Source organism: Scandinavium lactucae (assembly GCF_033843265.1).
Classification (GTDB): Bacteria; Pseudomonadota; Gammaproteobacteria; order Enterobacterales; family Enterobacteriaceae; genus Scandinavium; species Scandinavium lactucae.
This window is the reverse complement of sequence record NZ_JAWXRD010000029.1, coordinates 1-112,461: the sequence shown is the minus strand read 5'-3', so window position 1 is coordinate 112,461 and position 112,461 is coordinate 1. Positions and strand designations below refer to the sequence as shown.

The following is a 112,461-nucleotide window of genomic DNA, read 5'->3' as shown; positions in this document are numbered from 1 at the left end:
CAGCTTATTTCAAAATGGTGCGGAATTTTACTGCAACTACCGCTGCTTTGTAAAGCACCAATGCCGTTTTTGAACGGGACTTTTGTAAGGGGGGTGAGTATACACGAACTCACCCCTCAGGGTATACATCGACCCGCATTCGCCCTACACTGCGCGGTATTGAAATGAGGTAAAACCAACCATGCGTGTACTGGGAATCGAAACATCCTGCGATGAAACCGGCATCGCCATTTATGACGATGTGCAAGGGCTGTTAGCCAACCAATTGTATAGTCAGGTGAAACTGCATGCCGACTACGGCGGCGTGGTGCCGGAGCTGGCCTCCCGCGATCACGTGCGTAAAACGGTGCCGCTGATTCAGGCGGCATTAAAAGAAGCCAATCTGACGGCAAAAGATATTGATGCAGTGGCCTACACCGCAGGTCCTGGTCTGGTGGGGGCGCTGTTAGTTGGCGCTACCGTGGGGCGGGCGTTGGCGTTTGCGTGGAACGTGCCGGCGATTCCGGTTCACCATATGGAAGGCCATCTGCTGGCACCGATGCTGGAAGATAATCCGCCGGCGTATCCGTTCGTGGCGCTGCTGGTGTCCGGCGGGCACACGCAGCTGATCAGCGTTACCGGTATTGGTGAGTATGAACTGCTCGGTGAATCGATTGACGATGCCGCCGGTGAAGCGTTCGACAAAACCGCCAAGCTGCTGGGGCTCGATTATCCCGGCGGGCCGATGCTGTCGAAAATGGCGGCGCAGGGCAGCGAAGGGCGCTTTGTGTTCCCGCGTCCGATGACCGACCGTCCGGGGCTGGATTTCAGCTTCTCTGGCCTGAAAACCTTCGCGGCCAACACCATCCGTTCTAACGGGGATGACGACCAGACTCGCGCCGATATCGCCCGCGCGTTTGAAGACGCGGTGGTGGATACGTTGATGATCAAATGCCGCCGGGCGCTGGATCAAACCGGTTTTAAGCGTCTGGTGATGGCAGGTGGCGTGAGCGCTAACCGCACACTGCGCGCAAAACTCGCCGAGATGATGCACAAGCGTAAAGGCGAAGTGTTTTACGCCCGTCCAGAGTTTTGTACCGATAACGGCGCGATGATTGCCTACGCTGGCATGGTGCGTCTGAAAACCGGTGAAAATGCAGGCCTCGGCGTGACTGTCCGTCCTCGCTGGCCGCTGGCTGAGCTGCCTGCCGCGTAATCGTAATGCCCGGTGTCGGCGACGCCTTACCGGGCAACATTAAACTATTACGCCTTCAACATTCCTTTATCTTCCAAAAACGCAATAATCGTTGCCAGACCGTCGCCCGCTTTCAGGTTGGTGAAGGTCCACGGACGTTCGCCGCGCATCCGGTTGGTGTCGCGTTCCATCACTTCAAGCGACGCACCGACGTACGGGGCGAGATCGATTTTGTTGATCACCAGGAAATCGGATTTAGTGATCCCCGGCCCGCCTTTGCGGGGGATCTTTTCCCCTTCGGCCACGTCGATCACGTAAATCGTCAGATCGGCCAGCTCCGGGCTGAAGGTAGCACTCAGGTTATCCCCGCCGCTTTCGACGAAGATCACCTCCAGATTGCCGAATTTCTCGCTTAACGCTTCCACCGCAGCAAGGTTCATCGACGCGTCTTCGCGAATGGCGGTATGCGGACAGCCACCGGTTTCGACTCCGACGATGCGATCTGGCTCCAGCGCCCCCGCTTCGGTCAAAATACGCTGATCTTCTTTGGTGTAGATATCATTGGTGACGACCGCCAGATGATAAGTGTCGCGCATTGCCTTACACAGCGCTTCCAGCAGGGCGGTTTTGCCAGACCCGACCGGGCCGCCGACACCCACGCGCAACGGATGTTTATAACTTGCCATACCTTCTCCTCAGGAACGGAATAACCGGGAATATTGCGTTTCATGCCGCGCCGAGGCGATTGCCGCCAGCGGCGTCGCGGAACCGATACTTTCATCGGGGCAGTTCAGCCCCCGTTCTACGCCTGCGGCGTATTGCTCGCACAGCGTCATAATTAGCTTCTGCGCCGCCTGTTGGCCAAACGGCACCAGCTTCACGCCAGCCATCACCGCACTTTCAATCCAGCTGTAGCCGAGCGTCAGTGCCAGTTCGTGCAGATCGATCTGCCAGCGCACTCCGAGCCATGCCATGCCGCAGAGCTGGCTCTGGCTAAACAGCGATCGCCATTCGCCCGGGCAGTCCGGCTGCCAGTCATACAGCAGGCGGGTAAACGCCAGGCCGCGGTTGCGCTCTTCTTCCCGCAACTCCCGCGTTTCACGACAGGCCAGTAGCCATGCGCTCCAGCGCTGGGCAGCGGCATAATCCTCCTGTGCAAAAGCGTGATACAGCCGGGCGAACAGCGGCAGGTCGACGTGGAAAAAACTCTGCTCCATCTGCTGCGTTTGCCAGCGGGCGAAGGCGGTGGTGTCCTTGAGCCAGCCCGCTTCCACCGCCCATTCCAGTCCCTGCGACCAGCTATAACCGCCGACCGGCAGGTTGCTGCTGGCCAGTTGTAATAAACGTAATCGCTGCGTGGTGTCGGTCATCAGTGGCTGTGCGAATGCGAATGGCCATGATGATGATGCCCCTGCGCTTCGCTGGTATAGGCCCCGGCTTCCGGCTCAAACGGCAGGTTGGCAAACGCCACTTCCAGGCCAAACTGGCGCAGCATATCGTCCAGCACGTGATCGTGATGGTAGCGCAGTTCGCCGGGCATGATTTGCAGCGGCACATGGCGGTTGCCGAGGTGATAGCAGGCTTTAGCGAGCTGGAACGGATCGGCGCAACGCACCACCGACACGCCCTCATTGGCGGCGATCACGGCAATACATTCGCTGCCGTCTTCGCTCGCCAGGATATCGCCGCCGCGCAGCAGCAGGCCGCGAGGCAGCATGAGTCCGGCTTCGCGTCCGTCGCTCAGCAGCACTTTGGCGCGGCTTTTCACCCGCACGTCAATCGGCAATGTGACGCTGGCGGTCAATTGATGCGCGTGGTCAACGCGCTGAGTCAGATACAGCATCGTGGCTCCTTAAAACAGAAAATAGCGTTGTGCCATCGGCAGGACGTCAGCCGGTTCACTGGTGATCAGTTTGCCGTCGACCCGGACTTCATAAGTCTGCGCGTCGACGGTGATATTCGGCTGCAGGCTGTTGTGGATCATGTCGGCCTTCTTCACCGTTCGGCAGCCTTTCGCCACTGCGACCTGGCTCTTTAAGCCCAGCGTTTGCGGTACCTGGTTATCGAGCGCCGCCTGGGATAAAAATGTCAGGCGGCAGTGGTGTCGCGCCGCCCCAAGCGCGCCAAACATTGGCCGGTAATGCACCGGTTGCGGGGTCGGGATGGAAGCATTGATATCGCCCATTGGGGCCATGACGATCATGCCGCCTTTGACGATCGCGGCCGGTTTCACACCAAAAAAGGCCGGTGACCACAGCACCAGATCCGCCATTTTTCCCGCTTCGACAGATCCGACTTCATGGGCGATACCGTGGGTCAGCGCTGGGTTGATGGTGTATTTGGCGATATAACGCTTCACGCGGACGTTGTCGTTATCACCCTGTTCCTCAGCCAGTGCGCCGCGCTGCACCTTCATACGATGCGCCACCTGCCAGGTGCGTAAAATCACTTCGCCCACGCGGCCCATGGCCTGCGAGTCTGATGAGGTCAGGGAAAATGCGCCGATATCATGCAGCACGTCTTCGGCGGCGATGGTTTCCCGACGGATGCGCGATTCGGCAAAGGCTACGTCTTCGGCGATATCCGGCGACAGGTGATGGCAAACCATCAGCATATCGAGGTGCTCGTCGATGGTGTTGATGGTGTAAGGCAGCGTCGGATTGGTTGAAGAGGGCAGAATATTTGGCTGTGCACAGGCGGTGATGATATCCGGGGCATGGCCGCCACCCGCACCTTCAGTGTGGAAAGTGTGGATGGTGCGACCTCCGATCGCCGCCAGAGTGTCCTCGACAAAACCCGATTCGTTCAGGGTATCGCTGTGCAGCGCCACCTGAATATCCATCTCTTCGGCGACGGTCAATGCGCAGTCGATAGCGGCGGGCGTTGCGCCCCAATCTTCATGAATTTTCAGGCCAATCACTCCAGCGGCTACCTGTTCGCGCAGGGTGTCGGGGTTGGAGCCGTTGCCTTTGCCCAGCAGGCCGATGTTCACCGGCAGGCTGTCGATGGCCTGTAGCATCCTGCTGATGTACCACGGCCCCGGCGTACAGGTGGTCGCGTTGGTGCCTGCCGCCGGGCCGGTGCCCCCGCCAATCATGGTGGTGACGCCGGAGACCAGCGCTTCTTCCGCCTGCTGCGGGCAAATCCAGTGAATGTGGGTATCAACACCGCCCGCGGTGACTATCTTACCTTCGGCGGCGATCACTTCGGTGCCGACGCCAATCGGGATGGTGACGTTGGGTTGAATATCCGGATTACCCGCTTTGCCGACGGCGAAGATCCGCCCGTCCTTCACGCCGATATCCGCTTTGACAATCCCCCAGTGATCGACGATCAGCGCGTTGGTCAGGACCAGATCGACGCAGTCATCGCTCAGCATTTGCCCCTGGCCCATGCCGTCGCGGATAACCTTCCCGCCGCCGAATTTGACCTCTTCGCCGTAGGTGGTGAAATCGTCTTCCACCTCAATCCACAACTCGGTGTCGGCAAGCCGCACTTTGTCGCCGGTGGTCGGGCCGAACATATCGGCATAGGCCTGACGCGAAATCTCACTCATGGTTTCGCCTCCAGCTCACCCATCACCGCTGCACGGAAACCAAAAATGCGTTTATCGCCCGCGACCGCCACCAGTTCGACTTCACGCTTTTGCCCTGGCTCGAAGCGCACGGCGGTGCCCGCCGCAATGTTCAGGCGAAAGCCTTTGCAAGGTTCTCTATCGAATTTCAGGGCCGGGTTCACTTCGTAAAAGTGGTAATGCGATCCGACCTGAATCGGGCGATCGCCGTGGTTTTCGACCACCGTTTTGTGCGTTTCGCGGCCCACATTGAGGGCGATGTTACCGTTCTGGATTTTATATTCACCGGGGATCATGGTGGCGTCCTTAGAGTATCGGATTATGCACGGTGACGAGTTTGGAGCCGTCCGGGAAGGTGGCCTCGACCTGAATGTCGGGGATCATCTCAGGCACGCCTTCCATGACTTGTTCGCGGGTAAGCACATGGCGACCGTCCTCCATCAGCGAGGCCACGCTTTTGCCGTCGCGAGCGCCCTCCATGATGAAGGCGCTGATTAAGGCCACCGATTCGGGATAATTGAGCTTCACCCCACGGGCGAGGCGGCGCTCTGCCACCAGGGCAGCGGTAAACAGCAGCAGCTTGTCTTTTTCTCGGGGCGTCAGTTCCATAGCGTTCTCTCAGGTCAGCCAGATTCGGGGAAGCAAAGGGGATTTGTTCAGCAGCTGCGGGCGCAGCGCCTGCCAGATGTCGCGCATGGCGCGCTGGCAAATCAGGTTGTCGAGCGACAAAAAGCGCACCGTCAGCAGGCCGTCGGTCAGCGTGGCCCCGGCAAAGGTGTCGAGTGGGACCAGTTGGTCGCGCACCGCATCGAGCATCGTTTCGTCGCCGGGATAAAACAGCAGGCTGCCGACCCACGGCTGTTCAGCCACGCCGCTCAGGTTGCCGTCGCGCAGGTGCAGCCGTTCAATCAGCAGCGGCGTGCCGTCTTTCCAGACCTCAAGTCGATTGCAGATTTCGCCGTGGCTAAACGTTTCGCCCATCACCGGGCGGCCCAGACAAAAAAGTTCCCACGCCAGCAGACGGGCACCTTCCTGCAAATGGAATACGCTGTGTAGTGCGGCCTTGGCCCCGGGAAAGAAGATGGTGTCCTGCGGGAGCCATTCGAGAATGGCGTTGGATGCGAGGTCGAAACGCTGGCTCAGGCGAGCCTGCGGCCCGTGGCTGCGGTAAAACTTACTGGCACCGGGCATGGTAATCAGCGTGTGACAGTTGGCTTCGAGGGTGACGGCGATATCAAGTTCATCACCGCCGACAATACCGCCGGGCGGATGTAACAGATACAGATGACAGGTGTCGCCTTCGGGGTAAAAGGGACGTTGAACGGTCAACGGGCCAGAGTGGCGAGCGGAGGCCAAAACCGTTTTTACCGGCGTGCGGCGGAACAGCAGGGCCAGCGTAGCGTGCCAGCCTTTTTTTTCACTCTCCGGTTCTGCGCCAGACAACGCGGCACCTCTGCAATAGCGTGATTAATCAGACGCTAATGAGTATGGATCACTCTGCAAAGTTCGCGGTCATAGGAAAGGCTTATGATGCTATTCCTGCAGTTTTTTCTTTTTGCGCAGGCGCGACCAGATTTTGGTTTCCTGACGACGCCATAAGCGCTGGATATTATCGTGGTGGCGCAGCAGGATCAGACAGGAGAGCATCGACACAGGGAAGGTGTACTGCGGTTTGAACCACCAGACGTAAAATGGTGCCACCAGCGCGCTGACAATCGCGCCCAGCGACGAATAGCCGCTCAGCAGAATGGTTAACAGCCAGGTGCCGGCCATCACGCCGGTGAGGTCGAGGCCAATCGGTGCAATCGCCCCGAATGCCGTCGCCACGCCTTTGCCGCCGCGAAAGCCGAAGAAGACGGGCCAGATGTGACCGATGCAGGCTGCGATCCCGACGAGGCCAAGCCAGAACGGGGTGAACCCCAGCGCCCAGGCACCCCAGGTCGGCAACATGCCTTTGAGGATGTCGAAGATCAGTACAGCTACGGCTGCTCCCTTGCCGCCAATTCGTAAAACGTTGGTCGCTCCGGGGTTACCGGAACCGCTCAGGCGTGGGTCAGGCAGACCCGCGATGCGGCAGACCAGAATGGCGCTGGAAATTGAGCCGCAAAGGTAGGCGAGGATAACCATTCCAGGCTCGATTGCACTCATAACGCTGTTCCGTTTTGAAAATGTATCGGTATTCTCTTCATCTGTGGATAATACGCATATTTTGCCGGAAGTGGTATCCGGCAAGGGCAAAAAGCAGGCAGGTCGTGATGGATATTGTATTTATAGAGCAACTTTCGGTAATCACCACTATCGGTGTTTACGACTGGGAACAGACCATCGAACAGAAGCTGGTGTTCGATATCGAAATGGCGTGGGATAACCGAAAATCCGCAGCCAGTGACAACGTTGAGGACTGTCTCAGCTATGCGGATATCAGCGAGGCGGTGATCGCCCACGTTGAAGGCGGGCGTTTCGCGTTGGTGGAGCGGGTGGCCGAAGAGGTCGCTGACATTTTACTGGCGCGTTTTAACTCGCCATGGGTGCGGATCAAACTCAGCAAACCGGGGGCGGTGGCGCGTGCGGCGAACGTTGGTGTCATCATTGAGCGTGGCGCTAATCCGAAAGCGTAAGAATAAATTCATTTTAGTTAAACGAAGTGCCGATAGTTATGTCTTAAAGCTGGATTCATTTTACAGCTTCTTTTTTCTTGATTATTTAAGGGTTTATTGATGAGCGATATGCACTCGCTGCTGGTAGCGGCCATCCTGGGTGTTGTCGAAGGACTGACTGAGTTTTTACCCGTTTCCAGTACCGGCCACATGATTATCGTCGGCCACCTGCTGGGTTTTGAAGGCGACAAGGCCAATACCTTTGAAGTGGTTATCCAGTTAGGATCGATCCTCGCGGTGGTGGTGATGTTCTGGCGTCGTCTGTTTGGTCTGATCGGCATTCACTTTGGTCGGCCACCGGTACATGAAGGTGAAGGCTCCGGTCGCCTGACGCTGATCCACGTATTGCTGGCAATGATCCCGGCGGTGGTACTTGGGCTGGTGTTGCACGATGCCATCAAAGCGCTGTTCAACCCGGTGAACGTGATGTATGCGCTGATTGTCGGCGGCGTGCTGCTGATTGTGGCCGAAATCTGTAAACCGAAAGAGCCACGCACCGTGGGTCTGGATGACATGACTTACGGTCAGGCGTTTCTGGTTGGCTGCTTCCAGTGTCTGGCGCTGTGGCCCGGCTTTTCCCGCTCCGGTGCAACCATCGCGGGCGGCATGCTGCTCGGAATTAGTCGTTATGCTGCGGCAGAGTTTTCCTTCCTGCTGGCAGTGCCGATGATGATGGGTGCCACGGCGCTCGATATTTATAAGAGCATCGGTTTCCTGACCACGTCAGATATCCCGATGTTTGCCGTCGGTTTCGTAACCGCGTTTATCGTAGCGCTGATTGCGATTAAAACTTTCCTGCACATTATTAAGCGTATTACGTTTATTCCGTTTGCTATCTATCGCTTTATCGTTGCGGCAGCGGTTTATGCGGTATTTATGTAAATATAAACGCTGATGATAAATAAAGAAAAGCTTCGCTTCGGCGAGGCTTTTTTGTTTTATACATCATCCTTATGAATGATTGAGAGTAAATCATAGATTTGAATACATTATTTTTTCTAACGTTTACTAAGTGGGTTATTAATTCGAATTATGTAATTAAGTTCTGAGCATGGCGCGTTAATGCTATTTTGAGGTGCATTTTCTTTATGCACTTTCTTGTTAACAATGAATTTATGGATAAATTCGGAGCCTACTTATGCGCTTGAATAAATTAACCACGGCGATTCTTTTTTCCGCCGTTGGATTCCCAATGCTATCGTCTGCCGCGACCGTCACGGCAAACGATCAGACGAATACCTTCTCCGGTCTCGATTATTCGATGATGATCTCCAAAGATGGAGGTCATACCTGGGCTGCGTATACCAATGCATCACAAAATAACTTCCCAGGCAGCGTTTTAGCCCAAGTTGCGGCTAAACAGGAACTGGCGATTATCTCCGAAGAATACGACCCGAACCGTACCTATAAAGGCGGAGATACCGTGCGTTTCCTCGGATATTACTGGACCGCACAATGGTGGGTTGATCAGGGCGTCAGCCCGGGCACTGACCCGGTTTGGGTATCTGGCGATTCAACGGCCATCAAGCCTTACGCGACCTTCCAGTTCACGCCATTTAGCGGCCAGGCAGCTATCGATCTACAGAACCGTGAAAAGGCCAACGTGGCCGCACAGCGTAAAGTGATTGGCTACTTCCCGGAATGGGGTGTGTATGAAGCCCATAACTTCTTTACCCCCGACAAAGTGGACTACTCCGGCCTGACCCACCTTAATTACGGTTTTGCAGTGGTAAAAGACGGTGTGGTCACCATGCATGACACCGACAAAGCACCAGGCCTTATCAAAGATCTGGAAAAGCGTACTGACGCGGCTAACGTGGCGCATATGATTTCCGTCGGTGGCTGGAATAACTCTCAGGAAGGCGTCTTCGAAGCAGCAACCGCCACGGATGCAGGCACAGAGAAACTGGCTAACAGTATGGTCAGTTATATGAAGCAGTGGCATTTCGACGGCGTGGATATTGACTGGGAATACCCGGATACCGAAGCCGAGAAAGCGCAGTTCACTAAGCTTATCCAGTCGCTGCGTACCAAACTGGATGCACAGGGCCTGAAGGATGATAAGTATTATCAACTTTCTGCAGCGGTCACCACTAACCACAACAATATCCAGTACATCAACCCGACCGTAACGTCGGCGTTAATGGATAGCGTGAACGTGATGGCCTATGACATCCACGGCGCATTCGAGCCGTTAACCGGTCATAACGCGCCGCTGTTTGAAAACAGCCGTGATGAAGATAAAGAACTGAACGTCGCTGACACCATGAAGGCCTACGCCGAAACCTGGAAAGTGCCGAAAGCTAAGCTGATGATGGGGATCCCATATTATGGCCGTGGCTGGGGCCATGTCCCGGGCACAGAACTTATTCCTGGTTTGCCGGGTATGTTTAACACCGGTGCGGCAACCGTGAAAGGTGCATGGGATGATGCTAAAGACTTCACTGGCACCAATCCGTGGTATGTGCTGAAGCAGAAGCTGGCAAGCGGCGAATATACACGTTACTGGGATTCAGAGTCCCACGTGCCGTATCTCTACAGCAAAACCAAACAAGAATTCCTGACCTATGACGATCCGCAGTCTATTGATGAAAAAGTAGATTACATTCTCGATCAGGGCTTTGGGGGCGCGATCCTTTGGGACATCAGCGGCGATACTCCGGAACATGAACTGGGGAATATCGTTAAAGAAGTGAAAAACACACCGCTGCCAGATGGTTCCGATGTGCCGGTACCACCAGATGTCGATCCGATTATTGATAAGACCGACCTGAAGGGTATTGTGGTCAATTTGTACAATGGTCAAACAAATGTTGTGATGAACCTTGATGCAAATAAGTTCAAGAGTGGTTACAAATTTACGGCCTCTGCCGACGGGAAATATCTGTTTGGGTCCGAAGGTGCTTCTGCTTACTACAGCTACGTAGGCCGCTTTGGCAAAGAAGTTTCTCTGCGATCTAACTTTGACGTCAAAAGCCGCCTGAAAGCAGGTACGGTCATCACAGTAACGCGTGAGTATCCTAATAAAGCTGTATTGGGCGAACTGATTGTGACGCAGGATATGCTTGACGGTAAAAACCCGGTTATTTCTGATGGCACTGTGAAGTCAATTAGCGTGTCGAAAATTAACAACGTACCGTATGTTTTCGTTGATTTTGATAAAGCAAAACTTCACAGTGCGGACGGTTCCTCTTATGTTGCTAAAGTCATTGATGACAATAAGTTAAAAGGTAACTATATTTTCAACTGCGATAATGGCAAATGTGCATATAGCACTGCGACTGAAGATAGCACCGTTACACACGTTAAGTCTGATGAGAAAGATATCTCTCTCGGTGAAACCGTTGTCATTGAACGTATTTCACCTAATCCGGCGACCATCGCCAAAATCGTCGTTAACAGCTTTGAACCAGAGCCGCAGCCAGAACCTCAGCCACAGCCAACGCCTGTAACTGGTCTTAAAGCCACACTGTTCCAGAATGGTGGTTTAACGGGCGATAGCCTGGATATCACGGGTGACATCGCATGCTTAACTGGTGTGAAGATGAAAAACGGTTTTAATGCTGATAACGAAGTGTCGTCCTTATCACTGCCAAAAGGTTCGTTGGGGGTACGTTTATTCACTGACTGTCAGTTCAAAGGAACTGATGCCCTGTATACAGGTCAAATTCAATCTAAATTTGATATGACCAAGCCAGGTTCCGTAATGAATAAAGCAGTATCATCTGTTCAGGTCGTTAAGGCGGTTGGTTGGGACGGTCCCGCTTATGGTGGTCAGATGGTGGAAATTATGGGGGATACTCCAGTGCTCGATGGGGGTTATAAACATTGGGAGTATATGCCTGATTTCGGTAGGAAGATGTCCTCGATAAAGGTTGCTGAGGGATATACCGCCCGTGTGTATGCTGATCGAGACTATCAGGGGGCTTATATTGATGTGAAGTCAGGTGAACAGATTCCCAATCTATCGAAATTGTCATTTGATAACAAAGCCCTTTCAATAAAATTCTTCATCGATAAAGCCAAGTAATCTTCCATGAACGGCTTTTGACAGTGTCATGTTAAGTCAAATGTAAGCCTTAAATCGCCTTTATCCCTGTGGGTAAAGGCGATTTTCTTATGCATTAACGTACTTGCTACCGATCGCAGTTCAACCCTTTCTCATGTTTCCAGGCATTCACGGCAGTAACGCGTCTTCGCGTCAGTTCTTCCCGCACGTCAGGGCCTTTAAATCCGGCCTCGATCACCGGTTTGGTCGGTACGGATTTTGCCACATCCCATGCTTCGCGCAATAAACGTCCCTGCGGATAATCGCAGGCTTCAAACCCGGTGCGTCCGCGCACGTCGGCCTCACTGGTCAAGGCCAGTTGTTCCACACGCTGCGGCTTACGCCACGCATCGATGGAATCGAACAGCGTTACAATGGTGGCAGGTTTCAATAGTGGGAAGGTATGGATCAGGTCATGAAACTCGGCAACCAGTTTCGCCAAATCCCGCATCTCGTTGGGCACACGCAGTCGCGCGCAAAGCTCTTCTACCAATTTCACGCCTGCCAGACCATGTCCGTGATGGCGGGGCCACAGGGCTTTTGGCGTCAGGGCTTTGCCTAAATCGTGGCACAGAGTGGCGAAACGCACGTCAATGGCGGGGGTTAACATCGCCGCCATGCTCAGAGTCATCAGCGTATGCACCCCGGTGTCGATTTCTGGGTGCCATTTGGCAGGTGCAGGCACGCCGTACAGGGCGTCAATTTCCGGAAACAGCACCTTCAGAGCACCGCAATCGCGTAGGGTCTGGAAGAAAACCTGCGGGTTACGAGTGCCAAGTGCGCTTTCCGTTTCCTTCCACACGCGTTCGGGGGTGAGGTGTTCCAGTTCGCCTGCGTCGGTCATCGCCCGCATCAGCGCCATCGTCTCATCGGCAATACGGAAGCTTAAATGCGCATAGCGGGCGGCAAAGCGGGCGACGCGCAGCACGCGCAGCGGATCTTCGCTAAACGCTGGTGAGACGTGGCGCAGCACGCGGTTTTGCACATCCTGCTGGCCGTGATACGGGTCGATAATTTGGCCATTATCATCCTGTGCAAGGGCGTTAACCGTCAGATCACGACGCAGCAAATCCTGTTCCAGCGTGACGTCCGGAGCCGCATAACAGGTAAAGCCGGTGTAACCCGAGCCGGATTTCCGTTCGGTGCGCGCGAGGGCATATTCTTCGTGGGTTTTGGGATGGAGAAAAACGGGAAAATCGCGGCCCACCTGCTGGTAACCCGCGTCGAGCATTTGCTGCGGTGTGGCACCGACAACGACCCAATCTTTGTCTTTGACCGGCAGGCCTAACAACGCATCGCGAACTGCACCACCGACCAGATATGTCTTCACGCCAACTCTCTCCTCACTCTGTTTATCTGATGATAATACGGAAGTGTAGAAGAGATGGCTAATCGGGCGGTGGTGAAGCCGTTAGTTCATCCAGCGATCGTTGCGTTTACGGCTTGGTACCAGACGCGGCAGAACCAGACCGAGGATCAAGCCCACACCCAGCACGCCGCCGCCATACATAAACCACTGCATGATGATGGTGCGCTGCTTGTCATCCAGCTGCAGATTGGCGGCACTCACCTTTTTCTGCGCCACGATCAGCTCGTTCTTCAGCTTCTGATTTTCATCTTTCAGCCCGTTAATCACGCTGTCGCTCTGGGCGACTTTCTTCTGCATATCCGCAGTGCGCTGATTCCAGGTGGTATCAATATTGTTCAGCTTGTCCGTCAGCGTTTTGACCTGATTTTCCAGATCGGGCACGCGCGTTTTAAAGCTTGGCTCGCTTTTCAGCTCTTTCAATGGGATCCACGCGGTGCGGCCATTGCTGTCGCGAACTTGACCGTACTGGGTGGCATCGTTGGTCTGTAGCAAGGTGACGGCTTCACCCGCGGTGACGGTGCCTGCGAGGCGATAGTTATCGCCAGGACCGCTGCGTACCCAGGTGTTCAGCTCGTCAGAGACGTAACGTGTTTCTTCAGCGTGAACCACTGCTGAAGCGCTAAGTGCAAATAAAGTTAATCCAATCAGGCGTAATTTAGGCATCAGGTCATCGTTATTGTCATAAAGTGAATCGATAGTAATGGCATCAGTCTGACGATGCCAGGCATTCTGCCGCAATCAGAATCCTCCAGGAGGACATTGCATGGCAAAGTAGCGCGAAATACACTCTACTGACAAAAAAGATGCGCGGAAGTTCGGCGTAACGTTCAATCCAGGCAACGCAACCATAAGAAATCAGTCATGGATCAGGAAATTGAATTGAAATTCATCGTTGAGCAGCACGGCGTCGACACCCTGCGCCGACAGCTTAACGCCCTCTCTGCCGAACACATTCCGGCTTCTCAACTGCTCAATATCTACTACGAAACCGCCGACAACTGGCTGCGTCGTCACGACATGGGCCTGCGCATTCGCGGTCACAACGGCCGCTTTGAAATGACGATGAAAATCGCGGGTAAAGTGGTGGGCGGCTTACATCAGCGTCCTGAATACAATATCGATATTGATAAAGCCGAACTGGCGCTGGAGAAACTGCCCGCTGAAGTGTGGCCGGAAGGTAAACTGCCGCCCGCGCTGGCCTCTGAAGTGCAACCGCTATTCAGCACCGATTTTTACCGGGAAAAGTGGCTGGTTAACCATAACCAAAGCCGGATCGAGCTGGCGCTGGATTTAGGCGACGTCAAAGCCGGGGGCCATCAGGAGCCGATTTGCGAGCTGGAACTGGAGCTACTGCACGGTCAGGTTGACGATATCCTGGAATTGGCAGAACAGCTGCTGACGGCAGGCGTGCTGCGTCAGGGAAGTCTGAGCAAAGCGGCGCGTGGCTATCATCTGGCGGCGGGCAACACCGAACGTAGCGTGAAAAAAGCGGCGTTCACCGGCAACGATAACGCCAGTCTCGAAGCGGCGCTGGCGCACTGGCAGTATCACGAAGAGCTGTGGCTGCGCGGAAATGATGCCGCGAAAGCCGAAGTTCTGAAGGCGGTAGCCTTCATTCACACCAGCCTGCAACGTGAACACGAGATGGCGGCCGTTCAGATGGCGCAAATTGGGGAAGCCATTTCTGCTGCCGCCAGTGCCAAAGAGGCGGCGTTCAAACCGCAGATTGCGCAGGCCAAGCTGATGCTGACGGCCTTCCTGGTTACCGGACGATAGCGAGCAGGAGAGGGCGATATGACACCGTTTTCTTTGCAGTTACAGCAGCACTGGCAGACGGTAGTCGACCGCCTGCCGCCCGATTTCTCGTCCGCATCGCTCAGCCCACAGGCGCAGGCGGCGATGACCTTCAGCGATTTTATTAGCCAAAGTCTGGCCGCGTATCCTGACTGGCTGAGCGAACTGGAAACCAGCCCACCGCAGGCCGATGAATGGCAGCATTACGCCGCCTGGTTGCAGGCGGCGCTGGCCGACGTTCGCGATGAAAACAGCCTGATGCGCGAATTACGCTTGTTCCGCCGCCGGGTGATGGTGCGCATTGCCTGGGCGCAGGCGCTGTCGCAGGTCTCTACCGAAAGCAGTTTGCAGCAGCTAAGTCATTTGGCGGAAACGCTGATTGTCGCCACCCGCGACTGGCTGTATGACGCCTGCTGCCGCGAATGGGGCACGCCGTGCAACGCCGAGGGCAAACCGCAGCCGTTGCTGATTTTAGGCATGGGCAAACTCGGTGGCGGCGAGCTGAATTTCTCCTCCGATATCGATCTGATATTTGCCTGGCCAGAACACGGATCGACCCAGGGCGGACGACGTGAACTCGACAATGCCCAGTTTTTTACTCGCCTCGGGCAACGGCTGATCAAAGCGCTGGATCAGCCGACGATGGACGGCTTCGTCTATCGCGTCGACATGCGCCTGCGTCCGTTTGGCGAAAGCGGCCCGCTGGTGCTGAGCTTCGCCGCGCTGGAAGATTACTATCAGGAGCAGGGCCGCGACTGGGAACGCTACGCGATGGTGAAGGCGCGGATCATGGGCGATCGCGAGGGCGTCTATGTCGATGAGCTGCGCGCCACGCTGCGCCCGTTCGTGTTCCGCCGCTATATCGATTTCAGCGTGATCCAATCGCTGCGTAACATGAAGGGCATGATTGCCCGCGAAGTGCGTCGCCGGGGCCTGAAAGACAATATCAAGCTCGGGGCGGGCGGCATTCGTGAAATTGAATTTATCGTACAGGTCTTCCAATTAATCCGCGGTGGTCGCGAGCCCACTTTGCAGGGGCGTTCGTTGCTGCCGACGCTGGACGCCATTGATGCGCTGCATCTGCTGCCGGAAGGTGAGGCGCAACAGCTGCACGATGCCTATCTGTTTTTACGCCGTCTGGAAAACCTGCTGCAAAGCATTAATGATGAACAGACGCAAACCCTGCCGCAGGATGAACTCAACCGCGCGCGTCTGGCATGGGGGATGGGGTTCGCCGACTGGGAAACGCTGGCGCAGGCGCTGGAAGAGCAGATGACCCGCGTACGGCAGATTTTTAACGCCCTGATTGGCGATGACGAAGAAACGTCGGCGGATGAACAGCTTTCTGAGCACTGGCGCGAGCTGTGGCAGGACGCATTGCAGGAAGACGACACCCTGCCGGGACTGGCGCATCTGAGCGACAGCGCCCGTCATCAGGTCCTGACGCTGGTGGCCGATTTCCGCAAAGAGCTCGACCGACGCACTATCGGGCCGCGTGGACGTCAGGTGCTGGATTCGTTAATGCCGCATTTGCTGAGCGATGTGTGCAGCCGGGAAGATGCCCCGGTGCCGCTGGCGCGCATTATTCCTCTGTTGACCGGGATCGTCACGCGCACGACGTATCTCGAACTGCTGAGTGAGTTCCCCGGCGCGCTCAAGCATTTGATTCGCCTCTGTGCCGCCTCGCCGATGGTGGCTACCCAGCTGGCGCGCTATCCGCTTCTGCTGGATGAACTGCTCGATCCGAATACGCTGTATCAACCCACAGCCACCGACGCCTATCGCGATGAGTTGCGTCAGTATCTGCTGCGCGTACCGGAAGAAGATGAAGAGCAGCAGCTCGAAGCGCTGCGTCAGTTTAAGCAGGCGCAACTGCTGCGCGTGGCGGCGGCGGATATCGCCGGAACGCTGCCGGTAATGAAAGTGAGCGATCACTTAACCTGGCTGGCGGAGGCGATGATCGACGCGGTGGTACAGCAGGCATGGACGCAAATGGTGGCTCGTTTTGGTCAGCCCCGCCACCTGGCAGAGCGTCAGGGACGCGGTTTTGCGGTGATCGGTTACGGCAAACTCGGCGGCTGGGAACTGGGCTACAGCTCTGACCTCGATCTCGTGTTCCTGCATGATTGCCCGCTCGACGTCATGACCGACGGCGAACGTGAAATTGACGGTCGCCAGTTCTATCTGCGTCTGGCTCAGCGCATCATGCATCTGTTCAGCACCCGAACCTCCTCGGGCATTCTGTACGAAGTGGACGCTCGCTTACGTCCGTCCGGTGCGGCGGGAATGCTTGTTACCACCACGGATTCGTTTGCCGATTATCAGCATCATGAAGCCTGGACCTGGGAACATCAGGCCCTGGTGCGTGCCCGCGTGGTGTATGGCGATCCGCAGTTGCAGGCGCAGTTTGATGCGATTCGCCGCGACATTTTGACCACTTCCCGCGAAGGCGAAAAGCTGCAAACCGACGTGCGTGAAATGCGCGAAAAAATGCGCGCGCACCTTGGGGGTAAACACCGCGATCGCTTTGATATTAAAGCCGATGAGGGCGGTATCACCGATATCGAGTTTATTACGCAATATCTGGTGTTGCGCTTCGCCCACCATAAACCGAAGCTGACGCGCTGGTCGGATAACGTGCGTATCCTCGAACTGCTGGCCCAAAACGACATTATGGACGAACAGGAAGCGCTGGCGTTGAGTCGGGCTTACACCACGCTGCGCGATGCCTTGCATCATCTGGCGTTGCAGGAAGCGCCGGGCCACGTGGCACCGGACGCTTTTGTGGCAGAACGTGAGCTGGTCATCGCCAGCTGGCGAAAGTGGCTGGTGCTGCCCTGAGATGGTATTATCGCGCGCAATTAATGAATCTTTCAGGAGTCTGGAATGAAAGTAACGCTGCCAGAGTTTGAACGTGCAGGTGTGATGGTTGTCGGTGATGTGATGCTGGACCGCTACTGGTACGGCCCAACGAGCCGCATCTCTCCGGAGGCTCCGGTCCCGGTGGTGAAGGTGGATACCATCGAAGAACGCCCTGGCGGCGCGGCTAACGTGGCAATGAACATCGCTTCGCTCGGCGCGCATTCGCGTCTGGTGGGCCTGACCGGCATCGACGATGCGGCACGTGCGCTGAGCAAAGCGCTGGCCGATGTGAACGTCAAATGCGATTTCGTTTCCGTGCCGACGCATCCGACCATTACCAAGCTGCGTGTGCTGTCACGCAATCAGCAGCTGATCCGTCTGGACTTCGAAGAAGGGTTTGCCGGGGTTGACCCGCAGCCGATGCACGAGCGCATTCAGCAGGCGCTGAGCCACATTGGAGCGCTGGTGCTCTCTGATTACGCCAAGGGCGCGCTGGAAAGCGTGCAGGAGATGATTCAACTGGCGCGTAAAGCGGGAGTTCCGGTGCTGATCGACCCGAAAGGCACCGAGTTTGAGCGGTATCGCGGCGCGACGCTGCTGACACCAAACCTGTCTGAATTTGAAGCCGTCGCCGGGAAGTGCAAAAGCGAAGCGGAAATCGTCGAGCGCGGCATGAAGGTCATCGCCGATTACGAGCTGTCCGCGTTACTGGTGACCCGTTCCGAGCAGGGGATGACCCTGTTGCAACCGGGCAAAGCGCCGCTGCATATGCCGACCCAGGCACAGGAAGTGTACGACGTGACCGGGGCCGGTGATACGGTGATTGGCGTGCTGGCGGCGACGCTGGCCGCGGGCAATTCACTCGAAGAAGCCTGCTTCTTTGCCAATGCCGCGGCGGGGGTAGTGGTTGGTAAACTTGGGACGTCGACCGTGTCGCCCATCGAGCTGGAAAATGCGGTACGCGGCCGGGCAGATACCGGTTTCGGCGTGATGAGCGAAGCCGAGCTGAAGCAGGCGGTACTCGCGGCGCGTAAGCGGGGTGAGAAAGTGGTGATGACCAACGGCGTGTTCGACATTCTGCACGCGGGCCACGTCTCTTATCTGTCCAACGCACGTAAACTCGGCGATCGTCTGATTGTCGCGGTGAACAGCGATGCCTCGACTAAGCGCCTGAAAGGAGAAACCCGTCCGGTGAACCCGCTCGATCAGCGCATGATTGTGCTTGGTGCGCTGGAATCGGTCGACTGGGTGGTCTCGTTTGAAGAGGATACGCCGCAGCGTCTGATCGCCGGAATTCTGCCAGATCTGCTGGTGAAAGGTGGGGATTATAAGCCGGATCAAATCGCGGGCAGCGAGGAAGTCTGGGCCAACGGTGGGGAAGTGATGGTGCTGAACTTTGAAGATGGCTGTTCAACCACCAACATTATCAAGCGTATTCAGAAAGACAGCAGCAAGTAACGTTGCGACTGCCTGTTGTAAGCCCGGTACGCGTCAGCGCCACCGGGCAATTCTGCATTACTCGTCTACCGGAGGAATGGCCGGAGCAGGCGTGACGGCAGTAGAGCGGCTTTCCAGGTCGCTGATACGCTGTTCCAGCAGTGCCAGCTTTTCCCGGGTGCGCAGCAGCACCTGAGTCTGCACGTCGAACTCTTCGCGGCTGACCAGATCCAGACGCGTCAGCTGAGATTGCAGCACCTGGCGGATTTTCTTCTCAACGTCATCGCCAAAATCACGCAGGCCTTTCGGCATTGACTCGTGAACCTGGCGGGCGATCTGTTCAATTTTCTTCGGATCAATCATTACGGTTTCCCTGATCTGGTCGGTTTTACAGATTATTGTAGTGCCTTATGCCGGGCCTATAAACCAGAAATGTTTGAAGCTTATGCATTGCCGCCAATAATCATTAGCGTTATAGTTATCTCGCTTATTCTCAGGGCGGGGCGAAATTCCCCACCGGCGGTAAATCAACTCAGGTTGAAAGCCCGCGAGCGCTTCAGACGCCAGTTTGAAGGTCAGCAGATCCGGTGTAATTCCGGGGCCGACGGTTAGAGTCCGGATGGGAGAGAGTAACGATCCACGGGCACGGCCCGCTCACGTTATTTTTTTGCCGCTTTGTCGGTACTCCTAAGACTGCCCTGATTCTGGTAACCATAATTTTAATGAGGTCTTTTACCATGAATCAGACGCTACTTTCCTCTTTTGGTACTGCATTAGAACGCGTTGAACACGCGTTATCCGCGCTGCGCGAAGGTCGCGGAGTGATGGTGCTCGACGATGAAAACCGCGAAAACGAAGGCGATATGATCTTTGCCGCCGAAACCATGACCGTTGAGCAGATGGCGCTGACCATTCGCCACGGCAGCGGCATCGTGTGCCTGTGCATCAACGAAGAACGCCGTAAGCAGCTCGACCTACCGATGATGGTGGAAAACAACACCAGCGCCTTCGGCACCGGTTTTACCGTGACTATCGAAGCCGCACACGGCGTGACGACCGGCGTATCTGCCGCTGACCGCGTAACCACCGTCCGCGCCGCCATTGCCGATGGCGCGAAGCCGTCAGACCTGCATCGCCCGGGCCACGTGTTCCCACTGCGTGCGCAGGCGGGTGGCGTGCTGACGCGCGGCGGCCACACCGAAGCGACTATCGATCTGGTGACCCTGGCAGGCTTCAAACCTGCAGGCGTCCTGTGTGAACTGACCAATGACGACGGTACCATGGCGCGTGCGCCGGAGTGCATCAAGTTTGCTCAGGAACACAACATGCCAGTCGTGACCATCGAAGACCTGGTAGAATACCGCCAAAAGCATGAGCGTAAGGCCAGCTAAGCTTGTCTGACGTGAAATGAACAACGCCGGGATATATTCCCGGCGTTTTACTATCTGGCTCTGTGTAAATTCTAAGCGAATCCCATCGACTGAAGCAGCACCAGGCTAAGCCCCATCACCGACATCCCGCACAAAACGCCGTAGCTTGGGTTGTTATGCGGATCGATCTCTTTTGCCAGCGGCATCAGTTCATCGACCGACAGCGCAACCATTATCCCGGCAACCGCCGCCATAATCGCCGCCATCACCACCGGGGACACCAGCGAGCCGAGAATTAACCACGCCAGTACGCCACCAAGAATTTCGGCCATTCCGGAAATCCCTGCCCAGAAAATGGCTTTGCGTTTTGAGCCCGTCGCGGCATAAACCGGCCCGGCGACCGCCAATCCTTCAGGAATATTGTGCAGCGCTACCGCCAGCGCAATGCCAAACCCTAACTCCAGATTACTGCTGGCTGTCACGTAGGTTGCCACGCCTTCCGGGAAGTTGTGCAGGCTGATGCCGAGCGTCAGTAGCATCGCGGTCCGCCGCAGGTTACGTGGCATCACTGCTTTTTCACCCTGCATTAAATCTTGCGGATGGGCGTGCGGCAACAGGCGATCGAGGCCGAAATAGCCCAGCAGGCCGACCACAAACATGCCGTAGCCTAGAACCGGAGACATGCCTTCAGTGCCGAGGGCGGCAGGCAGCATCTCCATTAAGGAAATCAGCAGCATAATGCCCGCGGCAAAGCCAAGTGAAAACGCGAGCACGCGGTTGGAGGGCTTTTGGCCAATAACGCCGAGGACAGCCCCAATAAAAGTGGCCCCACCAGCGAGCAGGGTCAGGAGCAAGGGTACTGACATGAAAACTCCTTCATGATAATGATTATCATTTATAGTAAAGATCTCTTTCCCCGAAAGCGAGAGGGGAAATCGGGCTTTTACGTGTCCTTACATTCAAATTTCCTGATGATCTTCATCACCGTTATCTGAGTTCTTCGGGTTCAGAAAGCGCGTAATGTAGAACCATCAAATCGACTGTTCTTGTAAGGATATCATCATGTCTTCTTCCCGTATGCCAGCGCTGTTTTTAGGTCACGGTAGTCCGATGAACGTGCTGGAGGATAACGTGTACACCCGTGCCTGGCAGCAACTCGGAGCCACGCTGCCGCGTCCGAAAGCAATCGTTGCGATTTCCGCGCACTGGTTTACCCGTGGAACGGGCGTGACAGCGATGGAAGCGCCGAAAACGATCCACGACTTCGGTGGTTTTCCGCAGGCACTGTACGACACCCATTATCCTGCGCCGGGTTCGCCCGAGCTGGCACAGCGTCTGGTTGAGCTACTGGCCCCGGTGCCTGTCGCGCTCGATAAAGAAGCTTGGGGTTTCGACCACGGATCGTGGGGGGTGTTAATCAAGATGTACCCGGAGGCTGATATTCCGATGGTACAGCTCAGTATCGACAGCACCAAACCACCCGCCTGGCATATGGAAATGGGGCGCAAGCTGGCTTCGCTGCGTGATGAAGGCATCATGCTGGTGGCGAGCGGGAATGTGGTTCACAACCTGCGTACCGCGCGCTGGCACGGTGAAAACACGCCGTATCCGTGGGCGACATCGTTCAATGAATTTGTGAAAGAGAATCTTCACTGGCAAGGGCCGACAGAGGATCACCCGCTGGTGAACTATCTCGATCACGAAGGCGGGGCGCTGTCGAACCCGACGGCGGATCATTATCTGCCGCTGCTGTACGTGTTAGGCGCGTGGGATGGCAAAGAGGCGATTACGCTGCCGACCGATGGCATCGAAATGGGCAGTTTGAGCATGTTGTCGGTGCAGATAGGTTAAGGCCTGGTGACGTTGACGTGTGGGCCCGGCAAGCATGCGCCGCCGGGCAAAAATTACTCCACAAAGATATGCGGATAGAAACGTGACAGATCCTGGGTGATCAACGCCCGGTCTTCACGGATGCCGATCCCGGCTGGTTGATCGTTGATCAACCAGCTGCCGATCAGCGTATAGCTGTCGCCAAACTTCGGCAGTTCATAGAACTGCTGGACGATCATTCCTTCTTCCCCGTATGGCCCTTCTACCGCTTCCAGCACTTTGCCATGTTCAACGATCGACACATTGGCACCCTCGCGTGAGAAAATAGGTTTGATGACGTACTTATCCATTGGCGGATAATTATCTTCGGCGAAATAGGCTGGTAGCAGATTCGGATGATCCGGGAACATTTCCCACAGCATCGGCAACAACGCTTTGTTAGAGATAATGCTTTTCCACGCCGGTTCCAGCCAGCGAACGCCAGCATCTTCCAGCTTGGTGGAGAAAATCTCGCGCAGCATGTATTCCCACGGATACAGCTTGAACAGGTTGCCGATAACCTGATCGTGCAGGTCGGTAAACTGTCCTTTTTCGCCAAGCCCGATATCTTCGATATACAGGAACTCGCTCGCCACACCCGCTTCATTGGCGCAGTCTTGCAGATACTGTACCGTGCCACGGTCTTCGGTGGTGTCGCGACAGCAGGCGAAATGCAGCAGGCCAAAACCGTGCTGTTCGCGCAGTTCAGCGAAGCGTTCAATCAGCTTTTCTTGCAGACTGTTGAACTGATCGCTGCCCGCTGGCAGGTTGCCCGCATTCTGCTGATCTTCGAGCCAGATCCACTGGAAAAACGCCGCTTCGTACAGTGAGGTTGGCGTATCGGCATTATTTTCCAGCAGCTTAGGGTCGCCTTTACCGTCCCACGCCAGATCGAGGCGCGAATAGAGCGAAGGCTGTTGGGTTTGCCATGACTGGCGCACGAAGCTCCAGGTGTGTTTTGGAATACGGAATTTGGTCAGCAGCTCGTCACTGGCGACCACGCGTTCAACCACCTTCAGGCACATCTGGTGCAGCTCAGCCGTCACGTCTTCCAGCTTTTCGACCTGGCCGAGGGTCAGTTTGTAATAGGCATCTTCACACCAGTACGGTTCGCCATACATGGTGTGAAAATTGAAGCCATATTCAGTGGCTTTTTCGCGCCAGTCCGGGCGCTCAACGATACTGACTCTTTCCATGATAATCAGCCGCCCATAGAGCGGGTTGACGTGCCAGCGGCACTGCGCTGCATGGTGGATTGTTTCGCAACCGATTCACCAAAGCCGCCGCGAGTTACGGTGCTGGTGGTGGCCGGTTTCGGTGCCATCGCGGTTTTCGGTACGGTGGTTGTACGGCCCGATTGGGCTGCGCCGTAGCCTTTGCCGCTGGCATCGGTGTATTGACCATACGCCGGGCTCGCCGGATTTTTCGAGCTGAACAGCGGCTGTTGCTGGAAGCCACCGCTCATCATGCGGCCCATCATGTAGCCTGCCATCAACGGCATCCAGAAGCTGCCGCTACTTTGCGCCTGCGCCTGGTTTTCCGGGGCCATGCCTGCCTGAGCAGGTGCCTGCTGGCACTGGCCTTCACCAAATTCAGCCACGCAGTCTTCACGGCTGGCGTATTTCGGCGCGGTGCGCTCGGCTTCTTTCAGCGCGTTGTTGTAGGATGCGGTACATTCGGCGCTTTTGCCTGGGTTCGCGCTCGAGCAGTCATCGGCGTTCTGGTACATCGACACCGTTTCGTCAGATTTTTCACAGCCGGAAAGCATAAAGACGGCGGTGATCGCCAGCGCGACAGGCGTCAGATGGCGTGCGCCCCAGTTCTTGCGGAACGAAGCGTGATTAATTGTTTTTGTCCGTTTCATTATTTTCATCCTGGACCCAGTGGTAGCGCTCAGGATAGTGGATGAGTGGTTGAAATTGAAGCGATGAGAGGCTCGCGAAGGGGATCTTTACGTTGCCTTACGTTATTTTGGCGGGGAAGAACCAGAAAGTGATTTAACCCCGGCGGAACGGTGCCGCCGGGGTTGCCCGAATCAGTTTTTGAACGGGTTGGAGCCGGTGCTGCTGGAGGTGGTCCGCTGGCTGGCAGGCTTAGCCGCTGGAGCGGTGCTTGCGCTGTTAGTGTTGTAGCCATCTGCGTTCGCATCCTGCTGGGCGTTCTCAGGGGCAACGGCTTCCGGAGAAGTGGAAACGCCTTTGCCGAGAGTGCCGTTCAGCGCCAGCAGATCGTTCTCGTTAAGCGTACCTAACGCTGATTTCACATTCAGCTGATTAATCAGGTAGTTATAACGTGCGTTGGAGAGCTGCTGTTTGGCGTTATACAGCGTGGTGGTCGCATCCAACACATCAACGATGGTACGGGTACCGACCTGGTAGCCTGCTTCCATTGCGTCTAAAGAGCTCTGCGCAGATACAACGGCCTGTTTGTAGGCGTTGATGCTGCTGATGGACGCATTGATGTTGTTAAAGGAAGAACGCACGGTCTGAACCACGTTGCGATGCGCGCTTTCCAGCTGCTCGCTGGCACCGACGAAGTTGTACTGCGCCTGTTTCACCTGCGACGTCACTGAACCACCGCTGTACAGCGGCAGATTGAAGTTCAGGCCAATCTGATTCTGACCGATATTACGATCGGTATACTGGCTACTGGTGGCGTTGCTGCCGTCGTACTTAGTATCAGACACGCCGGTTGAGGCAGTCAGGCCCACGGTTGGCATGTGACCGGTTTGTGCATAACGGATTTGCTCGCGCGCCAGATCCTGGCTCAGACGTGCCTGTAACAGCGCCAGGTTGCGACTTTCTGCTTCTTTCAGCAGCGCGTTAACCGGCTGCGGCTTGTCCATTTTCAAACTGCTGACGTTCAGTGAAGCCAGTTCCGGATAGTAGTTGCCGGTGACCTGACGCAGCTGTTCAACGGCATTGTCGAGGTTGTTGCGGGCGGTCACTTCGTTTGCCAGCACGGTGTCGTACTGTGAACGGGCGTTCTGCACGTCAGTAATCGCCACCAGGCCTACGTTAAAGCGCTGGGTGGTTTGATCTAACTGACGATAAACCGCTTGTTTATTCGCTTCGGTGAAGGAGAGCGAGTCAATCGCGCTCAGTACATTAAAGTACGCCGTCGCGGTGTTCAGGATCAGCGTCTGCTGGTCAGTCTGATAAGTGACGTCCTGGATACCGGCGGTTTTTTCTTGCAGCGTCAGCGCGCGCCATTTTGACATGTCAAAAATGGTCTGCGTTAAGGTTAACGCAGCGCTGGTCTCGTTAGAGTTGATGCCGTTGTTATCACGGAAGCCGTTGTTGTAGGTATAATCTGCACCTAAACCGAGCTGTGGCAGTAATGGGCTGCGTGCTTCGTTAATTTTTTCGAATGCAGCATCACGATCGGCCGCGGACTTACGCAGGTCCGGGTTGCTCAAACGTGCCTGCTGATAAACCTGCAACAGGTTTTCCGCATGGCTTACTACGCTGAAGCCCGTCAGGCTCAAGCCGATAAGGATGGGGAGCAATTTCTTCATTTGCATTCCTTGTTGTGAAGCATTTAGCGCTGATCTAATTCAGAAAGATTCGTCGATTGTACCAGAGTCCGGACGCGTAAAAAGTTGGCGTATCGTGCCATCTGGCGTTAATTTGCACCAATCTACCACAGCGTAAGTAAAACAGTAGTCTCAGAGACCTGAAATCACTGTTTTCATCACCACGTAACACATCAGGACATCGACGATGACCCAAAAAAATCAATCTATCGTAACTTACGGCAAAAACGATGTAGAAATTATTGCACGGGAAACGCTTTACAGCGGTTTTTTTTCGATAGATCTGTACCGATTTCGTCACCGTTTATTCAACGGAGAAATGAGTGGCGAAGTGCGTCGTGAAATTTTTGAGCGCGGGCACGCTGCAGTCTTGCTACCCTTTGACCCAGTGCGTGATGAAGTGGTGCTGGTCGAACAGATTCGTATCGCCGCATATGACGCAAGCGAAAGCCCGTGGCTGATGGAGATGGTCGCCGGGATGATAGAGGAAGGGGAAAGCCCGGAAGACGTCGCCCGTCGTGAAGCGGTGGAAGAAGCCGGTCTCGACGTTAGGCGCATCAAACCGATGCTGAGCTACCTGGCAAGCCCGGGCGGAACGAGTGAGCGTTTAACCATTCTGGTGGGCGAAGTGGACGCCTCGACCGCGCAAGGTATTCACGGTCTGGCGGATGAAAACGAAGACATTCGGGTTCATGTGGTAAGCAGGGAACAGGCATACCAGTGGGTTGAAGAGGGAAAAATCGATAACGCAGCCTCTGTCATCGCCCTGCAATGGCTGCAATTGCATTATCAGGCATTACGAAACGAGTGGACAAAATGAAGCGCTATACACCTGACTTCCCTGAAATGATGCGTCTGTGCGAAACCAATTTCGCGCAGCTGCGCCGACTGCTGCCTAAAACGGACGCACCCGGCGAAACGGTGAGCTATCAGGTGGCCAATGCGCAATACCGGTTAACGATAAGCGAATCAACCCGCTACACTACTCTGGTGGAAATTGAGCAGACCGTTCCGGCGGTGAGCTACTGGAGCCTGCCATCAATGTCGGTGCGCCTTTACCATGACGCGATGGTGGCCGAAGTGTGTTCGACTCAGCAGATTTTCCGCTTCAAAGCACGCTATGATTATCCGAATAAAAAGTTGCATCAGCGCGACGAAAAGCATCAAATTAACCAGTTTTTGGCCGATTGGCTAAGGTACTGTTTAGCACATGGAGCGATGGCGATTCCGGTTTACTAGCGTCGTGAAACCTAAGGACACCATTTGGAAAGCCTGTTAAATCTCTCTCTGGCTGGTGGGGCCAGGGTTAGAATCTTACAAATTACTGATACTCACCTGTTTGCTGAAAAACATGAAACGTTGTTAGGGGTGAACACCTGGGATAGCTACCAGGCCGTTCTGGCGGCCATCCGCGCCTCGCAGCGTGAGTGCGATCTGGTTGTCGCCACAGGGGATTTAGCACAGGATCACTCTTCTGCGGCCTATCAGCACTTTGCTGAAGGCATCGCGGGATTCGCCGCGCCCTGCGTCTGGTTACCCGGTAACCATGATTTCCAACCCGCCATGTACAGTGCCCTGCAAGACGCCGGAATTTCGCCCGCAAAACGTGTTTATGCTGGCGATCACTGGCAAATTCTGATGCTCGACAGCCAGGTTTTCGGTGTGCCGCACGGTGAACTGAGCGATTTTCAGCTCGACTGGCTGGAGCAGCGCCTGACCGAATCCCCTGAGCGAAACACGTTATTGCTGCTGCATCATCATCCGCATCCGTCGGGATGCAGCTGGCTGGATCAGCACAGTCTGCGAAACGCCGGGGCGCTCGATCGCGTTTTAATGCGTTTTCCGCGGGTAAAAAATTTGCTCTGTGGCCATATCCATCAGGAAATGGACATCGAGTGGAACGGTCGCCGAATGATGGCCACGCCATCTACCTGCGTGCAGTTCAAACCCCACTGTGCGAACTTTACACTTGATACTATTGCCCCAGGCTGGCGTTGGCTGGAACTGCATGCCGATGGCATGTTGACCACCGAAGTTTGCCGCCTGGATGGCGCGCAGTTCCGCCCGGACACTGCTTCAGAAGGATACTGATGTCTACGCTTCTCTATCTCCACGGGTTTAACAGCTCGCCGCGCTCGGCAAAAGCGACGGCCATGAAATCATGGCTCGCTGAGCACCATCCGGATATCGACATGGTGGTGCCACAGCTGCCAGCATTTCCGGCTGAGGCGGCTGAACTACTGGAGAAATTGGTCCTGCAACACGGCGGGGCACCGCTCGGAATTGTGGGCTCATCGCTGGGCGGCTATTACGCCACCTGGCTGTCCCAATGCTTCATGCTGCCCGCTGTGGTTGTGAACCCGGCGGTGCGTCCATTTGAGCTGCTCACGGGCTATCTGGGTCACAATGAGAATCCCTACACCGGGGAGCAATATGTGCTAGAGTCACGCCATATTTACGATCTGAAAGTGATGCAAATTGACCCGCTCGAAGCGCCGGACCTGCTCTGGCTGCTGCAACAGACGGGCGACGAAGTGCTTGATTATCGCCAGGCTGTGGATTACTACGCCTCCTGTCGTCAAACGGTCGAGGAGGGCGGCAATCATGCATTTACCGACTTTGAAGATCATTTCACACAGATTATCGATTTTCTGGGGCTGCGTTAATCAGCCCTCAACACGCGTGAAAAAACCATGACCCAATCTTACAACGCTGATGCCATTGAGGTACTCACCGGGCTTGAGCCGGTTCGCCGCCGTCCGGGGATGTACACCGACACCACTCGTCCTAACCATTTAGGTCAGGAAGTTATTGATAACAGTGTGGATGAGGCACTGGCGGGCCACGCCAAGCGCGTGGAAGTTATCTTACATGCCGATCAGTCGTTAGAAGTTATCGACGACGGTCGTGGCATGCCGGTCGATATCCACCCGGAAGAGGGGGTTCCCGCCGTGGAACTGATCCTCTGCCGTCTGCATGCGGGTGGTAAATTCTCCAATAAAAACTACCAGTTCTCCGGCGGCCTGCACGGCGTAGGGATTTCGGTGGTCAACGCCCTATCAAAACGCGTGGAAGTGAACGTGCGTCGTGACGGTCAGATTTACACCATCGCCTTTGAAAACGGCGACAAAGTGGAAGACCTGCACGTCACTGGCACCGTCGGGAAACGCAACACCGGGACCAGCGTCCACTTCTGGCCGGATGAAAGCTTCTTCGACAGCCCCCGCTTCTCCGTTTCCCGCCTGACGCATTTGCTGAAAGCGAAAGCGGTGCTGTGCCCTGGCGTGGAAATCGTCTTTAAAGACAAAGTGAACAACAGCGAGCAGACCTGGTGTTACGCCGATGGTCTGAACGACTACCTGTGCGAAGCGGTGAATGGCCTGCCGCTGCTGCCAGAAAAACCGTTCGTCGGCAGTATTGCCAGTGATACCGAAGCGGTTGACTGGGCGCTGCTGTGGCTGCCGGAAGGCGGGGAACTGCTGACCGAAAGCTACGTCAACCTGATCCCGACCATGCAGGGCGGGACGCACGTCAACGGCCTGCGTCAGGGTCTGTTGGATGCGATGCGCGAGTTCTGCGAATACCGCAACATCCTGCCGCGCGGCGTGAAGCTGTCGGCGGAAGATATCTGGGATCGCTGCGCCTACGTGCTGTCGGTGAAAATGCAGGATCCGCAGTTCGCCGGACAGACCAAAGAGCGTCTCTCGTCGCGCCAGTGTGCGGCCTTTGTCTCCGGCATAGTGAAAGATGCGTTTAGCCTGTGGCTGAACCAGAACGTTCAGGCGGCAGAAATGCTGGCTGAAATGGCGATTTCCAGCGCCCAGCGCCGTCTGCGTGCCGCCAAAAAAGTGGTGCGTAAGAAACTGACCAGCGGCCCTGCGCTGCCGGGCAAACTGGCCGACTGTACTGCACAGGATTTAAACCGCACCGAGCTGTTCCTGGTCGAAGGTGACTCGGCGGGCGGCTCTGCCAAACAGGCACGTGACCGTGAGTATCAGGCGATCATGCCGCTGAAAGGTAAGATCCTTAATACCTGGGAAGTGTCCTCCGATGAAGTGCTGGCCTCGCAGGAAGTGCACGACATCTCCGTGGCGATCGGTATCGATCCGGACAGCGACGATCTGAGCCAACTGCGCTACGGCAAGATCTGTATCCTTGCGGATGCGGACTCCGATGGGCTGCACATTGCCACCCTGCTGTGCGCGCTGTTCGTGAAACATTTCCGCCACGTGGTGAAAGCCGGACACGTGTACGTGGCGATGCCGCCGCTGTACCGCATCGATTTGGGTAAAGAAGTCTATTACGCCCTCGACGAGCAGGAAAAAGAAGGTGTGCTGGATCAGCTCAAGCGTAAGAAAGGCAAGCCGAACGTCCAGCGCTTTAAAGGTCTGGGTGAAATGAACCCATTGCAGCTGCGTGAAACCACGCTCGATCCGAACACCCGCCGCCTGGTGCAGCTGTTCATCGACGACGATGCAGATAAGCAGACCGACGCGATGATGGACATGCTGCTTGCCAAGAAACGTTCTGAAGACCGCCGTAACTGGCTGCAGGAAAAAGGCGACATGGCGGATCTCGACGTCTGAGCCCGCTGCGTACGATAAAAAACCGGCGAATGCGCCGGTTTTTTTATGCCTGGGGAACGGGCGTTCGGTACAGGCCCGGTAAGCGTTAGCGCTACCGGTCACGCCGGCTACCCATAATTGGCTAGCCGATAATCGCTATCCCAAGCCTGTCCATTATCAATGACACCTGGTAGCTATCCAATTTGACGCCTTGTAAATCAACACTCCGCACATCTAAATCACCCAATTCTGAATTGGTCAGATCGCAATGCGTAACGTTGGCAGCACGCCAATCGAAGGAGGAAAATTCACCACCTGAAAGGTCTGAGCCACTAAACGTCGCACCCAGGATCTGGGTTCCAATCCAACGGTTTTCCCACAGTTCACACTTCTCAAGTACCGCCTTCGAAAAATTGGCATAGCTAAGGTTGGTGTTAGTGATATAGGCACTGCAAAACCAGGTGCGTGTCGTAATCATATTCATAAAGCTGGTGCCGCGAAAATCTGAGCCTTGAGCGAGGCAGCCACGAATTTCGATACCCAGAGCACTGGCATTTCTGAAGTCCGCCATCGACAAATCACAATCTTTGAAAATTGCATCTTTCAGGATAGCGCGGCTGAAATTGCATCCTTTTTGACTTTCGCGGTCATAAAACTGACAGCCGATAAACTCAGTGCCGGTCAGGTCAGCGCCAGAGAAATCACAGTGATGAAACGTGCTGTTTTCTACTTTCAGCCCAGTGAAGCGGTTTCTTTCAATTTTTTCGGCAGTCAGCGCGAGTGTCATAGGCATAAACCTGTTTTTTTATACAGTAAATAAGGTCATGGTAAACGAATTTAACGTCATGGGCTACCCCGGCTAACCGGGGGCCTCTTGATTACCGCCATTGCCCGGCGGCACTGCGTTTGCACGGGCCTACGCGGCTGTGCTTAGGTTGACCCGGTAAGCGTGAGCGCCACCGGGCGTTTGGTTTTAGTGCGCGACTTTCCCCGTTTCCCAACGCGGCGCTTTCATATCTGCCGCGAACATCTATCCTTTACTGGCGGTTAAGACAAATGAATATAATGTCGTACTAACGTTAAGATGAAATTTAACTATAAAGGATGCTATGCCAGCCTGAAATCAACTGTCTGCTGGAAAATAAATCCCTGCGGATTTTCTGGCCTTTTCTACGGTATCCATTACTTGCAGGCTATGCTCTAATAACGCGTAACAGGATTTATAATCACGCTGACTGTAAATGTGTTTAAAAGTCTCAATCTCGTAGAATAAACGGTTATTTTGATTTTGAATATTAATGGTTTTTTCTACACCATTACAATTCAGATATATACTCTGACATCCGTTAGCGCCCTGTGACACATTAAGATAGCCTTTTTCTCCCTGGATTTGAGCGTAATTGATTCCATTGGAATCTTTAGTACCAATACAAGTCGCTACAAAATCTGCGTAACGTAAAGTCACAATACCTGAAGTATCAATTCCATTATCAGCGATATTGGCCAGATAGTTTACCTGGATGGGAGTACCAAATAGTCTATGAATAAAATGGAGATTATAAATATTAATATCCATTAAAGCTCCCCCAGAAAACTGGGGATTGAAGACATTAGGGTTTTGCTGGTCAAGGAAAGAATTGTACTTACTAGAAAACTGGCTGTAGCTGCAATTTAACAACTTAATTCTACCCACGTCTGGTAGTAGTTCGAAAATTTTTAAAAAATTTGGCATGTGAATAGTAGATATAGCTTCAAACAAAAATAAATTTTTGCTTTTGGCGATGCCTATCAGTTCGAGTAATTCAGAACGTGTTGAGGTAAATGGTTTTTCACAGATAACATTTTTACCCCGTTGTAATGCCTGTTTTGCTTGTTGAAAGTGCAGGCTGTTAGGTGTGGCGATGTAAATAAAATCAGTATCTGTACTAGCCAGCAGTTCATCCCAGTCATCTGTTGAGTGTGCAATACCACATTCATTCGCAAAGGCTTTAGCGCGCAGTGCATTTCTCGAAAAAACGGACACACATTCGACATCATGGTTCGCGTTTGCAGCCTCAATAAATAAGGCAACAATGTTTCCAGTACCTGTCGTGGCAATCTTCATCTTCCTATCCTTAATTCTGTTTTTTTGCTGCTGCTAAACCTGCTTCCAGGGTGTGCAAGACCCCCAGTACCTCAATATCAGTCACTGGTTTGGGTTTGTTATATTTAATAGCCTGGTACAACCCCTGATACAAAAGGCCATAATCAGTAATTTCAGAGGGAACGCGTTCAATATGCTCAACACCTGCTTCATCAACGTAGGAGAGTGTTCCCCAATTATCTAGGTCTTCACGTTCTAAATTTATTGTAGTAGGTCCATTTGGAGATTTATACTGATGACCGCTGCTATACTTAATAAAGCTTCCTTTATCACCATGCAGAGTGAATTTAGGGAATGGAGTATTAACAAACAAACTGCATTTTACTGTGACTTTTGTATGCCCGTAGAAGAAATCAATATCGATAAAATCATCTGATTCACCAGGGAAATAAATACTTCTGACATCATGAATAGTTTTATCTGGTTGACCAAATAAAGCGTAAACTTGATCTATGGTGTGTACTGCAAGCCCATATAATAAATCAAACCCGGGTTTAACCGTCTCCGGCTTGAAATAATTATAATGAGATTGAAGTTCAACTATGTTACCTACTTTCCCGCTTTCAATAACTTTTTTTAGGGTCAGGAAGTCTCCATCATATCGACGATTTTGGTTGGCCATTGCAACTAACCCATTCTCATTGGCAAAGCTGAAAATTTCTTCTGCCTCTTTCGACGTATTTGTAAATGGTTTTTCTACCAATACATTTTTTCCGGCACGCAAAATTTTCCATGCATAATCTGCATGAGAATCTATGTGACTGCAAACAACGACTAGTTCGATTTCTTTATCACCAATAATATCACTCCAATTTGAAGTGAATGCTATTTCTGGATAATAACTTTCGATGGCTTGGTCATTTACACGATCCTCCTCCCGGCGGAATATTTTTTTTACACGGATATTTTCTTGATAAGCAAGAAAAGGGAGATGATAGTTTCTGACGCTATTGCCATAACCGACAAATGCGATTGTTAACATTGTATATTTCCTTATGACATTGTTATATGTGATATTAACTCAGATTATTTTCTGCTAATTGTGAACGTTCATATGCTTTCCAGAATGGATAGTAAATTATTAAACCCAGCAGGAAATTTACTACAATAAGAACTAATGCCATCCAATCACCGCCCGTGGCAATATAACCAGATATGAAAGGAGGTGTAGCCCATGGTAGTTCGACAAAGACTCTGTTTATCCATTCCAAAGAAAATGCAGTATACGTGATTAATGAAGAGATAGTGCCGGAAAGTACAAACGGGATAATTAAAAATGGATTTAGCACTAATGGCAGACCAAAAATAACTGGTTCAACAATAGTGAAAATAGCAGCAGGAGTCGCAATAATGGCCAGTGTTTTGGCTTGTTTTAATCGTGAAAACCACATCAGAGCCAGTACACTCCACACTGAAGCTGGCCACATACTTATTCTTTCAACTACGGTCGTCCAGATATGTGGTAATTGATTAAGGGGCACTCCTTGTGACACAGCTTGAGCATTTTCTGCAACCCACCGATATGTCATTGGCGAGACCAACGGTGACATCATGTTATCACCGTGCATACCAATAGCCCATAATAATAAAGTGATAAATTTAATGATGGTGAAAACGATAATGCTATCGGAAGCATTGAGAATTGGAATTAATGCTTCATTAATCGTACTGGAAAAGTTAAAGTCAAGAATGCTGCGAATAAACCAAAATGCACTAAGAATAAGAAAGTAAGGAATCAAAGCGACAAAGGCATTGATTACATTAGGGGGTACCCCTTCCGGCATCCTTATTGTAATTTTACGTTTGATAAAGATACTATAACATTTAACACTTAGTAATGAGCTGACAATAGCAGTGAACAGTCCTGTTGCCGAGAACATCCGGCTGTCCAGTCCTGCTTCTACTGAGTTAAAGTTAAACAGAAAGAATGAAGCGAGTGCTAATAATGCTGCACCGATAACATCAATATTAAGATTTCTTGCATAAATTAGACCTATCGCTAAAGCAGCATATAAAGCGATAAAGTTCATAGTCATGGAAAAAAACACAACGAACTTAGAAGAATAGGGGCTGAGCGCGGGCAATATAGCCAGTTCACTAAAGGTGTTATTTTGTCCCAGCATAGAAGTAAGAAGAAAAAGACTGCCGATGATAATCAAAGGTATTGTCGCAATAAGACCATCACGAACAGCAGCGACTGCTGGAACATTACCAACTTTGATTAACGGCCCAGCCAGACGATTTATTAGCTCTTCTGCGATTACATTTAATGGTTTTGTTTCCATAGTCTTAGTATTGGTTATTATCTAATGATGGCTCTAATGCCTCATTAATCAATAACCGCACTCCTTATCGTAAGGGTAACATAAAAGATAAGTCTGAACTGGGTCTTAACTACACATCTAAAGTAATCATACGCATTCATGTTGACAAATCAATTGCCGTTTAAAAGTTGTATAAATCTTTCATTTTTGCCGGTTATTTCACATTTAAATGAAAGGTTCTTTCATAGAATGGAATTGTCTAGAACCTGGAGGTACTGTTCAATGCTTGCGTATTATGGTCATTTGGAATTCACTCATCAGGAACAAAGGATTGTAGCCTATCTAAATGAAAAACCACATAAAGTTATCGAGCTTTCCGCAGAAGCACTGGCAAAAGAGACTTATACGAGCGCAGCGACGCTGAACCGTTTTGCCAGGAAACTGGGTTATAAAGGTTTTGCGGATTTTAGATTGCACTACGCTCTTGATTATCAAATGTTACATGAGAAAAAAACATCCTTGCAAAATGGTGATTACTCGAATATTAATTCTGAAGATAGTTTGTCATTTATACATAAGAGCTTATCAGCCGAACATAGCAAGGTGGTTTCTATACAGAAAGAAATTTACATCGAGGTTATGGAGTTAATAAACAAATCTGAGTATATCGATATTTACGCTACGGGAAAGAATTATCATCTGGCAATGATAGGAGCAGATAACCTATCTTTTCTTGGAAAGAAGGTTGCCGTATTCAATAATGTAGAGCAAGACCATTTATCACGAATAAATCACTCACACAGAATTTGTTTGCTTTTATCAAGAACTGGCGAAAACCCAACCTGTTTACATGCAGCAAGAGAACTTAACGCCATGTCTGCGAAATTAATAAGTATAACAGGGAAGCAAGGCTCTAATTTAAATGAATTATGTGCGCTGAATCTTTATATCAATATAGATCGGGGAGGGAAAACGCAGAAAGTTACCGATTCAATTTCGATTTCTTGGATTTTTGATTATATCTTTATGGACCTTCTGAAAAGGCAAAGTGCAAAGTAATTATAAGGGTCGGGTTGATTGATTACAGCCCGATTGGTTTTTTTTTATAAATCGAACTTTTGCTGAATGAAGTGGCCGACAAAAATTGACCGCAATAACAGAGCGTTTTTTAAGCAGCAAAACGTCCGCTCCTGGCACAAACCCGCCTCTCAACTCACGCTCCAGCACCAAACTCACCCCAACCCCACATAAACAAAAAAGCCGGACAACGCGTTATAGACGTTATCCGGCTTTTCGATTTTATGCGGGAAAATTACAGCGCAGGTTCCAGAATACTAATTCGGCTTTCCAGCACGTCACCTTTTACCGCTTCGCTCCACGCTTTCATGTGCGCGGTTTGCAGATGGGCTTCCAGATGGGCGACGGTTTCCCACTGCTCAACCATGGTGATGGAGTCCGGGGCGGTGGCCTGGAAGCTCACGCCTGCGGCGTGGTCGACCATTGGCGCGTAGCCGTGGCAGCCTTCTTCCTTCAGCACGGTCGGAATGATTTTCGTGAACTGATCCAGTACGGCCTGACGGTGGTGCTGACCAGGACGGGTACGGATCTCAGCAATAACAGTTAACATGATAGTCGTACTCCTTTTTATGCAGACCTTCAGTTAAGCAAAAATCTCGGCAAGATGCTTGCGATATTCTGCTACATAGCGCGGAACGTCAGGCATTTTAATCACGTCGTTGGCAATGAACGTCGGCAGCGCATCCATGCCCAGGAACTGGTTAGCTTTGTGGAACGGCAGATAAACGCCGTCCACACCCACGCCGTGGAAGAACTGGTCTTCTTCGGTGAACGCTTCCATCGGCGCGTTCCAGGTCAGGGACAGCATGTATGTTTTGCCCTGAATCAGGCCGCCGGAGCCGTATTTTTTGCTGTCATCAGACCGGGTACGACCGTCGCTGGCATACAGCGAACCGTGGCCTTCGGTGAATACGTCGTCGATGTATTTTTTCACGGTCCACGGTGCGCCCATCCACCAGCCCGGCATCTGCCAGATGATGGTGTCGGCCCACAGGAAGTTCTGCACTTCTGCCTTCACGTCGTAATCGCTGTCAGCGCGAACAACACGGACTTCATGCCCGGCGTCGCGCAGGAAACCATCCGCGACCTCGGTCATGGTGTCGTTCAGCTGACCGTTGGAATGGCCGAATTTTTTACCGCCGTTAATAATCAGGATATTGCTCATCGTTGTGCCTCAGGAACTGAAAATATGCATCAGTGTAACTCCACGACTGAAACGATTAAATTAGCAAAATGTGCAAAGTCTTTTGCTAATTTAGCAATAATCGCGCTACCAGCTGATGCGGGCGATAAAACCACCTGCGGGAGCGTTACTGAATTCTGCATGCATCTGATGCAGGGTGGCGATACGCTGCACGATGGATAACCCCAGGCCGCTGCCCGGCTCATCTTGCCCGGGTGGGCGATAAAAACGCTCGCCGACGCGGGCGAGGGCGTCGGGGCTAATCCCCGGGCCGTTATCCTGCACCGTGAAGCCATGGGCATTGAGCGTGACGTCCACGGTGCTGCCACGCGGGCTGTAACGCACCGCGTTATCGAGCAAATTACGCACCAGCAAGCCCAACAGCAGGGCCTGCCCGCGGCGCGTCACGTCCGGGGCGTTGATGTGTAACCGCAGCTCAATGCCTGCCTGCTGCGCCGGGTGGTAAATATCCATCACCGACGATTGCAGCAGGTCGCCCATCGGCAGCTGTTCCACGTCGTCCAGCTCAGCCAGCGAATCGAGGCGCGATAAGGTCAGCAACTGCTCAACCAGTCGCGTAGCCCGGTCGATCCCGGCATGCAGTTGCGACAGCGCTTTCACCCGGCTGTCAGGATCGTCCATCGAAAGCTGCGCGACTTCGGTTTGTACTTTCAGCGCGGTCAGCGGGCTACGCAGTTCATGGGCGGCATCTGAGGTAAAACGTCGCTCGCGCAAAATCATGTTGTGGGAACGGGTAAACAACTGATTCAGGGCGTCCACCAGCGGGCGTACCTCGCCCGGCACGCCGTGCGTGCTCAGCTGTTCGTCCGATCCCGGGGTGCGATGTTGCAGGGTGCGGGTTAGCTTTTTCAGCGGGGCCAGCTCGCGGCTCAGGAGCAGGATCAGCAACAGCACCATCAGCGGGAGCGCCACCAGCCACGGCGCGAGCTGCGAGGTCACGATATCCAGCGCCATCTCCTGGCGATAATCCCACTCCTGGCCGACCACGATCCGGTATTTTTCATCGGCGGTGGTTATCCAGATCAAACGCCATTCGTCGTCGTCATTATTTATGCGTCCGTCGTCAAACCCTTCCCGGCGATAGCTGTAGGGAATGTCTTGCCCGTTATCGCCGTCGTTCAGCACCATCCGTCCGTCGGAGGTGTAAATGGCGAACGCCAGCGCGTCATCGTCGAGATGCCCGTGCTTAATCTTCTTCTTGGTGCGCAGTTGCGGGGTGATGACGTGCAGCTCGTTGAAATCCATGGCGCTCAGACGCTTGGCGAACAGCATCTGCTGGGTATCAAACAGCTTGTCGAGCTTATGGCTGGTTTGCTGCCAGGCGATAAAGCTGGCGCAGCTCCAGGCGACCAGGGTCAGCACGATAAACAGCAGCGTAAGGCGCAGACGCAGGCTCAGGTGGCGCAGAAATCTCATTTAGTCATTACTCAGGGTGTAGCCGATCCCGTGCACGGTTCGGATAAAATGGCTGCCAAGCTTGCGGCGCAGGTGATGCACGTGAACCTCCACGGCGTTGCTGGAAACGTCATCATCCCAGTTATACAGCTTCTCTTCGATAAGCTTACGCGGCAGCACGCGCCCGGCGTTACGCATCAGCAGTTCGAGCAGGGCGAACTCTTTTGGTTTCAGCGTCAGCGGTTCATCGTTCAGGGTGGCGGTCAGGCTATCGGGATTGAGCGTTACCGGGCCGTGATGAAGGGCGTTGCTGGCCTGGCCGTGGACGCGGCGGATCAGGGCTTCGAGGCGGGCGGCGACCTCAATTAGCGCGAACGGTTTACACAGGTAGTCATCGGCCCCTAACCGTAGGCCTTCCACGCGCTGGGCGAGGGCGTCGCGCGCGGTGAGGATCAGCACCGGCTCTTTGCGTCCTTCCGCACGCCAGTCGCGCAGGATTTCCAGTCCGTCGATCCCGGGCAGCGTCAGGTCGAGGATCACCGCATCATACGGGGCGGTGTAGAGCGCGGCTCTGCCTTCCTCCCCGCGCGTGAACCAGTCCAGCGTAAAGCCCATTTTGACAAGCCCGGTCTTCAGCCCGTCGCCAATCAGCTTGTCGTCTTCTACCAGTAAAATTCGCATCCGTTCGCCCCCGTTGTCACCGATAATCATCGCCAGTAAACCCGCGCGAAGCCGCGCTGTACAGCAAAAAATAATCTTTTTCCGCCTTAAGAAGTCGTTAAGTTTTAGCCTGTTTAATGAGTCACTGAATCATCTCTAAGGGAGAAAATACGATGAAGAAAACATTAGCAGTTGCGGCCATTGTGGCCCTGATGTCAGCCCCTGTTTTTGCCGCTAACACCCAGGGTGGCTTTACCGGTCCGGGTTCAACCGCCACGACAACCAGCCAGGGCGGCGGGTTCGCCGGGCCAAACGGCAGCGTCACCACCGTTGAGAAAGCAAAATCGATGCGCGATGATGCCTGGGTTACGCTGCGCGGCACTATCACCGAGCGACTTTCTGACGACGTTTACACCTTCAAAGATGCCACCGGCACCGTGAATGTCGATATCGACCATAAACGCTGGAATGGCGTGACCATCACCCCGCAGGATGTGGTCGAGATTCAGGGCGAAGTCGATAAAGACTGGAACTCGGTTGAAATCGACGTGAAGCAAATCAACAAAGTCAGCAAGTAATCCTCCGTGCCGCTGCATTCGCAGCGGTAAAACCGCTTCCCCCTGTGACTCAGCGCGTCAGATAAGGTACTATCGGCGGCAATATTGCCCGCTGTATGGCCGGGCGAATTTGTTGAGGAAACACAGTTAATGAGCGATATGGCAGAGCGCCTTGCGCTACATGAGTTTACGGAAAAAGCGTACCTTGACTACTCCATGTACGTCATCATGGACCGCGCCTTGCCATTTATTGGCGATGGCCTGAAACCGGTACAGCGTCGCATTGTTTACGCAATGTCCGAGCTGGGGCTGAGCGCCAGCGCCAAATTCAAGAAATCCGCCCGTACGGTCGGCGACGTGCTGGGTAAATACCATCCGCACGGCGACAGCGCCTGTTATGAAGCCATGGTGCTGATGGCGCAGCCGTTCTCCTATCGTTATCCACTGGTCGATGGTCAGGGGAACTGGGGTGCGCCGGACGATCCGAAGTCCTTCGCCGCGATGCGTTACACCGAATCCCGTCTATCTAAATATGCCGAAGTGCTGCTGGGCGAACTGGGTCAGGGCACCGTTGACTGGCTGCCAAACTTCGACGGCACTTTGCAGGAACCGCGCATGTTACCCGCGCGCCTGCCGAATATTCTGCTCAACGGCACCACCGGTATCGCGGTGGGCATGGCGACGGATATTCCTCCACATAACGTGCGTGAAGTGGCGAAAGCGGCAATCACCCTGATTGAACAGCCGAAAACCACGCTCGACGAACTGCTCGATATCGTGCAGGGGCCGGATTATCCAACCGAAGCGGAAATCATCACCCCGCGTGCCGATATTCGTAAAATTTACCAGACTGGCCGTGGCTCGGTGCGCATGCGTGCGGTATGGAAGAAAGAAGACGGTGCGGTGGTGATTACCGCGCTGCCGCACCAGGTTTCCGGCGCACGCGTGCTGGAACAAATCGCCAGCCAGATGCGCAATAAAAAGCTGCCGATGGTCGACGATCTGCGTGACGAATCGGATCACGAAAACCCGACCCGTCTGGTTATCGTCCCGCGCTCCAATCGCGTGGATATGGAGCAGGTCATGAATCACCTGTTCGCCACCACCGATCTGGAAAAAAGCTACCGTATCAACATGAACATGATCGGTCTGGATAACCGTCCGCAGGTGAAAAACCTGCTGGAAATCCTCACCGAATGGCTGGCATTCCGTCGTGATACCGTCAGCCGCCGCCTGAACCATCGCCTCGAGAAAGTGCTCAAGCGCCTGCATATCCTTGAAGGTTTGCTGGTGGCGTTCCTCAATATTGACGAAGTGATTGAAATCATTCGCAGTGAGGATGAACCGAAACCCGCGCTGATGTCGCGCTTTGGCATCAGCGAAACCCAGGCTGAAGCTATCCTCGAACTGAAATTACGCCACCTCGCCAAACTGGAAGAGGTGAAAATTCGCGGTGAGCAAAACGACCTCGAAAAAGAGCGCGATCAGATTCAGGCGATCCTTGCTTCCGAACGTAAAATGAGCAACCTGCTGAAGAAAGAACTGCAGGCCGATGCCGAAGCGTTTGGCGACGATCGTCGTTCCCCGCTGCGTGAGCGCGAAGAAGCCAAGGCAATGAACGAGCACGACATGCTGCCGTCTGAGCCGGTGACCATTGTGCTGTCGCAGAGCGGCTGGGTGCGTAGCGCCAAAGGCCACGACATCGACGCCAAAGGTTTGAGCTACAAAGCGGGCGACAGCTGGAAAGCGTCGGTGAAAGGCAAGAGCAACCAGCCGGTGGTGTTTGTCGATACCACCGGACGCAGCTACGCCATCGACCCGATCACGCTGCCGTCGGCGCGCGGGCAGGGCGAACCGTTGACCGGTAAGCTGACGTTGCCGCCGGGCGCGACCGTGACCCACATGCTGATGGAAAACGACGACCAAAAACTGCTGATGGCCTCCGATGCAGGGTATGGTTTCGTGTGTACCTTCAACGATTTAGTGTCGCGTAACCGTGCGGGTAAAGCGCTGATCACCCTGCCGGATAACGCACAGGTGATGCCGCCGCTGGTGATTGAGGACGAGTCCGACATGCTGCTGGCGATAACCCAGGCGGGTCGGATGCTGATGTTCCCGCTGAGCGATTTGCCACAGCTGTCGAAAGGCAAGGGCAACAAAATTATCGGCATTCCTTCCGCCGATGCAGCGAAAGGCGCGGACGGTCTGGCGCATCTCTACATCCTGCCGCCGCAGAGCACGCTGACCATTCATGTCGGTAAGCGTAAGATCAAACTCCGTCCGGAAGAGCTGCAAAAAGTCACCGGCGAGCGCGGTCGTCGCGGCACGCTGATGCGCGGCTTGCAGAAAATCGACAAGATTGACATCGACTCTCCGATGCGTCCGACCTCAAGCGCGGGCGACAGCGAAGAGTAATCCCGATGCCCCTTCCACTCGGAAGGGGCAGTAATTTTTGCGGTAAAACCGTTGTTAATTCGTGCGTTGCGATTAACAATACCCTATTAAGGGTTCTGCAAGTCATATCCCCTGGCCGGTATATAACTCTAAGCGGTTAGGTTCTCAGAGGTAGCTATGCTATTGATTTTTCGCGCAATCATCGTTGTTATTTACTGCATCCTGGTGTGCATTTTTGGCTGTATTTATTGTCTGTTCAGCCCACGTAATCCAAAACACGTTGCGACGTTTGGTCATATGTTTGGCCGACTGGCACCGGTTTTGGGCCTGACGGTAGAAAAACGTCTGCCGGAAGGACATGAAAATTTTCCGAATGCCATCTATATCGGTAACCATCAGAACAATTACGATATGGTGACGGCGGCGAATATCGTATTACCGCCAACGGTGACCGTGGGTAAGAAAAGCCTGCTCTGGGTGCCATTTTTTGGCCTGCTGTACTGGCTGACCGGTAACCTGCTTATCGACCGTAACAACCGCTCCAAAGCGCACAGCACCATCGCCGAAGTGGTGAATGCGTTTAATAAGCGCAAGATTTCATTCTGGATGTTCCCGGAAGGCACCCGCAGTCGTGGTCGCGGCCTGCTGCCGTTCAAAACCGGCGCGTTTCATGCCGCCATTGCCGCTGGGGTACCGATCATTCCGGTATGCGTCTCTAATACATCGAATAAAATTAACCTGAACCGTCTCAATAACGGTCTGGTCATTGTTGAAATGCTGCCGCCGATTGATACCAGTCGCTGGGGTAAAGATCAGGTGCGTGAACTTGCCGCCCATTGCCGGGAAATTATGATGGCGAAAATCGCCGAGCTCGACCAGGAAGTCGCCGAACGCGAAGCAGCAAATAAGAAAAAGTAAGAGCCTACACAGTGCTCTGTTTGGGAACGGTTTCCCTCTGTTTAGTAGTCAGTTTCATGGAGTTTATATGTCACTCAGTCGGCGTCAGTTTCTTCAGGCATCAGGGATAACGCTTTGTGCAAGCGCTGTGCCGCTGAGGGCAAACGCGGCAGGCCAACAGCCAGCACTGCCTATACCGCCGCTGCTCGAATCCCGCCGTGGACAGCCGCTGTTCCTCACCTTGCAACGTGCGCACTGGTCATTCACCCAGGGCACACGCGCGCCGGTCTGGGGTGTCAACGGTCGCTATCTCGGGCCAACCATCCGCGTGTGGAACGGCGATGACGTCAAACTGATTTACAGCAACCGCCTGACTGAAAATGTGTCGATGACCATTCGCGGATTGCAAGTGCCAGGCCCGCTGATGGGCGGTGCGGCACGGATGATGTCCCCGAGCGCCGACTGGGCACCCGTCCTGCCTATTCGCCAGAATGCCTCAACGCTGTGGTATCAGGCCAACACCCCGAATCATATGGCGCAGCAGGTCTATAACGGCCTGGCGGGCATGTGGCTGATTGAAGATGACGTCAGTAAGTCCTTACCAATCCCGAATCACTACGGCGTGGATGACTTCCCGGTGATCATTCAGGATAAGCGCCTGGATAACTTCGGCACGCCGGAGTACAGCGAGCCGGGCAGCGGCGGCTTTGTCGGTGATTCGCTGATGGTCAACGGGGCGCAAAGCCCGTATGTCGAAGTGTCTCGCGGCTGGGTGCGTTTGCGCCTGCTGAACGCCTCTAACTCCCGCCGCTACCTGCTGCAAATGAGCGACGGCCGGGCGCTACACGTGATTTCCGGTGACCAGGGTTTCCTGCCCGCGCCAGTGTCGGTCAAACAGCTGTCGCTGGCCCCGGGTGAGCGCCGTGAAATACTGGTCGACATGACCAACGGCGACGAAGTGTCGATCACCTGTGGCGAAGCGGCGAGTATCGTCGACCGTATTCGCGGCTTCTTCGAGCCGTCGAGCATTCTGATTTCAACCCTGGTGCTAACCCTGCGCCCAACCGGCCTGTTGCCGCTGGTGACCGATAGCCTGCCAATGCGCCTGCTGCCGGAAGAGATTATGACCGGGACGCCAATACGCAGCCGTGATTTTACCCTCGGCGACGATCCGGGCATCAACGGCCAGCTGTGGGACCCGCAGCGCATTGACGTCACCGCCCAGCAGGGCACCTGGGAGCGTTGGACGCTGCGTGCCGACAGCCCGCAGTCGTTCCATATTGAAGGGGTCATGTTCCAGATCCGCAACGTCAACGGCGCGATGCCGTTCCCGGAAGACCGGGGCTGGAAAGACACGGTCTGGATTGATGGCCAGGTTGAGCTGCTGGTGTATTACGGCCAGCCGTCGTGGCCACATTTCCCGTTCCAGTTTGCAAGCCAAACGCTGGAGCTGGCTGACCGTGGTTCGATTGGTCAGATGCTGGTGAATCCCGCGCCGTAATCCACACGATGAAGGGGGACATATGCCCCTTCATCTTTTGCATCAATTCAGCGTATAATCCCCGCCTTTTGCAGCCTTTTTAACCACCCGGAAGCATTCATGAGCGCTATTTCCCTGATCCAACCGGATCGCTCCCTCTTCTCCTGGCCCCAGTATTGGGCGGCCTGTTTTGGCCCTGCGCCTTTTTTACCTATGTCTCGGGAAGAGATGGATCAACTTGGCTGGGACAGCTGCGACATCATCATGGTCACCGGGGACGCCTACGTCGATCATCCCAGCTTCGGGATGGCTATCTGTGGACGTATGCTGGAAGCGCAGGGTTTCCGCGTCGGGATAATCTCCCAGCCGGACTGGAACAGCAAAGAAGACTTCATGCGCCTGGGCAAGCCGAACCTGTTCTTCGGCGTGACGGCTGGCAATATGGATTCGATGATCAACCGTTATACCGCCGACCGTAAGCTGCGTCACGACGATGCTTACACCGCGGATAACGTGGCGGGCAAGCGCCCGGACCGTGCCACTCTGGTCTATACCCAGCGCTGTAAAGAAGCCTGGAGAGACGTGCCGGTGATCCTCGGCGGGATTGAAGCCAGCCTGCGTCGTTCCGCACATTACGATTATTGGTCTGATACCGTGCGCCGTTCGGTGCTGGTGGATTCCAAAGCCGACATGCTGATTTTCGGCAACGGCGAGCGTCCGCTGGTGGAAGTGGCGCACCGTCTGGCGATGGGTGAATCGGTCTCTGACATCCGCGACGTGCGTAACACCGCGATCATGGTCAAAGAAGCGCTGCCGGGCTGGAGCGGGGTGGATTCCACGCGTCTGGATACGCCGGGCAAAATCGACCCGATCCCGCATCCTTACGGTGAAGACCTGCCGTGCGCCGACAACAAACCCGTCGAGCCGCAAAAGGCCGAAGCCAAAGCCATCACCATCCAGCCGCCGAAGCCAAAGCCGTGGGAGAAAACCTACGTGCTGCTGCCTTCCTACGAGAAGGTGAAGGGCGACAAAGTGCTGTATGCGCACGCTTCGCGTATTCTGCACCATGAAACTAACCCAGGCTGCGCCAGGGCGCTGATGCAAAAACACGGCGACCGTTATATCTGGCTGAATCCACCGGCGATCCCACTCTCTACTGATGAAATGGACAGCGTATTTGCGCTGCCTTACAAGCGTGTGCCGCACCCGGCGTACGGCGACAGCCGCATTCCGGCCTACGAGATGATCCGTTTCTCGGTCAACATCATGCGTGGTTGCTTCGGCGGCTGTTCGTTCTGTTCAATTACCGAACACGAAGGGCGTATCATCCAGAGCCGCTCTGAAGAGTCGATCATCAACGAGATCGAAGCTATTCGCGACACGGTTCCCGGCTTTACCGGCATTATCTCCGATCTGGGTGGCCCGACCGCCAACATGTATATGCTGCGCTGCAAATCGCCGCGCGCCGAGCAGACCTGCCGTCGTCTCTCCTGCGTCTACCCGGATATTTGCCCGCACATGGACACCAACCATGAGCCGACGATCAACCTGTATCGTCGTGCCCGCGATCTGAAAGGCGTGAAGAAGATCCTCATCGCCTCCGGCGTGCGTTACGACATCGCGGTTGAAGATCCGCGCTATATCAAAGAGCTGGCGACTCACCACGTGGGTGGCTACCTGAAGATTGCCCCGGAGCACACCGAGGAAGGCCCGCTGTCGAAAATGATGAAGCCGGGGATGGGCAGCTACGATCGCTTTAAAGAGCTGTTCGACACCTATTCAAAACAGGCGGGCAAAGAGCAGTATCTGATCCCGTACTTCATCTCCTCGCACCCGGGTACTACCGATGAAGACATGGTGAACCTGGCGCTGTGGCTGAAGAAGAACCGCTTCCGTCTCGATCAGGTGCAGAACTTCTACCCGTCGCCGCTCGCCAACTCGACCACCATGTATTACACCGGTAAGAACCCGCTGAGTAAAATCAGTTACAAGAGTGAAGACGTGGTGGTGCCGAAGGGGGATAAACAGCGTCGTCTGCATAAAGCGCTGCTGCGTTATCATGACCCGGCTAACTGGCCGCTGATCCGTCAGGCGCTGGAATCGATGGGTAAAAAACACCTGATTGGTGGCCGCCGCGAATGCCTGGTACCATCCCCGACGCTGGACGAGATGCGTGAAGCACGTCGCCAGAATCGGAATACGCGCCCAGCGCTGACCAAGCACACGCCGATTACTCATCAGCGCAATCCTGGCGCACGCAAGCCCAAACCCGCCGCCAAGCGCACAGTGAAGTCATAAAATAAGGCCCCGGCATCATTGCCGGGGCCTTTTTCTTTAAAGCGTGATTTAATACTGTGAATTAAATATCATTAACAAGGCAGTTAATTGAGAATAAATAAATAGCTAAAGCTGTGATCTTCAGCAGTAATTTAAACTTAAAAATGCATGAGTTTTCAACGAACCATGGCTTGAGTTAATTCTTATAATTAACATTAAAAAAGTTATTAAATTCACTCAAGGAGATTCTGGTGCATAAATATATCATCAACCATCAATGTGTATTCAACGAACAACAAAATGAGTTAAGGAACCTGTCTAATTCACTGGTTATTAAAATGACGGCGATGCGCGCCAACTGTCTTCGTTTTATGATTGAGCACGCAGAGAGGGGGATTATCGATAGGCAGGCACTGACCAATGAATTATGGGGGGAAAGAGGGAAGTTCGTTAATGATGCTAACCTCACCCAGATGATTTATTTGATACGCAAAGATTTAAAAGCCATCGGGATAAGTGACCTGTTGGTTACCGTCCCCCGCAGAGGTATCCAGGTTAACAGCGGTATCGCTATTGAAAAAGTTGAGATAACGCACCACCGCACACCACCACACGCCAGCGTAGCAAAGCCTGGTGCCATTGCTTTGGGTTTATTATTCGTCATAGCCGCGTTTTTTTATCTCATCTAATGGGTTTATATGGCAAGGCAATAAAGCCTTGCCATTGCTTCAACATTATTTAGTGATGCCACTGACAATCTTTTGTATCTTCGTCGCGATGCTCTTCAAAATCGCTCCTGAACATACCCCTCCAATACCAGCGAAAACCAGAATCATGTTAAAACTTAACCCTTGCTCGATAGCAATCGCGCTCAATAAAAAACTTGTGAAGCAGGATATAATAATTTGTGTAAGGCAATTCGCCAAAAAAGGCATGACTCCTTTATCAGATTTTTTGTTTGTCTTAAGCAGATAACGCACAATGCCACCCCAGGCACCAGTGGCAATAACCAGAAATAAGACTTCCAGTTCAAGAAGGATGACCTTCGGGGTTGTTGCCGGATCGTAAACAGCCATACCAAACTCCTTGTGGTAATAAAGTGAACGTAAACTAATGCTTTTTTTTCTGCTCGCCTAATCAAAAACACTAATTCAATATCACCTTAAGTGTTTGGTGCTCCGACCGATTATCGTCGAAATGAAGACAAGGTATGCAACATGGCCACAATGTCTTCAACCATGTGGCTGCGAGGCTTTTTCTTTTTCCATGAAGCATAAATATTGATCGGCCTGAAGGTCATTTCACTCGGGGGCTGGATGATGTTTATCGCGCTTTTTCGCTGGTTTTTATGAAACACGGCAAGTTTGAGGGGAAACAAGGCGATGAGTGATGTTTGTTCTATAATGTTGATAATGCCTGCGATAGAATCACTTTGGTAGCTTTTAATACGATTGCCTTGGTAGGTTACATCTTCATTATATAAATGGCTGTCGTTTGCTGCTGCGGCTGAAAATAAACTAGAATGATAAATAGCATGGCGTGCAGAATAGAAATTATGAAGCGACATTCGCTCAACGCCAGCAAGAAGATTGTCTCTACTGCAAATGCAGCAAAAATTTTTAAAACTATCAATTAATCTGCAATCAATATCATTGTCGGTGAAGGGAACGGGACTGACGATCAGATCACTGTGACCCGCAAGAAGTAAACGTTTCATTTCTTTGTGAGTTAGATTTCTGTTGGAAAAATGTTTGAAAATATTGTTCTCAAACACGGTATTGTCATAGAGTTGCGAAAGATAATAGTTTTCAACCAGATCGCCACCGAGGATCGTGATTTGATTGGCGGGTAAATTATCTGGCTCGGGGGTTATCGTATTCTGGACTAAGTCTATAACCTGACGAAAAGATGCATGCACCTCAAGTGCCTTCATCGTGGGGACCAGACCCTCCTTTCCTCTGACAAATAACGCTTCATTATAAAATGATTGCAGACGATTCAATGCCAATGACACCGCAGCAGGGGTGACAGACAGTTGCTTTGCCGCTTTGGTCGCATTTCCCGCGGATATCACTGCATCCAGCACTTTTATCAGATTATAGTCAAAATCTCGACTCAAGGTTTTTTCGTTCATTAATTAAGCCTTCAAACAAAAGGCTCAATATAAATAACATGACAAATAAAACAAATCATTTAATATCAAAACAATATTTCATTTATGAATTAACATCATATTTCCGATTATCTTACCGAAATGCTAATGCAAAAGGATGGGATCTAATATTTCTTAGGCGGGATGTATTTACGCTCTTATAAAATGCACGGCACCCCACCTGAGTGGGGTGCCGTATTTATTGGTGAAGATTATCCGCCGAATTGATCCGGGTCCGGCCCAAGGCGTTTGCCCTGATCCAGCTTGGCTATTTCGCCCAGTTCATCTTTATCGAGACGGAAATCCCAGACGTCGAAGTTTTCCGCGATGCGCGAAGGGGTAACCGATTTCGGGATAACCACCAGCCCACTGTCGAGATGCCAACGGATGACAATCTGCGCGGGCGTTTTGCCATACTTCTCCGCCAGATGGCGAATAATCGTCTGGTCAAATACCCCTTCGCCACCCTGGGCCAATGGGCTCCACGATTCGGTCTGGATCTTGTGGGTCGCGTTCCAGGAATGCAGTTGACGCTGCTGCATCAGAGGATGAAGTTCTATTTGATTGATAACGGGCGTAACGCCGGTTTCGTCAATCAGGCGTTGCAGGTGATGTACCTGGAAATTACACACGCCGATGCTCTTCACCAGACCCTGCTCTTGCAGCTTGATCATTCCCCGCCAGGCTTCAACGTAGTGATCGATAGCCGGAACCGGCCAGTGCATCAGATACAGATCGACAAAATCGAGCTGCAGTTTATCGAGACTTTCCTGAAGCGCGTCCGCCGGGCGCTTCTGATCGTCGTTCCACAGCTTAGTGGTGATGAACAGATCGTCGCGCGCGACGCCTGCGCTGGCTAATGCTTTACCGACGCCATCTTCATTTTTATACGCGGCGGCGGTATCGATAGACCGGTAGCCGACCTCCAGCGCTTTATGAATGGCGGTAACCACGTCCTCGTTGCTTGCTTTCCACACGCCGAGTCCCAGTTGCGGCATTACGTTGCCGTCCTGTAGCTTGATTACGGTTGGATGTGTCATGCATTCCTCCTTACGCCCGTCATACTTCACATTGCAGGCGCGTTGGCTGCGTGCCTGCAATTCGAATTGTTTAGGGCTTGGTGAAAATCACCGGAGCACGCCAGGCACTCCGGTGAAGTAGTAGCATTAAGTCTGGACGAAATACGAGAAAACGAAAGGTTAAGCGGGAAATCCCTTAGCGCGCCGCTTCGTAAATACGACGGCTCACCTCAAGGGTAATGTCCTGATTTTCACCGATTTGGGTCATGCCGTGCTCTTCGAGTTTTTTCAGCAGAGCCGGGATGGAGCTGCCGTCCAGGCCGTAACCGGACAGACGCGTTGGCACGCCCATCGCTTCGAAGAACTCACGGGTTTTAGCAATCGCGGCATCGATCCGCGCATCGTCAGAACCTTCGGTGATGTTCCATACGCGTTCTGCGTATTGCAGCAGTTTGGTGCGTTTGGTATCGCGTTTTTCATTCCACAGGGCAGGTAAAACGACCGCCAGCGTCTGCGCATGATCCAGCCCGTGCATCGCGGTCAGTTCATGGCCGAGCATATGGGTCGCCCAGTCCTGCGGCACGCCTGCACCAATCAGGCCATTCAGCGCCTGCGTTGCGGCCCACATTACGTTGGCACGCACGTCGTAATTTTCTGGCTCTTTCAGCGCTTTCGGGCCTTCTTCTACCAGCGTCAGCAGAATGCCTTCGGCGAAGCGGTCCTGAATTTTGGCGTTAACCGGATACGTCACGTACTGCTCAACGGTGTGAACGAAGGCATCCACCACGCCGTTAGCAACCTGACGCGGTGGCAGGGTGTAGGTGTAAACCGGATCAAGAATCGCAAATACCGGCTGCACGTTCGGGTTCATGAACGCCTGTTTGTCACCGGTGGTTTTACGGGAAATGACCGCGCCCATGTTGGATTCTGAGCCGGTGGCTGGCAGGGTCAGCACGGAGCCCATTGGGATCGCGCTTTTGATGTTTGCCCCGCCGGTTTGCAGGATTTCCCAAGGATCGACACCGTCAGCATAATGCGCGGCTGCGGCAATAAATTTAGTGCCATCGAGCACCGAACCGCCGCCGACTGCCAGCAGGAAAGTGACATTCTGCTCGCGGGCAATTTTCACCGCGTTCATCAGCGTTTCATAAGATGGGTTTGGTTCGATACCGCCGAATTCCAGCACGTCCAGACCGTTCAGGGCGCTCAGCACCTGGTCCAGCACGCCGGTTTTTTTGACGCTGCCGCCGCCGTAGGTGACGAGGACACGAGCATTGGCCGGGATCTGCGCCCGCAGGTCTGCGATAGCGTCTTTACCAAATAAAATGCGGGTTGGAGTGTGCAGGTTGAAATTAAACATGGTTTATTCCCTTCATGACGGGTGTAAAAGACGATAGCGACAGGGCTATCTGATGGAGGTTATTGTGGTCCTGTGGTCTGTTTGTCTCAATGCACATTCCTGCCGATGTATTGCCCATTTCTCCTGATGACTGGAGAATATGAACAATTGTGTCCACAATACATCCATCGTAATACGCCCCGGATACCGCCAAAAATGAATCGTGAAGAGACCTGTCTGCTGCTAACCGATAAGATTAAGCAGCTGAAAAATAATGAAGAAACTTTGAGTCAGCTGTTGCCAGATATCCGCTTGTTGTACGGTACACAGCCGGGAACCCGCACCCCGGTGATGTACCAACCGGGTATCGTTTTCCTCTTTTCAGGCCATAAAATCGGCCATATTAACGAGCGTGTTTTCCGCTACGATGCCACGGAATACCTGTTGCTGACCGTCCCGCTGCCGTTTGAATGCGAAACCTTCGCTACCCCTGAAGTGCCGCTGGCGGGGTTGCGTCTGAATGTCGATATTCTGCAATTACAGGAACTGCTGATGGACATCGGCGAAGATGAGCTGTTTCAGCCGTCAATGGCGGCGAGCGGGATCAACTCGGCGAAGCTGTCTGATGAAATACTCTGTGCGGCAGAGCGTCTGCTGGACGTGATGGAGCGCCCGCTGGATGCGCGTATTCTCGGCAAACAAATTATCCGTGAGATGCTTTATCACGTGCTGATGGGGCCAGGGGGCGGGGCGTTGCTGGCGCTGGTGAGTCGCCAGACGCATTTCAGCCTGATAAGCCGGGTGCTGAAGCGGATTGAAAGTCAGTACACCGAAAACCTCAGCGTCGATCAGCTGGCGGCGGAAGCCAACATGAGCGTTTCGGCGTTCCACCACAATTTCAAATCGGTGACCAGCACGTCGCCGTTGCAGTACCTGAAAACGTACCGCCTGCACAAGGCGCGCATGATGATGGTGCACGATGGCTTAAAGGCCAGCACCGCTGCGATGAAAGTCGGGTATGAAAGTGCGTCGCAGTTCAGTCGGGAGTTTAAGCGCTATTTCGGCATCACGCCGGGGGAGGATGCAGCGCGTATTAGAGGAATGCAGGGCGTTTAATCCCCTCGCGCCAAAGGCGCGAGGGGGAGGGGAACAGTGCCTTCAGGCGCTGCAATACTTCTTCTTAATGACCACGAAAACCGTGCCGAGCAGGCCAGCAACCAGCAGGAAAATCGGCAGGATCATCAGGAACGTCATCACCTGGTCTTCATGGCGTTTGACGAACGGGATCATGCTCAGGGCATAGCCGAGGCTGGTCACGACGCCAACCCACAGCAGGGCGCTCAGCCAGTTAAAGAACTGAAAGCGGCGATTCGACAAACCCGAAATGCCTGCCATCGTGGGCAGTAGAGTGCGAACAAACGCCAGAAAACGCCCGGCCAGCAGCGCCAGCAGACCGTGGCGGTCAAACATGCAGGTGGCGCGTTCGTGATATTTGGCCGGTAATTGCGTCAGCCAGCCTTTCACCGTTTTGGTGTTGCCCAGCCAGCGGCCCTGAATATAGCTCAGCCAGCAGCCGAGACTGGCGGCAGCGGTTAGAATCGCCAGCGTCGGAACAAAATCCATCACACCTTTGGCGATCAGCGCCCCGGCGAGCAGCAACAGGCTATCGCCCGGCAAGAACGACGCCGGAAGCAGACCATTTTCTAAAAATAGCGTCGCAAACATGACCAGATACACCACGCCCACGACGTGGGGATCGGCCAGTGCGGCGAAATCATGCTGCCAGAGTGCGGCGGCAATGTGCTGGATAACTACCATGGACTTTCCTGTGGACTAACATTTTCTGAGTATTGTACTCCTGAATCGCCCGGGATGCCTTGATCCCAGGCGCAACAATGCAGGCAGTTTTTAATGAGACTGTCTGAAATTGTGTCCATCGGATGCCACTTTACACGATGCGTTCAAAACCTGCCGACAAATCCTGGAGAAGATCGTCAACATTCTCTAAACCAATGTGCAGACGAATCAGTGTCCCGTTGAAGTCAGGCTTGCCGTCAGGGCGGATTACCGCGAGTTGCTCCGGCTGGGTGGGCAGAATTAATGACTCGTAGCCGCCCCAGGAGTAGGCCATGCTGAACAGCGTAAAGTTGTCGAGATAGGCGGCCAGTTCATTATCGTTGAGCCGTTTTTTTAGAATGAATGAGAACAAACCGCTGCTACCCGTAAAGTCTCGTTTCCAGAACTCGTGGCCTTTACTGCCCGGCAAAGCAGGGTGATTGACCCGTGCAACCTGCGGGTGCTGCGCCAGCCATTCGGCAATTTTAACGCTACTTTCATGATGCTGGCGCAGACGGACGCCGAGAGTTCGCAAGCCGCGGCTGGTCATATAGGCGGTGTCGGCATCAACCATCTGACCCATCAGATAGGCATTCTCACGCAGCTGGTCCCAGCAGCGGGCGTTGGCGACGGCGGTGCCGATCATGCCATCGGAATGACCAATCAGGTATTTGGTGGCCGCCTGAATGGAAATATCGATATCAAACTCGAGCGCCTTAAACAGCACGCCCGCCGCCCAGGTGTTGTCGATCATAATGATGGCGTCCGGGGCCACGCGGCGAACCGCGCTGACGATGGCGGGCACGTCATGCACTTCCAGGGTGATCGAGCCCGGTGATTCCAGGAACACCACTTTAGTATTCGGCTGGATCAAATCGGCAATCCCGGCCCCAATCATCGGGTCGAACCAGCCGGTCGTGACCCCGAGTTTTTTAAGAATTTTGGTGCTGAAATCCTGGCTCGGCTCATAGGCGCTGTTGGTCATCAGCACATGATCGCCCTGTTCAACAAATGCCAGAATCGTGTTCGCCACTGCCGCCGCACCACACGGGAACAGGGCGCAACCGGCTCCCCCTTCCAGCTCGCACATCGCTTCCTGCAACGAGAAATGGGTCAGCGTGCCGCGACGACCGTAAAACAGCTCACCTTTGGCGCGATTGCGGGTGGCATGCTTCTTCGCTTCCACAGTGTCGAAAACCAGGGAGGACGCGCGCTGGATAACGCTGTTCACCGATCCCTGAGTGAATCTTTTACTCCGGCCAGCATTCACCAGCACGGTATCAAGTTGCTTATTGGACATGTTCTCCCTACCTGTTTTTATACGTCTGGACGTCTAAACTAGCATGATTGCACCGGGATGTACGACACCCAAACATATTAAGCAGAAAATTTTGCCGGTAAGCGGCAAAGCGCCTTTTTTACTGCGTCAGCGCAATGAAAGTTAGTGATGATTGCGTCAATATGTAAATAGTAATGAGAACGACTATCAATTCGACGTCGTTTTGATATTATTACGAGCAGATTTTGTGATTTAGATCCTGGAGAAACAGAGTGGGTAATAATTTGATGCAGGCGGATCTCTCCGTTTGGGGTATGTATCATCATGCCGACATCGTGGTTAAGGTAGTTATGATCGGCCTGATTCTGGCATCGGTCGTCACCTGGGCAATCTTCTTCAGTAAAAGTACCGAACTGCTGTCGCAAAAGCGCCGCCTCAAGCGTGAGCAGCAGCTGTTAGGCGAAGCCCGCTCTTTGAATCAGGCCAGCGACATTGCCGCAGCCTTCCCGGCGAAAAGCCTCAGCCTGCAACTGCTGAACGAAGCGCAGAACGAGCTGGAACTTTCCGAAGGTGCTGAAGATAACGAAGGCATTAAAGAGCGTACCGGTTTCCGTCTGGAACGCCGCGTGGCGGCTGCCGGGCGTCATATGGGCCGTGGCAACGGTTATCTGGCCACTATCGGGGCGATTTCGCCGTTTATCGGCCTGTTTGGCACCGTATGGGGCATCATGAACAGCTTCATCGGTATCGCCCAAACCCAGACCACCAACCTTGCCGTCGTGGCACCGGGCATCGCCGAAGCGCTGCTGGCGACCGCTATCGGCCTGTTTGCCGCGATTCCTGCCGTGGTTATCTACAACATTTTCGCCCGCATGATTGGCGGCCACAAAGCGCTGCTCGGTGATGTCGCAGCCCAGGTTCTGCTGCTGCAAAGCCGTGACCTTGATCTGAATAACAGCGGCGCTCAGCCGGTGCGTACCGCGCAGAAACTGCGGGTAGGGTGATAGCCAATGGCAATGCGTCTTAACGAAAATCTGGACGATAACGGCGAAATGCATGAGATCAACGTGACGCCGTTCATCGACGTCATGCTGGTTCTGCTGATTATCTTCATGGTGGCCGCCCCGCTGGCGACCGTCGACGTGAAGGTGAATCTGCCTGCCTCTTCCAGCCAGCCACAGCCGCGCCCGGAGAAACCGGTGTATCTGTCGGTGAAAGCAGACAACAGCATGTTCCTCGGTAACGATCCGGTCACCGAAGAAACGATGGTAAATGCGATTAACGCGCAGACCGAAGGCAAGAAAGACACCACCATCTTCTTCCGGGCGGATAAAACCGTGAATTACGAAACGATGATGAAGGTGATGGATACGCTGCATCAGGCGGGGTATCTGAAAATCGGTCTGGTGGGTGAAGAGCACGCTGCCGCCGCGAAATAATCGACATCATCACATCTTTAAACAAAGAACCGGCCATGCGCCGGTTTTTTTACGTGCGTTGATGTCCGTCGTGCAAAAGTGACAGGCGTCGATTCAGGCCTTCTTCGTCCCGGAGGTAGGGAGAGGCTCCTGCGGCGCGACGATATTGACGCAGGCGGTGCGGCAGTTGCCGTCGGCGAGTTTGCGGCTCAGGCGCAGGGTGGCGACTTCGCGCCCCAGTATGTGTTGATAGCTGGCTTCGATATGCGCGAGAACTTTCTCTTTGAGTTGCGGATTACGGCTGATTACCTCGGCCAGCGCTGCGCCGTAAATTTCCTCTTTCACCTGGAAGGCGTAAATCTCGCGGCGGTACTGCCATTTCATGCGTACCAGCGCGGCGGGAATTGACACCAGCGCTTTGGCGGTTTCTTCAATCACCGCATTTTTCTCATTTTTCAGCGCCTGAAGATTATGTTTCAGGATCACCGCATCGCTGTTTTTGTCGTCTAAAGTCAAATAAACGTTATTATTATCACTCTCTTTCATTTTACTCAGCCTGAAAGTCGTAAAAAAGAGATGCTGTTTTTTCTTGCGTGATCAAATTAAGCCAAATTTCATTCCCGGCTTCATTTATTTTATCGGTGTACTCGGCAATAATTTGACTTAATTCCTGGTTATCAATTTCCGCTTCCATTTGAAGGTCGTTGAGAACGCGAGCATAGGCTTCGATTTTCATGACCCGAAATAGCCTGTCTTTAATATGACGGTCACGCTCTTCCAGCAGCATATTGCGCGACTGACCGTGACGTACCGGGGCGGCTAAGAGATCTGCTTCGAAATTTTCGAGCGTTATCTTTCCCTGAGTTAAATCAGCATTATTTTCTGCTACGCCGGGCGCTGGCTCTGGGTTTGAGATGTGAAAATGGGCCGGGATCAGCGACTCGGGTATCATGCCTGATGTCCTTTTATTTTCAACAGGATAGGGGTAATAAAGATGTGAGGTTCGTTGACAATATCATGGCGGAAATTTAAAATCAAAAAAAATGGAGTAAACCATGAACAGTATTATCTATTTCGTAATAGCACTGCTATTACTTACCGTTGTTATTCTTATCGTTATCTCCGGCCTGTTTAAAAATGACGTGGTGGCGGAAAAACCTGAACCACCGCAGATGAAATTGCTGAGCAAAGAAGAAGGTGAAGACCATTTTTCGGTGCTGATGAACGCGATAACACCGGTATGGTACTGGCGCGTCAATCATGAATATATTGATTTTCTTCATGCCACCATAAAACGCATGAGTATCACCGAATTAAATTCTACCGCAGGGTTATTTGAGGCCCAGCGGCGCTGTAGCGATCTCAATTCGGCGGTGTATAAATATTACGACAATATAAAAAAACGCTGCGTCAATGGCGAAAAGGTCTCGCACGGTGATCTAGACGTGTTGAACCTGCAGCAATGTTTTCGCGAGTTTAGCCTCGACGCCTATCCGTCCCTGGTGGCGCTGGTGTGGCCGGAATATCAACGCCCGCAGGTGGATCCTCTGAGGGTGTAGGCCCGCGCAACGAAGTGCCGCCGGGCGAGGGCCTCATCTGAGGCATTGACTCGTGCCATCTTAAAAATTTCACAAAAAAATAATCACAAAACGTTATGAATTCTCCAGGTTCTGCCGATAACGAGGTGGATTGTGACGCGTGTCACAATACCCTTGCAACGGCCAGGAGAATTTATGCATTTGCTTCGTAACTTTACCATTCGGATGGTCATGCTGGTCATCCTCGGGATTTTTGGTTTGCTGTGGTCCGGCGTCGGTCTGTACAGCGTGTACTCGCTGTCGAAAGTAGCCGAGGGCAATCAGGTTGACCGGGAACTGGTCGCCCAGATGACCTTGCTGAGCCAGGGCAATGATCAGTACTTTCGTTTTGTGACCCGGCTGGGTCGGGCGATGGAGGCCAAAGCGGCAGGCAACACACCGGATTTTGCTCCCGCGCAGCAGGCGCTGGATAACATGCGCAGTAAGCTGGAGGCGCTGAAGGCGGTATCGCCCGGCCCAATGGATACGCAGATTTCTGCCGACACAATTGCCCACTGGCAGGCGCTGCTCGACAACGGCGTGGCTCGCCAGATGGCACTGGCGGCGCAGGGTTCCGCGGAAGACTATCGCCAGCAGGCTACCCACGTAACGCCTGCCTTAAGCCGCGCCTTCGGTGCCAGCACTGAGAAATTTAACGCCCGCGCCAGCGTCGCGCTGGACCACACCCGCGTGGTGGTCGATCACCTCACGTCCGTCACCCGGACGTTAATCATCAGCGCCGTCATCATCGGCCTGTTACTGCTCCTGTTCTCCGACCGCTATCTGGTGGCGATGCTGGTGAAACCGCTGGATCGCGTGCGGCAACACTTCCGCCTGATGGCGCAGGGCGATCTCAGCCAGCCGATGGCGTCGTTTGGTCGCAACTGCGTCGGCCAACTGGTGCCGTTGCTGAATGCGATGCAGGACAGCCTGCGCGAGGCCGTCAGCACCATTCGGCACGGCAGCGAAAATATCTGGCGCGGCGCGACGGAAATTTCGTCCGGCAATAACGACCTCTCTTCGCGTACCGAAGAGCAGGCCTCGGCGCTGGAAGAAACGGCGGCGAGCATGGAGCAACTGACGGCGACGGTGAAACTCAACGCCGATAACGCGCAGCAGGCCAGCGACCTGGCGCAGGCGGCATCACACACCGCCAGCAAGGGCGGTTCGCTGGTCGACAAGGTGGTCGACACCATGTCCGGTATCTCCGACAGCTCAAAGAAAATCGCTGAGATAACCACCGTCATCAACAGCATTGCGTTTCAGACCAATATTCTGGCGCTGAATGCCGCGGTGGAAGCGGCGCGGGCGGGTGAGCAGGGCCGTGGTTTTGCGGTGGTGGCAGGCGAAGTGCGTAACCTCGCCAGCCGCAGCGCGGGCGCGGCGAAAGAGATTGAAAGCTTAATTGCCGACTCCGTGACCCGCATCGACAGCGGGGTGCGGTTGGTGAATGACACCGGTAACACCATGGACGCCATTCTGCGCGCGGTGCAGGAAGTGACCACCATCATGAAGCAGATTGCCAGCGCGTCGGCGGAACAGAGCAAAGGGATTTCGCAGGTGGGCGTGGCAATCACGCAGATGGACAGTGTCACCCAGCAAAACGCCTCGCTGGTGGAACAGGTATCCGCCGCCGCCTCGGCGCTGGAGCAGCAAACTCATGCCTTGCAGCAGTCGGTGCAGAAATTCCGTCTGTCGAATGCCTGACACGGCGACGGCCTGAAATGACCGGGTGAACCCACCCGGTCGACGGAAAGGTATTAACCCTGACGCTTATCTTCAGTATGGGTGTCGAAATCGCTGGCCGAGTGGCGCTCATGCAACTGCTCGTTCAGCGGGCCCTGAGCTCGGTTGACGATGCGACCCCGTTTGACCGCCGGACGGTTGCCAACATCCTGCGCCCAGCGCAGCACGTTTTTGTAGCTTCCGGCATCAAGGAATTCCGCCGCGTTATACACCGCGCCGAGTACTACATTGCCGTACCACGGCCAGACCGCCATATCGGCAATGGTGTACTCCTCGCCCGCCACATAGCGACCACGCGCCAGCTGCTTATCCAGCACGTCGAGCTGACGCTTGGCTTCCATGGTGAAGCGGTCAATCGCGTACTCAATTTTCACCGGGGCATAGTTATAGAAATGGCCAAAGCCGCCGCCGAGGAACGGGGCTGCGCCCTGAAGCCAGAACAGCCAGTTCAGCGTTTCGGTGCGCCCCGCCGGATCTTTCGGCAGGAAGTGGCCGAATTTCTCCGCCAGATACAGCAGGATCGATCCGGATTCAAACACCCGCAGCGGCGGGTTGACCGAGTGATCGCTCAGCGCCGGAATTTTTGAGTTCGGGTTCACATCGACAAAGCCGCTGGAGAACTGATCCCCGTCGCCGATGCGGATCATCCACGCGTCGTACTCCGCGCCAGTCACACCGAGCGCCAGCAGCTCTTCCAGCATGATCGTCACTTTCTGCCCATTTGGCGTCCCGAGGGAGTAAAGCTGCAACGGGTGCGTGCCTACCGGCAGCGCTTTTTCATGGGTTGGGCCAGAGACTGGACGGTTGATGTTGGCGAACGCGCCGCCGTTGTTTTGCTTCCACTCCCAGACTTTCGGAGGTTGATACTCATTTTTAGACATAATAACCACCCTTGTTTTTTAGCGTCCTGACCGAGTGTAGCAGGTGATAAAGACGAGCTTTAACAATCAGAGCGTGATGAGCCCAGCAGCTTATTTTAAAAACATCTTATATAGATCAGAACGGATATAAGCTTAAGCGAAAATCGCATTTCAAATCGTGTGGGAAAGGCTCCAATATGCGCGCTGAACTGCGCTCGTTGGCAGACAATAATAATGATGATGGGAAGGGGTTAAATAAGCATGCGCAAGTTGGTCTTCTCCGCCGCGATGATTTCGCTGGCCTTAAGTCTCGCAGGATGCGACGACGGCAAGAAAAATGACACCGTAAACGCCCCCGCCGCTGACCAGAATGCCGCCCCCAAAGAGGGTGGCTCGCTGATCGTCGGTATTACCTCCGGCGACCCGTTGGCGGTAAACCCCATTTACGCCAGCGACCGCACCACGCTGACGCTGATGCAGGCGTTGTACGCGCCGCTCTACAGCTACAACGACGGCAAAATTGAGTGGGGTCTGGCTGAAAGCCTGACCCCATCCGCCGATAATCTGAGCTATATCCTGAAGCTGAAACCGAATCTGAAATGGCAGGACGGCCAGCCGCTGACCGCTGACGATGTGGTATTCACCTTTACGAAACTGCTCGATGAAAAGCAGCACAGTTTTTTCCGCAGCATGTTCATGTTTGGCGGCAAGCCGGTGCAGGTCAGCAAGGTGGATGACCTGACGGTAAAATTTACCCTGCCGCAGGTCAGCGCCGCGTTTGTCGGCACCCTGGTGCAGATTTACCCGATCCCGCAGCATGTGTTTGCTAACGAAAGCGATCTGGAAAAGAGCAGCAAAAACGACGCGCCGGTGGGTTCTGGTCCGTTCAAATTTAAAGAGTATCGCGCGGGCCAGTATTACGCCCTGACGCGTTTCGATGATTACTGGAACGGTAAGCCAAAGCTCGATTCCGTGACCTACCGTTTCGCCAAAGACAGTAACTCCGCCAACCTTGCGCTGCAAAACGGTGAAATCAATCTGAAGATGGTCGATCCGCAGGACGTATCCCGCCTGAAAGGCACCGGGAAATTCGATTTTGTGGTCTACCCGGAAGGGCGTCTGGCGTACATGACCTTCAACCAGAACGTGCCGGTGATGAAGAGCAAGGCACTGCGTCAGGCGATTGCTTACGCCATCAACAAAGACGATCTGGTGACCACTGCCTTTACCTCGCTTGATTACGCCAAACCGGCCACCTCGTTCCTGACGCCGGATACGCTGTACCATTCTGACGATGTGGAGCAGTACAAATTCGATCTGCAAAAAGCTAAAGACCTGCTGAAAGCCTCCGGCGCACCGGCCAATCTGAAGCTGCGTCTGGCGTATGTGAACACTAACAAAACCCAGGAGAGCATGAGCCTGTATATCCAGCAGCAGCTGAAGGCGCTGGGGATTAACGTTGAGCTGATGCCGCTGGATGCCAACGCCATGTCGCAGCGCAGCCTCGACATGAACAACACCGCCTGGGAGCTAAACCTCGGCGGTTACATCATGGGGGCGGAGCCGGATGGCTACAAGTCGCTGTTCATGAGCAACGAAGCCTATAACTACGCGCATTATAAAGACGCGCAGTTCGATGCGCTGTGGGATAAAGGTGCGGTGGAAGCCGATGCGGGCAAACGCGGCGATATCTATAAACAGATTCAGCAGACCGTCGCCACGCAAATGACCTGGTATCCGATTGCATATACCAACGCCATCGTGGCCGTCGACAAGCGTTTTGCTGGCACCAAAGAGGCTGAACCGAAGCCAGTGTATATGTTCCAGGATCTGTCGAAAATCTACCAAAAATAATCTGTTAGCCCCCGCAAGGGTGACACCGTTTATCTCAGGCAATGCATACGGGGAAACGCCGGGATCTGGTTCCCGGAGGGAGGCCAGACCCGGCGGTCGCCCCGAATATCACAACCTTAAAATAACGGTGTCACCCAAGCTGGGGGCTTTTTTGTGAAGGGAATGTCGTGAACGCAATGCTAACGCGTCGGCTGCTGCAACTGCTGCCGATGCTTTTCTTTATTTCGCTGGTGGCATTTTTACTGGTGAAACTCGCGCCGGGGGATCCGGTTCAGGCGTACATCACGCCCCGCATGGCACCGGAAGATATCGAGCGTATTCGCCATAGCCTGGGGCTGGATAAGCCGCTGGTGACGCAGTATTTCCTGTGGCTGAAAAACGTCTTTCAGGGCGATTTGGGCTACTCGCTGATTTATCACCGTCCGGTGCTGGAGATGATCGTCGAGCGCATTCCGGCCACCCTCGGATTGATGAGTGCGTCGTTGCTGCTGGCGATTGTACTGGCGGTGCCGCTCGGCCTGTTGGCGGGGGCGTTTAAGCATCGCTGGCTGGATCACTTCCTCAATCTGTTTGCCTATATCGGTATTTCAGTGCCGATTTTCTGGTTCGGCATTCTGCTCATCACCGTGTTCGCGGTGCAGCTCAACTGGCTGCCGAGCATGGGTATGCGCACCATTGGCGTGGAAGATAACTGGCTCGACGTGGTGCGTCACGGCGTGCTGCCGTGCATCGCGCTGACCTTTTACAACCTGTCGAACTACGTACGCTATGTGCGTTCCAACACCATCAGCCAGCTATCGGCAGATTACGTGCAGACCCAGCTGGCGTATGGCGCGACGTATCGCACCATTCTGTTCCGTCACGTGATGAAAAACGTGCTGCTGCCGGTGATCACTCTGTTTGGTCTGTCGTTCGGGGAACTGATCGTCGGCGCGTATGTCACCGAAAGCGTGTTCTCCTGGCCGGGCATGGGGCTGCTGGGGATCCAGGCCATTTCGTCACTTGATTACCCCCTGATCATGGCGATCATCCTGCTGTCTTCGCTGATGCTGGTCGTCGGCAACCTGCTGGCGGATCTGCTGTATCGCTTCGCCGATCCCCGCATTCGTACCCTGAGGTAGCCGCCGATGAGTAGACGCTGGCAAAACGTACGTCACCAGCTGCGCCGCAATCGTCCGGCGCAGTTCTCCCTTCTGGTGCTGTTTATTTTTATTCTCGCGGCGCTGGCTGCGGGGTTCAGTCCTTACGATCCGGACCAGATGTCACTCGGCGCACGGATGTTATCCCCCGATGCCGCACACTGGTTTGGCACCGATGAATATGGCCGGGATTACTTTACCCGTGCGCTGTACGGCGGCCAGATTTCATTGATGGTCGGCTTTATGGTGATGCTGTTTTCCACCCTGATTGGCACCGCGGTTGGCACGATCAGCGGCTATTTCGGCGGCTGGCTCGACAACCTGATGATGCGCGCCGTCGATATCCTGCTGGCGATCCCGGCGTTCTTCCTGCTATTGGTGCTGAACGCCTACCTCAAGCCGGGCGTGGATAACATCATCATGATTATCAGCCTGTTGACGTGGATGAACATGTCGCGGCTGATCCGTGCCGAAACCCTGTCGGTCAAAGAGCGCGAATACGTGCTGTACGCACGCGCCGCCGGGGAACATCCGTTGCGCATTATCGTGCGCCACATTATTCCCGGCGTGCTGCCGACCATTATCGTCGCCGCGACCCTGAACATCGCCTCGGCGATTTTGATGGAGTCCACGCTGAGCTTTCTGGGGCTCGGCGTGCAGCAGCCTGCGGCGTCGTGGGGCAGTATGCTCAACAATGCGCAGTCGTATATCGGCGAGGCCTCATGGCTGGCGATGTTCCCGGGGATTCTTATTCTGCTGACGGTGTTCAGTTTTAACGTGCTGGGCGACGTGTTCCGTACCGCCTTCGAACCGGGAGCCAATCGCGATGCATAACTTACTGGAACTCGACAACCTGCAAACCGCGTTCTTCACTCGCGACGGGGAAGTACATGCGGTGCGCGGGGTGAGCTTTGCGCTTCAGCCCGGCGAAGTGGTCGGCATCGTCGGTGAATCCGGCTGTGGCAAAAGCGTCACCTGTAAATCGGTGATTCAGTTGCTGGGTAAAAACGGCAAGATCACCGGCGGCAGCGTGCGTTTTCGCGGCGAAGATCTGGCGCGGAAAACGCCGGAGCAGATGCGACGGATCCGTGGGAACGATATCGCCATGATTTTCCAGGATCCGATGACTGCCCTGAATCCGGTGGTCACTATTGGCCGTCAGATGACCGAGATCCTGATGCGCAATCAAGGCTTATCGAAACGCGAGGCGAAAGCCAAAGCCGTCGACATGCTGGGCCGGGTGGGGATCGCCGAGGCCGGGAGTCGCTTTGACCAGTATCCGCACGAATTCAGCGGCGGGATGCGCCAGCGGGTGATGATCGCCATCGCCCTGTCGTGCAATCCGGATCTGTTGATCGCCGATGAACCGACCACCGCCCTGGATGTGACCATCCAGGCGCAGATCCTGCGTTTGCTGAAATCACTCCAGCAGGAAACCGGCACCGCCATTTTGCTGATTACACACGATCTTGGGGTGGTGGCGCAGGTGTGCAGCCGGGTGGTGGTGATGTACGGCGGCCAGGTCATGGAGGAGGGCAGTGTGGAGGATATTTTCTGGCAACCCCTGCATCCTTATACCCGTGGCCTGCTGGCCTCGCTACCGCGTGCCGACCAACCGGAGCATCGTCTGTCGCCGATTGAAGGCTCGCCGCCGGGGTTACTCAACCCGCCGCCGGGCTGTCCGTTTGCCGATCGCTGCCCGCAGCGGATGGCGCAATGCGACCACCAGCCGCCGTTTTATTCCAACGCCAATGGTCATCGCACCGCCTGCTGGCTGTGGCAGGACAAGGAGATTCAGGCATGAGTCAGCAACCGTTAGTTCGCGTGCGCGACCTGCATAAACACTATGCCCTGAACGGCGGCTGGCTGCGCCAAAGCCGCCAGGTAAAAGCCGTCGATGGGGTCAGTTTCGATATCCTGCCCGGTGAAACCTTCGGCCTGGTGGGAGAGTCCGGCTGTGGGAAATCGACCCTCGGGCGCGCCGTGCTGCGCCTGTTCGATATCACTTCTGGCGAGATTTCCTTTGCCGGGCAGGAGATAGCCCACGCGTCAGAGAAAACGCTCAAGCCCCTGCGCCGCCGGATGCAGGCCATTTTTCAGGATCCTTATTCGTCGCTTAATCCGGGCATGACGGTGCAGCAGCTGGTGTCTGAGCCGATGCAAATTCACGGCTACGATAAGCAGGCGCAGCGCGAGCGTGCCGAAGAGCTGTTGTACAAAGTGGGCCTCAAGCAGGAGCATTTGCAGCGTTTCCCGCATGAGTTCAGCGGCGGCCAGCGCCAGCGGATAAGCATTGCCCGCGCGCTGTCGGTGCGCCCGGAGTTTGTGCTGTGCGATGAACCGCTCTCGGCGCTGGACGTGTCGGTACAGGCGCAGGTGGTGAATATCCTGCAAGATTTGCAGCAGGAGCTGGGCCTGACCTATCTATTTATCGCCCATGATTTGTCGATGGTGCGTCACATTTCCAGCCGGATTGGGGTGATGTATCTCGGCAAGCTGGTGGAAGTGGCCCCGGCGGGTGAGCTGTATCAGCACCCGGCGCACCCGTATACCCGGGCGCTGCTGGCCTCGGTTCCGCAGCCGGATCCGCGCGTACGTCACCTGGAACACGGCGGTCTGAAGGGCGAAATCCCGAGCCCAACGGCGGAGATCGCTGGCTGTCGTTTTTGCAGCCGCTGCCCGCAGGCGATGCCGGTGTGCCAGCAGCAGGAGCCGCCGATGCAGGAGATTGCCCCGCGCCATTTCACCGCCTGCTGGCTGTTTAAGGTGTAATTCCGCGGTCGCGGATTTCATGCACCAAATCGATAAACGCCTTAAGCCCCGGCGGAACGTGACGCCTGCCGGGGTAATAAAGGCGCAGTCCGCCAAACGGCTGACACCATTCGGGCATCATGCTCACCAGCCGCCCGGCAGCGATATCCTCCTGCACAAACCAGTCCGAAATAAACGCCAGGCCGATGCCGCTCAGTGCGGCCCGGCGTATGGCCCGCATTTCGTTGAGCACGATGCGCGTCGGCACGCTGACCGCGAATTTCTGCTGATGGCGTTCCAGTTCCCACTGATAAATTCCGCCGTGCGAAAAACGCATCCCGACGCTCTGATGCTGGCGTAAATCATCCGGTGCCTGTGGGGTGCCGTGCTTTGCCAGATAGTCGGGCGTGGCAACCACCAGCATACGGATGTCGGGCGTGAGCGGTACCGCAATCATGTCCTGCGGCACGGATTCAGCCAGACGAATGCCCGCGTCATAGCCTTCGGCCACGATATCCACCATCCGCGACTCGCTGGTGACCTCCAGCCGCATCTGCGGATACCGTTGCAAATATTCCTCGATTAACGGTTCGTACAGCATCGACACGCTCTCCTGCGGGGCGTTGATACGCAGCGTTCCGGTCGGCATGTCCGGAACGTCGGTTATCTCCTCCGAGGCGCGCTGAATTTCCGCCAGCGCAGGGGCAATGCGTTCGACGTAACGTTCCCCGGCAGGGGTCAGCGCCACGCTGCGGGTCGAGCGGTTAAACAGCCGCACCTTGAGACGGCTTTCCAGCCCGGCGACGGCATTACTGACGGCGGTGGCCGACATGCCCAACTCCCGGGCGGCGGCGCGAAAGCTCTGGCGATGGGCAACGGCGAGCACCACTTCCAGCTCAGTGAATCCAGTGCGATGCATAGATTATCCCGATTTTCGGTACAGTCCGTACAGAATAGACCCTCTTATCGTAACGGTCATCCGTTTCTATACTCGCTGCACTGACCTGAATTCTGGAGAACATCATGCAGCAGATTGACAAGATTTATATCAACGGTGAATTTGTGACCCCGCACGGCGAAGAGCGTTTTGAGCTGTTTAACCCGGCGACGGAGGAGGTGATTGGCACCGTGCGGCTGGCCGATGAAGTCGATGCGGAACGCGCGATAGCTGCGGCAAAAGCGGCGTTTATGGGCTGGTCACGGACCCGTAAAGCCGAGCGCATCGCGGTGCTTAAGCGGATGCATCAGGCGGTAGCGGCGCGTGAAAACGACCTGCTGGAGGCCATCGTCACCGAATACGGTGCGCCGCAGTCGCGAAGCCGCTGGATGGCGCAATATCCGGCGGAGGTTATCGCCCAGGCGATTGAAACTCTGGAAGCGTTCGAGTTTGTAGAGCAGGCGGGGAGCGCCCAGGTGATGATGACCCCGGTTGGCGTAGCAGGCCTGATTACCCCGTGGAACAGCGACGCCGGGTTTATTTGCAACAAGCTGGCGACGGCGATGGCGGCGGGCTGCACGGCGGTGATCAAACCGAGTGAAATGAGCGCCATCCAGACCCAAATTGTGACCGAGGCGCTGCATGAGGCCAACATTCCGGCGGGGGTGTTTAACATGATTACCGGGCGTGGCGAGGTGGTCGGGGAGGTGATTAACCGTCACCCGGATATCGCCAAAATCTCCTTCACCGGCTCCACGGCGGTAGGAAAACATATCGTCGAAAGCGGGGCGCAATCGCTCAAGCGTGTCACGCTCGAACTGGGCGGTAAATCTCCGACCATTATTCTGGACGACGCCGATGTGGCGCAGGCCGTGCCTCTGGCGCTGGCAGCCGGCTTTATGAACAGCGGGCAGGCGTGCATTGCCGGAACGCGTATTCTGGTCCCGTGCAGCCGTCAGGCTGAATTCGAACAGGCGATTGCCGGGGCGGTCAGCCAGGTGCAGTCCGGCGACCCGCGCGATGAGAAAACTGAAATCGGCCCGATGGTCAGCCGCAAACAGTGGCAGCGCGTGCAGGACTATATTCGTCTGGGCATGGAAGAGGGCGCGAAGCTGCTGGTGGGCGGAGAAGGGCGACCGGCAGGCATGGTGAAAGGTTGGGGCGTGAAGCCTACGGTATTTGTCGGCCATAACCAAATGCGCATTGCCCGGGAAGAGATCTTTGGCCCGGTGCTGGTGATCATCCCGTATGACGACGACACCGACGCGCTGGCGATTGCCAACGACACCGCTTACGGACTCAACGCGATGGTGCTGGGCGGCGATACCGAACGCGCAGTACGTGTGGCTCAGCAGATTGAGTCTGGCCGGGTGATGGTCAACACCCTGGCGCACGAACCGAAAGCGCCGTTCGGCGGGGTGAAGCAGTCTGGCCTCGGTCGGGAAATGGGGAAATGGGGAATGCAGGCGTACCTGGAAGCGAAAACGGTGGTCGTCGGTTAAGCGGCCATTTGTTCGGCGGCGCTGCGCGGGCCTACGCAATGTAGGCTCGGTAAGCGCGAGCGCCCTCCGGGCGAGGTTATGTTGCCGTTTCGATTATCTCATCGGTGAGGTGTATGATTAAGTCACTTCTGCCAGACAAATGGCAATGCGCAGACGACAACAACTGGAATTTGCTCGCCGCCTGCTTCCCCGCAATGGAAAAAATAGGTTGGAACAATGAGTACAGGACTGTCCCGCAGTGATGCTCCCTTTGGTACGTTGTTAGGTTATGCGCCGGGAGGCGTGGCGATTTACTCCTCCAATTACGGCAGCCTCGATCCCCACAATCCCCCCGATGACGTCTCTTTCCGCAGTTATATCGACAACGAATACATGGGCCATAAATGGCAGTGCGTGGAATTTGCCCGCCGTTTCCTGTTCCTGACCTATGGCTTTGTGTTTACCGATGTCGGCATGGCGTATGAGATTTTCTCGCTGCGTTTTCTGCGCCAGGTGGTGAATGATAATTTGCTGCCGTTGCAGGCGTTTGCCAACGGGGCAAAACGCCCGCCGGTTGCCGGTTCGCTATTGATTTGGCAGAAGGGCGGTGAGTTCAATGAGACCGGGCACGTGGCGGTGATCACCCAGCTGATTGGCAATAAGGTGCGCATCGCCGAGCAGAATGTGATTCACCATCCGCTACCGCAGGGCCAGCAGTGGACCCGCGAGCTGACGCTGGGGGTGAAAGACGGGTGCTACACGATTGAAGATACCTTCGATGACACCACCATTCTCGGCTGGATGACTCAGACCGATAACAGCGAGCACAGCCTGCCGCAGCCCGCGCTGCCGGGCAAAGCGCTGAACATTCAGGGCGCACGTCTGGACGATAACGGCCAGTTCAACGGTGCCTGGCTTAACGAGCAGGAACCGTTGCAGGCGGCATACGTTCGCGCCAATGGGCATTTCATCAACAAAGATCCCTGCCAGTATTTCACCATCAGCGAGTGCGCCGAACAGGAGCTGATCAAAGCCACCAACGAGTTGCACCTGATGTATCTCCATGCCACCGACAAGGTGATGAAGGACGACAACCTGCTGGCGCTGTTTGATATCCCGAAAATCCTCTGGCCGCGTCTGCGTCTGTCGTGGCAGCGCCGTCGACACGACATGATTACCGGGCGCATGGATTTCTGCATGGATGAGCGCGGGCTGAAGGTGTACGAGTACAACGCCGATTCGGCGTCGTGCCATACCGAAGGCGGGCTGATCCTCGAACAATGGGCGAAAACCGGCTATCGCGGTAAAGGACATAATCCGTCAGAAGAGTTGCTCAGCGAGCTGATTGGTGCCTGGAAACACAGCGCCGCGCGGCCGTTTGTGCATATCATGCAGGACAAGGATCTGGAGGAGAACTATCACGCCCGCTTTATGCAAAAGGCGCTAACCGACGCCGGATTTGAAAGCAAAATTCTGTACGGTCTGGACGAATTACACTGGGATGCGGCGGGTCAGTTAATCGATGGCGACCAGCGGCCAGTGAACTGCGTGTGGAAAACCTGGGCGTGGGAAACCGCCATCGAACAGGTGCGGGAAGTGAGTGAAACCGAATTCGCGGCAGTGCCGATCCGCACCGGACACCCCAATAACGAAGTGCGCCTGATCGACGTGCTGCTGCGTCCGGAAGTGATGGTCTTTGAGCCGCTGTGGACGGTGGTGCCGGGCAACAAAGCGATACTGCCGGTGCTGTGGCAGCTGTTCCCGCATCATCGTTATCTGCTGGATACCGATTTTGTGGTCAATGAGGAACTGGCGAAAACCGGTTATGCGGTGAAGCCGATCTCCGGGCGCTGCGGCAGCAACATCGACCTGGTCAGCCACGACGACGAACTGCTCGACCAAAGCTCTGGCAAGTTTGTCGACCGCAAGAACATCTACCAGCAGCTGTGGTGTCTGCCGAAGGTTGATGGCAAATACATTCAGGTCTGCACCTTTACCGTCGGCGGTAACTACGGCGGCACCTGCCTGCGCGGCGATGATTCTCTGGTTATCAAGAAAGAGAGTGATATCGAGCCGTTAATGGTGGAGAAAAGGCAGTCTTAAGCATTGATGATTCGGGGGCATAAGACCCCCGAATCACTGGCTTACAGCGCCTCATTAAACTGCAACAAACGACCGTCGCCGGGACGTAAAATAATTGCACTATAAAGCGTAATTAAACCAGCAATAATAAGGCTTCAGGAATTAACGACCCCGATTTCAAATAAGAGGAAGCAGAACGTCCAGATGGAGGAAGTTCCGTTTCCTCTGCGGCGTGAAGATTAATTATTCATGTCTCAGAACGTACTCACCAAGCGTCCGGATTTAAAAAAATGACTCCAAAATTCGACAAAAACGATACACAACTTAACAGTTTATTTGCATGACTGTTTCATATAGTTTTGGTGAATGGTTTATATTGCAATGAAAGTTTGCATTGGCCACAATAAACGCCCTTTGGGATCAAAGATGAAAAAAATGAGCCGTCGCTTCTTCAATATCCTGCTTTTTCTCACATTATTATTTAGCAGCAGCGCTATGGCGGTGAATTGCCAACGGGCTGTTACCCCTCTGGAAAATACCATCTGCAATAATGACAATTTGCACTGGCTGGATGGCACCCTTTCGGTGGTATACAACCAAGCTATTTTGAAGGAAGGTATTGAGGACATTAATAAAAAATATTACGAATGGGAAAAACTGCTGGAGAAATGCACCTCTGACACCTGCATTGAGCGCGCCTACTACGCTGGCATCAGTTCGCTATCCGATACCAACCGCGATTTTAAATGGGAAGGAAAGTGGTGGAACATGCGGGCACCTAACATGAGCGGGGGGGTTATCCAGTTTAGCCGTAATGCACAGTGGAGTGTCACTCTGGATATTCGGGCCTGGGCAGGGCTGAACAAAGATGAATTTACCGCAGAGGCGCGCCGGATGTACGGCATGCTCGTCGTGGAAAAGGTGGTCGATACCAGCAACTGCAAGCTGATGCTGATCCCGAAACATGACGGTTCCCTACAGGTTTACAGTAACGCTGACTGGGGATGTCGGTTATCCATGCCGACAGGGGTATTCCTGGATGGCGCGTATAAACTTTCCGAGACCGACCCTCGACCAAAGGCCACGCTGCTTTCGCTGGGGATCTTCCCGGACAGCGTGATGGATGACAAATTCCGCAGCCTGGTGGGTGAGGATTACCAAAACTTCGTCAACAGCGCGAACGTCTACATCTACCAGAATGATATTGATAATATCGGTGCCCGCGTACTTTCGATGTGGGTGCTGGGTGCCGCGAACAGCCGAACGGCTATCATTATGTATACGCCAAAAGGTGAAATCTGGGCGGGGCGGATCTCACCGATGAAAGGTGGGGGGCTGGAGTTACATTATTTCAGTACTGACGGCAGCGACCCGCGGAAGATGCCGCGAACGCTTGTTGCCTGGAAACTCCGTTTTCTGGATAAATAACAGCAGTAGCCTGTTTGCAGGCTACTGCGTTGTTCTGCACTCAGGCGAGGGTTCCCACGATGGTTAAATCACAGTCATCCGGCACTTCGTTATAAGAAAGCACATGCAGGTTGCTGGCAAACAGGCGACCATAGCGTGAAATCAATGGCCGTAGCTGGGGCGTGACCAGCAGCAACGGCGGCATCCCTTTCGCTTTCATCTGCTCCTGAATAACCGGCATGGTGTTTTGCAACTGCGTCAGAATGTTCGGATCAACAGCAAAACTGTCCAGCGCCACCTTGCCCGCCTGCTGTGACTGATTGAGCGCACCCAACAGAATATTCTCCAGCGCATTATCGATGGTATACGCCGCCAGTTTCTGGCGATCCCCGTTAATAGAATGAATAATCGCCCGCCGCAGCGCGTATCGCACATCGGCTGTCAGCAGAATCGGATCTTTGGTGACCGCAGAACTCTCCAGCAGGGTTGAGGCGATGGTGACAATATCTTTGAGCGACACCTGCTCGAGCAGCAGTTGACGATAAATGCGTAACAACAGACTGAAATTGAGCGCGTTGGTCAGATCTTCCGCCAGCTTCGGTGCCTGGAGCGCCAGCCGCGCGTGCAGATGGGTAATATCGTCGTAATTAAACAGTTCCGGCAGGTGTTCGCGGGCAGTCTTGTTCACATGTGTGGCGACAACGCTGGCGCAATCCACCACCTGATAGCCCAGATTCAGCGCTTTGGCTTTCTGTTCAGGATCGATCCAGACGATAGCCATGCCGTAAGCGGGATCGGTGTCCAGCACGCCATCGATTTCACCGTAAAGCTCAGCCCCCGGAATCGCCATCAGCTTCTCGGCATAGACCTCGCCAAGCGCCGTTCGGATGCCGTTGATGTAGATCGCATACTGGGCGGGCTTGAGGCGGAAATTTTCGCGAACGCGGATTTCGGGCAGCAGCACGCCGCATTGTTCGGAAACCACCTGACGAACACCGCGGATACGCTGCGAGAGCGGGCTGCCTTTTGCCGTATCGATAAGCGTCACCAGTTTGTACCCCAGATTCAGCCCAATGGGTTCGACCAGCGGGATGTTTTCCCAGTTGATGGACGGAGCGGCATCCGTCGTCAGCGCATCGTTAATCGCGTCGTAATCCGACTCTTCCTCAGCGGGTTTCACCACCTTGCTTTGCCGCCAGGCGGCAAACAGCAGCAGGGCGCTAAAGCAGAGGAAAGCGATATGCGGCATACCGGGCACAATCGCCAGGATAAACATCACGAAGGCGGCGGTATACAGCACCTGCGGTTTGGCCAGGAGCTGCGTTTTAATCTCATCGCTTACATCATCGCCATCGCTGACGCGGGTCACGATAATCGCCGCCGCGGTCGCCAGCAGCAGGGAAGGGATTTGCGCGGCCAGACCATCACCGATAGTCAGCAGGACGTACTGCTGGAACGCATGGCCGGCATCGAGATTGTATTTAAAGATACCAATACAGATCCCGCCAATAACGTTGATGATCAGCACCATTATGCCCGCGATAGCATCACCACGGACAAACTTCGAGGCACCGTCCATCGCCCCGTAGAAATCGGCCTCTTTGGCGACCTCTTTACGCCGATCTCTGGCCTGATTCTGGTTAATCAGCCCAGCGTTAAGATCCGCATCGATCGCCATTTGCTTACCCGGCAGGGCATCCAGCGTAAAACGGGCGGAGACTTCGGAAATACGTTCGGCCCCTTTGGTGACCACCACAAAGTTGATGATCATCAGGATGATAAAGACCACGAAGCCGACGACAAAGTCGCCGCCAATCACGACCTGACCAAATGCCTCAATAACCTTACCGGCCGCGCCTTCTCCCTCATGGCCGTGGAGCAGCACCACGCGGGTGGAGGCCACGTTCAGGGTGAGACGCATCAGCGTGGTTATCAGCAGCAGCGTCGGGAAGACGGCAAACTCCAGCGGACGCTGCATATTGACCGCAACCAGCAGGACCACCACCGCCAGCACGATATTGAAGGTAAACAAAATATCCAGCATCAGCGGAGACAACGGCAGCATCACCATTGCCAGTACGCTGAGAAGCAGTATCGGAACGCCTGGATGCGCTTTACTGATTATGGCAAGCGTCTGCTGTAACTTACTGTTCGCCATCGGCTTTTAAGACCTCTTTTGGAATGTTTATCTGCCTGTTCAGGCTGGGTTTTTGTAAGCGCTGGCCGGTCCGCCAGGATTTAAGCTGCATGACATACGTCAACACATGCGCAATAGCGCGGAAAAGCTGCGCGGGGATCTGCTGATTCACGCGCGTGGTGTGGTAGACCGCACGCGCGAGGGGCGGAAACTCAACAATTTCAATCTGATGGTGACGGGCCACGTCACGGATATGCAGGGCAATGTCGTCCATGCCCTTCGCCACGATATAGGGGGCTTCCGCTTTATTGGGATCGTATTTCAGCGCCACCGCATAGTGAGTCGGGTTGGTGATGATCACGTCGGCGTCGGGCACGGTACGGCTGATTTGGCCCATCGCCATCTGTCGCTGTAGCTGGCGTATCCGCCCCTTAATCTGTGGGTTACCGTCGTTGTTTTTGTACTCCTCCTTCACCTCTTGTTTCGTCATGCGCATCTTTTTGGTGAACATGAATTTGGTGAGCGGAACATCCAGCAGGGCGAAGATAACAATCACGGTAATAAAGTAGACCAGCACATGGTGCAGGATGCCGAACCCCTGATGGATCGCCTGATTCAGGTTCAGACGCTGCAAATGGAGCAGAGGATTCAATGAGCTATGCACCATGTTGTATAACACGGCGAGAATAATGCCGCATTTGAGCATCATCTTGCCGACTTCGACATAATGGCTACTGGAAACCAGACGTTTGACACCGCTAATCGGGCTGAGCTTTTTAAAGTCGGGTTTGAGCTTAGAAACGGTAAAAATCCAGCCGCCGGGCACCAGGCTTGCCACGAAGCAGGCCACCGGAATCGGCACCAGGGTGGCGATAAAACGTAAAAGCACCCACACGTTAAGCATTAAAAACTGGCTCAGTGCCGTGTCGTCGTCGAGTCGCCCGGCCATCATCCCGACCGAGGTAAATGATTCCTCGACCAGCTGTTTGTAATAGGGGAAAAACGTACTCAGCGTCATGAACGAGGCCAGCAGCCCCACGGCCATCGTGAGGTCTTTCGAACGCGGCAGGTCGCCTTTTTCACGCGCTTTGCGTAGCTTTTGTGCGGTGGGTTTTTCGCTTTTATCTCCGCTGCCTGACATCAGTTTGTCCTCACGGCTTCGAGCCTGGCCAGTATTTCATTGGTCAGGTTGAGATAGTGGTCGGGGATATTGGTAATCATCATCGAAATACAGAGCAGGCCGAACAGCATGCTAATGGGGAAGCCCAGTGAGAACAGGTTCAGCGTAGGTGAAACGCGGTTCAGCAGGCCGAAACCGCCCTGTACGATCAGCATCACAAAGGTGGTGGGGAGGGCAATAAGCGTGGCTGACGACATGATCCAGCCCAGACTTTGAACAATAAGCAGCAGGGTGGGGTTGTTGACAGCCTGTCCGATAGGCCACCAGACAAAGCCTTTGTAGAGAATGGTCACTACCAGCAGATGACCCTCCATAATGAAAAACAGCAGCCCGCAAAAGGTATAGATAATCTGTGAAATGACGGTGGTTGAGCTGCCGTTCACCGGGTCGTTCATCATCGCCATCCCGAGCCCCATATTCATAGACAGAATATGTCCGGCGGTTTGTAGCGCCACGAACACTAACTGCATGGCCATACCAAACAGCATTCCCCACAGCAATTGCTCGCCGATCAGCAGCAGTGTGCGCATCGACATCAGGTCGTTAAGCAGTACCTTTTCCGGCAGCATGGGGGTGATGATGACGGCCAGCGCGAGGGCGAGCACGGTCTTGATCCGTCGACTGAAGGCGCGGTTATCCAGCACCGGACAAAAGTGCAGAAAAGACAGGATGCGAAAAAAGGGAAGGACTAACGCCAGCAAAGGGTTAATCAGCGCATGAATATCAATACCCATTGCCTGCTAGCCCACCAGTGCCGCTGCCTGCTGAAAAATATTGACGGTGAAGTCCACCAACTGGGTAAGCATCCATTTACCGCCAATAATTAATACCCCCAGCGTGACCAGAAGGCGCGGCAGGAAGCTCAGTGTTTGTTCGTTAATTTGGGTTGTGGCCTGGAAAATACTGACGCACAGGCCGACGATAAGGCTTGGAACGATAGCCACGGCTGAGATAATCAGCACCAGTTTGATGCCGGTTGCCATAATATCGCCGGCAATATCCATCGTGACCATCGTTATACTCCCTGGACGCTTGACGTGAGCGTGCCAACAATCAGCGTCCAGCCGTCACACAACACAAACAGCATCAGCTTGAAGGGCAGAGAGACAATCAGCGGTGACAGCATCATCATCCCCATCGCCATCAAAATACTGGCGACGATCAGGTCGATAACCAGGAACGGAATGTAAATCATGAAGCCAATCTGAAAGGCGGTTTTCAGCTCGCTCAACAGATAGGCAGGCGTAACGACGGTCAAATCCTGCTGCTGAGGATCGCCCGTGACGCCAGCGATCGTCATCATCTGCGACATCGCCTTACTACTCGTTTGCGTCAGCATAAAGTTTTTCAGTGGCACTTCTGCTTTGCCGAATGCCTGTTTCATGGTGATTTCGTCACGCTGAAACGGCACGATCGCATCCTGGTAAATCGTGGTCCATACCGGACGCATAACCAGTAACGTCAACGCCAGTGCAATTCCGGTCAGAATTTTATTTGGCGGGCTTTGTTGTAGCCCCAGCGCCTGGCGCAGAATGGCCAGCACGATAATGAACCGCGTAAAGCAGGTCATCATCATCAGCATCACCGGTAGCAGACCCAGCAGGGTCATCAGGATCAGAATTTCAATCTTGACGTTATAATCCTGACCGCCGTCGGTGGCCGCAGAGCTAAAAAGCGTTATATCGCCATTGGCGGCCAGCAACTGGGGTGAAAAGAGCACACCGCCCAGCACAAAAACGGGCAGTAAAGTGCGAAGTCGCGGTGTCATCGTGTTAACTCGCCCAGCTCTTTGCTGTTGAACTCCAGGATCCGCAGGCCGTACTTATCGTTCAATACCACCGCTTCGGCTTTACCAAACAGAATGCCATTCACCTTGATATCCAGCGGCTCACCCGCCATTTTATCCAGCTCAATCACTGAGTCATGACTGACGGTCATCAGATCGGCCAGTGTCACGTCGACAGAGGCAACTTCCAGCGTCAGGGTCACTGGAATACGGCTGAACAGCGCCATTTTGCGCAGCTCGTCAATGCCAGATGGGGATTCGGGTTCAGCCTGGAGGTCAAGGCGAATGTTGCCCTCAACGGTCTCTTCTCGCGGCATCTCTGCGAGATTCAGGTCACCAAAATCCAGGGATTGGCTCAGGTCTTGTTGCAGATCACTCATAATGCTTCTCAATGGTTCTGTCGTTAAATTCACAGAGTAATAACTTGCCGCGATCTTCTGCGATTTTGGCGTCAAAAATCTGTTCTTTTCCGATGTATACCGGAACGTTGTCATTAATGTTTACCGGGATGATGTCACCCAGTTTAATTTTCGCCAGCTGAGCCACGGTTAAATTCAGGCTGGCAACGTGTCCGCTGAATTTAAGTGGCATGCCATAAAACAGACGCTCAATTTGCGCCTGGGTGGGCGGTGCCTGACGACTGGAGGCGTGTTCAGATTCCGGGGAGCGCAGTGTCGCCAGCATGTGATCGACATGGGCGTTATCAAATAACAGCGTAAAACTTCCCTGCTCGTATCCTTCCAGCGTGAAGGTCATACACCATGACCATTGGTTAATCACGGTGGTGTTGTCGCTTTTAATCTCCAGGTCCTGGCCGAATGTTTCTTTATCAATTAATAGCCGCGTCAGATCCAGACCAATTTTATTTTTTAAACGGTCTTCTGTTTTTGTTACCGGCTGATGGATATCCAGAGATTTATTTCGGCTCTCTTTTTCCAGCCCGTAATAGTCGTGAAGAATTTGTAATAATAATGTGCGTTCAATATTAAATGCAATTGAACCCAAAGGCGTCGAAAACAGTTGGGTGTTTTTATAGTTCTGATCGATAGCAAAGGTTATCGATTTCAACTCAACGTTGACGCGAAGTTTTTTCAGAAAATAAATGCTTAAACGCGCGTCAAAGATATCGAAACTATCGTTCATCATCTTTGGCAGTTTATGCCAGGGACGTCCAAGCTTGCTCACATCGAGCTTTACCATATCGGGGAGATCCTGACGTTGGTAGATTCTGATTCGCTGAGAAGCTGCTTGCATAGGTCTTCCGCATAAAAATTGCCAAAAGCAAAAAGGTAACGCTGTAAGGATTTTGCTTAGTGGCAGAAAAAATATTTAAGTTCTGTGAAATCGTGTCGCTTTAACGGGTAAGTCAGACGATTTACATGTTCCAGCGCCCATGCTCGACGGGCTTTATTAGGGATATGAATTAGACGCTGTTTAAATGTCATAATCAAGATGCGTGGGATTATTAATTGGTTATTTTGAGCGATTGATGTTCATTAATAACTTTTGTAACTCTATGAAATTTAAAGATTAACATTTTAATACCCATTAAAAGCAAGACAATTCCTAAGCTGGCGTTATAATGCGCACCAATCATGAGTTTCGGTATTGAAAAATATCCGATTAATTCTCGTCACCCATATCGAATACTTGCCTTTTTATAATGCGCCGTCACTGGCGCATTAGGCCCGTATACGCTCCAGGTTAACAATTAGCTTAAATGTTGGTGAGTTGTTATGAGTATTGTTATTGAACATGAAGTCCGTAATGAAAATGGATTCGTTGCCAGTGCGCCTGAAAGCGTAAATGTATTTTCATTAGCACGCCGTGTTGCTAAATATAATGTGTCGGTACTCATTACAGGCGAAACGGGTACAGGGAAAGAATGTGTTGCGCGCTACATCCATGAAAATGCCTTAGGTGCCGATGCCCCGTATGTGGGAATAAATTGCGCAGCGATTCCTGAAAGTATGCTGGAAGCGATGCTCTTCGGCTACGAAAAGGGCGCATTTACCGGTGCGGTAACCGGTGTGGCCGGGAAATTCGAACAGGCAAATGGCGGTACACTGCTGCTGGATGAAATTGGTGATATGCCGCTGGCACTTCAGGCAAAATTACTGCGCGTATTACAGGAGCAGGAAGTAGAACGTCTGGGGAGCCATAAAAAAATACCGCTGGATATTCGTCTGATTGCCTCAACCAATAAAGATCTGCAGCAAGAAATTGCGGAAGGGCGTTTTCGCCAGGATTTGTTTTACCGTATTTCAGTTGTGCCGATTCACATTACGCCACTGCGTGAACGCCGTCTGGACATTATTCCAATGGCGATGCGGTTTATCGCTAAATATAAAGCCTTCCACAAAGGCAATATCCGTCTCAGCGATGAAGCCCGTCAGGCGCTTCTGGCTTACGACTGGCCGGGAAACGTGCGCGAACTGGAGAATGTCATACAGCGCGGGATGATCCTGAGCAACGGCGAAGAGATTACTGCCAACGATTTCGGGTTGCCTGTTCCCGCATCCATACCCGCGGTTTCAACCGTTGAACTGATGCCTCCCTATCGCGAGCAGCAGCCGACGCCTTCGGCTATCGGTAACGTCAAACTTCATGGCCGTATGGCGGAGTACCAGTACATCATTGAATTACTGAAACGCCATAACGGTAATAAGTCCAAAACGGCGGCGTACCTGGGCATAACCCCTCGGGCGTTACGTTACCGACTCGCGTCAATGCGCGAGGAAGGTATTGATATCGAATGCTACTCGTAACGCGCAGAAGAGAATAACGATATGGATAAAATTACCGCTATTGGTCTGTCCGCCAGCCAACAGGCGATGCTGGACAGGTTGCATAACACCGCGGCGGTTGCCGCCTCAGGCGCAACGGGCGAGACCGCACGCATTGCGCCAGGCGTCTCTTTGCCGGGCATCAACGCGACTCGGGACCTCTCGTTTTCACAGGTCCTGAATAGCGCCATCGACAATGTTGATGCCCTGCAACATTCCGCCGGGGCGAAACAAAAAGCCATTGAGCTGGGCCAGAGCGACGACCTGACCGGGGCAATGATTGAGTCGCAAAAGGCCAGCGTGGCCTTCTCTGCCATGATGCAGGTGCGTAATAAGCTCACCACTGCGCTCGACGAAGTGATGAATACTCCGCTGTAAGGTTTACCTCGTGCTGACTAAGTTAAAAGATAAAGTTTCTGCATTATCCCTTCCAACTGGACGCCTGAAACCGCAATGGCTGATTGCGGCGGGGGGCGGGCTGCTGGTTGCGGCGATTGTCTATTCCCTCTGGCGTAGTAACCAAGGGTATGTCGCGCTGTATGGCAGCGCGGAAAAGCTGCCAGTGGCTCAGGTGGTCGAGGTGTTGGGGGCGGAGGCGATTGCCTATCGCATCAACCCTGATAACGGCCAAATTCTGGTCCCGGAAAATAAATTACCGCGGGCGCGTATGGCGCTGGCGGCAAAAGGCATTACCGCCGTGATGCCCGACGGCTACGAGCTGATGGATAAAGAGGAGATGCTCGGCAGCAGTCAGTTTGTGCAAAACGTTCGCTATAAGCGCAGCCTTGAGGGCGAACTGGCTCGCAGTATCATGGCGCTTGATCCGGTTGAAAATGCGCGTGTGCATCTGGGCCTGAGCGAGTCCAGCTCGTTTGTCATGACCAACAAACCGCAGAGCAGTGCGTCAGTCATGCTCCAGCTGCGTTATGGCAAACACCTCGACGAACAGCAGGTGGCGGCCATTGTTCAACTGGTTGCGGGCAGCGTACCCGGGATGCCGGCTGCCAGCGTGCGCGTGGTGGATCAGGCCGGGAACCTACTGTCAGAAAACGGCCAGCAGGGTGGCGCGAATCTGGCGAACATTCGCCAGGGACGCGACGTTATTGAGCGGATTAAAAACGAAACAACCCACAATATCGCCAGGCTGTTAACGCCGCTGTTTGGTAATGAGAATTTCCGCATCAGCGTGACGCCAACCGTTGACATGAGCAGCGTGGAAGAGACCCAGGAGCGTTTGGGTAAAGAGCCGCAGGTCAGCGATGAAAACATCTCGCGCGAAAATACCACCAACGAACTGGCAATGGGGATCCCAGGCTCCCTGAGCAACCGCCCGGTCAATCAGCCTGCACCAACGGCAACACCTCCCGTGGAGGCGAATCAGCAGACTGCGCAAACGCAAACGCAAACCAACGATCCGCGCTCACTTTCCAGCCGCAGCCAGGAGCAGCGTAAATACGCCTTTGACCGCGACATCCGTCATATCCGCCACCCTGGCTATAAGCTCGAAAAACTGCGCGTGGCGGTGGCATTAAATCAGTCTGCCCCTTCGCTTGCCAGTATGACGCCAGAACAACTGACTGCGCTGACGCGGCTGGTGGAGGATGCGGCAGGCATTGAAAAAACGCGCGGGGATTCCCTGACGCTGGACCGTCTGGCCTTCGTAGAAAAAACGGTGGATGGCTTCCCGGAACTGAAGTGGTGGCAAGACCCCAACATTCAGTACTGGGGGCAGAATGGCGGTATCGGCCTGCTTGTCCTGCTCACGCTGCTATTCGGGCTGCGGCCATTAGCACAACGTTATGCCCGTCGTGGACCGGATGAGCTAGCGGCGATTGATGGCCCAGCGCAAAACGATGCCATTGAAAACGAAATGGTCACGACAGAATCCGGCCTGACCGGTCTGCCGGGTCCGGCATTCAATCAGGACGCTGAACTGCCGCCGCAAAGTTCTGGCCTTGAAACCAAGGTGGAATACCTGCAAATGCTGGCAGAAAACGAAACCGAACGTATGGCTGAAGTATTGAAACAATGGATCAACAGCAATGAGCGAACTGACAACAAGCAATAGCAGCAACGGTGGTGTAAAAGCAGGGCGCAGCCGACTCGAACAGGCCGCCATACTGTTGCTCAGCGTCGGTGAAGAAGCCGCAGCAAAAGTGATGCAAAAAATGAACCGCGACGAGGTGATTTTGCTGAGCGATACCATGGCGCGTCTGCATGGTGTAAAGGTCGAACAGGCGCGTCATGCGATGAATAACTTCTTTGATGATTACCGCGAACAGAGCGGCATCAATGGTGCGTCGCGGAGCTACCTGCGCAGTATCCTCGAAAAAGCGTTGGGCGGCGAGATTGCCGGCAGCGTGATTAACGGTATTTACGGGGATGAAATTCGCCACCGCATGGCGCGTCTGCAATGGGTAGATATTCCTCAACTGGCTGCGCTTATCGAGCAAGAGCACCTGCAGTTGCAGGCGGTGTTTCTGGCATTCCTGCCACCGGATGTGGCAGCGGGCGTGCTTAGCGCGCTGTCGCAGGAGCGTCAGGACGAGATAGTCTGGCGTATTGCCCGCCTGGATGACGTCAACCGCGATGTCATCGACGAGCTGGATCGTCTGATTGAGCGCGGCGTCGCGGTGCTCTCTGAGCATGGGTCCAAAGTGGTGGGGATCAAACATGCGGCCAACATTGTTAACCGTATTCCGGGCAACCAGCAGCAGTTGCTCGATCAGCTGCGCGAGCGCGATGCCGAAGTGGTGGATGAACTGGAAGAGGAGATGTACGAATTCTTTATCCTCAGCCGCCAGACCCCAGCCACGCTTCAGCGTCTGATGGAGGAAATTGCCATTGAGGAGTGGGCGGTGGCGCTTAAAGGCACCGAACCGGTTCTGCGCCAGGCCATTTTCAACGTCATGCCAAAACGTCAGGTGTCGTTACTGCAATCCACCACTACGCGTCTGGGGCCAGTGCCCGTCAGCCGTGTGGAGCATGTGCGTAAAGAGATCATGGCCACGGTGCGCCAGCTTGCGGAAGAAGGGGAAATTCAGGTGCAACTCTTCGCCGAGCAGACCATGGAGTAACTCATGTACAAAAAACAGAGTTTACCTCTCAGCGCGCTCACCAGCAGCCGACAGGCGGTGATTAAACCACGTCTGCATAAATTCCCGCCGCTGCGTAAACGCCGCCCGGCGCAGGGCCAGTCCGATGATGCGCGCCCTCTGATGGACGACGCAGCGCTACAGGCTCAGCTGCAGCAAGGGTTTCAGGAGGGTCTGAACAGCGGTTTTGCTCAGGGGCTGGAAGAGGGCAAGGAAGAGGGATATCAGGAGGGGCTCCGGCTGGGCTTTGACGAGGGCGTGCGTAAAGGGCGCTCAGAGGGAAAAGTGCAGGCGCGTCAGCAGTTTCTTGACGCGGCCCATCCGCTGGACAACATCATCGCCTCGATGGAGTCCTTCATGGCGAACTATGAACAGCGTCGTCGTGAAGAGTTGCTCCAGCTGGTGGAAAAAGTGACTCGCCAGGTTATTCGCTGCGAACTGACCCTGCATCCGACACAGATCCTGACCCTGGTAGAGGAAGCACTCAGCGCACTGCCTCAACAGCCGGAGCAGGTCAAAGTGCTGTTGAACAGTGACGAGCATCGGCGCATCAGCGAGGCAGAGCCTGACAAAGCGGTGTACTGGGGGCTAACCGCCGATCCCGATCTTCCTCCCGGAGAGTGTCGGGTGGTAACCAACACCACCGAAATGGACGTAGGGTGCCAGCATCGTCTCGATCAGTGTATGGATGCCCTAAAAGCGAACCTGTTGCCGGAATCGCACGATGAGTGACACCCAATTTGAACAGGTCCTGCGCTCACTTGAGAACATCAATCTGGCGCGTGTGGCGGGAAGACTGGTACGCGTCGCCGGGATCCTGCTTGAGTGTGTCGGATGCCAACTGGCCGTGGGCCAACTCTGCCAGGTGGAGGGGGCGGAAGGCGAACTGATTGACGCGCAGGTGGTCGGGTTTGACCGGGATGTGACCTTCCTGATGCCCTTTAAGCAGCCCGCCGGGCTGATGGCGGGGGCGCGCGTTTATCCCGCGGACAAGCAGCAGGGCGTATTGATTGGCGATCAGTGGCTGGGGCGGGTGGTTAACGGCCTGGGTGAGCCTATCGACGATAAAGGCAAACTGACCGGCGATACCGTATTACCCCAGCAGTTACCGCAGGTGCATCCCCTGAAACGCCAGCCGGTTGACGCTCCGCTTGATGTGGGAGTGAGGGCCATCAATGGTCTGCTGACGATCGGCAAAGGTCAGCGAGTGGGGCTAATGGCAGGCAGCGGCGTCGGTAAAAGCGTACTTCTTGGGATGATGACCCGCTACACCCAGGCCGAAGTGGTGGTAGTCGGACTGATTGGCGAGCGTGGACGCGAAGTCAAAGAGTTTATCGAGCATTCGCTGGGCGAGGCCGGACGCCGAAAATCGGTGATTGTGGCGGCCCCTGCGGATGAATCGCCGTTGATGCGGATAAAAGCCACTGAGCTCTGTCATACCATCGCGAGCTACTATCGCGACAAAGGGAAAGATGTTCTGTTGCTGGTCGATTCCCTGACGCGTTACGCCATGGCACAGCGTGAAATTGCCCTCTCGCTGGGTGAACCTCCGGCGACCAAAGGCTACCCGCCGTCGGCGTTTGGCCTGATCCCAAAACTGGTTGAAAGTGCGGGGAACAGCGAAAGCCACGGCTCAATGACGGCGATTTATACGGTGCTGGCGGAAGGAGACGATCAGCAGGACCCGATTGTGGACTGCGCCCGGGCGGTGCTCGACGGCCACATTGTTTTGTCCCGCCATCTGGCAGAGGCCGGTCACTATCCGGCTATCGATATTGGACAATCGATCAGCCGCTGTATGAGCCAGGTAACGGAGAGGGAACATCAGCGTTCTGCCCGCACGCTCAAGCAGCTCTATGCCGAATACCAGAGTATTAAGCCGTTGATTCCTTTGGGTGGCTACGTGGCCGGGGCCGATCCGCTGGCCGACAAAGCGGTCAACCTTTCCCCGGCGATCAGCCGTTTTCTGCAACAGGAAGTTGAGGATGCGGCCCCGCTCGAAAAAACCATTGCTGACCTGAACGTACTCGCACAGGCAGGATAATTCACCATGACAAAACTGATTTCAACCCTGGAGCAACTCCAGACGCTGCGCCACCGTGCGGTACAGGATCTGAGCGCCAGACTGGCCTCTCAGCATCAACTTTGTCAGCGGCTGGAGAAGAACATTCACGCGCTGTCGAATCTGGTGACTCACAGCGTTCAGGACGCCCAGAGCGGCGCGGTGATGCTGAACAACCAGTCGGTATATAAACGCCATATTCAGCGGGTCATCGACTGGCAAAAACAGGAGCAGGCCCTGGCGAGCGTAGAGGCGCAAAAGTTACAGGGCAATTTGCTGGCAGAATCCCGTCGGGAAAAAAGCCTGGAGTTAGTGCTGGCATCCCGGCGGGCGGATCAGCGCCTGGCGCAGGATCGTCGTGACCAGAAAAACACAGACGCACTCTCGGCCCAGTGCTGGCTGAGGCAACATCAGGCAAAACGGCAGCGATAAGATGACTACCCCTAACCTGATGCAGACGCTGCTGAAACGCCAGCAGCAGAAAAAGCCCCACGCAACGCCTTTCGTTAGCGTGGTATGCCCCACCTGGAACCGCCGGGCGTTTCTGCCTTATCTGCTCTATATCTTCCAGTATCAGGATTACCCGGCAGACAAGCGCGAGCTGATTATTCTGGATGACTCAGAGAACAGCAACCAGGAGCTGATCGACATGATGGTCGATTCGGCAGCTTGCAACGTACGCTATGTGCATAGCCCGGAACGTCTCGATCTTGGCAAAAAACGCAACATGCTCAACGAGATGGCGAAAGGGGAATATATCCTCTGCTTTGATGATGATGACTATTATCCGCCGAATAAAATCAGCATGCAGGTTGCGGCGATGCAGAACAACAACGCGCTGTTTTCCGGCAGTGATACCATTTATATCTGGTACAGCCATCTCGATAAAATCTACCGTACCCATGCGTTTGGCGAACGCCATGCGCTTAACGGTACGTTCGGCTACCATCGTAACTTCCTTAAAAATCATCGCTATGAAGACACCGCGACACTCGCGGAAGAGCAGGCGTTCCTGAACAACTTTACGACGCCAATCCAACAGATCGATCCGCGCCAGGCGATTTTATGCATTTCCCATAGCGCCAATACCTACGATAAGGATTTTGTGCTGGGTTCTTCCCAACCCGTCGATCTCACGCTGGAAGATTTCGTCACCGATCGCAACCTGCTGAGCCACTATCGGCGTTTAAGTCAAGCGCCGCTGAGCGCGTCCGTCGAGTGGCAGGCGTTTGGCCGGATCGCCGTGCTTTACGATCCCCGCCAGCCCGAATCGCTTGCGGCGCAGCTGCGGTCGCTGGTTTCGCTGGGTCTGAAGGAAGATCTGCTGGTGCCGTTTGCATACGATCCGATGCATAGCGAACTCGAACGGCACTGCCAGGTGCTTGAGCAGGCACTGCGTGAACAGTGGAGCAGCGTGCTGCTGCTGGATGCCAATGCGAAGTTTGTGCGTAAAGAGATGTCTCTGGAAACGGTCAACCGGCTGCTGACGCGTCTGCCGCATATTGACTGGCAGGTGGTGCTGCTGGGGGCGCGTTACAACAGCATTTCTCCCCTTAAAGCGCTGCCCGGCGTGGCGCGGGTACTGGACGCGGGTTGCGGGTGTGCCTATGCGGTCAACGGTGCTTATATCCCGACGCTGCTTGAACACTACCGACAGGCGAACAGCCTTGATGCCTGCTGGCCTGCACAAATGCAGTCGCACTGCTGGCTGGGTTTGCAGCCGAGTTTCGCCTTTTTACCTGAGATACACGACCCGACGAGTGGGGCAACGATCGACTGTACCCACTGGTTTTTCCGTAAAAATTTTCAGTGACAAACGCCGCCATTGCAGCGGCTGGAGCAGTAGGTATGAAATTGATAGAGCATTACCAACCTGAATACGTTATCCGTTTTCGCCAGCGGGAAACGCCGTGCGTCTGCCCGGCCTGTCAGGCTGAAACTGACCACGGGCCGTATACTCACCTGACGATGGGCAACCAGCGGCGCGACAGCCTCAATGCCGCCTGCGAAAGTGCGGCGCGAGAGATCCTCCTTAACCCGCAGGCGTTTATACTGCATACCGATGAAGCCCTGGCGGATGGCGCACGAAAGAAGAACCTCTGGGATGAGACGTTAAACCAGCAGTGCATTAACATGGCTGTAAACCCGGCGCTGACGCTGGAAAGTAGCCTCTACGCTATTGGCGTCCTGCTCAGCAAAGCACAGCGCTACATTGAGGAAAACCAGCGTAAACCACAGCGACTGGTCGAGATGGGTGAACAGCTTTCTCAGCTGGCGGAGGGGGGGATCCTCAACGAGCAGTTGGCCCAGTTGCCTGCCATTGAGCTTAACCGCGTTGAAGCGCTGGGTGAAATGGGGGCGATGCGCCTGAATTTGAATCTGCCTGCGATGCAAAAGATGATGGTCATGCTGAAGCTGAGTGAGCTTGCAGTGATGGAGCGGGCACGCTTGCAGGATCGTTTAAAAGAACTGGATAAGAAGCGTATTCCGCTGCTGGATGAACAGCCGCACATCGCGCGTAATATCCTGATTTATCGCCTCTACAGTGAATTCTTTCCGCACCCGGATGCCGATAACTATGGCGTGGCATTGAGTTCGTTAACCCGTCAATTTTTCCAGTTGAAAATGTTATGCGCCATGTGGCTGGAAGATAATGCGGCGCTAACGCCAGACGATTTTATCGCCCTGTTTAGCGCCTGGTTTAGCTGGCAACAGCAGCAGCCGCGCCCGACGGGCAGCGCGAATACGGCGGATTACACGCTGCTGTGTGGGTTATCGTTGATTTAATGAAAGGCGGCCTGTGCCGCCTTTTTTATACTCTACTCATTGCATTGCAGAAAACAGCAGGCAAAGGGGGAAGTTGATAAAAATAGTCGCAGGATGTCCGCAGCAGTTCAGCATCGTTATCATGATGTGATAACAGGAAAAATTTTCGTCCTTGTCGATGGTGAGCCATCTTGAGTCAGTGATCGGCAAACAGTCTTTTGTGCGTGTTCGCTAGCGAGGGGTGAGCGTTGTAATATGGCAACAATAATAGACCTCGTCCTGCGCAAAAATTCAGCTCGCCATCAGCGTAATGGTCCTCTGAAATATCAAACGCTGCAAAAGCTTGTTTGTTAATCTTTGTGCTTTTCAAATCAATAATAGCTTTGCACAACACCTTTCCGGCCGCGACGGTTAACGCGTTAATGCTGCTTAATCGTTTCGATAATTGACGTGGTGGAGATGGTGGGGGTTCGCGCGAGATAAACCACCTCACATAGCGGGGAAAGATGGTCAAACCTCCCTCGCCAATCATCTCCCATCACCAGCGTTTGGGCGTTGAAACGCCGGATATAATCCGCTTTTAACTCAAGCGACTCCTCAAGGAAAACCTCATCCACGCACTTTAACTCATCAATAATGCGCATTCGCTCATTCTGCCGATAGACCGGGAGGCGTGCCTTTTTATGTAAATTAAGCGCGTCTGATGATATGCCGACAACCAGTCGGTCTCCCAGTGCTCTTGCTCGGCGTAAGATATTGAGATGGCCAATATGGAAAACATCAAATGTGCCAAATGTAATAATCGTTTTCATCATTGCTATCTGTTATCAGCATCAGACGGATTATCCTGATGTCGCCTCATCAATAATTTCAGCTGCGCGCAAACCCGCGTTCCCATCATTAAAGGCATCGCAGTATTCCGTTCTGATGACATCCAGGTCGGGGGCCTTTTTATGCCAGGGATAGTCTGCCGAGAGGAAGTATCGCAGATCGGCCATGTCACGCGCGTCAGGCAGGATTTTTCGGATCTGTTGCTCGGGGCTTTCGTGGGTGCTGAAAGATTTATTTTCTGTCAGCAAGTCGTCCATTTTATCCCAACGCAACAAAATCACGCGCTTTTGCGCATTGACAGCATCAAAAATAAAACCGCTATTGTCGCTGATGACATAGTCTGCGCATTCAAGAAGGGCAAAGGTCGACGTATTATCCGTGACAATATTCTTTAAGTAACGTCTGGCGGCTTTCAGGTTGTGTTGTTCTTCTTTTCTGCACAGCGTCGCGTGGTGTAACTTGCAGATAATCGTATATTCGTTGCTGAGTCGACCTAATTTTTCTGCCCAATGAGGGAGAGAGCTTAATTCCCCGTAGGTAGGGGCATAGAGCAAGGTAGGCTTTGTAGGGGTTAACGCGATGTGAGAAGGTAGTTCTTGCGCATAAGTTTTGTTATGCCAGTCATCAAAGCGAGGGTTTCCCACCACTTTTACGCGTGTGGCAAGATCCAGCGCTTTTGCCGTGTAGTGGCTGTAACATAAAATATAATCATATTTGGTATTCCACGCCGCATGATTCCATTCATTTTTAGCCAGACCATACACCGTCCGGACATGTATCCGAGCAATTTTCTCAGCATACGAAAGGTAATAAGGTGTCACAAGACAACTGTATACTTTTTGATGTTTTAAAACGGTAGACAACAGCATGAAACGCAGCCCGGGAACGTTAACCGTTCCCAGGAAATTCACCATATTATTAACATATTCCGTTTCTATCAGGTCGTTAATAATGATATCGCATGGGATGTCTTTATTGATAAGTGCAGTGATAATATTGATGTAAACGTCATAATGAAATGAGGTCTCCATCAAGAAACCGATGCAACGCGTTTTATTCGTCATATTAAAAGACATGTCTCTTGTTTCCCTTCCCAGCACACCCGCTTAAACTTGCTCATAAAGCCAGTTTTCCGGCTCGCTAATATTTAACAGGTTTTGCAGGATCTCCTGCTGCATGGCCAGTACGGTGATATTGCTCTCATTGAGCGCCTTACATTCGGCGGCAATCTGTTCCAGGGAATCCCAGAGCATCGTTAACTGCTTCTGATGAGGGGCGGGAAGGCGGGAGAAAAGGGTGCGCAGACCGGGCGAGCCGACAGGGATCCCGAGTTGGGTCAACAGCTGATAGCGCTGTTTGCTGTTATGAGACAACTGCTCGTACAGCGCCATCAGTTGCGGATTCAGCGCGTCAAGCTTTGCCGTATCGCGTGCAACGAGCCACTGGCGCTGATCGGCAAGCAGGGTTTTCAGGCTGATGTAAGTTTCACGATCCTCGACCATGCCCTGCACCAATATTTTTACGCACTGTGCGGCGTTACTCATTGTTACCTCTGATAATATTTCTCGATTGCGCGGGTTAGCGAGTCGAGATCGACGCTAATTTTCCCCTTCGCAATCGCTTCTTTCATACTGGCGACACGTGCCATATCGACCTCTGGCAGTGTGGCCAGTTGAGTCTGCGCATCACCAAGAACGGGATCGATGGCAGCGGTTCGTGGTGTTTTCATCTCTTCAGTGCCGGAGGTGCGCGTCGGGGTCGTGGAACTGGCCTGATTGACTGCGCTCGTCATTGCGTACTGGGTGGATGTCACTTTCATCGCGGTACTCCATCTTCGGAATTTTTATTGGTCGTTTTCGCCAGGGGGATGCACAGCGGAAAAATCGTTTCCTGACGCCTTACCAGGTAAAAGCGACGCATCAACGCGAAAACTTAAACAGGAGGTCATAATTTTACTGACCCGTCGAAAAGCCGGTTCTGACCACCCCCATATCCACCACCGTCGCAGAAACTTCACGCTCACTGCTTTCGTTTTTCACCTTAATCATCTCTCCTTTCCGCCCCTTTTTACTGGCGACGCCCATCGTACGTGCCTCCACGCCATCCTGAATGGCAATCATCAGTACGCGCTGACCACGCTCTACCATCACGGGCGTATCGAGCTGGCTCTGGCTAATCGGCTGAAGCTCGCGGATGCGGCGTTTAAGGGTCAACCCGACGACCTCATCCGGGCGAGTGATGTAACCGCTACGCAGGTTGGTGATATTGAATTTCCGGCGCGTGAGGTCTGCGGCGGACAGGACATGACCCCGCTCCAGCGTCTCTTTTGCCATCAGTACCTGTAGATAGATGTCCGGCTTCACGGTGACCGCCACTTCCCAGCCACTTCCGGCTTCACAGCGCACGTCAAAACGCAGGCGACGTAAATCAAGGCGCTCTCCTCCCGGCATGCTCACGCTTAGCGGCTCAGGGCAGGGGGCGTATTGCGAAATTTCAGACGGAATAAACAGGTTCAGCTTCGCCTGGTAATCCTCCCAGCGGTTGCGCTGTGCTTCCTGACGAATCGCGTCGGCGGCCTGCTGCTGGACGCGGGCATAGACCTGCTTACGCGCCGTTGAGGCCGGGGGCTGCGCGGCGACCGGAAGGGCCAATGAACAGAACAGGGTAATCAGAACCGACCAGCGGAAAAGAAACTTCCTGCTGATAGCGGTTGATGTTGAAAAGACTATTAAATTCATGATGTTAAAAACCTGGCACGATAGTTGCTTTGAATGTTGTAGCAACACGGACTATCGCAGGTGTCCATCATCAGAAAGGAGTGAGTTTGTGAGTATTACTTTTGATAAGGCATTGGGCGTTCATCCGCAGGCTGTAGCACTTCGACTTTCCAGGGCGGAACTGCTTTCAGCAAATCTGGCTAACGTCGATACCCCCAACTTCCAGGCTAAAGATATTGACTTTGCCGCGGAGATGCAACGTTCACAGCGGGATTTCTTTCCCGGGTCTGCGCCGCAGGAGATGTATCGCGTGCCGTATCAACCCTCTTCGGACGGCAACACCGTTGCGCTGGACGTGGAGCAGGCGGAGTTTTCCAAAAACGTGCAGGACTTCCAGATGAGCCTGGCGTTTTTAAATATGAAATTCACCGGCCTGAAGAAGGTAATTGAAGGTAAGTGATTGAATTAGGTAACGAGAATGGCTTTTAGCGATATTTACCGTGTTTCGGGTTCGGCGATGACGGCACAAACCGTCCGTTTGAACACCATCGCCAGTAACCTCGCCAACGCCGAAACCCCGGCGGTGGACGAAGGCAATGTATACAAAGCGCGCCGTCCGGTTTTTGCCGCGGTGTATCAAAACGATGAGCTCATGAAAGACAGCGCGTTGTCCGGGGCTCGCGTCCAGGTGCTGGATGTTGTGGCATCGGGGAATGCGGTGCAGCGCTATGAGCCGCATCACCCGATGGCCAATCCCGACGGGTACGTCTGGTATCCGGACATCAACGTGGTGGAAGAGATGGCCGACATGATGTCGGCGTCACGTAACTTCGAAACCAACGTCGATGTTCTTAACAATGTAAAAAGCATGCAGCAGAGTCTGCTGCGTCTTGGCGAGGCGTAATTCATGAGCGTGAACGGAGTTTCAACCCGCAACGGGGATACCACTTATGGCAGTGGTGTGTCCGCCAATGACAATACCGCCGCAGGGATGAACAACCTGTTTATGCAGCTGCTGGTGGCGCAAATCCAGAACCAGGATCCGCTGAACCCGACCGACGGGACGGAATATGTCAGCCAGCTGGCACAGCTGACGCAGGTGCAGTCGATGGAGACCATGTCTCAGCTGATGGCGAATAACGCGGTGCTGATGGACAACCTGCAAACGCTCTCCACCGGCAACCTGGTTGGACAGAAGGTGATGGTTCAGACCGATACCCTCGAAACCGATGGTAGCACCTCTGTTAACGGTCGTCTGACGCTGGACCACGCCGCCAATACCGTGACGGTTGTCGTGAAGGATGAGGCCGGTAATGAGACCAAAATTGAGCTCGGCAAGCAGGAAAAGGGTGAAGTGAATTTCAACATTGATCCTGAAGCGCTGGGGCTTAAAGAGGGCACCTATACCTTGTCGGTGGTGACAGACACCGAGGACACCAACGTACCGATTGAAATCGGTGGTGTGGTGAACAACGTGCGCATCCCGCTTGATGGCAGCCCAACCGTACTGAACATCACCGGTGTGGGAGAAGTGGCCTACAACAACATTTCGCAGTTTGGGCAGTCGCACGACAAAAACCCAAAAGGATTAATGAGTTAATCAGGAATAATTATGAGCTTTGATATTGCAGTTTCGGGCTTAAATGCCATTAACCAACAGCTGGGTGCGATTTCCAACAACATCGCTAACTCCGGTACCGTCGGCTTTAAATCGGGCCGCGCTGAGTTTGCCTCTCTGTATGCTGAGGGCCAAGCGCTTGGGGTCGGCGTGACCAATGTCGCGCAGAGTATTTCCAAAAGCGGAAATATCTTTTCCTCTGCCAACAGCCTCGATTTGGCGATCAACGGCAACGGTTTTTTCGTCATGCGCGACAGCGCAGGCACCACGGCCTATACCCGGGCGGGATATATGCAGACCGACAGCCTGGGCAATCTGATTAACAACCAGGGCATGTACCTGCAGGGATATCCGGTAGATGCCAATGGCGCAATCCAGACCGGTTCGGTTGGCAATCTGACCATTAACAGTGGTTCTATTCCGGCGAAAGCGACCAGCACCCTCGACTTTACGGCCAACCTGAACGCCAACGAGGAGCTGCCAAAAACCGCCACCTTCGATCCGGCTGATGAATCCTCTTACAACCACACCGATGCCACCCAGGTTTACGACTCCTTGGGCCGGGAACATACCCTTAAGCAGTACTTCGTCAAAACCGCCGATAACGAGTGGGAAGTCCATTACTACATGGATGACCAGAAGCTGAGCAATACGCAGAAACTGACCTTTACCGAGCAGGGCATTTTGCAGCAGCCTAACGGTGCCGTCAGCATCACGGCCGATATTGCAGGCGCTGAATCGATTGATTTAGCGCTGAATTATAACGGGACAACGCAGTTTGGTTCGGACTTCTCCGTCAGCAAAAAAAATGGCAACGGCTATGCGTCAGGGGAATGCACCGGACAGATGATCGATAAAGATGGCAGCGTCTACGCCACCTTCTCTAACGGTGAACGTCTGCTACAGGGCCAGGTCATTCTGGCAACCTTCGCGAACCCGAATGGCCTCTCTTCACAAAACGGTACTACCTGGTCACAAACCTCCAGCTCTGGCGCACCGCTGACCGGCACGCCGGGTTCGGGTCTGTTAGGGGCGCTCTCCTCTAATACGCTGGAAAGCTCTAACGTCGATCTGACGGCGGAGCTGGTCGGGCTGATGACCGCCCAGCGTAACTACCAGGCCAATACCAAGGTGATCAGCACCAACGATAGCATGATGACGGCGTTGTTCCAGGCGGTGTAATGGACCACTTAATTTATACCGCGGTGAGCGGAGCCTCTCGTAGCCTCGCGCAGCAACAAATCCACGCCAACAACCTGGCCAATGTGAATACCCAGGGGTTCCGTCACGATCTTGATAACGCGCTGTCGCAGCAAATTCAGGGGGAGGGGTACGCCTCCCGATTTCTGGTTCAGCAGCAGCAGGGCGGGGTCGATTTAACCCCTGGGGCGATACGCGATACCGGGCGCGATCTGGACGTCGCCGTCAAAGGCAGCGGGCTGATTGCGTTGGTGAGTGGCAACCGTGAGGTTTACACCCGCAACGGCCAGATTGAGGTCGGCCCGGAGGGCGATCTGACCATTGATGGCTTACCGGTGTCTGGTGACAACGGCCCGATTGTTCTGCCGCCATTTTCGGCAATCAGCATTGCTGATGATGGGGTTATCTCCATTGTTCCTGATGACGGTAACGTGGCGACGCCGATGGATGTCGATCGGATCAAGTTGGTGGATATTCCCGCGTCGCAGCTGAGCAAGAATGCCACCGGGTTTATGGTCACTAATGCCAATGTGAATCCGCGCACCGAAGAAGTTGAGCTGGTTTCCGGGCATCTCGAAAGCTCCAACGTATCGGCCATCAGTGAGATGGTCTCCAGCATCGCGCTTAACCGTCAGTTTGAAGCACAGATCAAAATGATGAAGGCGGCGGAAGATCTGGCCACGGCAGGCAACCGCCTGCTGCGGAATACCTGATTTTTCGACGTTTAATGGAAAGGAAATACGATGAATCCCGCTTTATGGATCAGTAAAACCGGTCTTGCCGCGCAAGACGCGAAGATGAGCGCCATCTCCAACAACCTGGCGAACGTCAATACCACCGGTTTCAAGCGCGATCGCGTGATGTTCGCCGATCTGTTTTATCAGAATCAGCGCACGCCGGGCGGTCAGCTTGACCAGAACAATACCTCGCCTACCGGTATTCAGTTTGGTAGTGGGGTAAAAATCGTCGGCACGCAGAAAGAGTTCTCTACCGGCAATATCCAGAACACCGGGCAAAAGCTGGATGTGGCGATCGCCGGCCAGGGCTTTTTCCAGGTGGAAACCAGCGACGGCGATATTGCCTATACCCGTGCTGGTAATTTCCAGAAAAACCCGGATGGCCTGCTGACCAATGCCCAGGGGCTGCCGCTGGTGCCACAAATCGAGCTGCCGGATAACGTCAAAGATCTGCAGATTGGTAAAGACGGCACCGTGACGGCGACGGTCGCAGGTGAAACGGAACCGGTTGAACTGGGCCAGATTACGCTGGTGAACTTTGTGAATCCGGCCGGTCTTGAAGCCATTGGCGGCAACCTGTACCGCGAAACCGCTGCCAGCGGTGAAGCCGTTGAAGGTGTCGCCGGTGAAGAGGCTTTCGGCCAGCTTGAGCAGGGATCGCTTGAAGGCTCCAACGTTCAGGTGGTTGAAGAGATGGTCGATATGATCACCGTCCAGCGCGCCTATGAGATGAACGCCAAGATGGTCTCGGCGGCGGATGACATGCTGAAGTTTGTCACGCAGTCGATGTAACGCGTGAAGCGAAGTGAATAAAAAATGAAAAAGCAGTTAGTTATCGGCTTTTTTGTGCTGCTGCTGGCCGGGTGTGAAAGCCCGGCTCTGCTGGTACAGAAAGACGACGCGGCCTATGCGCCGCCGGAAGATTTTGCCATGCCGCCTGTGCAGGTTCAGGGCGGTGGTCTGTACAACGCCAATTACAACTGGTCCCTTATCCAGGATCGCCGCGCCTACCGCGTGGGCGACATTCTGACCGTGAAGCTGGATGAATCTACCCAGGCCAGCAAACAGGCGCGGACCAATTTCGGCAAGAAAAATGATGTCTCCATCGGTATACCGGAGGCCTTTGGTCACTCGGTGGATAAACTTTCCGGATCGGTGGATGGCAGCCGCAACTTCAATGGGAATGCGACCTCGCAGCAGCAAAACAGCCTGCGCGGTGCCATCACCGTTGCGGTCTACAAAGTACTGCCTAACGGCGTGCTGGCTATCCGCGGTGAGAAGTGGCTCACCCTTAATCAGGGCGATGAATATATGCGCGTCACGGGCCTGGTGCGCGCCGACGATATCGAACGCGACAACTCCATCTCTTCCCAACGCATTGCCAACGCGCGTATCTCCTACGCGGGACGCGGTGCGCTGAGCGATGCGAACGCCGCAGGCTGGTTGACCCGCTTCTTCAATCACCCGCTGTTCCCAATTTAAGGAGTCTGCCATGCGTAAAGCGATGCTATTTCTGATGCTGTTGTGGACCACAGGGGCCACAGCGGAACGTCTGGGGAACGTGGTCGATATCCAGGGAGTAAGGGGTAATCAGCTGGTGGGTTACAGCCTTGTGGTCGGTCTGGACGGCACGGGTGATAAAAACCAGGTGAAATTCACCAGCCAGTCGGTGACCAACATGCTGCGCCAGTTTGGCGTACAACTGCCGACCAAAATCGATCCGAAAGTGAAAAACGTCGCTGCCGTGGCGATCAGCGCCACCTTGCCGCCGGGTTATGCCCGGGGCCAGTCTATTGATGTGACGGTATCGTCCATTGGCGATGCCAAAAGCCTGCGCGGCGGCACGTTGCTGCTCACGCAACTGCGCGGGGCAGATGGCGAGGTCTACGCCCTGGCGCAGGGGAACGTGGTGGTCGGCGGCGTGAAGGCGGAAGGCAACAGCGGCTCCAGCGTCACCATCAACACCCCCACCGTGGGGCGGGTACCCAACGGCGGTTCGGTGGAGCGTGAAATTCCCTCTGATTTCCAGCAGAACAATCAGGTGATTTTAAACCTCAAACGCCCGAGCTTTAAAACCGCCAATAGCGTGGCGGTCGCGCTTAACAATGCGTTCGGATCCGGCATCGCCACGGCGCAGAGTGCAACCAACGTTATCGTTAATGCCCCGCTCTCCGCCGGTGAGCGCGTGGCCTTTATGTCGATGCTGGAAGATGTGCAAATCAATGCCGCTAAACAGCCGCCGCGCGTGGTGTTTAACGCGCGTACCGGCACGGTGGTGATTGGTGATGGCGTGGTGGTTCGCGCGGCGGCGGTCTCACACGGCAATTTGACCGTGACCATCCGCGAATCGTCCAATGTCAGCCAGCCGGGTGCCTTTAGCCAGGGGCGAACCGTCGTCACGCCCGAAAGCGATGTCAATGTCGATCGCGGTCGGGGACAGATGGTGACCATTGCCGCCGGAACCAGCCTGCGTAGCATCGTGAATACGCTGAACAGTTTAGGGGCATCGCCGGATGACACCATGGCGATTTTGCAGGCGCTGCATGAAGCGGGTGCGCTGGATGCCGAGCTGGTGGTGATTTAAGGAGGCGTAATGGTACAGGCGATTCAACCCCACACCAGCATTCTGCCCGGCGATATGGTCGGGCAGATTAAACCACAAAATCTGGAGCAGGCGGCCGAGCAATTTGAAGCGATGTTTCTGCGTACCCTGATGCAGCAGATGCGTAAAGCCTCGCAGGCGCTGGTGGACGATAACCCGTTTGACAGCAAACAGCAGCGCATGATGCGTGATTTCTATGATGACAAGCTGGCATCCCAGCTGGCATCGCAGCGCAGCAGCGGAATAGCCCAGATGATTATTACCCAGCTTGGGCCGCAGGAGCAGGCGGCGCTTAAGAATACGCAGAGTATGGCCGCTTTACATGAACATCCTCAGCATTTAACGCCCCCCGTCGTCCCCGTGATGCGTCGTGGGCAGGAGTAACCGATGAACATGATCAACATTGCCTGGAGTGGCTTGCAGGCGGCGCAGTTTGGGATGAGCGTGACCTCCATGAACATCTCTAACGTCCTGACGCCGGGCTACAGCCGTCAGGGCATTATTCAGAGTTCCGTGGCGACGATGGGCCAGGGAGGCCTGTCGGCTGGTGCTGGCGTTCAGGTTGACAGTATCCGGCGCATCTCCGATCAGTATTTAACCAGTCAGGTGTGGCAGAGCAACAGCAAAGCCAACTATTACGGGATTAACAACCAGTATCTGAGTTCGCTGGAAAAAGTGATCGGGACGGACTCCACTAGCCTGGGAACCGGTCTGGATGATTTCTTTTCGGCCCTGAGTGCGCTGACAAAAGAGCCGGAAAATGAAGCGAACCGTCAGCAGCTGCTGAATCAGGCAGATTCTCTGGCGACGCGCTTTAACAACATGAACGACTTTATCAACAGTCAGAAAAAATCGGTTTCCAGCCAGCGCGACACCATGGTCGGGCAGATCAACAGCCTGACGGCGGGTATCGCTGATTACAATAAAAAAATCATGGAAGTCGACTCCACGGGTGGCAACAGTAACGTGCTGCGCGACCAGCGTGATGAATTGGTGAAACAGCTGAGTACCTATAGCGATGTGAAGGTGACGGAGGACAGCAACGGTAGCTACTCCATTTCGTTGAAAAATGGCCAGCCGCTGGTCAGCGGTAAGGTGGCCGGAGAGCTGACCAGCAGCCAGGATGGCAGCGGCAACCCGATATTAAGTCTCAATTTTTCCAACACGACTTTCTCGTTAAACCCCTCCACGGGTGGGCAGCTTGGCGCACTGTATGACTATGAAACCGGTGATCTGGCTCAGATGCAGGCCTCGGTGCAGGGAATGGCTGAAGCGGTGGCGACGCTGTTTAACGATCAGCTGGCTCAGGGTTTTGATAAAAAGGGTAATCCGGGTAAACCGCTCTTCACCTTCGATCTGAACAACCCGGCGGGCATTTTACAGGTTAACGACCTCAAGCCGGATGATCTGGCGCTGTCTGACGCCACTGGCGAACAGGGTAACGGTGGCAACCTGCAGGCGCTCATCGAACTGAAAAACAAAAAGGTGGATATCGGCGGGATGGGCAATATGAGCCTGAATGAAGGCGCTGCCGCCATCATCTCTAACGTCGGCATAGCCAGCAAGAAATCCCAGAACGAACTGGAAGCCGCGCAGAGTGTGTACGATCAGGCGCAGCTGCAGCGCAACAACCTCAGCGCGGTGAACCAGGACGAAGAGGCGATTAACCTTCAGGTCTATATGCAGGCGTATCAATCCAACGTCAAAGTGATTGCCACCGGTAATCAGATTTTCAGTGACCTGTTAGGCCTGTTCTAACCGGCGTTAAGGAATCAATTATGCGAATCAGTAGTCTTTATAATTCTGATGCCATGATGGCGCAGCTTGGCGCTAACGGCACACGTATCAGCAAACTGATGGAACAGATGGCCACGCAAAAGCGGATTAATGTTCCGTCTGACGATCCGGTTGCTGCCACACGTCTGGTCCAGCTTAACCGCGAGCAATCGGCCATCAAACAGTACCAGAGCAACATTACCGGGCTGAGCGGGGCACTCTCCAGCCAGGAAGCACACATTACAGCCATGAGTAATCAGCTGTTAGCGCTGAACGATAAGCTGCTGTCTGCGGCCAACGGCGGCGTCCACAGCGGGCAAGATATGTCGGGCTATGGGGCTGAACTGTCCTCAATGCTCGATTCGCTGGTGGCCTCGATTAACGCGCAAAACGAAAGCGGGGGATATCTCTTCTCTGGCACCAAAACCGATACCAAACCCGTTATCTGGGATGAGGCTCAGGGGAAATATGTCTACCAGGGCAACAACGGCACGCGTGAAACCACGGTGGCGAACGGAATTAACATCACCGAAAACACCAATGTTGTCGCGGCATTTTCCGGCAGCGGCGACGATCTGGAGATGCTAAACAAGCTCAAGGCCCTGAGCGATAAAATGCAGGACCCGGCGCTCTCGATAACGGATTACGAGGACTCCCTCAACGAGATGCTGGCGCTGTCCGGGCAATCCCGTGACAACGTGGCGGCGCTGTTTACCGATCTGGGGGGCCGTCAGAACCGACTGACGATGTTGGGTGATGCCCATACGGATGTCAGCATGGCCAACGACCAGGTGGTGCGCGATCTGTCAGACACCGACTGGGCAACTACCAGTATCAATCTTCAGCTGTATACCAACTCCGTACAAATCACCAACAAGGCATACAGCATGATTAGCCAGCTTTCGCTCTTCAGCATGTTGTAATGGTTATGCAAGTCGGTTTAAAAACAAACACGCTTTCCACCTCCCCGGCATCGGTCAGAACCACGCCGGGGGCGGCAACGCCTGTTGCTCGTCCCGAGCAGCGGGCCCCTGTCAGCCGTACCACACCGCAATTCCCGGAATCTGCGCTGCTTTCGCGTCGCCCTTTGCGCTACAACCTCCAGCTTAATCAGCAGCTTACGGCGGTGCAAAAGGCAGAGAATTATCTATCGGAAACGGAAACACAGCTGTTGCTGCTGCGCCACCAGGCTACGCGTGGCAACCCGGGAGAGCCATCCGCAGCGGTTGATACGTTGTTGCGGCAGCGCCGCACCCTTTCTGGCGGGACGGTGGATCGCAACTTCAATGTGACGCTACAGCAAAACAGCAAAGTCAACTTTACGTTGCCAGGAATGGATAAGTTGCTTGAACAGCTGCCGGGCGAGACGTTGGTTTTTGCGCTTGGCGGTAATAAGCGTGAGCTTACCGCTGTGGCAATACCGGCACAGGCGACGCCGCGTCAGGCGCTGGTTCAGCTGAATGTGGGGCTGGGGCGTTTGGGGATCCACGCCTCCTTAAGCCGCGAAGGGAAAGCGATTTTTCAGGTCGATGAAGCCCGCTGGGAGCGAGTGAGCCAGCAGTTAAGCGTCCGTGGGGAAGGGCATCTGTTCCCGGCGGATGCCTTTACGCTCCTGGCCCCACGCGCTGAGGCGAGCCGCGAGGATGAAATCGGTCAGTTGAGTAGCCAGTGGGAGCGTGGGGCAAGCGGTAAATTGCAGCAAACGCTGGAGCAGATCACCCGTGAGCGAAGCAAACTGCTTCAGCATCAGGACCGGGTTTCTGCCCGCATTCAGGATATGGCAACGGTCTACGCCCCTGATGAAGCGCTGGAAACGGCACGTGCGCTGGGCGAAGCGTTAGCGAAAAGCGGGAAACAGTATGGTTTGCTGTCGCAGGCCCTGTCTGCTCAGGGGAATGTATCCCTGATGACAGTGAAAAATATTTTGGGATAACGCCACGTCTCCCCTCGCCCACGCTGTTGCTGGAGGGCGAGGGGAGAGAGTGGATTATTTATGCAGCGGGTATAAAAAGATGGCTCCCGTTTGCCCGACAACCACCGACTGATTATCTACATAGACGGGCTGCATCCAGAAATCGACATGCATCAGCGTGTCTACCAGGCCATCAATCATCAGCCCTTTCTGCACCGTGCTGTAATAGATGGGCGTATAGGAAAAGAATCGCTTCCCGTTTTGTTCATTGATCTCCGTAAACTTCCCTTTCAGCACAAAACGGTTGTCGTTAGGGCTGGTGATGATCGGCAAAATGGCATCATTGACGGTCTGCATATGGGAGTCGTAAATCTCTTTCCGCCGCGACATCAGATCATAAAAGCCGAGCTGTATATAAACGTCAACGTCAGCCTGGGTGGAGAGCGACAGTGGCGTCTGCCAGGCGCGAACGCCGACAAACACGCCAGCGGCAATCAGAAAGTATGACAGCAACCATTTCCAGTTAAGTGCAGGTTTCCATCTCACTGATTTTCCTCCTCGTTTCTCGCAGGATAAGATTATTCAGAAGCGCAGGGTCGATGCGCCAGTGATAGATAGCCATCACCAGTTGTTTGCTGCCACAGCGGTTCTTTAACGCAAAGGTGTAATTGAGCGTCTGATCGACACTCTGGTAATAGACCGTCATGGTGGCGGACTGGGATTTGATCTGCTGATTGATAATATAAAGGGTGTCTTTGATCTTGCTGTAAAAGTCCTCTTTATTCATCTCCAACTGGTTCGCTTCGGATATCGCGTAAATGTTTATATTGCTGTAGACACCGGGTTCTTGCTCCGTGGCAACCAGCCTGGAGTCATGCGACGTGGCGTAATGCCATCCTGCGACAGCGCTGGCGAGCACCACAAAAAGCAGGGCCAGAAGGGCGAACAACGGTTGATAGTTGCGCAAAGGTTCTCTGGTCTGCGTCAATGGCTCATGTGAGAGGATGACTTCCGTTTCCCGATGCATGGAGGTCTCCGGGAGCGCAGGAAAATTGTCTGGCTCTTCAACAACCGCATCGTCGATGACGGGCTCGGAAACACTGGCGGGTTGGTCGGTATCTTCACTTTCAAGCTCAACAGAACGGCACCAGGCTGGTTCCAGTAAATACCCTTTTTTGGGTATGGTTTTTATAATTTTTTGCGCTTTTCCATCATCTTCCAGCGCACTACGCAATGCGTGGATAGCATTAGGAAGACTATTATTGCCGATAACCCGACGTTCCCAAACCAGGGTGGTCAGTTCTTCACGGGTGAGTATTTTCCCCGCGTTTGTCACCAACACGTCTAAAAGCTTTAATTGGTACTCGCCGAGGCGTTTTTTTTCACCGGAAACAAGACTGATGATCGAGCCTGAGGGCAAATCTATTAACCAATTATTTACCGCGTAATACATTTTATTCATGGCAAGTGATGGTGGCTACCCCCTCCAGAAGAATTTAATTCGCCAAGCATTGCGCAATATCTGGACGAAATGCTTAATGTAAATTAATCATTAATTCCGTTTAAAATTCATTGAGAATTGCCGCTTGCCTGCGGAGATGGTGCAAAGAAAAGGTCATACTTGCGGGTAAACGCCAAAAAACCCCTCATAAAAAGGGGGGCTGTCACCCGACAATGTCATCCTTTTCTTAGGTGTATTTAGGAAGTTTCTCTTCCTTGGCACATTTTTACGCTATAAAACTGTGATGTGCAATAAATTATTAAGCGAATAATTCGGGGGTTTTATAACAGGCATGATTAAAAGTTAAATAAAATGGTTGGTTGATCTTTTTATTAACAAAACCAACGGTGTTGTAAATAAGATGTTTTTGGCTGGATTTTTGCGAATGAGACGCTTTTCAGTGAATTCTTTAAAACGTAAGAAAATGTAATGTTCGCTTAAGTTTAAACGCTAATATGTCGCTTTGAATTGTCTTTGTATTTATCCGCTAATAATGAGCATTTCTTTATTATGCGGATAACACTTTCATTCTTTAGCCAGGAAAAAAGAAAATTTTTTTTCATTTCCGATTTAATTCGCCATAGGTCTGTGTCGTTTTACATGAGTACCAGAGAGAAGAGCCTGACCGACAGGTTCAAAAGGAGAATTAAAAATGGCACTTTCTATTTTTACTAACGCATCTTCCATGGCTTCCGTGAATGCGCTGAATAAATCCAACAGCATGCTGTCTACAGCAATGGAGCGCCTGGGCACCGGTAAACGTATTAACTCCGCAGCAGATGATGCAGCTGGCCTGCAGATCGCTACTCGCCTTCAGGGCCAGACCAACGGCATGACCGTTGCTCAGCGTAACATCTCTGATGCGACCGCTTTGCTGCAGACCGCAGAAGGTGCTTTCGACGAAGTAAGCAACATCATGTACCGCATGAAAGACCTCGCAACCCAGGCTGCGAACGACACCAACGGTCCTGAAGATCGTGCGGCGCTGCAGTCTGAAATGGACGAGCTGAACAGCGAACTGTCCAACATCATGGGCAACACCAAATATGCAGGTGAGAGCCTGTTCGCAAGCGGTGGTAAATTCACCAGTGCGATGAACTTCCAGATTGGTGCTTCTGAAGGTGAAAGCCTGAAACTGGATGTCAGCTCTGAACTGACTGCGGTACAGGGCGCAAGCGGTATGGGTGCGCTGACGGGTTCTGGCGCTACGCTGACTACCGTTTCCGGGGCTCAGGCGATGATTACCAACATCGAAGGCGCGATTTCTCAGGTGGGTACTCTGCGCTCTAAACTGGGTGCAAACATCAACCGTCTGGGTCACACCGCGGCTAACCTGGCAAACATGAAAGACAACACTGACCTGGCACTGGGCAACATCCGCGATGCAGACTTCGCGTCTGAAGCCTCCAGCATGACCCGTAACCAGATGCTGGCGCAAACCAGTATGTCGATGCTGAAACAGTCCAACAGCATGTCCGGTATGGTGATGTCCCTGCTGGGCTAATCCACCACACCGTTTAAATAAACACCGCTGTAAGGCGGTGTTTTTGTTTGTGGCATTTCCCTTCCTGTTGTTTCCCTTCAGGGGAAATCAGCCTTCCTTCTAAATTGTAACCTACTGAATTTAAAAAACTTAAAAATTGGCACGATGGTTGCATTAAACCGTCATGGTTTAGCAACAGGTGCGAACGGAGAATAACGACATGGCCGATTTTAGCAGTATCGATCCTCAGACTCTGGCTCAGCAGCTGGCGACATACGACATTATGTCTATGCAAAACCAGCTGAAGACCAAAACCGCCACGATGACGTCGCAGAAAAAAGCGCTCGACGCATTGAAAACAGCACTTACCGACTTCCGCAGTGCGATGACCGGGCTGAACGGCACCAGCGATGGCATGCTGAAAAACGCGGTCAGCATGAACCGCGAAGGGATTGCCAATGTGACGGCAAACTCAAGCGCGTTGAAGGGGACCTACAACATTGAGGTTGAGCAGCTGGCCTCTGCCCATCAGATCGGTTTTGACGCAATGACCGATGAGTCCATCAAGAACGCCACCGGCACGATGGATATCACCCTGGGTGAGGGAAAAAGTGCCAAAACCATTACCGTCAATCTCGACGATATGGAGAGCCTCAGCGATCTGACAAAAGCCATTAACGGCAATAAAGATAACCCCGGCATCACGGCGTCGCTTATCCGCACCGACGGCAAAATTATGCTGATGCTGAGCAGCGACGAGAGTGGTGAGAAAAATAAGATTACGGTTGGCGGTTCGGCAGGATTCGATTCAGCGAATGCGAAAGAGATCGCTAAAGCGTCAGACTCCATTATCAAAATGGGAGAGATGACCTTCACAAACAGCTCCAACACCCTGGATAAGCTTATCGACGGGGTGACTATCGAGCTGACTTCATTAACAGAAAAAGACAAACCGCTGACTATTTCGGTGGGAACCGACAGCGCCGGCACCAAAGAACAGCTCCAGACCTTTGTCGATGCCTATAACACCCTTCAGGACACGCTGACGAAGCTCACCAAAAGCGGCAGCGGTGACGATGAAACACGCGGTGCTTTTGCCGGTGATGCCACGATGTCCTCCCTGGATCGTGAACTGAACGATGTGATGCGTCAGGTGTTCGGTGGGAAGCGCATGTCTGATTTTGGCATTACCGCAGATAAAGACGGCAAGCTGGAGATCGACAGCAAAAAGCTCGATGCGGTGATCAAAGCCGATCCGCAAAAGCTCAATGACCTGTTTAACGGGAAGCAGGGGATGCTGACCGCGATAGATAAATCCCTCGACCGTTATCTCAACTCCACCAACGGTTTACTGAAAGGTCGCCAGGAAGTTCTGGATCGCCAGCAGAAAGACATTGATACCAAAACTGAGGCCATGAACGCGCGCTTCGAATCGTCGCAGGCGCGTTATCTGAAGCAGTTTACCCAACTGCAGAAAGCCATGGCGCAGATGAACAACACCATGGGTATGTTTGGTTTAGCTTAAGGAAATTACCGCTTTTATGTACGGGAACGAACAGCAGGGCTACGGCCATTATCAGCAATCCGATCTGGCTATTCAGGCCGCGGCAGCGAATCCACATCAGTTGGTATTGATGCTGTTTAACGGCCTGATGGACGAGCTGGTGCGGGCCAAAAGCCATATCGCCGCACGTCGTTACGATCGCAAGGTACAGAGCATTAATAAATGCATAGATATCCTGAATGCGCTTACCAGTTCCCTGGACTTTGAAAAGGGAGGGGAACTGGCGCTGAGCCTGGCCAATCTTTACGACTATTGCGTTTATCGCCTTTACGACGCCAGCCACAAGCTCTCGGTGAGCCACGTTGAAGAGGTGGAAGTGATCCTCCGCAATCTACAGGACGGCTGGGAAAGAATGGGGCAGCAAAATGGATGATATTCAGGTTATGCGTTATCTGGCGCGTTCCCTGAAGCAGGCGGCCAGTCAGCACGACTGGCCGAAAATGCAAGAGGTTGACGCACAGATTGCCGCCCTGCTGACTTCACTGAAAGGGCAGGGCGATGATGGGGCAAAACGCGAAGCGCTTCACGCGCTTCAGCGCGTTCACCAGCAGGTGAGCCATTACTGTCAGCAACAGAGTGATGCGCTCGAGGAAAAGATGGCCCGCACCCGTCGTAATCAGGAAGGGGCAACGGCCTACGCACAGTTTGCCAGCGCGGAGGACTCAGGGCGATGAACCTGACCCTTTCACCGTCCAGGCAACTCCCCGCCGCGGCGGAACCGGATGAGATAACGTCCGCGCAACCCGCCGCAGGACAGGCGGAGACGACACCGGCAGATCTCGCCGCTGGAACGTCAGGCCAGGCCGCACCAGCGTTTAACGATGCGTTGCTCACGATTATCAACACCCTGATGGCAGGTGAAACGCCGCGGGACAATCTCATGGTGATGAACGGACTGGACCGCGATGAGGATGATGACACAGAGATGCAGAACGCCGACGGTCAGACGCGGGTGCAGGATCTGATTGGCTCTCCGCAACAGCTGCTGGATGCACTGCTGATGGCAAGCCAGATGCCAGTGAAAACGCTGCATACGACCCAGACCCACATCCCACAGACCGGGGAAGGGTTGAAGATGCAGAGCCTTTCGGCGGGCACTCAGCCGATGACAATGACGCTTAAGCCGCTGGAACAGGCTATTCCGCTCAATGTCACCCCGGAGTTAGCGACGGATTCGCCGAAAACCGCGGCAATCGATACCGTAAAAGCACTGGCGACCGCATTGCCTGCGACAGGCCAACCGCTGGTTGCTCAGACCTTTTCCACCACTATGGATAAGCAGGTGGTTAACCTGCCGCCCATCAAACTGGATGCCGATGAGGTGAAGTGGTCGCAGCAGCTGCATAGCGCCTTAAACGATCGTTTGCAGCTTCAGGTCAGAAACCAGGTTCAGCATGCCACGATCCGTCTCGATCCGCCTGAGATGGGCAAAATGGATATCTCGCTGCACATCGAGAACGGGCGTATGCAGGTGCATATCAGTGCGAGTAATGGGGAGACCTATCGCGCGTTACAGCAGATAAGCAATGAGCTGCGCCAGAGTCTGACCGAGCAAAACGTTATGCAGGTCAATGTGCAGGTCTCTTCCCAGTCCGGGCAACAGCAGGGACACAGGCAGCCGATGCCAGCATCCGACGAGAATCCGGAAGCAGCAGCAGTGCTACACGCAGAGGACATTTCGTTCACTGCCGACAAAGATGATTCAGTATTACTTACGGTTTAAACATACCCATTATGACAATGAAGACCTTTTCTTTGGGGCTGATTATCGCCCTTATCGCAGCCATTTTCGCCGCTGTACTCACCGTCCTGGGTACACATCTTCTGAGCCAGGACGAGCATAAACGCTCTGCGCTCAGCAACCTCTTTAGTTCATCAGAGGAGAGCGTGGTGGAGTTTGTTGAAATCAAAAACGTGGTGGTGACGTTAAAAAGCCGCGGTAATTCAGAGCGCTATCTTCTGCTGGAGCTTGCCCTGACCACCGACTCTGCCGCCGATACCCGCCGTTCTGAGGAGATGTCCCCGGCTATCCGCGGTGCGACCGTGAATGCCCTGTCGGCAATGGATTACGACTCGGTGCGGGGAATGAGCGTCGAATCGCTGCGCGATACGTTGATGGGCGCGTATGTGAAGCGCTTCAAAACCCTCAATACGCGGATGCCGTTTAAAGACGTGATCATCAGCAAAATGGTTTTCCAGTAAATAGCGGCAGTTGATGGAAATGATGGATTTTATTGCTGACGATGCGCTGACGCCGGAGGAGGAAGCCCGGTACGTACAGGCCTATTTACCGCTGGTACACCGCGTCGTGAAACAGCTCGCCTGGCAAACCAGCAGCGTGATGGACAGGGACGATATGGAGCAGATTGCACTGATGGGGCTACTGACCTCACTGCGCCGCTACGGTCATCCCGACGAGCAGTTTGCCGCGTTTGCCGTGCAGCGCGTGCGGGGCGCGGTGCTCGATGAGCTGCGCGAGCTGGACTGGCGTCCGCGCCGGTTGCGGCAGAAGAGCCACAAAATCAATGACGCGATCCGGGAGGTCACGCGCAAGCTGGGCAGAACCCCGAGCTTTGAGGATCTCAACGAGCACCTTTCCATCACCGCAGAGGAGTACCACGAGTATTTGCTGCTGGACTGCGCCAGGACATTAGAAAGCCTCGACGAACTACTTGGTGAGGATGCACTTCAGGGCACCCTCAACACCCGGCCGCTGGAAGACGAAATGGTCATCAGCGGCACCCTAAAGGCTGCGCTGGCGAGTCTTGATGAGCGTGAGCAGTTGATTCTCTCGCTCTATTACCAGCACGAGATGAGCCTGAAAGAGATTGCGCTAGTCCTCGATCTGACCGAGGCGCGCGTCTGTCAGCTTAATAAAAAGATCGCTCAAAAGATCCAGTGTTTTTTCCAGAAGTGAAAGGTATATGCAAAAGTTTCTCGGTATTTTCATAATTTTTAGCTGCGTAGTTGGCGGCTTTTTGATGTCTGGCGGGCGACTGTCTTCATTCTGGCAGCCCGGCGAAATTATCATCATCCTCGGTGCGGGATTGGGGGCGATGGTGTTGGCAAACCCGCGTGCCGTGCTGGCGGAAATGTATCGCCAGTTCCGCGGCATTATGCGCAAAAACGAGTACACCGATGAGTATCAGCGCCAGCTGCTGATGTTACTGTTTGAACTGCTGGAGCTGGTGCAGGACGGCGGTTTGAAGGTACTGGATGAGCATATCGAAGTACCGGAGAGCAGCCCGTTATTCCAGAAATACCCGCTCATTTTGCAGAACAAAGCGATTATCACCTTTATCGCAGACAACTTCCGTCTGATGGCGATGGGCAAGATTAACGAGCACGAGCTGGAGGGGATCCTCGAGCAGGAGCTGGTGGCGATGGAGGAGAACCTTCTTCAACCTTCCCGCTCGTTGCAGCGTACCGCCGAAGCGATGCCGGGCTTTGGGATCTGTGCGGCGGTACTGGGGATTATCATCACCATGCAGTCCATTGACGGCTCTATCGCCGTGATCGGCGTAAAAGTGGCTGCCGCGCTGGTGGGAACCTTCCTCGGGGTATTCTTCTGTTACTGCCTGATGGATCCGGTGGCGAACGCCATGGAGCAGCGGACCAAAAAGCAGATGGCGGTCATCGAGTGTGTGCGTACCGTGCTGGTCAATCACGTGGCCGGTAAGCCGACGCTGCTGGCGGTGGACGCAGGGCGCAAAATGCTGCCGCTGGACTCTAAGCCGACCTTCGCCACACTCGACGGTTGGGTTAACCAGATGACGGGTGGATCCTGATGCGTGGCTCTCGCGGAAAAGAACATACCACTATCATTAAACGCTCCTCCCGCAAAAGCCATGATGCCTTTCATGGCGGCGCGTGGAAGGTGGCGTTCGCAGACTTTACCCTGGCGATGATGGCACTGTTTATGGTGCTGTGGATCATGGGATCGGTCAGTGAGGAAGAGCGTAAAGAGATTGTGTCTCAGCTCAACGGTGAATCCATTTTCGAAGGTCAGTCACTGTCGCCCATTACCCAGCCTAACGGGGTGGGCGGCAAAATCGCGGCCACGGAAAAGCGCGATCGCGGTGACGATAAAACCAAAACTCCGGAGGAGAAACGCGTCGCGTCGATGAAAGGTGAAAGCCTGGACGACGTGAATAAGCGCTCCCAGCAGGAGATAGAAGATCTCGCCCGGGTGATTATGAAGATCACCTCGGCTTATGACGCGCAGTCAAACCTGAAGATGGAGATTGTGCCGCAGGGGTTACGGATCCTGGTCACCGACGATCAGAAGCGTGAAATGTTCCAGCGCAGCAGTGCGATCCTGACGCCATTTTTCACCCGTCTGTTGACGGAATTTGCTCCGGCGCTCAATAAGATCGACAACAAAATCGTGATTACCGGCCATACCGACGCCACGCGTTTTCGCGATCAGGATCTGTATAACAACTGGAATCTGTCAGGTGAACGCGCGATGCAGGCCCGCCGGGTACTCACTAAAGCCGGACTGGATCCCACCAAAATATTGCAAGTGAGTGGCATGGCGGATCAGATGCTCATCGATCCCGCCAATCCGCTGAGCTCTTCGAACCGCCGGATTGAGATAATGGTTCTAACCCACTCTGCCAGCGAATCGTTGTATCAGTTCTTTGGCCAGCACGGCGAAAAGGTGATTAAGCCCATTATCGACAGACTTTCGCAGAAGAAGTAACCGGTTTTTACGATGTTTATCCTTACTCACATTCAGAAAATGGTCAGCATGACGCTTGCTGCTGCCCTGATGGTGGCGTTTTGCGCGACGGTTCAGGCCGCACCCCGAAACGATACCCTTGCCGCGACGGAGCAAGAGCGTGCGGCGAAGGCGAGAATGCGTAACCGGGCCTTGCTGCTGAAGAAGTCCCATTCGCGTCTGGCCGTGGTTCCCGTCACACCGGAGCAAAAACGGCGCGAAAGTGAAAAGCGACGACTTGAGCGCCTTGAAAATCGGCAACAGCTGGCGATGCACAAACGCTGGCAGCCGGGGCAGCTCTCCACCGATATGATCTGGGAACCGTTGCCAGGCGAGACGGTCAGCCCACGTTTGCAGGCGTCGTTGAAACAGGTTATCCAGCTGCTAAACCAACAGATAGGAAAACCCTACGTCTGGGGTGGTGAGACTCCGGAACAGGGTTTTGACTGTAGCGGCCTGGTCTTTTACGCGTTTAATCCGGTGTTAAGCCGTAATCTGCCGCGCACCGCGAACGGCATGTTCCAGGACCGTTCATTACACCACGTCCGGCAGGAAAAATTACGTCGCGGCGACCTGGTCTTCTTCAACATAAATCAGCGCCCGGGAGCCGATCACGTCGGGGTTTACCTGGGTGACGGGCAGTTTATTGAAGCCCCGCGGACCGGTCTGACTATCCGTATTAGCAAACTTTCCGATGCCTTCTGGCAGGACCATTACCTCGGTGCCCGCCGGATATTAACTGAAGAGGCCGTGCTGTGATGTCACGGCCTGACGCTGAATACCGCCTCGGTATGTGCCGCCAGGGATGGCCCCCTTTTAAGATTGATTGAGATACTTTCCATGAACCAGATGCCTAAAAAATTCGCCATTGATGATGGCTCTACCAATGTAAAAATTAGCTGGATCGAGAACGGGACGCTGAAAACCGTCGTCTCGCCGAATTCTTTCCGCAAAGACTGGAAGAGTGCGGCGCTGCTGCGCGGCCAGGCGGTGCATAACTACACCATTGGCACGACAAAATATACCTATGACGCCACCTCCGATAAGGCGCTCTCAACCACCCATATCGACTATCAGTATGACGATCTGAACCTGCTGGCGGTTCATCATGCGCTGTTACAGACCGGCATGACGCCGTGCGATGTAGAAGTGATTGTCACACTGCCGATCACCCAGTTTTACAAGCCGGATGACTGCCAGCGGAACGAGGAGCGTATCGAAGCAAAACGCAAAAACCTGATGCGCGATATCTCCCTCAATAAAGGCGAACTGTTCCGCATTGTCGACGTGCAGGTCATGCCGGAAAGTCTGCCTGCGGCGCTGTCGCATCTTCTTAACTCCAACGTCAACGAATTCACCAAATCGCTGGTGATCGACTGCGGCGGGACAACGCTGGATATGGGGATCGTTGTCGGTGAGTTCGATGACGTCTCGGCCATTTATGGCAATAACGAAATCGGCGTGGCGATGGTCACGGATGCAACGCGCAAACTGCTGGCGGCGGCTGATAGTGACTCCAGTTATCTGGTGGCCAACGAACTGATTAAGCGTCGTCACGATCTGGATTTCGTGAAAAGTGTGATTAACGACGAGTCACGTATCGACGAGATCCTCGAAAAGATTGAGATTAAGATCCAGGAACTGGGAGACCAGGTCGCCTACGAAGCGAAGAAATTCGCCAAGAACCCGAACCGCGTATATTTGGTTGGCGGCGGCGCTCATCTTATTGAAGGGGCAATCCGTGAAGTCTATGCGACCCTGGGCGATCGGGTGGTCAGCATCGAAAATCCACAAAGCGCGCTGTCGCGTGAAATTTGTCTTTATCACTCTGACGCGGGGGCACAGACCATTGATGATCCCTTAATGGCGGAGGTGGGCGAGAATGCGTAAGGGGCAGATTCGCCGCGTTAATCTGTCCCTTCATCTGACGCCAGAGCAATCGCGCGCCGATTTACGCGCGATGCAACACTTGCAGCAATGGCACCAGTCGATGGATTCGTCAGCCGGGATTGATGACACCAATATGGCGATCCGGGCCTTTCATCGCGACGTCTATCTCGCCGGTTTGCAGCTTTATTTAATGGATCCGGCGGTGTGCCACCATGTGGCGGAAGCGCTGGGGCGTGAAAGCCTTTCCCTTCCGGCGTTACTCAGTGAGCTACAGACGCAGTCTACACCACCGCCCGCGCAGGATTCGTCAGCTGAACAGCTGGCGGAATTGCAGAAAATTCGTGAAGAAGTGGCTGCGTTAAAACCGCTGATGGAGCAGCAAAAACTCGCCCTGCAACAGTTACGCATGGCGACGAAAAATGCCAGCGTCTCCACGCCAGAGCGCAGTAACGGGCAAGAGGAGGTGGCATTAAGCAAAGTGGATGCGCCAACCGAGAAGATGCAGAAAGTCAGGCAGAAGGGGATTTTCTAAGGCCGGATGTCCTCACGGTGTGTGAGGGCAGCCGCTTGCGGCGAATAATCGAACGGAGTTCGATGGAGAGTCCGTTTCCTCAGA

The 112,461-nt window shown here is 54.0% G+C and carries 113 protein-coding genes, 1 pseudogene and 1 riboswitch; of the genes and pseudogenes, 67 read left to right on the top strand and 47 right to left on the bottom strand.

The window, feature by feature from the left end; translation table 11 throughout:
* Positions 1-181: 181 nt before the first annotated feature.
* Positions 182-1,195 (top strand): tRNA (adenosine(37)-N6)-threonylcarbamoyltransferase complex transferase subunit TsaD, encoded by a 1,014-nt coding sequence (gene tsaD, locus SIK69_RS11055; protein WP_319628685.1) that lies wholly within the window; start codon positions 182-184, stop codon positions 1,193-1,195.
* A gap of 47 nt (positions 1,196-1,242) precedes the next feature.
* Here the strand turns inward: tsaD and ureG are convergent, their stop codons facing one another.
* The 8 genes from ureG to plsY all read right to left on the bottom strand — a co-directional run bounded on the left by ureG (position 1,243) and on the right by plsY (position 6,896).
* A complete protein-coding gene (ureG, locus tag SIK69_RS11050; protein ID WP_319628684.1) occupies positions 1,243-1,860 on the bottom strand; it encodes an urease accessory protein UreG in 618 nt (205 codons plus the stop codon).
* Between the two features lie 9 nt (positions 1,861-1,869).
* A complete protein-coding gene (locus SIK69_RS11045) occupies positions 1,870-2,544 on the bottom strand; it encodes an urease accessory protein UreF (RefSeq protein ID WP_319628683.1) in 675 nt (224 codons plus the stop codon).
* Positions 2,544-3,017: an urease accessory protein UreE gene (gene ureE, locus SIK69_RS11040; protein WP_319628682.1), complete on the bottom strand. Its 474-nt coding sequence runs from the start codon at positions 3,015-3,017 to the stop codon at positions 2,544-2,546. The genes SIK69_RS11045 and ureE overlap by 1 nt, the downstream gene beginning before the upstream one ends.
* 9 nt (positions 3,018-3,026) lie before the next feature.
* Positions 3,027-4,730 (bottom strand): urease subunit alpha, encoded by a 1,704-nt coding sequence (gene ureC / locus SIK69_RS11035; protein ID WP_319628681.1) that lies wholly within the window; start codon positions 4,728-4,730, stop codon positions 3,027-3,029.
* Positions 4,727-5,044, bottom strand: coding sequence for an urease subunit beta (locus tag SIK69_RS11030; protein WP_319628680.1), 318 nt, complete (start codon positions 5,042-5,044; stop codon positions 4,727-4,729). The genes ureC and SIK69_RS11030 overlap by 4 nt, the downstream gene beginning before the upstream one ends.
* A gap of 10 nt (positions 5,045-5,054) precedes the next feature.
* Positions 5,055-5,357, bottom strand: coding sequence for an urease subunit gamma (locus SIK69_RS11025; RefSeq protein ID WP_319628679.1), 303 nt, complete (start codon positions 5,355-5,357; stop codon positions 5,055-5,057).
* 9 nt (positions 5,358-5,366) lie between these two features.
* Positions 5,367-6,191: an urease accessory protein UreD gene (locus SIK69_RS11020; RefSeq protein ID WP_319786094.1), complete on the bottom strand. Its 825-nt coding sequence runs from the start codon at positions 6,189-6,191 to the stop codon at positions 5,367-5,369.
* Between the two features lie 90 nt (positions 6,192-6,281).
* Positions 6,282-6,896, bottom strand: coding sequence for a glycerol-3-phosphate 1-O-acyltransferase PlsY (plsY, locus tag SIK69_RS11015; RefSeq protein WP_319786093.1), 615 nt, complete (start codon positions 6,894-6,896; stop codon positions 6,282-6,284).
* A gap of 107 nt (positions 6,897-7,003) precedes the next feature.
* On the opposite strand from plsY, the gene folB reads away from it, so the two are divergent.
* The 3 genes from folB (at position 7,004) to SIK69_RS11000 (ending at position 11,435) form a co-directional block, all read left to right on the top strand.
* On the top strand, positions 7,004-7,366 hold the full coding sequence (folB, locus tag SIK69_RS11010) for a bifunctional dihydroneopterin aldolase/7,8-dihydroneopterin epimerase (protein WP_319628676.1): 363 nt from the start codon (positions 7,004-7,006) through the stop codon (positions 7,364-7,366).
* 99 nt (positions 7,367-7,465) lie between these two features.
* Positions 7,466-8,287, top strand: a complete 822-nt coding sequence (gene bacA / locus SIK69_RS11005) for an undecaprenyl-diphosphate phosphatase (protein WP_319628675.1) — start codon at positions 7,466-7,468, stop codon at positions 8,285-8,287.
* Positions 8,288-8,543: 256 nt separating this feature from the next.
* Positions 8,544-11,435 (top strand): glycosyl hydrolase family 18 protein, encoded by a 2,892-nt coding sequence (locus SIK69_RS11000; RefSeq protein WP_319786092.1) that lies wholly within the window; start codon positions 8,544-8,546, stop codon positions 11,433-11,435.
* A 106-nt stretch (positions 11,436-11,541) separates the two neighbouring features.
* Here SIK69_RS11000 and SIK69_RS10995 read toward each other — a convergent pair whose 3' ends face one another.
* Both SIK69_RS10995 and SIK69_RS10990 read right to left on the bottom strand, forming a co-directional pair.
* Complete coding sequence (locus tag SIK69_RS10995; RefSeq protein WP_319786091.1) at positions 11,542-12,783, bottom strand: multifunctional CCA addition/repair protein; 1,242 nt, start codon at positions 12,781-12,783, stop codon at positions 11,542-11,544.
* A gap of 81 nt (positions 12,784-12,864) precedes the next feature.
* Positions 12,865-13,485, bottom strand: a complete 621-nt coding sequence (locus tag SIK69_RS10990; RefSeq protein WP_319628768.1) for a TIGR04211 family SH3 domain-containing protein — start codon at positions 13,483-13,485, stop codon at positions 12,865-12,867.
* A 198-nt stretch (positions 13,486-13,683) separates the two neighbouring features.
* Here SIK69_RS10990 and SIK69_RS10985 point away from each other — a divergent pair.
* The 3 genes and pseudogenes from SIK69_RS10985 to hldE form a co-directional block, all read left to right on the top strand.
* Positions 13,684-14,434: pseudogene (locus tag SIK69_RS10985) on the top strand (CYTH domain-containing protein); the annotation flags it as partial.
* Between the two features lie 182 nt (positions 14,435-14,616).
* Positions 14,617-17,457 carry a bifunctional [glutamate--ammonia ligase]-adenylyl-L-tyrosine phosphorylase/[glutamate--ammonia-ligase] adenylyltransferase gene (glnE, locus tag SIK69_RS10980; protein WP_319786090.1) on the top strand — a complete coding sequence of 947 codons (2,841 nt, stop codon included), beginning with the start codon at positions 14,617-14,619 and terminating at the stop codon, positions 17,455-17,457.
* 45 nt (positions 17,458-17,502) lie between these two features.
* Positions 17,503-18,936 carry a bifunctional D-glycero-beta-D-manno-heptose-7-phosphate kinase/D-glycero-beta-D-manno-heptose 1-phosphate adenylyltransferase HldE gene (gene hldE / locus SIK69_RS10975; RefSeq protein ID WP_319786089.1) on the top strand — a complete coding sequence of 478 codons (1,434 nt, stop codon included), beginning with the start codon at positions 17,503-17,505 and terminating at the stop codon, positions 18,934-18,936.
* A gap of 57 nt (positions 18,937-18,993) precedes the next feature.
* Here hldE and ubiK read toward each other — a convergent pair whose 3' ends face one another.
* Entirely contained in the window at positions 18,994-19,278 is a 285-nt protein-coding gene (ubiK, locus tag SIK69_RS10970) for a ubiquinone biosynthesis accessory factor UbiK (RefSeq protein WP_319628670.1), read from the bottom strand.
* Between the two features lie 122 nt (positions 19,279-19,400).
* Positions 19,401-19,550, top strand: a riboswitch (FMN riboswitch).
* A 102-nt stretch (positions 19,551-19,652) separates the two neighbouring features.
* On the opposite strand from ubiK, the gene ribB reads away from it, so the two are divergent.
* Positions 19,653-20,306 (top strand): 3,4-dihydroxy-2-butanone-4-phosphate synthase, encoded by a 654-nt coding sequence (ribB, locus tag SIK69_RS10965; RefSeq protein ID WP_319628669.1) that lies wholly within the window; start codon positions 19,653-19,655, stop codon positions 20,304-20,306.
* Between the two features lie 71 nt (positions 20,307-20,377).
* Here ribB and zupT read toward each other — a convergent pair whose 3' ends face one another.
* Positions 20,378-21,151 (bottom strand): zinc transporter ZupT, encoded by a 774-nt coding sequence (gene zupT / locus SIK69_RS10960; RefSeq protein WP_319628668.1) that lies wholly within the window; start codon positions 21,149-21,151, stop codon positions 20,378-20,380.
* A 196-nt stretch (positions 21,152-21,347) separates the two neighbouring features.
* Between zupT and ygiD the strand changes: the two genes are divergently transcribed.
* Entirely contained in the window at positions 21,348-22,136 is a 789-nt protein-coding gene (gene ygiD / locus SIK69_RS10955; protein ID WP_319786088.1) for a 4,5-DOPA-extradiol-dioxygenase, read from the top strand.
* Positions 22,137-22,189: 53 nt separating this feature from the next.
* On the opposite strand, the gene SIK69_RS10950 is transcribed toward ygiD, so the two are convergent.
* The 3 genes from SIK69_RS10950 to tolC form a co-directional block, all read right to left on the bottom strand.
* A complete protein-coding gene (locus SIK69_RS10950) occupies positions 22,190-23,350 on the bottom strand; it encodes a glutathionylspermidine synthase family protein (protein WP_319628666.1) in 1,161 nt (386 codons plus the stop codon).
* A gap of 5 nt (positions 23,351-23,355) precedes the next feature.
* Positions 23,356-24,018 (bottom strand): DUF1190 family protein, encoded by a 663-nt coding sequence (locus tag SIK69_RS10945; RefSeq protein ID WP_319628665.1) that lies wholly within the window; start codon positions 24,016-24,018, stop codon positions 23,356-23,358.
* Positions 24,019-24,189: 171 nt separating this feature from the next.
* Positions 24,190-25,671: an outer membrane channel protein TolC gene (gene tolC, locus SIK69_RS10940; protein ID WP_374941321.1), complete on the bottom strand. Its 1,482-nt coding sequence runs from the start codon at positions 25,669-25,671 to the stop codon at positions 24,190-24,192.
* A 205-nt stretch (positions 25,672-25,876) separates the two neighbouring features.
* Between tolC and nudF the strand changes: the two genes are divergently transcribed.
* Genes nudF through parE form a run of 5 tightly spaced genes read left to right on the top strand, consistent with a single transcriptional unit; the run spans position 25,877 to position 30,275 of the window.
* Complete coding sequence (gene nudF / locus SIK69_RS10935; protein WP_319628663.1) at positions 25,877-26,509, top strand: ADP-ribose diphosphatase; 633 nt, start codon at positions 25,877-25,879, stop codon at positions 26,507-26,509.
* Positions 26,506-26,928: a DUF1249 family protein gene (locus SIK69_RS10930; RefSeq protein ID WP_319628662.1), complete on the top strand. Its 423-nt coding sequence runs from the start codon at positions 26,506-26,508 to the stop codon at positions 26,926-26,928. The genes nudF and SIK69_RS10930 overlap by 4 nt, the downstream gene beginning before the upstream one ends.
* 24 nt (positions 26,929-26,952) lie before the next feature.
* A complete protein-coding gene (gene cpdA, locus SIK69_RS10925) occupies positions 26,953-27,780 on the top strand; it encodes a 3',5'-cyclic-AMP phosphodiesterase (RefSeq protein WP_319628661.1) in 828 nt (275 codons plus the stop codon).
* The gene (yqiA, locus tag SIK69_RS10920) at positions 27,780-28,355 is read left to right on the top strand and encodes an esterase YqiA (protein ID WP_319786087.1); all 576 of its coding nucleotides are present in this window, start codon (positions 27,780-27,782) and stop codon (positions 28,353-28,355) included. The genes cpdA and yqiA overlap by 1 nt, the downstream gene beginning before the upstream one ends.
* A 27-nt stretch (positions 28,356-28,382) precedes the next feature.
* Positions 28,383-30,275, top strand: a complete 1,893-nt coding sequence (gene parE / locus SIK69_RS10915; protein ID WP_319628659.1) for a DNA topoisomerase IV subunit B — start codon at positions 28,383-28,385, stop codon at positions 30,273-30,275.
* Positions 30,276-30,396: 121 nt separating this feature from the next.
* On the opposite strand, the gene SIK69_RS10910 is transcribed toward parE, so the two are convergent.
* The 4 genes from SIK69_RS10910 to SIK69_RS10895 form a co-directional block, all read right to left on the bottom strand.
* Positions 30,397-31,041 carry a Qnr family pentapeptide repeat protein gene (locus SIK69_RS10910; RefSeq protein WP_319628658.1) on the bottom strand — a complete coding sequence of 215 codons (645 nt, stop codon included), beginning with the start codon at positions 31,039-31,041 and terminating at the stop codon, positions 30,397-30,399.
* Between the two features lie 336 nt (positions 31,042-31,377).
* Positions 31,378-32,358, bottom strand: coding sequence for a Gfo/Idh/MocA family protein (locus tag SIK69_RS10905; RefSeq protein WP_319786086.1), 981 nt, complete (start codon positions 32,356-32,358; stop codon positions 31,378-31,380).
* A 10-nt stretch (positions 32,359-32,368) separates the two neighbouring features.
* Positions 32,369-33,379 (bottom strand): Gfo/Idh/MocA family oxidoreductase, encoded by a 1,011-nt coding sequence (locus SIK69_RS10900; RefSeq protein WP_319786085.1) that lies wholly within the window; start codon positions 33,377-33,379, stop codon positions 32,369-32,371.
* Positions 33,380-33,413: 34 nt separating this feature from the next.
* The gene (locus SIK69_RS10895) at positions 33,414-34,682 is read right to left on the bottom strand and encodes a PTS sugar transporter subunit IIC (protein ID WP_319786084.1); all 1,269 of its coding nucleotides are present in this window, start codon (positions 34,680-34,682) and stop codon (positions 33,414-33,416) included.
* 261 nt (positions 34,683-34,943) lie between these two features.
* Here SIK69_RS10895 and SIK69_RS10890 point away from each other — a divergent pair, with 261 nt between their 5' ends.
* Positions 34,944-35,720: a MurR/RpiR family transcriptional regulator gene (locus SIK69_RS10890; RefSeq protein WP_319786083.1), complete on the top strand. Its 777-nt coding sequence runs from the start codon at positions 34,944-34,946 to the stop codon at positions 35,718-35,720.
* Between the two features lie 253 nt (positions 35,721-35,973).
* On the opposite strand, the gene SIK69_RS10885 is transcribed toward SIK69_RS10890, so the two are convergent.
* The 4 genes from SIK69_RS10885 to qseB all read right to left on the bottom strand — a co-directional run bounded on the left by SIK69_RS10885 (position 35,974) and on the right by qseB (position 39,018).
* The gene (locus tag SIK69_RS10885; protein WP_319786082.1) at positions 35,974-36,288 is read right to left on the bottom strand and encodes a putative quinol monooxygenase; all 315 of its coding nucleotides are present in this window, start codon (positions 36,286-36,288) and stop codon (positions 35,974-35,976) included.
* Positions 36,289-36,321: 33 nt separating this feature from the next.
* Entirely contained in the window at positions 36,322-36,903 is a 582-nt protein-coding gene (locus SIK69_RS10880; RefSeq protein ID WP_319786081.1) for an NAD(P)H-dependent oxidoreductase, read from the bottom strand.
* Between the two features lie 105 nt (positions 36,904-37,008).
* Complete coding sequence (gene qseC, locus SIK69_RS10875) at positions 37,009-38,358, bottom strand: quorum sensing histidine kinase QseC (protein WP_319786080.1); 1,350 nt, start codon at positions 38,356-38,358, stop codon at positions 37,009-37,011.
* On the bottom strand, positions 38,359-39,018 hold the full coding sequence (qseB, locus tag SIK69_RS10870; protein ID WP_319786079.1) for a quorum sensing response regulator transcription factor QseB: 660 nt from the start codon (positions 39,016-39,018) through the stop codon (positions 38,359-38,361).
* A gap of 152 nt (positions 39,019-39,170) precedes the next feature.
* On the opposite strand from qseB, the gene SIK69_RS10865 reads away from it, so the two are divergent.
* From SIK69_RS10865 to SIK69_RS10840, 6 genes are all read left to right on the top strand, one after another.
* Entirely contained in the window at positions 39,171-39,575 is a 405-nt protein-coding gene (locus SIK69_RS10865; RefSeq protein ID WP_319786078.1) for a YgiW/YdeI family stress tolerance OB fold protein, read from the top strand.
* 129 nt (positions 39,576-39,704) lie between these two features.
* A complete protein-coding gene (gene parC / locus SIK69_RS10860) occupies positions 39,705-41,969 on the top strand; it encodes a DNA topoisomerase IV subunit A (protein ID WP_319628650.1) in 2,265 nt (754 codons plus the stop codon).
* A gap of 156 nt (positions 41,970-42,125) precedes the next feature.
* Positions 42,126-42,866: a 1-acylglycerol-3-phosphate O-acyltransferase gene (locus SIK69_RS10855; protein ID WP_319628649.1), complete on the top strand. Its 741-nt coding sequence runs from the start codon at positions 42,126-42,128 to the stop codon at positions 42,864-42,866.
* Between the two features lie 67 nt (positions 42,867-42,933).
* Positions 42,934-44,346 carry a cell division protein FtsP gene (gene ftsP, locus SIK69_RS10850; protein WP_319786077.1) on the top strand — a complete coding sequence of 471 codons (1,413 nt, stop codon included), beginning with the start codon at positions 42,934-42,936 and terminating at the stop codon, positions 44,344-44,346.
* Positions 44,347-44,445: 99 nt separating this feature from the next.
* Positions 44,446-46,623, top strand: coding sequence for a YgiQ family radical SAM protein (locus SIK69_RS10845; protein WP_319628647.1), 2,178 nt, complete (start codon positions 44,446-44,448; stop codon positions 46,621-46,623).
* A gap of 230 nt (positions 46,624-46,853) precedes the next feature.
* Positions 46,854-47,291, top strand: a complete 438-nt coding sequence (locus tag SIK69_RS10840; RefSeq protein WP_319628646.1) for a winged helix-turn-helix domain-containing protein — start codon at positions 46,854-46,856, stop codon at positions 47,289-47,291.
* A gap of 45 nt (positions 47,292-47,336) precedes the next feature.
* On the opposite strand, the gene SIK69_RS10835 is transcribed toward SIK69_RS10840, so the two are convergent.
* The 4 genes from SIK69_RS10835 to yqhD all read right to left on the bottom strand — a co-directional run bounded on the left by SIK69_RS10835 (position 47,337) and on the right by yqhD (position 51,133).
* On the bottom strand, positions 47,337-47,678 hold the full coding sequence (locus tag SIK69_RS10835) for a phage holin family protein (protein WP_319628645.1): 342 nt from the start codon (positions 47,676-47,678) through the stop codon (positions 47,337-47,339).
* Positions 47,679-47,788: 110 nt separating this feature from the next.
* Positions 47,789-48,736: a LysR family transcriptional regulator gene (locus SIK69_RS10830; protein ID WP_319786076.1), complete on the bottom strand. Its 948-nt coding sequence runs from the start codon at positions 48,734-48,736 to the stop codon at positions 47,789-47,791.
* Positions 48,737-48,966: 230 nt separating this feature from the next.
* Positions 48,967-49,794 (bottom strand): 2,5-didehydrogluconate reductase DkgA, encoded by an 828-nt coding sequence (gene dkgA / locus SIK69_RS10825; protein WP_319628643.1) that lies wholly within the window; start codon positions 49,792-49,794, stop codon positions 48,967-48,969.
* Between the two features lie 175 nt (positions 49,795-49,969).
* Positions 49,970-51,133, bottom strand: coding sequence for an alcohol dehydrogenase (gene yqhD / locus SIK69_RS10820; protein ID WP_319786075.1), 1,164 nt, complete (start codon positions 51,131-51,133; stop codon positions 49,970-49,972).
* Between the two features lie 195 nt (positions 51,134-51,328).
* Between yqhD and SIK69_RS10815 the strand changes: the two genes are divergently transcribed.
* A complete protein-coding gene (locus SIK69_RS10815; RefSeq protein WP_319628641.1) occupies positions 51,329-52,228 on the top strand; it encodes an AraC family transcriptional regulator in 900 nt (299 codons plus the stop codon).
* A 42-nt stretch (positions 52,229-52,270) separates the two neighbouring features.
* Here the strand turns inward: SIK69_RS10815 and yghB are convergent, their stop codons facing one another.
* Together yghB and metC are read right to left on the bottom strand one after the other, a co-directional pair.
* Positions 52,271-52,930, bottom strand: coding sequence for a DedA family general envelope maintenance protein YghB (gene yghB, locus SIK69_RS10810; protein WP_319786074.1), 660 nt, complete (start codon positions 52,928-52,930; stop codon positions 52,271-52,273).
* A gap of 130 nt (positions 52,931-53,060) precedes the next feature.
* Positions 53,061-54,248: a cystathionine beta-lyase gene (gene metC / locus SIK69_RS10805; RefSeq protein WP_319786073.1), complete on the bottom strand. Its 1,188-nt coding sequence runs from the start codon at positions 54,246-54,248 to the stop codon at positions 53,061-53,063.
* Positions 54,249-54,499: 251 nt separating this feature from the next.
* On the opposite strand from metC, the gene exbB reads away from it, so the two are divergent.
* Together exbB and exbD are read left to right on the top strand one after the other, a co-directional pair.
* Positions 54,500-55,231, top strand: coding sequence for a tol-pal system-associated acyl-CoA thioesterase (exbB, locus tag SIK69_RS10800; protein WP_319786072.1), 732 nt, complete (start codon positions 54,500-54,502; stop codon positions 55,229-55,231).
* A 6-nt stretch (positions 55,232-55,237) separates the two neighbouring features.
* Positions 55,238-55,666: a TonB system transport protein ExbD gene (gene exbD, locus SIK69_RS10795; protein ID WP_319628637.1), complete on the top strand. Its 429-nt coding sequence runs from the start codon at positions 55,238-55,240 to the stop codon at positions 55,664-55,666.
* Positions 55,667-55,759: 93 nt separating this feature from the next.
* Here the strand turns inward: exbD and SIK69_RS10790 are convergent, their stop codons facing one another.
* Together SIK69_RS10790 and SIK69_RS10785 are read right to left on the bottom strand one after the other, a co-directional pair.
* Positions 55,760-56,191: a cytoplasmic protein gene (locus tag SIK69_RS10790; protein ID WP_319628636.1), complete on the bottom strand. Its 432-nt coding sequence runs from the start codon at positions 56,189-56,191 to the stop codon at positions 55,760-55,762.
* Position 56,192: 1 nt separating this feature from the next.
* Positions 56,193-56,597, bottom strand: a complete 405-nt coding sequence (locus tag SIK69_RS10785) for a hypothetical protein (protein ID WP_319786071.1) — start codon at positions 56,595-56,597, stop codon at positions 56,193-56,195.
* A 103-nt stretch (positions 56,598-56,700) separates the two neighbouring features.
* Between SIK69_RS10785 and SIK69_RS10780 the strand changes: the two genes are divergently transcribed.
* Positions 56,701-57,204 carry an ESA_00282 family adhesion-associated protein gene (locus SIK69_RS10780; RefSeq protein ID WP_319786070.1) on the top strand — a complete coding sequence of 168 codons (504 nt, stop codon included), beginning with the start codon at positions 56,701-56,703 and terminating at the stop codon, positions 57,202-57,204.
* 174 nt (positions 57,205-57,378) lie between these two features.
* Complete coding sequence (locus tag SIK69_RS10775) at positions 57,379-58,929, top strand: methyl-accepting chemotaxis protein (RefSeq protein ID WP_319628633.1); 1,551 nt, start codon at positions 57,379-57,381, stop codon at positions 58,927-58,929.
* 53 nt (positions 58,930-58,982) lie between these two features.
* Here SIK69_RS10775 and yghU read toward each other — a convergent pair whose 3' ends face one another.
* Entirely contained in the window at positions 58,983-59,849 is an 867-nt protein-coding gene (yghU, locus tag SIK69_RS10770; protein ID WP_319628632.1) for a glutathione-dependent disulfide-bond oxidoreductase, read from the bottom strand.
* A 240-nt stretch (positions 59,850-60,089) separates the two neighbouring features.
* On the opposite strand from yghU, the gene SIK69_RS10765 reads away from it, so the two are divergent.
* The 5 genes from SIK69_RS10765 (at position 60,090) to SIK69_RS10745 (ending at position 65,593) form a co-directional block, all read left to right on the top strand.
* Positions 60,090-61,682 carry an ABC transporter substrate-binding protein gene (locus SIK69_RS10765; RefSeq protein ID WP_319628631.1) on the top strand — a complete coding sequence of 531 codons (1,593 nt, stop codon included), beginning with the start codon at positions 60,090-60,092 and terminating at the stop codon, positions 61,680-61,682.
* Positions 61,683-61,858: 176 nt separating this feature from the next.
* Positions 61,859-62,803, top strand: a complete 945-nt coding sequence (locus SIK69_RS10760; protein WP_319628767.1) for an ABC transporter permease — start codon at positions 61,859-61,861, stop codon at positions 62,801-62,803.
* A gap of 6 nt (positions 62,804-62,809) precedes the next feature.
* Positions 62,810-63,655, top strand: coding sequence for an ABC transporter permease (locus SIK69_RS10755; RefSeq protein WP_319628630.1), 846 nt, complete (start codon positions 62,810-62,812; stop codon positions 63,653-63,655).
* Entirely contained in the window at positions 63,648-64,625 is a 978-nt protein-coding gene (locus tag SIK69_RS10750) for an ABC transporter ATP-binding protein (RefSeq protein WP_319786069.1), read from the top strand. Before SIK69_RS10755 ends, SIK69_RS10750 begins: the two co-directional genes overlap by 8 nt.
* Positions 64,622-65,593 (top strand): ABC transporter ATP-binding protein, encoded by a 972-nt coding sequence (locus tag SIK69_RS10745; RefSeq protein WP_319628628.1) that lies wholly within the window; start codon positions 64,622-64,624, stop codon positions 65,591-65,593. Before SIK69_RS10750 ends, SIK69_RS10745 begins: the two co-directional genes overlap by 4 nt.
* Here SIK69_RS10745 and SIK69_RS10740 read toward each other — a convergent pair.
* Positions 65,583-66,491, bottom strand: coding sequence for a LysR family transcriptional regulator (locus SIK69_RS10740; RefSeq protein ID WP_319786068.1), 909 nt, complete (start codon positions 66,489-66,491; stop codon positions 65,583-65,585). The genes SIK69_RS10745 and SIK69_RS10740 overlap by 11 nt on opposite strands.
* Positions 66,492-66,595: 104 nt before the next feature.
* Here SIK69_RS10740 and SIK69_RS10735 point away from each other — a divergent pair, with 104 nt between their 5' ends.
* From SIK69_RS10735 to SIK69_RS10725, 3 genes are all read left to right on the top strand, one after another.
* Positions 66,596-68,011 carry an aldehyde dehydrogenase family protein gene (locus tag SIK69_RS10735; RefSeq protein ID WP_319786067.1) on the top strand — a complete coding sequence of 472 codons (1,416 nt, stop codon included), beginning with the start codon at positions 66,596-66,598 and terminating at the stop codon, positions 68,009-68,011.
* Positions 68,012-68,227: 216 nt separating this feature from the next.
* Positions 68,228-70,093 carry a bifunctional glutathionylspermidine amidase/synthase gene (gss, locus tag SIK69_RS10730; protein WP_319628625.1) on the top strand — a complete coding sequence of 622 codons (1,866 nt, stop codon included), beginning with the start codon at positions 68,228-68,230 and terminating at the stop codon, positions 70,091-70,093.
* A gap of 414 nt (positions 70,094-70,507) precedes the next feature.
* Positions 70,508-71,500 (top strand): lysozyme inhibitor LprI family protein, encoded by a 993-nt coding sequence (locus SIK69_RS10725; protein WP_319628766.1) that lies wholly within the window; start codon positions 70,508-70,510, stop codon positions 71,498-71,500.
* Between the two features lie 40 nt (positions 71,501-71,540).
* On the opposite strand, the gene SIK69_RS10720 is transcribed toward SIK69_RS10725, so the two are convergent.
* Genes SIK69_RS10720 through SIK69_RS10690 form a run of 7 tightly spaced genes read right to left on the bottom strand, consistent with a single transcriptional unit; the run spans position 71,541 to position 77,782 of the window.
* Positions 71,541-73,637 carry a flagellar biosynthesis protein FlhA gene (locus SIK69_RS10720; RefSeq protein WP_319628624.1) on the bottom strand — a complete coding sequence of 699 codons (2,097 nt, stop codon included), beginning with the start codon at positions 73,635-73,637 and terminating at the stop codon, positions 71,541-71,543.
* Positions 73,624-74,760, bottom strand: a complete 1,137-nt coding sequence (gene flhB, locus SIK69_RS10715) for a flagellar biosynthesis protein FlhB (RefSeq protein WP_319628765.1) — start codon at positions 74,758-74,760, stop codon at positions 73,624-73,626. Before flhB ends, SIK69_RS10720 begins: the two co-directional genes overlap by 14 nt.
* A complete protein-coding gene (gene fliR / locus SIK69_RS10710) occupies positions 74,757-75,530 on the bottom strand; it encodes a flagellar biosynthetic protein FliR (RefSeq protein ID WP_319628623.1) in 774 nt (257 codons plus the stop codon). Before fliR ends, flhB begins: the two co-directional genes overlap by 4 nt.
* Positions 75,531-75,536: 6 nt before the next feature.
* Entirely contained in the window at positions 75,537-75,809 is a 273-nt protein-coding gene (gene fliQ / locus SIK69_RS10705; RefSeq protein ID WP_319628622.1) for a flagellar biosynthesis protein FliQ, read from the bottom strand.
* Positions 75,810-75,811: 2 nt separating this feature from the next.
* Positions 75,812-76,564, bottom strand: a complete 753-nt coding sequence (gene fliP / locus SIK69_RS10700) for a flagellar type III secretion system pore protein FliP (RefSeq protein ID WP_319628621.1) — start codon at positions 76,562-76,564, stop codon at positions 75,812-75,814.
* Complete coding sequence (locus SIK69_RS10695) at positions 76,561-76,962, bottom strand: FliM/FliN family flagellar motor switch protein (protein ID WP_319628620.1); 402 nt, start codon at positions 76,960-76,962, stop codon at positions 76,561-76,563. The genes fliP and SIK69_RS10695 overlap by 4 nt, the downstream gene beginning before the upstream one ends.
* Positions 76,955-77,782, bottom strand: coding sequence for a FliM/FliN family flagellar motor switch protein (locus SIK69_RS10690; protein WP_319628619.1), 828 nt, complete (start codon positions 77,780-77,782; stop codon positions 76,955-76,957). Before SIK69_RS10690 ends, SIK69_RS10695 begins: the two co-directional genes overlap by 8 nt.
* A gap of 536 nt (positions 77,783-78,318) precedes the next feature.
* On the opposite strand from SIK69_RS10690, the gene SIK69_RS10685 reads away from it, so the two are divergent.
* Genes SIK69_RS10685 through SIK69_RS10645 form a run of 9 tightly spaced genes read left to right on the top strand, consistent with a single transcriptional unit; the run spans position 78,319 to position 87,312 of the window.
* The gene (locus tag SIK69_RS10685) at positions 78,319-79,350 is read left to right on the top strand and encodes a sigma-54 interaction domain-containing protein (protein ID WP_319628618.1); all 1,032 of its coding nucleotides are present in this window, start codon (positions 78,319-78,321) and stop codon (positions 79,348-79,350) included.
* 21 nt (positions 79,351-79,371) lie between these two features.
* The gene (gene fliE / locus SIK69_RS10680) at positions 79,372-79,746 is read left to right on the top strand and encodes a flagellar hook-basal body complex protein FliE (RefSeq protein ID WP_319628617.1); all 375 of its coding nucleotides are present in this window, start codon (positions 79,372-79,374) and stop codon (positions 79,744-79,746) included.
* A gap of 10 nt (positions 79,747-79,756) precedes the next feature.
* Positions 79,757-81,436 (top strand): flagellar basal-body MS-ring/collar protein FliF, encoded by a 1,680-nt coding sequence (gene fliF / locus SIK69_RS10675; protein WP_319628616.1) that lies wholly within the window; start codon positions 79,757-79,759, stop codon positions 81,434-81,436.
* Entirely contained in the window at positions 81,411-82,445 is a 1,035-nt protein-coding gene (locus tag SIK69_RS10670; protein ID WP_319628615.1) for a flagellar motor switch protein FliG, read from the top strand. Before fliF ends, SIK69_RS10670 begins: the two co-directional genes overlap by 26 nt.
* 3 nt (positions 82,446-82,448) lie before the next feature.
* On the top strand, positions 82,449-83,195 hold the full coding sequence (fliH, locus tag SIK69_RS10665; RefSeq protein WP_319628614.1) for a flagellar assembly protein FliH: 747 nt from the start codon (positions 82,449-82,451) through the stop codon (positions 83,193-83,195).
* Entirely contained in the window at positions 83,188-84,507 is a 1,320-nt protein-coding gene (gene fliI / locus SIK69_RS10660; protein WP_319628613.1) for a flagellar protein export ATPase FliI, read from the top strand. Before fliH ends, fliI begins: the two co-directional genes overlap by 8 nt.
* Before the next feature lie 6 nt (positions 84,508-84,513).
* Positions 84,514-84,957 carry a flagellar export protein FliJ gene (gene fliJ, locus SIK69_RS10655; RefSeq protein ID WP_319628612.1) on the top strand — a complete coding sequence of 148 codons (444 nt, stop codon included), beginning with the start codon at positions 84,514-84,516 and terminating at the stop codon, positions 84,955-84,957.
* A 1-nt stretch (position 84,958) separates the two neighbouring features.
* Complete coding sequence (locus SIK69_RS10650; protein WP_319628611.1) at positions 84,959-86,338, top strand: glycosyltransferase family 2 protein; 1,380 nt, start codon at positions 84,959-84,961, stop codon at positions 86,336-86,338.
* 35 nt (positions 86,339-86,373) lie between these two features.
* On the top strand, positions 86,374-87,312 hold the full coding sequence (locus SIK69_RS10645; RefSeq protein ID WP_319628610.1) for a hypothetical protein: 939 nt from the start codon (positions 86,374-86,376) through the stop codon (positions 87,310-87,312).
* Positions 87,313-87,710: 398 nt separating this feature from the next.
* Here SIK69_RS10645 and SIK69_RS10640 read toward each other — a convergent pair whose 3' ends face one another.
* From SIK69_RS10640 to flgA, 5 genes are all read right to left on the bottom strand, one after another.
* The gene (locus tag SIK69_RS10640) at positions 87,711-88,103 is read right to left on the bottom strand and encodes an FAD synthase family protein (RefSeq protein ID WP_319628609.1); all 393 of its coding nucleotides are present in this window, start codon (positions 88,101-88,103) and stop codon (positions 87,711-87,713) included.
* Between the two features lie 30 nt (positions 88,104-88,133).
* The gene (locus SIK69_RS10635; protein ID WP_319628608.1) at positions 88,134-89,198 is read right to left on the bottom strand and encodes a CDP-glycerol glycerophosphotransferase family protein; all 1,065 of its coding nucleotides are present in this window, start codon (positions 89,196-89,198) and stop codon (positions 88,134-88,136) included.
* A 30-nt stretch (positions 89,199-89,228) separates the two neighbouring features.
* The gene (locus tag SIK69_RS10630) at positions 89,229-89,666 is read right to left on the bottom strand and encodes a flagellar protein FlgN (protein ID WP_319628607.1); all 438 of its coding nucleotides are present in this window, start codon (positions 89,664-89,666) and stop codon (positions 89,229-89,231) included.
* 2 nt (positions 89,667-89,668) lie between these two features.
* Positions 89,669-89,941 carry a flagellar biosynthesis anti-sigma factor FlgM gene (gene flgM / locus SIK69_RS10625; RefSeq protein ID WP_319628606.1) on the bottom strand — a complete coding sequence of 91 codons (273 nt, stop codon included), beginning with the start codon at positions 89,939-89,941 and terminating at the stop codon, positions 89,669-89,671.
* Positions 89,942-90,074: 133 nt separating this feature from the next.
* Positions 90,075-90,860, bottom strand: coding sequence for a flagellar basal body P-ring formation chaperone FlgA (gene flgA, locus SIK69_RS10620; protein WP_319628605.1), 786 nt, complete (start codon positions 90,858-90,860; stop codon positions 90,075-90,077).
* Positions 90,861-90,948: 88 nt separating this feature from the next.
* Between flgA and flgB the strand changes: the two genes are divergently transcribed.
* Genes flgB through SIK69_RS10560 form a run of 12 tightly spaced genes read left to right on the top strand, consistent with a single transcriptional unit; the run spans position 90,949 to position 100,705 of the window.
* On the top strand, positions 90,949-91,299 hold the full coding sequence (flgB, locus tag SIK69_RS10615; protein WP_319628604.1) for a flagellar basal body rod protein FlgB: 351 nt from the start codon (positions 90,949-90,951) through the stop codon (positions 91,297-91,299).
* 18 nt (positions 91,300-91,317) lie between these two features.
* Positions 91,318-91,743 carry a flagellar basal body rod protein FlgC gene (gene flgC, locus SIK69_RS10610; protein ID WP_319628603.1) on the top strand — a complete coding sequence of 142 codons (426 nt, stop codon included), beginning with the start codon at positions 91,318-91,320 and terminating at the stop codon, positions 91,741-91,743.
* Between the two features lie 3 nt (positions 91,744-91,746).
* Positions 91,747-92,439: a flagellar hook assembly protein FlgD gene (flgD, locus tag SIK69_RS10605; protein WP_319628602.1), complete on the top strand. Its 693-nt coding sequence runs from the start codon at positions 91,747-91,749 to the stop codon at positions 92,437-92,439.
* A gap of 12 nt (positions 92,440-92,451) precedes the next feature.
* Complete coding sequence (gene flgE, locus SIK69_RS10600; RefSeq protein WP_319628601.1) at positions 92,452-93,639, top strand: flagellar hook protein FlgE; 1,188 nt, start codon at positions 92,452-92,454, stop codon at positions 93,637-93,639.
* Positions 93,639-94,370: a flagellar basal-body rod protein FlgF gene (locus SIK69_RS10595; RefSeq protein WP_319786066.1), complete on the top strand. Its 732-nt coding sequence runs from the start codon at positions 93,639-93,641 to the stop codon at positions 94,368-94,370. Before flgE ends, SIK69_RS10595 begins: the two co-directional genes overlap by 1 nt.
* A gap of 30 nt (positions 94,371-94,400) precedes the next feature.
* Positions 94,401-95,186, top strand: coding sequence for a flagellar basal-body rod protein FlgG (flgG, locus tag SIK69_RS10590; RefSeq protein WP_319628599.1), 786 nt, complete (start codon positions 94,401-94,403; stop codon positions 95,184-95,186).
* Between the two features lie 24 nt (positions 95,187-95,210).
* Positions 95,211-95,876 (top strand): flagellar basal body L-ring protein FlgH, encoded by a 666-nt coding sequence (gene flgH / locus SIK69_RS10585; RefSeq protein ID WP_319628598.1) that lies wholly within the window; start codon positions 95,211-95,213, stop codon positions 95,874-95,876.
* A gap of 10 nt (positions 95,877-95,886) precedes the next feature.
* Complete coding sequence (locus tag SIK69_RS10580; RefSeq protein ID WP_319628597.1) at positions 95,887-96,978, top strand: flagellar basal body P-ring protein FlgI; 1,092 nt, start codon at positions 95,887-95,889, stop codon at positions 96,976-96,978.
* Positions 96,979-96,987: 9 nt separating this feature from the next.
* On the top strand, positions 96,988-97,380 hold the full coding sequence (locus SIK69_RS10575; protein WP_319628596.1) for a rod-binding protein: 393 nt from the start codon (positions 96,988-96,990) through the stop codon (positions 97,378-97,380).
* Positions 97,381-97,383: 3 nt separating this feature from the next.
* Entirely contained in the window at positions 97,384-98,754 is a 1,371-nt protein-coding gene (gene flgK, locus SIK69_RS10570) for a flagellar hook-associated protein FlgK (protein ID WP_319628595.1), read from the top strand.
* A gap of 20 nt (positions 98,755-98,774) precedes the next feature.
* Complete coding sequence (gene flgL / locus SIK69_RS10565) at positions 98,775-99,695, top strand: flagellar hook-associated protein FlgL (protein ID WP_319628594.1); 921 nt, start codon at positions 98,775-98,777, stop codon at positions 99,693-99,695.
* Positions 99,695-100,705, top strand: a complete 1,011-nt coding sequence (locus tag SIK69_RS10560; RefSeq protein WP_319628593.1) for a hypothetical protein — start codon at positions 99,695-99,697, stop codon at positions 100,703-100,705. Before flgL ends, SIK69_RS10560 begins: the two co-directional genes overlap by 1 nt.
* 54 nt (positions 100,706-100,759) lie before the next feature.
* Here SIK69_RS10560 and SIK69_RS10555 read toward each other — a convergent pair whose 3' ends face one another.
* Complete coding sequence (locus tag SIK69_RS10555; protein WP_319628592.1) at positions 100,760-101,230, bottom strand: hypothetical protein; 471 nt, start codon at positions 101,228-101,230, stop codon at positions 100,760-100,762.
* Positions 101,208-102,146, bottom strand: coding sequence for a winged helix-turn-helix domain-containing protein (locus SIK69_RS10550; RefSeq protein WP_319786065.1), 939 nt, complete (start codon positions 102,144-102,146; stop codon positions 101,208-101,210). The genes SIK69_RS10555 and SIK69_RS10550 overlap by 23 nt, the downstream gene beginning before the upstream one ends.
* 691 nt (positions 102,147-102,837) lie before the next feature.
* Between SIK69_RS10550 and SIK69_RS10545 the strand changes: the two genes are divergently transcribed.
* The 12 genes from SIK69_RS10545 (at position 102,838) to SIK69_RS10490 (ending at position 112,377) form a co-directional block, all read left to right on the top strand.
* Positions 102,838-103,689: a flagellin N-terminal helical domain-containing protein gene (locus SIK69_RS10545; protein WP_319628590.1), complete on the top strand. Its 852-nt coding sequence runs from the start codon at positions 102,838-102,840 to the stop codon at positions 103,687-103,689.
* A gap of 199 nt (positions 103,690-103,888) precedes the next feature.
* On the top strand, positions 103,889-105,193 hold the full coding sequence (fliD, locus tag SIK69_RS10540) for a flagellar filament capping protein FliD (protein WP_319786064.1): 1,305 nt from the start codon (positions 103,889-103,891) through the stop codon (positions 105,191-105,193).
* A 16-nt stretch (positions 105,194-105,209) separates the two neighbouring features.
* The gene (gene fliS / locus SIK69_RS10535; protein WP_319786062.1) at positions 105,210-105,605 is read left to right on the top strand and encodes a flagellar export chaperone FliS; all 396 of its coding nucleotides are present in this window, start codon (positions 105,210-105,212) and stop codon (positions 105,603-105,605) included.
* Complete coding sequence (gene fliT / locus SIK69_RS10530) at positions 105,598-105,906, top strand: flagellar protein FliT (protein WP_319628587.1); 309 nt, start codon at positions 105,598-105,600, stop codon at positions 105,904-105,906. The genes fliS and fliT overlap by 8 nt, the downstream gene beginning before the upstream one ends.
* The gene (locus SIK69_RS10525) at positions 105,903-106,955 is read left to right on the top strand and encodes a flagellar hook-length control protein FliK (RefSeq protein ID WP_319786061.1); all 1,053 of its coding nucleotides are present in this window, start codon (positions 105,903-105,905) and stop codon (positions 106,953-106,955) included. The genes fliT and SIK69_RS10525 overlap by 4 nt, the downstream gene beginning before the upstream one ends.
* 11 nt (positions 106,956-106,966) lie before the next feature.
* Positions 106,967-107,434, top strand: a complete 468-nt coding sequence (locus SIK69_RS10520) for a flagellar basal body-associated FliL family protein (protein WP_319628585.1) — start codon at positions 106,967-106,969, stop codon at positions 107,432-107,434.
* 13 nt (positions 107,435-107,447) lie between these two features.
* The gene (locus SIK69_RS10515) at positions 107,448-108,149 is read left to right on the top strand and encodes a FliA/WhiG family RNA polymerase sigma factor (RefSeq protein ID WP_319628584.1); all 702 of its coding nucleotides are present in this window, start codon (positions 107,448-107,450) and stop codon (positions 108,147-108,149) included.
* Positions 108,150-108,156: 7 nt separating this feature from the next.
* On the top strand, positions 108,157-109,020 hold the full coding sequence (gene motA / locus SIK69_RS10510; protein ID WP_319628583.1) for a flagellar motor stator protein MotA: 864 nt from the start codon (positions 108,157-108,159) through the stop codon (positions 109,018-109,020).
* Positions 109,020-109,937 (top strand): putative lateral flagellar export/assembly protein LafU, encoded by a 918-nt coding sequence (lafU, locus tag SIK69_RS10505; protein WP_319628582.1) that lies wholly within the window; start codon positions 109,020-109,022, stop codon positions 109,935-109,937. Before motA ends, lafU begins: the two co-directional genes overlap by 1 nt.
* Before the next feature lie 12 nt (positions 109,938-109,949).
* Positions 109,950-110,714, top strand: coding sequence for a C40 family peptidase (locus tag SIK69_RS10500; protein WP_319628581.1), 765 nt, complete (start codon positions 109,950-109,952; stop codon positions 110,712-110,714).
* Positions 110,715-110,795: 81 nt separating this feature from the next.
* Positions 110,796-111,845 (top strand): plasmid segregation protein ParM domain-containing protein, encoded by a 1,050-nt coding sequence (gene parM, locus SIK69_RS10495; protein WP_319628580.1) that lies wholly within the window; start codon positions 110,796-110,798, stop codon positions 111,843-111,845.
* Positions 111,838-112,377 (top strand): hypothetical protein, encoded by a 540-nt coding sequence (locus SIK69_RS10490; RefSeq protein WP_319628579.1) that lies wholly within the window; start codon positions 111,838-111,840, stop codon positions 112,375-112,377. Before parM ends, SIK69_RS10490 begins: the two co-directional genes overlap by 8 nt.
* Positions 112,378-112,461 lie beyond the last annotated feature (84 nt).

What these genes read in the sequence shown, in the direction of transcription:
- tsaD (WP_319628685.1), top strand. Translation starts at nt 182, where the DNA reads ATGCGTGTACTGGGAATCGAAACATCCTGCGATGAAACCGGCATCGCC.
- ureG (WP_319628684.1), bottom strand. Translation starts at nt 1,860, where the DNA reads ATGGCAAGTTATAAACATCCGTTGCGCGTGGGTGTCGGCGGCCCGGTC.
- SIK69_RS11045 (WP_319628683.1), bottom strand. Translation starts at nt 2,544, where the DNA reads ATGACCGACACCACGCAGCGATTACGTTTATTACAACTGGCCAGCAGC.
- ureE (WP_319628682.1), bottom strand. Translation starts at nt 3,017, where the DNA reads ATGCTGTATCTGACTCAGCGCGTTGACCACGCGCATCAATTGACCGCC.
- ureC (WP_319628681.1), bottom strand. Translation starts at nt 4,730, where the DNA reads ATGAGTGAGATTTCGCGTCAGGCCTATGCCGATATGTTCGGCCCGACC.
- SIK69_RS11030 (WP_319628680.1), bottom strand. Translation starts at nt 5,044, where the DNA reads ATGATCCCCGGTGAATATAAAATCCAGAACGGTAACATCGCCCTCAAT.
- SIK69_RS11025 (WP_319628679.1), bottom strand. Translation starts at nt 5,357, where the DNA reads ATGGAACTGACGCCCCGAGAAAAAGACAAGCTGCTGCTGTTTACCGCT.
- plsY (WP_319786093.1), bottom strand. Translation starts at nt 6,896, where the DNA reads ATGAGTGCAATCGAGCCTGGAATGGTTATCCTCGCCTACCTTTGCGGC.
- folB (WP_319628676.1), top strand. Translation starts at nt 7,004, where the DNA reads ATGGATATTGTATTTATAGAGCAACTTTCGGTAATCACCACTATCGGT.
- bacA (WP_319628675.1), top strand. Translation starts at nt 7,466, where the DNA reads ATGAGCGATATGCACTCGCTGCTGGTAGCGGCCATCCTGGGTGTTGTC.
- SIK69_RS11000 (WP_319786092.1), top strand. Translation starts at nt 8,544, where the DNA reads ATGCGCTTGAATAAATTAACCACGGCGATTCTTTTTTCCGCCGTTGGA.
- SIK69_RS10990 (WP_319628768.1), bottom strand. Translation starts at nt 13,485, where the DNA reads ATGCCTAAATTACGCCTGATTGGATTAACTTTATTTGCACTTAGCGCT.
- glnE (WP_319786090.1), top strand. Translation starts at nt 14,617, where the DNA reads ATGACACCGTTTTCTTTGCAGTTACAGCAGCACTGGCAGACGGTAGTC.
- hldE (WP_319786089.1), top strand. Translation starts at nt 17,503, where the DNA reads ATGAAAGTAACGCTGCCAGAGTTTGAACGTGCAGGTGTGATGGTTGTC.
- ubiK (WP_319628670.1), bottom strand. Translation starts at nt 19,278, where the DNA reads ATGATTGATCCGAAGAAAATTGAACAGATCGCCCGCCAGGTTCACGAG.
- ribB (WP_319628669.1), top strand. Translation starts at nt 19,653, where the DNA reads ATGAATCAGACGCTACTTTCCTCTTTTGGTACTGCATTAGAACGCGTT.
- zupT (WP_319628668.1), bottom strand. Translation starts at nt 21,151, where the DNA reads ATGTCAGTACCCTTGCTCCTGACCCTGCTCGCTGGTGGGGCCACTTTT.
- ygiD (WP_319786088.1), top strand. Translation starts at nt 21,348, where the DNA reads ATGTCTTCTTCCCGTATGCCAGCGCTGTTTTTAGGTCACGGTAGTCCG.
- SIK69_RS10950 (WP_319628666.1), bottom strand. Translation starts at nt 23,350, where the DNA reads ATGGAAAGAGTCAGTATCGTTGAGCGCCCGGACTGGCGCGAAAAAGCC.
- SIK69_RS10945 (WP_319628665.1), bottom strand. Translation starts at nt 24,018, where the DNA reads ATGAAACGGACAAAAACAATTAATCACGCTTCGTTCCGCAAGAACTGG.
- tolC (WP_374941321.1), bottom strand. Translation starts at nt 25,671, where the DNA reads ATGAAGAAATTGCTCCCCATCCTTATCGGCTTGAGCCTGACGGGCTTC.
- nudF (WP_319628663.1), top strand. Translation starts at nt 25,877, where the DNA reads ATGACCCAAAAAAATCAATCTATCGTAACTTACGGCAAAAACGATGTA.
- SIK69_RS10930 (WP_319628662.1), top strand. Translation starts at nt 26,506, where the DNA reads ATGAAGCGCTATACACCTGACTTCCCTGAAATGATGCGTCTGTGCGAA.
- yqiA (WP_319786087.1), top strand. Translation starts at nt 27,780, where the DNA reads ATGTCTACGCTTCTCTATCTCCACGGGTTTAACAGCTCGCCGCGCTCG.
- parE (WP_319628659.1), top strand. Translation starts at nt 28,383, where the DNA reads ATGACCCAATCTTACAACGCTGATGCCATTGAGGTACTCACCGGGCTT.
- SIK69_RS10910 (WP_319628658.1), bottom strand. Translation starts at nt 31,041, where the DNA reads ATGACACTCGCGCTGACTGCCGAAAAAATTGAAAGAAACCGCTTCACT.
- SIK69_RS10905 (WP_319786086.1), bottom strand. Translation starts at nt 32,358, where the DNA reads ATGAAGATTGCCACGACAGGTACTGGAAACATTGTTGCCTTATTTATT.
- SIK69_RS10900 (WP_319786085.1), bottom strand. Translation starts at nt 33,379, where the DNA reads ATGTTAACAATCGCATTTGTCGGTTATGGCAATAGCGTCAGAAACTAT.
- SIK69_RS10895 (WP_319786084.1), bottom strand. Translation starts at nt 34,682, where the DNA reads ATGGAAACAAAACCATTAAATGTAATCGCAGAAGAGCTAATAAATCGT.
- SIK69_RS10890 (WP_319786083.1), top strand. Translation starts at nt 34,944, where the DNA reads ATGCTTGCGTATTATGGTCATTTGGAATTCACTCATCAGGAACAAAGG.
- SIK69_RS10885 (WP_319786082.1), bottom strand. Translation starts at nt 36,288, where the DNA reads ATGTTAACTGTTATTGCTGAGATCCGTACCCGTCCTGGTCAGCACCAC.
- SIK69_RS10880 (WP_319786081.1), bottom strand. Translation starts at nt 36,903, where the DNA reads ATGAGCAATATCCTGATTATTAACGGCGGTAAAAAATTCGGCCATTCC.
- qseC (WP_319786080.1), bottom strand. Translation starts at nt 38,358, where the DNA reads ATGAGATTTCTGCGCCACCTGAGCCTGCGTCTGCGCCTTACGCTGCTG.
- qseB (WP_319786079.1), bottom strand. Translation starts at nt 39,018, where the DNA reads ATGCGAATTTTACTGGTAGAAGACGACAAGCTGATTGGCGACGGGCTG.
- SIK69_RS10865 (WP_319786078.1), top strand. Translation starts at nt 39,171, where the DNA reads ATGAAGAAAACATTAGCAGTTGCGGCCATTGTGGCCCTGATGTCAGCC.
- parC (WP_319628650.1), top strand. Translation starts at nt 39,705, where the DNA reads ATGAGCGATATGGCAGAGCGCCTTGCGCTACATGAGTTTACGGAAAAA.
- SIK69_RS10855 (WP_319628649.1), top strand. Translation starts at nt 42,126, where the DNA reads ATGCTATTGATTTTTCGCGCAATCATCGTTGTTATTTACTGCATCCTG.
- ftsP (WP_319786077.1), top strand. Translation starts at nt 42,934, where the DNA reads ATGTCACTCAGTCGGCGTCAGTTTCTTCAGGCATCAGGGATAACGCTT.
- SIK69_RS10845 (WP_319628647.1), top strand. Translation starts at nt 44,446, where the DNA reads ATGAGCGCTATTTCCCTGATCCAACCGGATCGCTCCCTCTTCTCCTGG.
- SIK69_RS10835 (WP_319628645.1), bottom strand. Translation starts at nt 47,678, where the DNA reads ATGGCTGTTTACGATCCGGCAACAACCCCGAAGGTCATCCTTCTTGAA.
- SIK69_RS10830 (WP_319786076.1), bottom strand. Translation starts at nt 48,736, where the DNA reads ATGAACGAAAAAACCTTGAGTCGAGATTTTGACTATAATCTGATAAAA.
- dkgA (WP_319628643.1), bottom strand. Translation starts at nt 49,794, where the DNA reads ATGACACATCCAACCGTAATCAAGCTACAGGACGGCAACGTAATGCCG.
- yqhD (WP_319786075.1), bottom strand. Translation starts at nt 51,133, where the DNA reads ATGTTTAATTTCAACCTGCACACTCCAACCCGCATTTTATTTGGTAAA.
- SIK69_RS10815 (WP_319628641.1), top strand. Translation starts at nt 51,329, where the DNA reads ATGAATCGTGAAGAGACCTGTCTGCTGCTAACCGATAAGATTAAGCAG.
- yghB (WP_319786074.1), bottom strand. Translation starts at nt 52,930, where the DNA reads ATGGTAGTTATCCAGCACATTGCCGCCGCACTCTGGCAGCATGATTTC.
- metC (WP_319786073.1), bottom strand. Translation starts at nt 54,248, where the DNA reads ATGTCCAATAAGCAACTTGATACCGTGCTGGTGAATGCTGGCCGGAGT.
- exbD (WP_319628637.1), top strand. Translation starts at nt 55,238, where the DNA reads ATGGCAATGCGTCTTAACGAAAATCTGGACGATAACGGCGAAATGCAT.
- SIK69_RS10790 (WP_319628636.1), bottom strand. Translation starts at nt 56,191, where the DNA reads ATGAAAGAGAGTGATAATAATAACGTTTATTTGACTTTAGACGACAAA.
- SIK69_RS10785 (WP_319786071.1), bottom strand. Translation starts at nt 56,597, where the DNA reads ATGATACCCGAGTCGCTGATCCCGGCCCATTTTCACATCTCAAACCCA.
- SIK69_RS10780 (WP_319786070.1), top strand. Translation starts at nt 56,701, where the DNA reads ATGAACAGTATTATCTATTTCGTAATAGCACTGCTATTACTTACCGTT.
- SIK69_RS10775 (WP_319628633.1), top strand. Translation starts at nt 57,379, where the DNA reads ATGCATTTGCTTCGTAACTTTACCATTCGGATGGTCATGCTGGTCATC.
- yghU (WP_319628632.1), bottom strand. Translation starts at nt 59,849, where the DNA reads ATGTCTAAAAATGAGTATCAACCTCCGAAAGTCTGGGAGTGGAAGCAA.
- SIK69_RS10765 (WP_319628631.1), top strand. Translation starts at nt 60,090, where the DNA reads ATGCGCAAGTTGGTCTTCTCCGCCGCGATGATTTCGCTGGCCTTAAGT.
- SIK69_RS10760 (WP_319628767.1), top strand. Translation starts at nt 61,859, where the DNA reads ATGCTAACGCGTCGGCTGCTGCAACTGCTGCCGATGCTTTTCTTTATT.
- SIK69_RS10755 (WP_319628630.1), top strand. Translation starts at nt 62,810, where the DNA reads ATGAGTAGACGCTGGCAAAACGTACGTCACCAGCTGCGCCGCAATCGT.
- SIK69_RS10750 (WP_319786069.1), top strand. Translation starts at nt 63,648, where the DNA reads ATGCATAACTTACTGGAACTCGACAACCTGCAAACCGCGTTCTTCACT.
- SIK69_RS10745 (WP_319628628.1), top strand. Translation starts at nt 64,622, where the DNA reads ATGAGTCAGCAACCGTTAGTTCGCGTGCGCGACCTGCATAAACACTAT.
- SIK69_RS10740 (WP_319786068.1), bottom strand. Translation starts at nt 66,491, where the DNA reads ATGCATCGCACTGGATTCACTGAGCTGGAAGTGGTGCTCGCCGTTGCC.
- SIK69_RS10735 (WP_319786067.1), top strand. Translation starts at nt 66,596, where the DNA reads ATGCAGCAGATTGACAAGATTTATATCAACGGTGAATTTGTGACCCCG.
- gss (WP_319628625.1), top strand. Translation starts at nt 68,228, where the DNA reads ATGAGTACAGGACTGTCCCGCAGTGATGCTCCCTTTGGTACGTTGTTA.
- SIK69_RS10725 (WP_319628766.1), top strand. Translation starts at nt 70,508, where the DNA reads ATGAGCCGTCGCTTCTTCAATATCCTGCTTTTTCTCACATTATTATTT.
- SIK69_RS10720 (WP_319628624.1), bottom strand. Translation starts at nt 73,637, where the DNA reads ATGGCGAACAGTAAGTTACAGCAGACGCTTGCCATAATCAGTAAAGCG.
- fliR (WP_319628623.1), bottom strand. Translation starts at nt 75,530, where the DNA reads ATGGGTATTGATATTCATGCGCTGATTAACCCTTTGCTGGCGTTAGTC.
- fliQ (WP_319628622.1), bottom strand. Translation starts at nt 75,809, where the DNA reads ATGGTCACGATGGATATTGCCGGCGATATTATGGCAACCGGCATCAAA.
- fliP (WP_319628621.1), bottom strand. Translation starts at nt 76,564, where the DNA reads ATGACACCGCGACTTCGCACTTTACTGCCCGTTTTTGTGCTGGGCGGT.
- SIK69_RS10695 (WP_319628620.1), bottom strand. Translation starts at nt 76,962, where the DNA reads ATGAGTGATCTGCAACAAGACCTGAGCCAATCCCTGGATTTTGGTGAC.
- SIK69_RS10690 (WP_319628619.1), bottom strand. Translation starts at nt 77,782, where the DNA reads ATGGTAAAGCTCGATGTGAGCAAGCTTGGACGTCCCTGGCATAAACTG.
- SIK69_RS10685 (WP_319628618.1), top strand. Translation starts at nt 78,319, where the DNA reads ATGAGTATTGTTATTGAACATGAAGTCCGTAATGAAAATGGATTCGTT.
- fliE (WP_319628617.1), top strand. Translation starts at nt 79,372, where the DNA reads ATGGATAAAATTACCGCTATTGGTCTGTCCGCCAGCCAACAGGCGATG.
- SIK69_RS10670 (WP_319628615.1), top strand. Translation starts at nt 81,411, where the DNA reads ATGAGCGAACTGACAACAAGCAATAGCAGCAACGGTGGTGTAAAAGCA.
- fliH (WP_319628614.1), top strand. Translation starts at nt 82,449, where the DNA reads ATGTACAAAAAACAGAGTTTACCTCTCAGCGCGCTCACCAGCAGCCGA.
- fliI (WP_319628613.1), top strand. Translation starts at nt 83,188, where the DNA reads ATGAGTGACACCCAATTTGAACAGGTCCTGCGCTCACTTGAGAACATC.
- fliJ (WP_319628612.1), top strand. Translation starts at nt 84,514, where the DNA reads ATGACAAAACTGATTTCAACCCTGGAGCAACTCCAGACGCTGCGCCAC.
- SIK69_RS10650 (WP_319628611.1), top strand. Translation starts at nt 84,959, where the DNA reads ATGACTACCCCTAACCTGATGCAGACGCTGCTGAAACGCCAGCAGCAG.
- SIK69_RS10645 (WP_319628610.1), top strand. Translation starts at nt 86,374, where the DNA reads ATGAAATTGATAGAGCATTACCAACCTGAATACGTTATCCGTTTTCGC.
- SIK69_RS10640 (WP_319628609.1), bottom strand. Translation starts at nt 88,103, where the DNA reads ATGAAAACGATTATTACATTTGGCACATTTGATGTTTTCCATATTGGC.
- SIK69_RS10635 (WP_319628608.1), bottom strand. Translation starts at nt 89,198, where the DNA reads ATGTCTTTTAATATGACGAATAAAACGCGTTGCATCGGTTTCTTGATG.
- SIK69_RS10630 (WP_319628607.1), bottom strand. Translation starts at nt 89,666, where the DNA reads ATGAGTAACGCCGCACAGTGCGTAAAAATATTGGTGCAGGGCATGGTC.
- flgM (WP_319628606.1), bottom strand. Translation starts at nt 89,941, where the DNA reads ATGAAAGTGACATCCACCCAGTACGCAATGACGAGCGCAGTCAATCAG.
- flgA (WP_319628605.1), bottom strand. Translation starts at nt 90,860, where the DNA reads ATGAATTTAATAGTCTTTTCAACATCAACCGCTATCAGCAGGAAGTTT.
- flgC (WP_319628603.1), top strand. Translation starts at nt 91,318, where the DNA reads ATGGCTTTTAGCGATATTTACCGTGTTTCGGGTTCGGCGATGACGGCA.
- flgD (WP_319628602.1), top strand. Translation starts at nt 91,747, where the DNA reads ATGAGCGTGAACGGAGTTTCAACCCGCAACGGGGATACCACTTATGGC.
- flgE (WP_319628601.1), top strand. Translation starts at nt 92,452, where the DNA reads ATGAGCTTTGATATTGCAGTTTCGGGCTTAAATGCCATTAACCAACAG.
- SIK69_RS10595 (WP_319786066.1), top strand. Translation starts at nt 93,639, where the DNA reads ATGGACCACTTAATTTATACCGCGGTGAGCGGAGCCTCTCGTAGCCTC.
- flgG (WP_319628599.1), top strand. Translation starts at nt 94,401, where the DNA reads ATGAATCCCGCTTTATGGATCAGTAAAACCGGTCTTGCCGCGCAAGAC.
- flgH (WP_319628598.1), top strand. Translation starts at nt 95,211, where the DNA reads ATGAAAAAGCAGTTAGTTATCGGCTTTTTTGTGCTGCTGCTGGCCGGG.
- SIK69_RS10580 (WP_319628597.1), top strand. Translation starts at nt 95,887, where the DNA reads ATGCGTAAAGCGATGCTATTTCTGATGCTGTTGTGGACCACAGGGGCC.
- SIK69_RS10575 (WP_319628596.1), top strand. Translation starts at nt 96,988, where the DNA reads ATGGTACAGGCGATTCAACCCCACACCAGCATTCTGCCCGGCGATATG.
- flgK (WP_319628595.1), top strand. Translation starts at nt 97,384, where the DNA reads ATGAACATGATCAACATTGCCTGGAGTGGCTTGCAGGCGGCGCAGTTT.
- flgL (WP_319628594.1), top strand. Translation starts at nt 98,775, where the DNA reads ATGCGAATCAGTAGTCTTTATAATTCTGATGCCATGATGGCGCAGCTT.
- SIK69_RS10560 (WP_319628593.1), top strand. Translation starts at nt 99,695, where the DNA reads ATGGTTATGCAAGTCGGTTTAAAAACAAACACGCTTTCCACCTCCCCG.
- SIK69_RS10550 (WP_319786065.1), bottom strand. Translation starts at nt 102,146, where the DNA reads ATGAATAAAATGTATTACGCGGTAAATAATTGGTTAATAGATTTGCCC.
- SIK69_RS10545 (WP_319628590.1), top strand. Translation starts at nt 102,838, where the DNA reads ATGGCACTTTCTATTTTTACTAACGCATCTTCCATGGCTTCCGTGAAT.
- fliD (WP_319786064.1), top strand. Translation starts at nt 103,889, where the DNA reads ATGGCCGATTTTAGCAGTATCGATCCTCAGACTCTGGCTCAGCAGCTG.
- fliS (WP_319786062.1), top strand. Translation starts at nt 105,210, where the DNA reads ATGTACGGGAACGAACAGCAGGGCTACGGCCATTATCAGCAATCCGAT.
- fliT (WP_319628587.1), top strand. Translation starts at nt 105,598, where the DNA reads ATGGATGATATTCAGGTTATGCGTTATCTGGCGCGTTCCCTGAAGCAG.
- SIK69_RS10525 (WP_319786061.1), top strand. Translation starts at nt 105,903, where the DNA reads ATGAACCTGACCCTTTCACCGTCCAGGCAACTCCCCGCCGCGGCGGAA.
- SIK69_RS10520 (WP_319628585.1), top strand. Translation starts at nt 106,967, where the DNA reads ATGACAATGAAGACCTTTTCTTTGGGGCTGATTATCGCCCTTATCGCA.
- SIK69_RS10515 (WP_319628584.1), top strand. Translation starts at nt 107,448, where the DNA reads ATGGAAATGATGGATTTTATTGCTGACGATGCGCTGACGCCGGAGGAG.
- motA (WP_319628583.1), top strand. Translation starts at nt 108,157, where the DNA reads ATGCAAAAGTTTCTCGGTATTTTCATAATTTTTAGCTGCGTAGTTGGC.
- lafU (WP_319628582.1), top strand. Translation starts at nt 109,020, where the DNA reads ATGCGTGGCTCTCGCGGAAAAGAACATACCACTATCATTAAACGCTCC.
- SIK69_RS10500 (WP_319628581.1), top strand. Translation starts at nt 109,950, where the DNA reads ATGTTTATCCTTACTCACATTCAGAAAATGGTCAGCATGACGCTTGCT.
- parM (WP_319628580.1), top strand. Translation starts at nt 110,796, where the DNA reads ATGAACCAGATGCCTAAAAAATTCGCCATTGATGATGGCTCTACCAAT.
- SIK69_RS10490 (WP_319628579.1), top strand. Translation starts at nt 111,838, where the DNA reads ATGCGTAAGGGGCAGATTCGCCGCGTTAATCTGTCCCTTCATCTGACG.